Annotated in this window: 74 protein-coding genes (1 of these 74 running past the window's edge); 35 read left to right on the plus strand and 39 right to left on the minus strand. The window is 61.0% G+C overall.

The genetic code is table 11. The features are described 5' to 3' along the window. From U5768_RS03120 to tssC, 5 genes are all read right to left on the minus strand, one after another. On the minus strand, positions 1–100 hold the 5' end (the start) of the coding sequence (locus U5768_RS03120) for a hypothetical protein (protein ID WP_322028903.1). The gene continues 236 nt to the left of window position 1, outside the view; only the first 100 of its 336 coding nucleotides appear in the window; its start codon is at positions 98–100; its stop codon lies beyond the left edge, outside the window. Between the two features lie 220 nt (positions 101–320). Continuing rightward, on the minus strand, positions 321–1,070 hold the full coding sequence (locus U5768_RS03125) for a hypothetical protein (protein WP_322028904.1): 750 nt from the start codon (positions 1,068–1,070) through the stop codon (positions 321–323). A 1-nt stretch (position 1,071) separates the two neighbouring features. Continuing rightward, a complete protein-coding gene (locus tag U5768_RS03130) occupies positions 1,072–3,261 on the minus strand; it encodes an effector protein Tle3 domain-containing protein (RefSeq protein ID WP_322028905.1) in 2,190 nt (729 codons plus the stop codon). Further along, positions 3,254–5,749, minus strand: coding sequence for a type VI secretion system tip protein VgrG (locus U5768_RS03135; RefSeq protein ID WP_322028906.1), 2,496 nt, complete (start codon positions 5,747–5,749; stop codon positions 3,254–3,256). Before U5768_RS03135 ends, U5768_RS03130 begins: the two co-directional genes overlap by 8 nt. Before the next feature lie 121 nt (positions 5,750–5,870). Then, positions 5,871–7,421 carry a type VI secretion system contractile sheath large subunit gene (gene tssC / locus U5768_RS03140; protein WP_322028907.1) on the minus strand — a complete coding sequence of 517 codons (1,551 nt, stop codon included), beginning with the start codon at positions 7,419–7,421 and terminating at the stop codon, positions 5,871–5,873. A 756-nt stretch (positions 7,422–8,177) separates the two neighbouring features. On the opposite strand from tssC, the gene tssK reads away from it, so the two are divergent. Both tssK and U5768_RS03150 read left to right on the plus strand, forming a co-directional pair. After that, positions 8,178–9,539, plus strand: coding sequence for a type VI secretion system baseplate subunit TssK (tssK, locus tag U5768_RS03145; RefSeq protein ID WP_322028908.1), 1,362 nt, complete (start codon positions 8,178–8,180; stop codon positions 9,537–9,539). Further along, on the plus strand, positions 9,536–10,201 hold the full coding sequence (locus U5768_RS03150; protein WP_322028909.1) for a DotU family type IV/VI secretion system protein: 666 nt from the start codon (positions 9,536–9,538) through the stop codon (positions 10,199–10,201). Before tssK ends, U5768_RS03150 begins: the two co-directional genes overlap by 4 nt. Positions 10,202–10,330: 129 nt before the next feature. On the opposite strand, the gene U5768_RS03155 is transcribed toward U5768_RS03150, so the two are convergent. Then, positions 10,331–11,215, minus strand: coding sequence for a LysR family transcriptional regulator (locus U5768_RS03155; protein WP_322028910.1), 885 nt, complete (start codon positions 11,213–11,215; stop codon positions 10,331–10,333). Positions 11,216–11,344: 129 nt separating this feature from the next. Between U5768_RS03155 and U5768_RS03160 the strand changes: the two genes are divergently transcribed. The 6 genes from U5768_RS03160 to U5768_RS03185 are packed head-to-tail and all read left to right on the plus strand — an operon-like array spanning position 11,345 to position 17,728. Then, complete coding sequence (locus tag U5768_RS03160; RefSeq protein ID WP_322028911.1) at positions 11,345–12,871, plus strand: ABC transporter substrate-binding protein; 1,527 nt, start codon at positions 11,345–11,347, stop codon at positions 12,869–12,871. Positions 12,872–12,914: 43 nt separating this feature from the next. Then, positions 12,915–13,856 (plus strand): ABC transporter permease, encoded by a 942-nt coding sequence (locus U5768_RS03165; RefSeq protein ID WP_322028912.1) that lies wholly within the window; start codon positions 12,915–12,917, stop codon positions 13,854–13,856. Continuing rightward, positions 13,853–14,692: an ABC transporter permease gene (locus U5768_RS03170; protein WP_322028913.1), complete on the plus strand. Its 840-nt coding sequence runs from the start codon at positions 13,853–13,855 to the stop codon at positions 14,690–14,692. The genes U5768_RS03165 and U5768_RS03170 overlap by 4 nt, the downstream gene beginning before the upstream one ends. Positions 14,693–14,706: 14 nt before the next feature. Beyond that, the gene (locus U5768_RS03175; RefSeq protein ID WP_322028914.1) at positions 14,707–15,687 is read left to right on the plus strand and encodes an ABC transporter ATP-binding protein; all 981 of its coding nucleotides are present in this window, start codon (positions 14,707–14,709) and stop codon (positions 15,685–15,687) included. After that, entirely contained in the window at positions 15,684–16,760 is a 1,077-nt protein-coding gene (locus U5768_RS03180; protein WP_322028915.1) for an oligopeptide/dipeptide ABC transporter ATP-binding protein, read from the plus strand. Before U5768_RS03175 ends, U5768_RS03180 begins: the two co-directional genes overlap by 4 nt. An 8-nt stretch (positions 16,761–16,768) precedes the next feature. Beyond that, a complete protein-coding gene (locus U5768_RS03185; protein WP_322028916.1) occupies positions 16,769–17,728 on the plus strand; it encodes a serine hydrolase in 960 nt (319 codons plus the stop codon). A gap of 9 nt (positions 17,729–17,737) precedes the next feature. Here the strand turns inward: U5768_RS03185 and U5768_RS03190 are convergent, their stop codons facing one another. Continuing rightward, positions 17,738–19,162, minus strand: a complete 1,425-nt coding sequence (locus tag U5768_RS03190; RefSeq protein ID WP_322028917.1) for a PLP-dependent aminotransferase family protein — start codon at positions 19,160–19,162, stop codon at positions 17,738–17,740. Positions 19,163–19,363: 201 nt separating this feature from the next. On the opposite strand from U5768_RS03190, the gene U5768_RS03195 reads away from it, so the two are divergent. The 10 genes from U5768_RS03195 (at position 19,364) to U5768_RS03240 (ending at position 29,815) form a co-directional block, all read left to right on the plus strand. Next, positions 19,364–20,770: an APC family permease gene (locus U5768_RS03195; RefSeq protein WP_322028918.1), complete on the plus strand. Its 1,407-nt coding sequence runs from the start codon at positions 19,364–19,366 to the stop codon at positions 20,768–20,770. A 2-nt stretch (positions 20,771–20,772) separates the two neighbouring features. Next, positions 20,773–21,822, plus strand: a complete 1,050-nt coding sequence (locus U5768_RS03200; RefSeq protein ID WP_322028919.1) for a flavin reductase family protein — start codon at positions 20,773–20,775, stop codon at positions 21,820–21,822. Further along, entirely contained in the window at positions 21,819–22,508 is a 690-nt protein-coding gene (locus U5768_RS03205) for a M24 family metallopeptidase (RefSeq protein ID WP_322028920.1), read from the plus strand. Before U5768_RS03200 ends, U5768_RS03205 begins: the two co-directional genes overlap by 4 nt. 217 nt (positions 22,509–22,725) lie before the next feature. Then, complete coding sequence (locus tag U5768_RS03210) at positions 22,726–23,349, plus strand: sigma-70 family RNA polymerase sigma factor (protein ID WP_322028921.1); 624 nt, start codon at positions 22,726–22,728, stop codon at positions 23,347–23,349. Beyond that, the gene (locus U5768_RS03215) at positions 23,346–24,089 is read left to right on the plus strand and encodes an anti-sigma factor domain-containing protein (protein WP_322028922.1); all 744 of its coding nucleotides are present in this window, start codon (positions 23,346–23,348) and stop codon (positions 24,087–24,089) included. The genes U5768_RS03210 and U5768_RS03215 overlap by 4 nt, the downstream gene beginning before the upstream one ends. A 138-nt stretch (positions 24,090–24,227) precedes the next feature. Continuing rightward, a complete protein-coding gene (locus U5768_RS03220) occupies positions 24,228–25,091 on the plus strand; it encodes a DUF1295 domain-containing protein (RefSeq protein WP_322028923.1) in 864 nt (287 codons plus the stop codon). Continuing rightward, positions 25,088–26,221 carry an SAM-dependent methyltransferase gene (locus U5768_RS03225; RefSeq protein ID WP_322028924.1) on the plus strand — a complete coding sequence of 378 codons (1,134 nt, stop codon included), beginning with the start codon at positions 25,088–25,090 and terminating at the stop codon, positions 26,219–26,221. Before U5768_RS03220 ends, U5768_RS03225 begins: the two co-directional genes overlap by 4 nt. A gap of 146 nt (positions 26,222–26,367) precedes the next feature. Continuing rightward, positions 26,368–27,675, plus strand: a complete 1,308-nt coding sequence (locus tag U5768_RS03230) for an NAD(P)/FAD-dependent oxidoreductase (protein WP_322028925.1) — start codon at positions 26,368–26,370, stop codon at positions 27,673–27,675. Continuing rightward, a complete protein-coding gene (locus tag U5768_RS03235; RefSeq protein ID WP_322028926.1) occupies positions 27,672–28,481 on the plus strand; it encodes a DUF1365 domain-containing protein in 810 nt (269 codons plus the stop codon). The genes U5768_RS03230 and U5768_RS03235 overlap by 4 nt, the downstream gene beginning before the upstream one ends. Beyond that, positions 28,478–29,815 (plus strand): cyclopropane-fatty-acyl-phospholipid synthase family protein, encoded by a 1,338-nt coding sequence (locus U5768_RS03240; RefSeq protein ID WP_322028927.1) that lies wholly within the window; start codon positions 28,478–28,480, stop codon positions 29,813–29,815. The genes U5768_RS03235 and U5768_RS03240 overlap by 4 nt, the downstream gene beginning before the upstream one ends. Here the strand turns inward: U5768_RS03240 and U5768_RS03245 are convergent. Both U5768_RS03245 and U5768_RS03250 read right to left on the minus strand, forming a co-directional pair. Further along, on the minus strand, positions 29,797–30,498 hold the full coding sequence (locus U5768_RS03245; RefSeq protein WP_322028928.1) for a YoaK family protein: 702 nt from the start codon (positions 30,496–30,498) through the stop codon (positions 29,797–29,799). The genes U5768_RS03240 and U5768_RS03245 overlap by 19 nt on opposite strands. A gap of 312 nt (positions 30,499–30,810) precedes the next feature. After that, positions 30,811–31,509 (minus strand): FadR/GntR family transcriptional regulator, encoded by a 699-nt coding sequence (locus U5768_RS03250; protein ID WP_322028929.1) that lies wholly within the window; start codon positions 31,507–31,509, stop codon positions 30,811–30,813. A gap of 445 nt (positions 31,510–31,954) precedes the next feature. Here U5768_RS03250 and U5768_RS03255 point away from each other — a divergent pair, with 445 nt between their 5' ends. From U5768_RS03255 to U5768_RS03275, 5 genes are all read left to right on the plus strand, one after another. Beyond that, a complete protein-coding gene (locus U5768_RS03255) occupies positions 31,955–33,535 on the plus strand; it encodes a sugar ABC transporter ATP-binding protein (RefSeq protein ID WP_415913843.1) in 1,581 nt (526 codons plus the stop codon). Further along, positions 33,532–34,548: an ABC transporter permease gene (locus U5768_RS03260; RefSeq protein ID WP_322028931.1), complete on the plus strand. Its 1,017-nt coding sequence runs from the start codon at positions 33,532–33,534 to the stop codon at positions 34,546–34,548. The genes U5768_RS03255 and U5768_RS03260 overlap by 4 nt, the downstream gene beginning before the upstream one ends. Positions 34,549–34,629: 81 nt before the next feature. Beyond that, positions 34,630–35,574, plus strand: a complete 945-nt coding sequence (locus U5768_RS03265; protein WP_322028932.1) for an ABC transporter substrate-binding protein — start codon at positions 34,630–34,632, stop codon at positions 35,572–35,574. Between the two features lie 125 nt (positions 35,575–35,699). Beyond that, entirely contained in the window at positions 35,700–36,710 is a 1,011-nt protein-coding gene (locus tag U5768_RS03270) for a zinc-binding alcohol dehydrogenase family protein (protein WP_322028933.1), read from the plus strand. A 44-nt stretch (positions 36,711–36,754) separates the two neighbouring features. After that, positions 36,755–37,918, plus strand: coding sequence for a mannitol dehydrogenase family protein (locus U5768_RS03275; RefSeq protein ID WP_322029003.1), 1,164 nt, complete (start codon positions 36,755–36,757; stop codon positions 37,916–37,918). A 92-nt stretch (positions 37,919–38,010) separates the two neighbouring features. On the opposite strand, the gene U5768_RS03280 is transcribed toward U5768_RS03275, so the two are convergent. From U5768_RS03280 to U5768_RS03365, 18 genes are all read right to left on the minus strand, one after another. Beyond that, positions 38,011–38,463 (minus strand): MarR family winged helix-turn-helix transcriptional regulator, encoded by a 453-nt coding sequence (locus U5768_RS03280; protein WP_322028934.1) that lies wholly within the window; start codon positions 38,461–38,463, stop codon positions 38,011–38,013. Between the two features lie 20 nt (positions 38,464–38,483). Further along, a complete protein-coding gene (locus tag U5768_RS03285; RefSeq protein ID WP_322028935.1) occupies positions 38,484–40,379 on the minus strand; it encodes an FAD-binding monooxygenase in 1,896 nt (631 codons plus the stop codon). A gap of 134 nt (positions 40,380–40,513) precedes the next feature. After that, positions 40,514–40,990 (minus strand): MarR family transcriptional regulator, encoded by a 477-nt coding sequence (locus U5768_RS03290; RefSeq protein ID WP_322028936.1) that lies wholly within the window; start codon positions 40,988–40,990, stop codon positions 40,514–40,516. Between the two features lie 52 nt (positions 40,991–41,042). Then, positions 41,043–41,252, minus strand: coding sequence for a hypothetical protein (locus U5768_RS03295; RefSeq protein ID WP_322028937.1), 210 nt, complete (start codon positions 41,250–41,252; stop codon positions 41,043–41,045). An 18-nt stretch (positions 41,253–41,270) separates the two neighbouring features. Then, the gene (locus U5768_RS03300) at positions 41,271–42,626 is read right to left on the minus strand and encodes an MFS transporter (protein WP_322028938.1); all 1,356 of its coding nucleotides are present in this window, start codon (positions 42,624–42,626) and stop codon (positions 41,271–41,273) included. 240 nt (positions 42,627–42,866) lie between these two features. Beyond that, positions 42,867–43,055, minus strand: coding sequence for a hypothetical protein (locus U5768_RS03305; RefSeq protein WP_322028939.1), 189 nt, complete (start codon positions 43,053–43,055; stop codon positions 42,867–42,869). An 11-nt stretch (positions 43,056–43,066) separates the two neighbouring features. Next, positions 43,067–43,585 (minus strand): hypothetical protein, encoded by a 519-nt coding sequence (locus tag U5768_RS03310; protein ID WP_322028940.1) that lies wholly within the window; start codon positions 43,583–43,585, stop codon positions 43,067–43,069. A gap of 102 nt (positions 43,586–43,687) precedes the next feature. After that, on the minus strand, positions 43,688–44,860 hold the full coding sequence (locus U5768_RS03315) for a mandelate racemase/muconate lactonizing enzyme family protein (protein ID WP_322028941.1): 1,173 nt from the start codon (positions 44,858–44,860) through the stop codon (positions 43,688–43,690). Positions 44,861–44,916: 56 nt separating this feature from the next. After that, on the minus strand, positions 44,917–46,254 hold the full coding sequence (locus tag U5768_RS03320; RefSeq protein WP_322028942.1) for an MFS transporter: 1,338 nt from the start codon (positions 46,252–46,254) through the stop codon (positions 44,917–44,919). Between the two features lie 31 nt (positions 46,255–46,285). Continuing rightward, positions 46,286–47,848, minus strand: a complete 1,563-nt coding sequence (locus U5768_RS03325; RefSeq protein WP_322028943.1) for an FAD-dependent oxidoreductase — start codon at positions 47,846–47,848, stop codon at positions 46,286–46,288. Between the two features lie 50 nt (positions 47,849–47,898). Continuing rightward, the gene (locus U5768_RS03330; RefSeq protein ID WP_322028944.1) at positions 47,899–48,963 is read right to left on the minus strand and encodes an aromatic ring-hydroxylating dioxygenase subunit alpha; all 1,065 of its coding nucleotides are present in this window, start codon (positions 48,961–48,963) and stop codon (positions 47,899–47,901) included. Between the two features lie 220 nt (positions 48,964–49,183). Further along, entirely contained in the window at positions 49,184–50,029 is an 846-nt protein-coding gene (locus U5768_RS03335) for an amidohydrolase family protein (protein WP_322028945.1), read from the minus strand. 44 nt (positions 50,030–50,073) lie between these two features. Beyond that, positions 50,074–51,177: a zinc-binding dehydrogenase gene (locus tag U5768_RS03340; protein ID WP_322028946.1), complete on the minus strand. Its 1,104-nt coding sequence runs from the start codon at positions 51,175–51,177 to the stop codon at positions 50,074–50,076. A 26-nt stretch (positions 51,178–51,203) separates the two neighbouring features. Beyond that, positions 51,204–51,998 (minus strand): amidohydrolase family protein, encoded by a 795-nt coding sequence (locus tag U5768_RS03345; protein ID WP_322028947.1) that lies wholly within the window; start codon positions 51,996–51,998, stop codon positions 51,204–51,206. Between the two features lie 7 nt (positions 51,999–52,005). Continuing rightward, complete coding sequence (locus U5768_RS03350; protein ID WP_322028948.1) at positions 52,006–53,259, minus strand: Rieske 2Fe-2S domain-containing protein; 1,254 nt, start codon at positions 53,257–53,259, stop codon at positions 52,006–52,008. A 68-nt stretch (positions 53,260–53,327) separates the two neighbouring features. Continuing rightward, entirely contained in the window at positions 53,328–53,633 is a 306-nt protein-coding gene (locus tag U5768_RS03355; protein ID WP_322028949.1) for a hypothetical protein, read from the minus strand. A 9-nt stretch (positions 53,634–53,642) separates the two neighbouring features. Next, positions 53,643–54,827: an acyl-CoA dehydrogenase family protein gene (locus tag U5768_RS03360; RefSeq protein WP_322028950.1), complete on the minus strand. Its 1,185-nt coding sequence runs from the start codon at positions 54,825–54,827 to the stop codon at positions 53,643–53,645. 71 nt (positions 54,828–54,898) lie between these two features. Next, a complete protein-coding gene (locus U5768_RS03365) occupies positions 54,899–56,041 on the minus strand; it encodes a glycosyl hydrolase (protein ID WP_322028951.1) in 1,143 nt (380 codons plus the stop codon). Positions 56,042–56,278: 237 nt separating this feature from the next. Between U5768_RS03365 and U5768_RS03370 the strand changes: the two genes are divergently transcribed. From U5768_RS03370 to U5768_RS03400, 7 genes are all read left to right on the plus strand, one after another. Further along, complete coding sequence (locus U5768_RS03370; RefSeq protein WP_322028952.1) at positions 56,279–57,235, plus strand: PDR/VanB family oxidoreductase; 957 nt, start codon at positions 56,279–56,281, stop codon at positions 57,233–57,235. A gap of 48 nt (positions 57,236–57,283) precedes the next feature. After that, positions 57,284–58,297, plus strand: a complete 1,014-nt coding sequence (locus U5768_RS03375) for an amidohydrolase family protein (RefSeq protein WP_322028953.1) — start codon at positions 57,284–57,286, stop codon at positions 58,295–58,297. Positions 58,298–58,323: 26 nt separating this feature from the next. After that, positions 58,324–59,325, plus strand: a complete 1,002-nt coding sequence (locus tag U5768_RS03380; protein WP_322028954.1) for a protocatechuate 3,4-dioxygenase — start codon at positions 58,324–58,326, stop codon at positions 59,323–59,325. 13 nt (positions 59,326–59,338) lie between these two features. Then, positions 59,339–60,001: an RraA family protein gene (locus U5768_RS03385; RefSeq protein ID WP_322028955.1), complete on the plus strand. Its 663-nt coding sequence runs from the start codon at positions 59,339–59,341 to the stop codon at positions 59,999–60,001. A 2-nt stretch (positions 60,002–60,003) separates the two neighbouring features. After that, on the plus strand, positions 60,004–60,681 hold the full coding sequence (locus tag U5768_RS03390; RefSeq protein WP_322028956.1) for an RraA family protein: 678 nt from the start codon (positions 60,004–60,006) through the stop codon (positions 60,679–60,681). Continuing rightward, on the plus strand, positions 60,678–61,349 hold the full coding sequence (locus tag U5768_RS03395) for a 4-carboxy-4-hydroxy-2-oxoadipate aldolase/oxaloacetate decarboxylase (RefSeq protein WP_322028957.1): 672 nt from the start codon (positions 60,678–60,680) through the stop codon (positions 61,347–61,349). The genes U5768_RS03390 and U5768_RS03395 overlap by 4 nt, the downstream gene beginning before the upstream one ends. Positions 61,350–61,446: 97 nt before the next feature. Then, on the plus strand, positions 61,447–61,992 hold the full coding sequence (locus U5768_RS03400) for a flavin reductase family protein (RefSeq protein WP_322028958.1): 546 nt from the start codon (positions 61,447–61,449) through the stop codon (positions 61,990–61,992). Positions 61,993–62,106: 114 nt separating this feature from the next. Here U5768_RS03400 and U5768_RS03405 read toward each other — a convergent pair whose 3' ends face one another. Continuing rightward, a complete protein-coding gene (locus U5768_RS03405; RefSeq protein ID WP_322028959.1) occupies positions 62,107–62,805 on the minus strand; it encodes a GntR family transcriptional regulator in 699 nt (232 codons plus the stop codon). A 166-nt stretch (positions 62,806–62,971) separates the two neighbouring features. Next, the gene (locus U5768_RS03410; protein ID WP_322028960.1) at positions 62,972–63,484 is read right to left on the minus strand and encodes a tripartite tricarboxylate transporter substrate-binding protein; all 513 of its coding nucleotides are present in this window, start codon (positions 63,482–63,484) and stop codon (positions 62,972–62,974) included. A gap of 432 nt (positions 63,485–63,916) precedes the next feature. Here U5768_RS03410 and U5768_RS03415 point away from each other — a divergent pair, with 432 nt between their 5' ends. Further along, positions 63,917–65,482, plus strand: coding sequence for a methyl-accepting chemotaxis protein (locus tag U5768_RS03415; RefSeq protein WP_322028961.1), 1,566 nt, complete (start codon positions 63,917–63,919; stop codon positions 65,480–65,482). 49 nt (positions 65,483–65,531) lie between these two features. Here the strand turns inward: U5768_RS03415 and U5768_RS03420 are convergent, their stop codons facing one another. Beyond that, complete coding sequence (locus U5768_RS03420) at positions 65,532–66,197, minus strand: GntR family transcriptional regulator (protein WP_322028962.1); 666 nt, start codon at positions 66,195–66,197, stop codon at positions 65,532–65,534. A 339-nt stretch (positions 66,198–66,536) separates the two neighbouring features. Then, a complete protein-coding gene (locus U5768_RS03425; protein WP_322028963.1) occupies positions 66,537–67,211 on the minus strand; it encodes a GntR family transcriptional regulator in 675 nt (224 codons plus the stop codon). A 573-nt stretch (positions 67,212–67,784) separates the two neighbouring features. Between U5768_RS03425 and U5768_RS03430 the strand changes: the two genes are divergently transcribed. After that, positions 67,785–68,972 (plus strand): porin, encoded by a 1,188-nt coding sequence (locus tag U5768_RS03430; RefSeq protein WP_322028964.1) that lies wholly within the window; start codon positions 67,785–67,787, stop codon positions 68,970–68,972. A gap of 39 nt (positions 68,973–69,011) precedes the next feature. Here U5768_RS03430 and U5768_RS03435 read toward each other — a convergent pair whose 3' ends face one another. From U5768_RS03435 to U5768_RS03460, 6 genes are all read right to left on the minus strand, one after another. Further along, positions 69,012–69,737: a GntR family transcriptional regulator gene (locus tag U5768_RS03435; RefSeq protein WP_322028965.1), complete on the minus strand. Its 726-nt coding sequence runs from the start codon at positions 69,735–69,737 to the stop codon at positions 69,012–69,014. 138 nt (positions 69,738–69,875) lie between these two features. Then, positions 69,876–70,934 (minus strand): porin, encoded by a 1,059-nt coding sequence (locus U5768_RS03440; protein ID WP_322028966.1) that lies wholly within the window; start codon positions 70,932–70,934, stop codon positions 69,876–69,878. Between the two features lie 726 nt (positions 70,935–71,660). Then, the gene (locus tag U5768_RS03445) at positions 71,661–72,968 is read right to left on the minus strand and encodes an MFS transporter (protein ID WP_322028967.1); all 1,308 of its coding nucleotides are present in this window, start codon (positions 72,966–72,968) and stop codon (positions 71,661–71,663) included. Positions 72,969–73,035: 67 nt separating this feature from the next. Next, positions 73,036–74,250, minus strand: a complete 1,215-nt coding sequence (gene tcuB / locus U5768_RS03450) for a tricarballylate utilization 4Fe-4S protein TcuB (RefSeq protein WP_322028968.1) — start codon at positions 74,248–74,250, stop codon at positions 73,036–73,038. Further along, a complete protein-coding gene (gene tcuA, locus U5768_RS03455; protein WP_322028969.1) occupies positions 74,237–75,646 on the minus strand; it encodes an FAD-dependent tricarballylate dehydrogenase TcuA in 1,410 nt (469 codons plus the stop codon). Before tcuA ends, tcuB begins: the two co-directional genes overlap by 14 nt. 52 nt (positions 75,647–75,698) lie before the next feature. After that, a complete protein-coding gene (locus U5768_RS03460; RefSeq protein WP_322028970.1) occupies positions 75,699–76,664 on the minus strand; it encodes a LysR family transcriptional regulator in 966 nt (321 codons plus the stop codon). 338 nt (positions 76,665–77,002) lie between these two features. Between U5768_RS03460 and U5768_RS03465 the strand changes: the two genes are divergently transcribed. Beyond that, a complete protein-coding gene (locus U5768_RS03465; RefSeq protein ID WP_322028971.1) occupies positions 77,003–78,919 on the plus strand; it encodes an AAA family ATPase in 1,917 nt (638 codons plus the stop codon). 31 nt (positions 78,920–78,950) lie between these two features. Here the strand turns inward: U5768_RS03465 and U5768_RS03470 are convergent, their stop codons facing one another. Both U5768_RS03470 and gcvA read right to left on the minus strand, forming a co-directional pair. Then, on the minus strand, positions 78,951–83,792 hold the full coding sequence (locus U5768_RS03470) for an NAD-glutamate dehydrogenase (protein WP_322028972.1): 4,842 nt from the start codon (positions 83,790–83,792) through the stop codon (positions 78,951–78,953). A gap of 181 nt (positions 83,793–83,973) precedes the next feature. Next, complete coding sequence (gene gcvA, locus U5768_RS03475; RefSeq protein WP_415913835.1) at positions 83,974–84,897, minus strand: transcriptional regulator GcvA; 924 nt, start codon at positions 84,895–84,897, stop codon at positions 83,974–83,976. A 180-nt stretch (positions 84,898–85,077) separates the two neighbouring features. Between gcvA and U5768_RS03480 the strand changes: the two genes are divergently transcribed. Together U5768_RS03480 and U5768_RS03485 are read left to right on the plus strand one after the other, a co-directional pair. Further along, positions 85,078–85,782: an SDR family oxidoreductase gene (locus U5768_RS03480; RefSeq protein WP_322028974.1), complete on the plus strand. Its 705-nt coding sequence runs from the start codon at positions 85,078–85,080 to the stop codon at positions 85,780–85,782. A gap of 10 nt (positions 85,783–85,792) precedes the next feature. Beyond that, positions 85,793–86,371 carry a pyridoxamine 5'-phosphate oxidase family protein gene (locus U5768_RS03485; protein WP_322028975.1) on the plus strand — a complete coding sequence of 193 codons (579 nt, stop codon included), beginning with the start codon at positions 85,793–85,795 and terminating at the stop codon, positions 86,369–86,371. The last annotated feature ends 58 nt before the right edge of the window (positions 86,372–86,429 follow it).

Raw genomic sequence — 86,429 nt, forward strand, 5'->3', positions numbered from 1 at the left:
CAACAACAAGCGGATATAAGAACCCACCCAGAATCCATGCAAGACCGCCAAACGGCCCGGCTTGATTAGCTTGAACCAGCGAAACAACACCAGCGATCACGAGCCCAACTGCTCCGCCTATTACCAATCCTGGAAAAAACTTCATACTCGGACCGCGCCCTTGGCGCAAGAGTTTCTATGGAACATAGCTAGGTGCTCGGTGTTTCGAAATTTATTGCGACGTCAAATTACCCTGAATATAGGTGCCAGCCCCAAAAAAACAGGAGAGCCAACCGAGTACGCCTCGGAATCAGGCCACGGACACCCGCCGAACTGATTTTCTATGGCTCAAGCCCGACATCCGGATCACACGTCATGCGCGACCACCCACTGTAGTTATTCACCTTTGGCACAGTATTTTTCATATCTTGGAATCCTGGATCATCGTAAAGAGTCAGATTCTTGTCGCTCTCCGTCAGCGGATAGTCGATAAACCACTGGCCCCAATGTTGACCAATCGGCAGCGAGCTTTGAAGCACGCGTCCATTCTTTGTTTCAATGTAACCTCGGTCGTCGACGACGACGAATTGGCGTACGTCGCTCGCTGTTGGGTCCGAGTCACCATATCGGTTGTGGAGTCCAACCCATACTCTTGCATCAGGTCGAAACGTTCGACCACCGTCCCGGGAAACCATAATTGCACTCATGTCTGCGAATGGGATTGCGATATATCGCTCGGACGGGTGAATATAGGGGAACAGCACAATCCGATAGAACTGCGGTGACGCGATGGTCCGAATATTTTGCTTCGAGTCCACGTAGGTGAGCGCACCTTCGCACTTCCAGCCGGTCAGTTCCAGCCATCGATGGTCGTCGAATCGGTACACCACTTGCGTAGGGGGCGTCTTTAACTGTTGCGCGGCGAGCGTGGGAAGTAGAGGAATCGCGCAAATGATCGAAGCCCCGAACAAACCACGTAGCCACAATGGCTTAACCCGATGCTTCGCGCGCCAGAGCAAAGCAGCAACGACGGCGACTACACCCCACAGCGGAACTAGCCACCACACCGACAAGGGAAGCGTTGTATTCATATCAAGTCTTCAGGTCAGGTTCCGGTAGAGACCAGGGCCTCATGGGATCCACAGGCGATCTTGACGCAGCGAGCACGGCAACTGGTGCGAGCGCGGAGAGAGGCGCCATTGTCAGCAATGCCTTAGCCGTCTTAAAACCTCCTGAAGGGGCGACGTGGCTTTCAACGCCAGATGGTAGCGAAGGCTTATTCATCTGCGGCTTTATTGCGTCCGGCAGGATTCCATCCGTGAAATACTTCCTCGCACCGAGGTCCTCGTTACTTTTGCTTCGCCAATCGGCACGATGAATCAATTTCCACCACATAGTTTCATTGTCAAATGCAACCGATAGACCAATCGCCAAATCGTAGGCCATGCACTTCTGAACTGTTTCGGCACTCAACGTAATAGCGGAATGCTGACTCCATTCGGCAGGCATTTGAGCAAGACGATTCAAAGCCTCATCGTTCGATTCAGATCGCAGTACTATAAGCTGACTCGACGATGAAACATTTGCCGACCGGGATAGACGCCAGGCCGTACGAACGAGGTTAGCATAAGGATATCTTGCTGCCAGCAACTGAGTCTTCGCCGCATTCAGATCGTAAAGTTGACCACCATACATCCCGATTGCTGACGCGCCTGGCCCAGGCGCTTCTGTTTCCGCCCCGGTTGCAACATCAACTAGTCGCAGCACATCTTTCCTCGCGCCATCCGCTAATGCAGTTCCTGCCAAATGCTCGCCAAGCTTGTCGCCAGTATCCTTACCATCTCTGAGCGTGTGAAAAGTATACGTTTCAGGTAGCTTGGGCCCGTTAATCTTTCGCTTTTCACCCGCGTGATCGATGATACCCGCGAGAGGAGTTTTGCCAATCGGGCTCATTAGCATACCCGGCAAACCGGTAGTGGCCTCCAAGGCTAATCGAGCTTTGCTTTTCCCGCCTAGAACAAACTCTTCATCGCCAGTGCCGACAACATGGCCATCTGAGAATACGCGCTGGTAGAAACTTGGACCGAGCGTGTCGAACGTTTCTTGGTCTACACCCTGCCACCCAATCCCTTGAATATTAGGTAACGACACGACAGTGTCCTGCGGGCAAAAGTAGTTGTAGACGCAGCCCGTACTACTACGAGAATTCTCAGGCTTGGACCACGCATCTGCTGAAGCAATGCCCTTTTTTACGATATCTGCGGGACCCAGCGGTTTCGGTGGTGGCTGCGTGTGCATTAGCCTGGTGAAATTAGCCAGCGTGTTCTTTCGTGCTTCGGTGCTCTGATGCAATCCAGGCATCCCCAACTCGGCTTCGGTGGGATAGAGCCCGTATGGTGAATTGCACATGATCAGACAATCCACAGGGCGCACGCCCGCGTCCATCACCATGAAATTTGCCAACATCGATATTTCAGTGCCCTGGCTATGAGCAATAATATTAATCGTATCGGATGCGGTGCTCTTGTCAGTTCGAATCAGAAGAATAAGATCCGCCAAGCGTCGCGCTGCGTGAACGTAATAAATCCGGTGTGGATTATCATGCAGTCGAGCCGCAGGATCGCGTTGCTTTAGTGCGCCGGCTCCGTAGATGGCACCGCTTGGACCCGGACCCCACATATCAACCAGATTCGTCGTCGCATTGGGGAATGGCCCACCGTCTTTAGCCTTAGCCGCATTTAGCCAGTTGCCGAGATTGTCACCATACTGATCGGTCGACGGATTTGGGCCGAGAAAATACGCGTTATACGGAAGGTTCGGATCATGGTAGCCGGCCTTTAGGTCGCTGGCATAGCGCTGTTGCTCCTTCCTGTAGTTATCAACGTCCACGGGGCGGTAACCCCAATGAAACGGAATAACGGGCGAACGTCCTTCCCTGCAGATAGTCATGCCCTGCTCGCGGGCAACTGTGGGATGCTGTGTTGAAGCATCGAGCTCAGGTAATGATGACTCGGATAGTGGCTTCCACGGAGCCCACTCGTGCGCGTAGAGATCGTCTCGTCCAAGACGGGCGTTCAACCCTTTACAGATGAATTCGTCCACGACCGGGAAGAACTGACCGTCATCGTTAACGCCGTGAATCGCGATAACCGTACACGGCATTGGCGGCTTAACCGGTACCTTACAGGTGAGCATTGCACCGCTGCCAGCCGGCATAGGCATTGCCTGCTGACCTTGCTTCGAGTTCCGCAACGTGCTATTTGCTGTATTAGTGTCACTCATGGCTGGCTCCAAGTGGCTCAATTCGAAGATTCTCGATGTCATTGCGATCGAAAAGCTGGCTCATGCCCTTGTCATCGGTGACACCTTCAGTTGTCGTACCATCAGGGAAATGGAGACGAAAGCGCTGTCCAGAAATCGGCGTATTGGGATTGCCTTCGGGATGGAGGAAGAACTTTCGTGCAAAGCTGCCTTGCTGAAAGCTCGGCATCGCGCTTGAAACACTCGCTGCGCCTGCTTTTGAAATGGAGGGGGTCTTGACTGTCAAGTTGCTGGTGCCGCCGACTTCCGGCACACTGCCGGCTACCTTGTAGTAAGCGCCCCCACCGCTAGACATCAGCACCTGATCTTGACCGGCGAGAATGACTCGTTTTCCCTTGATGATCACGTCACCGCTTGCAGTCATCTCGATGGGCCCACCTTGCGCTTGGATCTGGATCTTGCCCTTGATAGCAAACAGCAAAATGCCAATTTTCTGCGCAACGACCGAAACGACTTCACCCGCACCGATGATGAACTTCTTCGCAATGCTAAATTCGGCATTTCCGCCGGCGGTTGAAGTGAGATGACGGCCGCTCGAGAATTGAATGTCTTCCGGTGTTGCGCCAACAATCCCATGCGGGGCGGACAGCATGATGATTGACTGTTTCAACTCCTTGTAGGCATTTTCGAGTCGTGCCTGCTGAGACTTGACGTCTACGAGCTCGGCCTGCGCCGCTTCGGCAATCGCGCGGAGTGTGGTTGCGTCATCAAGAGCCGCTTGTAGCTGCTTCATGGCTTCGCGGTTATCAAGCTGATGTCCGTTCGCACGCGTTTGCTCATCACCGGAGATCAGTACGCCCTTACCACCACGAATGGCTGCATGATCGTCAGTCCGAAACTCAGCACCGCTGCCGCGCTTTTCGCGACCGGAGTCAACCATATTCCCAAGATTCAGTTGGGCCTTGCCGCCGCCTTCGGTCGCAAGCTTGACGTGCTCCTCCCCCTCAAAATCCTCCATCTGAAGGGTATTATTCGACTGCGTATGAATGACGTTGCGAGTCATCCAGCGATCGTCGCTCGTGATGACGTCGGGGTTCAAGCTGTCGTGCATGATGTGCGCGACATACGGGAAATCAGGATTGCCGTTTTCGAAGGCGACCTCGACGCCCGCCCCGTCAAGATTCGGGAAATGCAGGCCGGTATTTTTAGCGCCGGCAAAGGGCTTCGCGACCCGCATCCAACAGCTCGTCAACCCCGGCGTGCGCTCATCGCGGTCGAAGTCGAACGCGACCATCACATGGCCGTCCTTGTTGACGTAGGCGTACTTGTAGCGGTCCGGCGACGTGATGCGTCCGCTGACGGTTCCGTGGATTTTGGGCCACGTGCCCTCCAGCAAGGCCATACGGTAAATCAGGTGTGACGGAATCGCGGTATAGGTGTTGCGATATGGCTTCTTTCGCGATCCGCTGTGTTCAACGCGCGTGACCAACTGCCCATACTCGGCGTCCGGCAACGCTCGATTGGTGAACCTGAAAACACGACCAGGCGCGACACACAACACGTTGCCCGTGCCCGTATAGACAATCTTTTCGCACAGCAGCGCTTCGTGCCGCAGTTGGGCTTCCCACTCAGCCTGATCATCGCTCAGATGTCCCGCAGCCCAGACATCGGGCGTGCCCCAGGTCGTCTTGTCATCGGGTGCAGCGTTGGCTTCCCCATCAATAGGTTGAGGTGCCTGGCGATGGTTGTAATGCCGTACGGTCACGGCCTGTGCAATCGTCTTCGTCCGGGTTTCGAATTCTTCAACCGACTCTGCGCCTGTGCTTTCGAGACCCGAGGCCGGCCTGAAAGGTGCGACGAAGGCCTCGCTGCGCTCGTAGTGCGTGAAGTCATCACCGAAGTGCGTCACTTCCCCGTATTCGCCCTGACGGATCACGAACCAGATGCCAGACCGGCGCGCGAGACGGGTGATGAACCCGAGGTCCGTCTCGTTCCATTGCATCACAAAGTCACGCTTCGGGTACTCGCGGCGAAGCGTAAATTCGAAGTCGCTTGTACCCGCGCCGAGACCGTGCTCGCGAAGTATCGTTTCGGCAATTTCAGGGTCCGTTTGCCCCAGGAAAATGCGGCAGCGTTTGACGTTCCTCAGCAGCGCAATACGCGATTCGAGGATGACCTCGTAGGTTGTCTCGTCCCTGCTGCTGGAAAGCTGGTTGAAGCCTGTGATGACACCTTGAATCTGCTTGCCGGGACCCGCGGGTAGCGCCACCCCCGCCAGGGTCCGCGGCCGGATCGGAAAGACAGCGGTCTTCGTCAGGATATCTTCCACAGGCAGATCCGCAGTCCTGTGGGTTAGCTTGATCCGGAAGCGGGTAGGCACGCCCGCCTCCTCGACGCCGTCAAAATCCACGACGTCGAAACCCGGCGCGCTCTTGCTGCCGGGAATATCAACATGATAGGCCTGCAGGCCGTCCCTTCTCAGGGCTCCAATCGCTTCGTTGACACCCACCTTCAACCCTCCCGGGGAAACCCGCCGCCCAGCGCACCGGACGATATTTCCGCCGGTGCGCCGTAGCTGGCAATTGACTAGGCGACGCCGGCGCGCGGGAACGTCCGCCGGCAACCGATCTTTAGTTCTTGGCCTTGGGCATCTGCGACACCAGCGACAAGCCGATGTCCATACCCTCGATCTGGAAGTGCGGGATGATGAAGAGCTTGACGCGGAAGAAGCCCGGGTTGTCCTCTATATCCTCGACTGTGACCTTGGCATCGCGCAACGGGTGCGAAGCCTGCAACTCGTCGCCAGGGTCTTTCATCTCGGTCACGAGACCCTTGATCCAGTTGTTGAGTTCAAGCTCGAGCACGCGCCGGTCCTTGGTCGTGCCGATGTTCTCGCGCTGGATGAGCTTCAGGTAGTGTGCGATGCGCGAAACCAGGAAGATGTACGGCAGACGCGCGTTGATGCGGCTGTTGGCCATGGCCTCCCTGGTCTCGTACAGCGCGGGCTTCTGGGCCGAATTGGCAGAGAAGAAGCACGCGAAGTCGTGGTTCTTGTAGAACGACAGCGGGATGAAGCCGAGATTGGCGAACTCGAACTCGCGCGTCTCCGGAATCAGGACTTCGGTCGGGATCTTGGGCTGCACGCCAGTGCCAAGATCGTACAGGTGGACCGGCAGGTCTTCGACCTTGCCACCCGCCTGCGGGCCACGCACCTGGACACACCAGCCGTTATTCATGAAGCTTCGGGCCATGTTTGCGGAGAAGACAAACGCAGCGTTGACCCACAGATACTTTTCGTGGTCCAGGCCCTTGACGTCTTCCTGGTAGTTGAAGCTGAGAACCGGCGTCGTGTCGGGGCCATACGGCAGACGGCCGAGCACGCGGGGCATCGTCAGGCCGATGTAGCGCGCGTCATCGGTATCGCGGAAGCTCTTCCACTTGATGTACTCGGCGCGATCGAAGTAGTTGCCGATGTCCTGGATGGCGGCCACTTCTTCCATGGTCTGCTTGCCAAAGAACTTCGGACCAACCGAACCGATGAACGGCATGTGCGCGGCTGCCACCACCTTCGAGATGTTGCGAAGGAGCGCAATATCCTGCGGCGAGTTCGTGAACTCGTAGTCGGCGATCATCGCACTGATCGGCTGGCCGCCTGGCGTGTCGTACTCGTCGATATAGGTGTGACGGTAGAGACCACTCTGGATGATTTCGGCGCAGTCCTCGAAATCGCGCAGCAGGTCTTCCTTCGACAGATCGAGCATTTCGACGCGCACATTGCGGCGGAAATCGATGCGATCGATGTTGAACTTCACGCCGCGCCAGCGCGACTCGAGCGCCTGAAACTCAGGATGATGCATCACCGCGTCGAGCTGCCGGCTGATCTGCTCGTCAAGCTGGCCGATATGGAAATCGAGGAGTGACTTGTCCAGTCGCTCAACGGGCTTGTCGCCCATGCCCACCAGTTCAAGGAACGCGCTCATGGCACGCGCAATACGCTCGCTTGCCGACGACTCCGAAAGCAGGTCGCTGTTCTGGAATGCTTCGAGCGGCCGCGCCTCGCGGACCGGTTCAAGGTTGATCCTTTCGCACAACGCCTGATAGACGCTGCTCTGCTCTGCTTCGGGAACATGCAGCACGACGCTTCCGCGCGCGCCGGCCTGCTGGGATTCGTTCTGTGGCATGTGATGTCCTGTCGGCCGCTTTACGGCCAGAGAGATTCTGGATGCGGTGAAGGCCTGTTTAGCCTTTCTCTCAGGCATGACCTTCCGGACGCATTGCAGCGGTCGCGATCTGCGACAGTTCATCGCGCAGACTTGCCGACAATGACGAATCCTTCAGATTCCCATAAGTGGTCGCTCAAACCCACCGTGGCTGGTGCCCGTCCGGCAGGCGCAGCAGGTGCCTGACCATCCCCGGCTATCAGGTACTGCGTGCCATTAGGATTCCTACATGCTCCAGATAATTCATCTCAGGCAGGCAAGATTGTTCACTCGCTATATCCGGGTTGCATTAGAACCCTTATTTCTCAGTTCGTCAAAGGGGATTTGTCGTAATTGGGTTTGAAGGCACTCGGACTTAATCTCAGATATCTTTATTTATTATCAAATACGGAGTTCTCTGATTGACTTTTCTTCCGACGCTGTGCAAAAAGCGCGATTACATGAAAGCAGCGGTATCAGTTCGACGACAAGGCCATACCTTGTTGACTCATATCATAATTTTCATAGAAAACCCAATACGCATCAGTGGATGTGTGATTGCAATGCCTGCGCATTCGATTATTTTGAGATATGTCGTCAGCCGAAACGCGCTTGATAAGGATCTTCTTCATTCTCGATATGTATGCGTGTAACATTAATCGCTGGACGACATGCAAGCGCGTGTGTTTAAAATCCGCCACCTGATGTTCTGTAAAACTTCATTGCATTGGTAAGAATATGCGGACATTCAAACCGCTCTGGCAAGAGGGCCTTGTACTCTCGCCGCATCACTTCCAGCAGTTGGGGCGCTGGTGGGAATTTACCCAGCAACAGTTCGCCCCGCTCGCCGTCGCCGAACCGTGGGGTGTACTGAACGTTGGCGTGGACGAGGAGCTATTGGTCAACGGGCGCGCAAAGCTCACCGCCCTCAAGATGCGCTTCTCCGATGGCACGCCCATCGACACGTCGATTGCTGACGTGCTACCGCCGGCCCGCGATCTCGGACGCGACGTTGGGCCAGACGTTCAGAGCGTGATTGTGTACGTCGGCCTCCCATTGCTCGACGCGGTCGGCAACAACTGCCGCGTTGAAGGGGAAACGGCCTCGCGCCCGCGCCGCTATTACCGCGAATACGCGCAGGTGCCTGACCTGCACGGCACGACGGACGCAGAACTTGCTGTCGAGCGCCACGCGCTCCAGTTGCTCTTCGATTTCGAATCTCACGCGGACTATCTGGTCTGTCCGATCTTCCGGCTTGTTCGCGGTCAGCGTGGCGTATTCGAGGTCGATCATAACTGGGTGCCGCCCTGCCTCGCGCTCTCCGGTCATCCGCGCCACGAGGAACGGGTTTCCCGCATCGCCGACATCCTCGAGGCCAAAAGCATTGCACTGGCCGCGCGCCGCAGCGAGCGCATCGATAACGTTGCCGAGTTTGGCGTGGCGGACGTCTCGCTTTACTGGCTCCTCAATTGCCTGAATACGCAATGGCCTGAGTTGCGCTTTCTCGCGAGCCACCCGTACCAGCCGCCCGAGCGGCTCTATCAGAATCTCGCGCGGCTCACTGGCGCGCTGATGACCTTCTCGACGAGGGTCAATCTTGCCGAGATTCCAGCGTACGAGCATGACCGCCAGGACGAGGTCTTCTCGAAACTCGAGGACCTGATTCGAGATCTGCTTAACGCCGTCATTCCGTCGCGCGTCGTGCCAATCGGGCTGCTGAAGAAAGGCCCGACGTACTGGAGCGGACAGTTCCACGACGATCGTCTGCTCGAAGGCGCCGACTGGTACCTGTCGGTCAATGCGGCAATGCCGGCTTTCGATCTGGTCGATCGGATTCCGCGACTGTGCAAGATTGGCGCACCGGACGATGTGGCCCATATCGTCAACTCCGCGCTCCCCGGCGTGCCGCTTCGCCCGGTACAACGCGTTCCCGCTGCTATTCCCGTACGGCTTGAGAATCAGTACTTTGCGCTCGACTCGAAGGATCCGGTGTTTGCAAGGATGCTCGCTGCGCGTACGTGCCAGATCTATCTGCCGGGAGCGATTCCTGAAGCATCGCTGGAGCTCTACGCTGTACTGACGTCGGCGGGCGACAAATGACAACGAGCAGCCCGCTTCCGCTTTCCGCCCTGCTTCGTAATACTGCGCTCGAAACCTCGCAACTGGCGCAGGGCGCCGCGACGAACGACGTCGAGGACCTGCGGGCACAGTGTCGCAAGCTGACCGACGACTTTGCCGCGGCCGTGGATGCGCGCAAGGTACCTGTTGACGTCGCACGTGACGCACTCTACATGCAATGTGGCCTGCTCGACGAAATGGTGCTCGCCCATCTGCCGCTGGAAAGCCGTCAACTGTGGGAAGCGACACCGTTGCAGGTGGAGCGCTACGGCGAACACGATGCGGGAGAACAGGTGTACAGCCGCCTCGCCGTGCGCATGCGTGAAACGCCGCCCAACGTGGAACTGCTCGAGTGCTATGCCACGGTTCTCGGCCTGGGCTTCCAGGGCCGGTATGCGCGTGAAGGCGCCTCCCAGCGTGCCGCTATCATCCGCTCTCTCAATGAGCGCCTCGCGAAACTGACTCCTTCGGAGGATTCCGGGCTCATCGTCGATGCGGCGCGAACGAGCCGCTTCGACTGGTTCTACCGGCTCTCGCCGTGGGCAATCGCCGGACTCGTATGTGCAGCCGGCGCCATCGTCTTCGTGCTGATCGGGAAAGGCCTCGATCTGCAGGTCTCGCATCTGCTGGCGGCAAAAACCTGACGTTCACGGGTTCCCAGGTTTCACGGCTGCTCTTGCATGGCGGCTGCGGCGCGCCATGCCGGGGCGCTGCCATTTTTGGATCTCCATGCCTCTGCGCAACCGCAGCGCACGCTGAGAGCGGCAGCGCACTCATTTCGCATGGGAATGGGGGCGGCCCACTGCTTCCTTCAAGAGTGCCGTAAAGCCGTCATAGAAGCCGCGTATCACGTTGCGCTCGTGCGTGAGCACCGCAAGCGGCACCGTCATCGCCGGTCGCACCCGGCGGATGTGCAGGCCTTCGCGCTGCATGCTGCGCGCCGTGAGTTCGTCGACGATCGTCGCGCCACAGCCCTCCGCCGCCATTGCGCACGCCACGTAGTAGGTTTGCACTTCGATCTGCGGCTTCGGCTTCACGCCGAGCTGCGCGAAGCGCCCCGCGATGATGCGGCCGATGCTGTCGTTGGCCACGATACCGATCAGTTCCTCGCCATACAGCGACTCCAGCGCGAGATCTCCGCCCGCCTGCGGCCCCAGATACACCAGCTCGCATTCGCCGAGCGGCTGTGAACGCAGATCCGGAAAGGTCTCCTCGCCATAAATTACCGCAAGATCGAGCTGACGGCTGCGCAGTCCTGAAACCAGCGCGTCGAGGTGATTGGTCTCGATCTCGCAGGTCACGGAAGGATAGCGTTCGCGAAACGCGCGTATCACACGCGGCAGGATCGAAAGTCCCATGCTGGGCAGGCAGCCCACATGCAGCCGCCCTTCGGGATAGCGCCGCAGATTCACGGCGAGCGCCTTGAGCTGGTCGAGGCCCTGGTGCAGCCGGTCCACTTCGACGTAAAGAATATCGGCCTCGACGGTGGGATAGAGGCGCCCCTTCACGCGCTCGAACAACCTGAAGCCCAGCGTGCGTTCGGCGTGCTGCAACACCTTGCTCGCGGCCGGCTGCGTGACGCCCAGCAGCTTCGCGGCCTGGCTGATCGAGCCGGTCTGCCGGATCGCGTGGAACACCTCGATATGGCGCAGGCGCATGGCGCATTCCCCTCTCGTTGATCCCGCAACATATAACACAAGGTTATGCATTGGGGTGATCTTGTGATTTGACGCCAAAATTTGTCCCTTCGACACTCAGGCCATACGTACCCACTCATGGAGAGGCCTGTGCCCGTCACGAACCGTACTTCTCTCGTCTTGAAGTCGAGCCTTGCCGGATTCGCGCTCGTGTCGTCGCTGTACGCGCACGACGGCAGCGCCGCGACGCTGCGCCTCGGCGTGCGCGCCGACGCGCTTACGCTCGACCCCATTGCTTCGAGCGACAACCCATCCATCTGGACCGAGCTGCTGATCTACGACCAGCTCGTGCGCCCGAGCCGCGACGGCAAGCGGCTCGAACCCGGCGTGGCCGAGTCGTGGACCGTCTCGCCCGACGGCAAGGAATTCCGCTTCAAACTGCGCAGCGACGCGCGCTTTTCCGACGGCCAGCCCGTGACGGCCGCCGACGTGGTGTATTCGCTCAAGCGCGCGGCCGGGGAAAAATCGTCGTGGGCCGGCTTCTTCAAGCCGATCACGAGCTACAGCGCCGTGGACGACCACACGGTGGTGATGAAGCTCGACAAGCCCTTCACTCCGATGCTCAACAACCTCGCCATGTTCAGCGCCTCGATCCTGCCGCAGAAGCTCGTGGAGCAGCAAGGTCAGGCGTTTTTCGATCATCCCGTTGGTTCGGGGCCGTTCGTGCTCAAGAGCTGGGCGCGCGGCCAGCGCCAGGTGTTCGAGAAGAACCCGTACTACTGGGAAAAGGGCAAGCCCTCCGTGGATGGCGCGAGCGTCGAGATCGTGCCCGAGGACAACGCGCGCGTGCTGAAGCTGAAGGCGGGAGAGCTTGATGCCATCGTCGGCATTCCGTATAACCAGGTCGACGGTCTCAAGCGGGACGCGAATATCGCCGTCCAGAGCGCGCCCGTGTTCCGCATCGACCTCGTGCAACTGAATACGACGAAGCCGCCGTTCGGCGACCCGCGCGTACGCGAGGCGCTCAACCTCGCGGTGGACAAGAGCGGCATCATCAAGGGCATTCTGCGCGGTAATGGGCGCGCGGCCACATCGTCGCTGCCGGTGATGGCGTACAACAACGCGGAGTTGCAGCCCTGGCCACACGATGTCGCGAAGGCAAAGGCGCTGCTAGCGCAGGCCAATCTCGCCAACGGCTTCAAGACCTCGATGCTCGTGCCCGGCGGCGACACCGTGGCGCGCCAGGTGGCGAGCGCCTTGCAGGCCGAGCTGGCACAGATTGGCGTACAGGTCGACTTGCAGACCATCGAGGCGAGCACGCAGTTCAGCACGACCAAGGCCGGCAACTATGAAATGTCGCTCAGCTATGCGACGAGCGACACCATCGACCCCGATCAGCTCACGGGCTTCACTGCGGTCAATCCTGAGCGCGCGAACGCGTTTCATACGCAATGGAAGGACGAGCGCGTGAACGAACTCTATGCGCAGGAGCGCGTGACGCCCGACGGCGAGGCGCGCGGCAAGATGTTCAAGGAGATCGAGCAGCGCGTGCACGACGGCGCGCCGTTCGTCTTCCTCTACACGCCCACCGAGCCCTACGCATACCGCCGCAACGTGACGGGATTCGAGGTGCTGCCGACCTCGAACTATTCGCTCAAGAATGTTGTGATGCACTGATGCGCCGCATGCGGCCACGGTCGTTACTCCAGCGGGAAACCTCATGAAACTCGTCGCATTCTGCGTGTCGCGTGTGATACAGCTAGTGCCGGTGCTGCTTGGCATCACGGTGATCGCGTTCCTGCTGTTGCGCGCGCTGCCCGGCGACCCCGCCACGCTGATGCTGGGCAGCCGCGGCACCGCGGCCGACATTGCCTCCCTCACCGCGCAACTGGGCCTCGACCGGCCGCTGTGGCAGCAGTATCTGCAGTTTCTCGCGGATCTCCTGCGCGGCAGCTTCGGCCAGTCGATTGCCTATCGCAGCGCCGTCGCACCTCTCATCCTCGCGCGGCTCGGGCCTACGCTCGCACTCGTGAGCGTGAGCACGCTGATGGCGCTCGCGCTCACCGTGCCGCTCGCGATGCTCACAGCGCTCAAGCGCGGCAGTGCGTTCGATCATGGCGTGAAGCTCGTGTTCGTGGTCGCGCTCTCCATGCCGCCTTTCTGGCTCGGCATTCTGCTCGTGCTGCTGTTCTCGATCCAGTGGCCGCTGTTTCCCGTATCGGGCTATGGCGAAGGCTGGCTGAGCCACCTCTGGCACCTCGTGCTGCCCGCCATCGTGATCGCGCTCGGCACCGCGGCGCTCACCATCAAGTCGCTGCGCAGTTCGGTGATTGCCGTGCTCGGCGCGGATTTCGTCGACACGGCGCGCGCCAAAGGCCTGCGCAACGCCACCGTGCTCTGGAAACACGTGTTCCGCAATTCGCTCATGTCGACGATCTCGGTGCTCGCCGTGCACACGAGCTGGGTGATCGGCGGCACCGTCGTGATCGAAACCGTGTTCGGCATTCCGGGCCTGGGCTCGCTGCTCGTTTCCTCGATCGGTACGCGCGACTATCCGATGGTGCAGGGCCTGACCGTCGTGTTCGCGGTGCTGGTGGTCATCATCAATCTGCTGGCGGACGTCGCGTACTCGCTGATCGATCCGCGCGTGAGCCTGTCATGATGCTCGCCGCTACCTTCCGGTTGGCACGGCGCGCCACGCGCGGCCACAGCTTGCAAGTGGGTCTAGCCATGCTGGCCGTGCTCGTGCTCGCGGCGCTGTTCGGTCCCTCGCTCGTGGCGCATGACCCGCTCGCCGTCGATCTCGGCCAGTCGCTGCAGGCGCCCGGCGCGGGCAGTCTGCTCGGTACCGACGAGCTTGGTCGCGACGTCCTCGCGCGCGTGCTGGTGGCGCTGCGCACAGATCTCGTGGTCGTGGCGATTTGCGTGGCGCTGCCCTTCGTGATCGGCACGGCGATCGGCCTCGTATCGGGCTACTTCGGCGGCTGGGTCGATCGCGTGATCATGCGGCTCGTCGATATTCTCTGGGCGTTTCCGTTCTATGTACTCGTCATCAGCATCGTGGGCGCGCTCGGGCCTGGCACGGGGAACATGTACCTGGCGTTCTCGCTCGTGGTGTGGATCTCGTTCGCGCGCATCGTGCGCGGCGAGGTGCTGCTCGTGCGCCGCCTCGAATACACGCAGGCCGTGCGCGTGCTCGGCTACAGTCACGCGCGCATCATGCTGCGCCACGTGCTGCCCAACGTGATTACGCCCGCCATCGTGTTCATGATGTCCGATGTAGTCCTGACGATTCTCGCCGTCACGTCACTCGGTTTTCTCGGACTCGGCATCCAGCCGCCCACGCCCGAGCTTGGCATCATGATTTCGGAAGGCCGCACCTTCATTCAGGACGGCTGGTGGATTTCCGTGTTCCCCGGGCTTGCGATCGTCTATATCGGCATGACGTTCACGCTGATCGGCGACGGGCTCGACGACCTGCTGAGGCCCAAGCGATGACGCCCCAGACCACGATGACCGAACCACCGCTGCTGGAGGTGCGCGACCTGCGCGTGAGCTTCGGCGACGCGCAGCGCACGGTCGCCGCCGTGGACGGCGTGAGCTTCAGCGTGCGGCCCGGCGAGATATTCGGCCTGGTGGGCGAATCGGGCAGCGGCAAGAGTGTGACGTGCCGCTCGCTCGTGCAGCTCTTCGGCGGCGCGCGGCCGCGGCGCACGGAAGGGTCGCTGCGCTTTGGCGGGCGCGAACTGGTGGGCGCCCCGGAGCGCACGCTCGACGACGTGCGCGGCCGCGAGATCGCGATGATCTTCCAGGATCCGATGACGGCGCTCAACCCCACCATGCGCGTGGGCGCGCAGATCGAGGAAGGCCTGCGCCGCCACTGGAAGCTCACCGCGCGCCAGGCGCGCGCACAGGCCATCGACCTGCTGAAATCTGTGGGCGTGACCGCGCCCGAGCGGCGCATTCACGACTACCCGCACGCGCTGAGCGGCGGCATGCGACAGCGCGTGGTGATCGCCATCGCGCTGGCCTGCCGCCCCAAACTCCTGATCGCCGACGAGCCCACTACGGCGCTCGACGTGACGATTCAGGACCAGATTCTCAAACTCGTGGTGCAGTTGCGCGACGAAACCGGCATGGCCGTCCTCCTCGTCACGCACGATCTGGGCGTGGTCGCGCAAACCTGTGATCAGGTCGCCGTGATGTACGCGGGCCGTATCGTCGAGCGCGCCGAGACCGTCGAACTCTTTGCGCGCCCTTCGCATCCGTACACTCGCGCGCTGCTCAATGCGCTGCCCGCGCACGCGCGCCGCGCCGGGCGCCTCGAGCCCATTGCGGGTGCGCCACCCGATCTCGGCGCGCCGCCACCGGGCTGCCGGTTCCACCCGCGCTGCACGCACGCGGTGCCCGCCTGCGCGGCTGCGCAACCGCCTTTCGTGAGCGTGGCGCAGGGACATACGAGCGCCTGCATCCGCATCGAGGAAATCGCATGACCACGAGTTTTCCGTCTTCGAACGCGGCCGCGCTCGCGCCGTTGCTCGAGTGCCGCGACATCAGCGTGACGTTTCGCCAGCCGCGCGCGGCGCGCGACCTCCTGAGCGCGCGCAAGCCGCTGAAACTGCATGCGCTGCGCAACGTCTCGCTCTCCGTGAAGGCCGGCGAAATTCTCGGCGTGGTAGGCGAATCGGGCTGCGGCAAGAGCACGCTGGGCCGCACGATCGCGGGGCTGCAAACGCCCGATTCCGGCGAGCTGCGCTGGGAAGGGCGCGCGCTCGCCGCAGGCGGCGACCGCAAGGCTCGCGCGCGCAATATCCAGATGGTGTTTCAAGACCCGTACGCGTCGCTCAATCCGCGCATGACGCTCGGCCAGATGCTCGACGAAGTGCTGCTCGTGCACGGCCTCGCCGCGAGCGCCGCCGAACGCCGTGAACGCGTGGACGAACTGCTGCTCATGGTCGGCCTCGCGCCGCAACTGAAAGATCGCATGCCGCACGCGATCAGCGGCGGCCAACGCCAGCGCGTGAGCATTGCGCGTGCGCTCGCGGTCGAGCCGCGCCTGTTGATCGCCGACGAACCCGTTTCCGCGCTCGACGCCTCCGTGCAGGCGCAGATCATCAATCTGCTCGAAGACCTGCGCGCAAAGCTCGGAATCGCGATCCTGTTCGTGGCGCACGACCTGAATGTCGTGCGCCATATCAGCGACCGCGTGACGGTGATGTATCTGGGCGAAGTGCTCGAATCCGCGCGCGCCGACGCGCTCTTCGAAGCGCCACGCCATCCATACACGCTTGGGCTGCTCGAAGCGATTCCGCTGCCCGACCCGACACGTCGCAAGCGCACGCCCGGCGTGACGGGCGAATTGCCCGATCCGCTCCATCCGCCCACGGGGTGCAGCTTCTCTTCGCGCTGCCCGCAGGCTGTCGACGCCTGCAAGGCCGCGCGCCCCGCGCTCGAAGCGAGCGCAGAACACAGCGAGCACGGAGGACTTCACGAAGTCCGCTGCATCCGGCCGCTTTCCTCCACCGGCGCAGCACTCGCGCCGGTCCATCTGCATCGTCCTTCCTGAACTGCCCTATGCTCTTCGAACGCACCCCTACTCTCGACGCGCTCGGTGAAGCCCTCGTGCGCGACGCCGTGCAGCGCTTTTCCGGCGCCGGACTCGCGGCGGACCGCTTCGCGCTCACGCTGCTCGTGCATCCTCAAGACAACGCCGGCAGCATAGCGCCGCTCGCGTGGCGCGGCTACGCCTGGCGCGGCGACGTGCCGTTCTACCCTTGCAGCGTCGTGAAGATATTCATCATGGCCGCCGTCGAGGCAGCGCTTGCCGAAGGCGCGCTGCGCGATTCGCCGGAGATCGAGCGAGCCATGCGCGACATGATCCGCTGGTCGAGCAACACCGCTACCAATTATCTGATCGACCACTACACGCGCACCACGGGCGACATCGAGCTGGCGCCCGACGCCATGGCGCAGTGGGCCGCCAGCCGCGACGGCATCAACGTTTGGCTCAAGTCGTTAGGACTGCCAGAGTTTTCGGGCATCAACATCGCGCAAAAGCTTATGGACGACGACCGCTATGGCCGCGAAGCCGAGTTCGTGAAATGGCGGGGTGAGAACCACCATAACCGCCTCACGTCCAACGCGGCCGCCTCGATGCTCGCGCGCATCCTTGACGGCGCGATGGTCAATCCCGCAGCCGCCGCGCGCATGGCCGAACGACTGCTGCGCCCGCGCGACGCGGCGTTCGCCGCCACGCCGGGCGCGCAGGTGCGCGGCTATCTTGCCGAGCGGTTGCCCGCCAACGTTGCGGTACGGTCGAAAGCAGGTTGGACCGGCTGGACGCGCGACCCGCTCGCGAGCTACCGCCGCCACGACGCGCTTCACGTTGCGACGCCCGAGGGCCTGCGCTATACACTCGCGGTATTCACCGAGGGCGAAGCCGTTTCCGCCAACGAAACCGTGCTACCCGGCATCGGGCAGATGGCTTTCCAGGCGCTCAGCCAGGCGTGGCGCGCTCACGGCGACGCATCATAACGGAACGCGTTATTGCGACAGAGCCGCCAGAAACGCCCGTTGCAGGCGATTTACGCCATCCGTCAACTCTTCGGCATTCAAACTGCCGAAACCTAGCCTCAGAGCGGGCAGAGAACGATGTTTCGAGGAAAAATGGCCGGCGGGCAAAAACCGAACGCCCTCGCGAGCCGCAGCGTCCTGAAGCGCGGCCATGTCGATGTCCTGCTTGCAGACCGTCCAGAGCGCGAGACCGCCAATGGGAAGCTCGAACGAGAGCTGTTCGTCGAGATGCGTCGCGAGCAGCCGTGCGAGAAAATCGCGCCGCTCGGCGTAAATCTTCATCACCTTTTTCGTATGACTGTGGATGACACCGCTGGACAGCAGATCCGCGACCGCCGCCTCGGTTGCAGGATCTCCCTGCCGGTCGATGATGGTGACTTCCCCCGCCGCGCGATCGATGAACTGTTGCGGCGCGATCAGGTAGCCAATGCGTAGCGACGGCGTAAGCAGCTTCGACATCGATCCGACATAGACGACCTTGCCTCTGCGGTCGAAGCTCGCGAGCGGCAGCATCGGCCGATGGGTGAAGTGATATTCGTGGCTGTAGTCGTCTTCGATGATCGCGAAATCGAACTGCTCGGCGAGCGCCAGCATCCGCATGCGCCGTGCCGCGGGCAGCAGAACCGTGGTGGGAAACTGATGATGCGGCGTCACGTAGACAGCGCGCACGCGCTTGCGGTAGCAGAGCTTTTCCAGTTCATCGACCTTTAGCCCCTCTTCGTCCAGCCCGACCGTGATGATTTCGGCGCCCGCTGCGCGAAACGCTTCGCGTGCCGGCGGATAGGTCAGTTCCTCGACCACGACGCAATCCCCTGGACGAATCAGCACGCGCGCAGCGACATAGATGCCCATCTGACTGCCGCGCACGATACAGATATTGTCTTCGTTCGCCGTGATCCCCCGCTCGCTGCTCAGCATGCCGAGGATCTCGCGCCGCAAGCGTAGCGTGCCGCGAGGATCGCCGTAGCCGAGCCGGTTGCGCTGCGATGCCGCGAGCAGCGCCTTGCGCCAGGCGGCGGCCAGTTCGGCCACCGGCACGAGCCGGGTGTCCGGCGCGCCGTCGTCGAACGTGAGGTAGCCGTCTTCCCCGTAAAGGCATTGAACGTCCGGGCCGCTGCCCCCCAGCCTGACACCCAGATCGCGCGCGATGCCGGAGTCCGCCGGCTTCATGGCTTCGATGCCTTTTTCCGGCAGCGCCGAGGAAACGAACGTGCCCCGTGTCTTTTCCGAGGTCAGCCAGCCTTGCGCGGAGAGTTCTTCATACGCGAGCACCACCGTTTTGCGGTTCACATCCAGTGCCTTTGCCAGTTCCCGGGAGCCTGGCAACGGCGCACCGGGCGTGAGGCGCCCACGCCGTATCTCCTGAATGATGGCCTGCACGATCTGGCGCGCCACCGGGCCACCCTCGCGCTGGATCACGATCTTCAGATCCCACGTTCTCAGCATCGTGCGCTCCTACTGGACCCATGGAAATAAAAAAACTGGAGGTTTTATCTGGCCCAGTCGCGACCATACCATCCCCTCATCGAAATGCCTATTTGCCTATTGCGACGTTTTCTACCCACAACACAGGCTGTGCATCGAAAGGGGCTGGATATGAGTCACACGCAACTACGCTCGAACTGCCTAAGCTTTGTCGAGCTTCTGGCTCAAGGCATTGCCTTGATTTCTCCCACGATGACGGCGGCGCTGATCATCCCCGTCATGTATGGAAACACCGGCGAGTGGAGCTGGCTTTCCTACGTGCTCGGCACCGTCATGCTGCTGTTCGTCGCGCTGAACCTGAACCAGTTCGCCAAGCGCTCGACCTCGTCGGGCTCCATGTACAGCTATATCTGCCGCGGCCTCGGACTCACGTCAGGCGGCATCGGCGGATGGTCGCTGATCTGGGCCTATCTCGGCATCTCGATGGCCGGCATCACCGGTTTTTCGATCTTCGCGGGCAAGCTTCTCGACATGGTCGGTCTCAGCGTCCCCTCGGTCGTGCTGTTCGCGATCTGCGGCGGTCTGGCGTTCTACCTCGCATACAAAAACGTGCAGCTCTCGGCGATGCTGATGCTGGTGCTCGAAGGCGTTTCGATGCTGCTCATTCTGGTGCTATCGGTCATCGTGCTGGCCGAACACCATTTTGTCGTCGACACCGCCCAGTTCGCGGTCTCGAAGCTTCCCTGGTCCAACGTCGGGTTGGGCGTCGTCGTCGCGATCTTCAGTCTGGTCGGCTTCGAGTGCGCCACGGCGTTCGGCGACGAAGCGCAGAATCCGCTGCGCAACATTCCGCGCGCGGTGATCTGGAGCCTCATTATCTCGGGGGGGTTCTTTGTCTTCGTGACCTACGCAATGATCATCGGCACGCGCGGCTATCACCAGTCGCTGGACCAGATCGATGCCCCGTTGAACGTGATGGCCCAGATGGCTCACGTCGGACTGCTGCAAATTCCGCTATCGGTCGGGGCGATGGTGAGCTTCTTCGCCTTGTGCCTGTCGTGTATCAACGCGGGTTCGCGAGTCATCTTCGCGATGGGCCGCCACGGCATTTTCCACGGCGCGATTGCCGGAACTCACCACAAGAATGCGACACCGCACGTTGCCGTCGCGATCATGGCAGCCATCGCGTTCGCTGTTCCGACCGCGCTCGTCCTCTGCCATCAAGCGGCGCTCGATATCTTCAACTGGGCGGGGACCATGGCCGCATTCGGGTTCCTCGTGCCTTACGTGCTCATCACGCTCAGCGCGCCGTTCTATCTCCTGCGCCTCGGTGAGCTGCGCGGCCGCGACTGGTTCCTGTGCGCATGCTCGCTGCTGCTTCTGCTCATCCCCGCCGTCGGCTCGGTCTACCCTCTTCCGCCTGCGCCGATCAAGTACTTCCCGTATGCCTATCTCGCCTACCTGGCTGCTGGAGCGCTTTGGGTCGGGTCGTTCCACAAGCGCAAGCCGCACGCGTCGCTTTCGATCCGTGAGGATCTGGAGCGCATGCATGCGCAGTTTCAACTCGGCGAGCAATGAACATGCGCGCAACCCTGCATTCCATCCGCTGGCTCTCGGACGACGTTCGGGAACTGGTCCTCAAGCCGGATGATGACTTTTACTTCCGGCCCGGGCAATACGTGGGAATTGGCCGATCCAGCGGCGCCCATCGCTGCTACTCCCTGGCGTGCGCTCCCGCGGCCGACAACTCGCTTGCGCTTCACGTTCGCCACTGGCCCGGTGGCGAGTTCTCGGACCGTGTCCTCAGCCGCGCGCGTATCGGAGACGAGTTCGATATCACGGGTCCGCTCGGGACTTTCGCGTTCCCGAGCGGCGACGGCCCTGTCGTGATGCTGGCGACGGGAACCGGCGTGGCCCCCTTCCTCGCCATGCTCGCAGCGTTCCTGCCCGCGAACCGACATCGTCGCATCACGCTCTATTGGGGTGCACGCGAACAGAAAGACTTCTACGCCACGGACGTGCTCGACGCCTGGGAGGCGACGCATGCAGGCTTCCAGTTCGTGCCGGTTCTGTCCGGCAGCCAGGCGGGCTATGTGCAGCACGCGGCAGCCCGCGCCCTGAGTGAGCCCGCGCATACGCATGTGCTCGCCTGCGGCAACCCGCGGATGATTCAGGATGCCTACGGAATTTTTGTTTCGGAAGCCGCTAATCCAGTCGCCACGTTCACCTCGGATGCGTTCGAAGCGGCATGCGACGCCGCGCACATAGCGGCCGAACCATGCGCGCCGGACTCCGCTCAGCCGGATTCCGTCCGGCTGAGCCTGGACGGCCGGTTCGTTGCCGCGAGGGTCGGTGAGTCGATCCTGAGCGCACTCAAGACCGCGGGGCTGCCCGTCATGTCGGTATGCGGCGGCAAGGCGTCGTGCGGAACCTGTCTGGTGGAACTCGAAGCCGGGTGGATACAGCGCGCCGCGCCGTGCTCCCGAACCGAGCGCGATCTTCTCGCGTGCCTCCCGGAAGCCGGTCCGTCAAGCCGGCTCGGCTGCCAGATACGCATCACCCCAGAACTCGACGGACTGGCCATGCGCCTGCCGTCGATCCATCACACAAAAAAGGAGTCGTTCGTATGAACGCAGTGCTTGAACAAGTGCAACTGGAACAGGTCGGTGCCGAATTCTCCGAAGCGCCGATGCTCATGGTGCGCGACAAGACGCGCAAGATAATCCACGAGATCGCGGCGCGCTGTCAGCCCGGCATGGTCGAGGAAGATGCGGTGGCAATCGCGAAGGAGATTCTCGCCGCTAACAAGATGCTTCGCGGCTGGCACGATGTTTATGTCCGCTTCGGCTCGAACACGACCAGAACATTCGGCGCCGATTCCGAGCCGGGCGTCGTGCTCAAGGAAAACGACATCATGTTCGTCGACATCGGCCCCGTATTCGAGAAATGGGAAGGAGATGGCGGGGACACTTTCGTCTTCGGCAACGACGCGGACATGACGCGTTGCGCCGAAGATGCGCGCAAACTTTTTCATATCGTCCGCCGAAAGTGGCTCAGCGACGCAAGCACCGGGAAGGTGCTCTACGAGTTCGCTGTCTCGCAAGCGCAGGCGATGGGATGGGAGTTGAATCTCGACCTCTCCGGCCACCGGCTCTCGGACTTTCCCCACGCAGCCATCTACGAAGGCCCGATGGCGGACGTGGACTTCTGTCCGTCGCCGCTGCTTTGGGTGCTGGAGATTCACATCCGTCATCCGAAGTTGAACTACGGCGCATTCTTTGAGGACATGCTGCTCCAGGACGCCTTCTTCGAGTAAGGAAAGTGGCCGGACTGCTCGCCGGGCGAGCGGTCCGCAGAGCTATCGTTGAAAGGGATGGGCACCCCGGCCCGAAGCGGCACCGCCGTTTCCTGTGACATCCGCCGATCATACCGCCGCCTGCCGTCCGCACCGGCACCGAGCGACCCGCTTGTAGCTGGCGATGCTATATTGGTTTGCATTCCTGCCTGTGGCCTTCATACGCCCCGTTCCCAAAATGAGCGATCCGACCGGCGCAGCCAACGACAACGATGCCGCTTCGCCGCTACGCGGCAGTTCGCGCAATGACGCGCAGGATGCCGCGCGGCGTGCGCGCCTGAGCGAGTTGCTCGAAGCGACTGCGCGTGGTGAGCAAACGGCCTTCGCCGAACTTTACCGTCTCGCGTCCGGCCATCTTTTCGCCGTGATCGTGCGCATGGTCCACGACCGCGGCGAAGCGGAGGACCTGCTTCAGGAAGTGTTTACGGCCGCCTGGCGGCGCGCCGATCTTTTCGACGCCGCGCGTGGCGGCGCGATGACCTGGCTCGTCACGCTCGCGCGCAACCGCGCCATCGACCGCCTGCGCCAGCAACGCGAGACGCAATTCGACGACACGGTCGCAGACGCGCTGCCCGACGAAGCCCCCACGCCCGCCGCGCGCGCCGAAGCCAGCGAGGACCGGCTGCGGCTCGAGCGCTGCATGCAGCAACTGGAGCCCACGCAGCGCGGCGTGATCCGCGACGCCTTTTTCAGCGGCGCGACCTACAGCGAACTGGCCGCGCGCATGAGCGTGCCGCTCGGCACGCTGAAAAGCTGGATCCGGCGCAGTCTCATGCAACTCAAAACGTGTCTAGGACAATGAGCACGCCCGCCGATCACGATCCCGATCTGCTCGGCGCCGAATATGCGCTCGGCGTCCTCGATGCGGACGAGCGCCGCGCGCTCGAACGTGCCGCCGAAGCCGATCCCGTTCTGTTCGCCTCGATCGAGCGCTGGCAGCGCCGCCTCGCGCCGCTCTCCGAGGACCTTGGCCCGCTGGCCGTGCCCGCGCGGGTATGGACGCGCATCGAGCGCGACCTCGGTTTTCAACCCGCGCGCGAGGCTCAGCGTCCGGCGGCGGTCGGGTGGTGGAACAGCTTGCGCGTATGGCGCGTGGTGGGCGTCGGCGCGAGCGCGGCAGCCATTGCACTCGCGATCGTCAACGTCGTGTCGCTGCGCGGGCCGCATGGCCCGGCGCCCGTAGCCGTCGCGCCCGCTGGCGCCTACATGGTGGCGACCCTCTCACGCCCCGACGGCGTTGCGCACTGGACCGCGACCGTCGATCTCCGGCGCGATGAAATGGTCATCGTGCCTGCTGTGAAGGCGACCGTCAGCGCCGATCGCGCAACCGAGCTATGGTTGATCCCGCCGGGCGAAAAGCCGATCGCGCTCGGCGTCTTCCCGGTCGACGCGCCCGCGCGCATGAGCCTGCCCCCCGGCATCGTCGCGCAATTGAGCGCGCGCGCGGTGCTGGCCGTTTCCATCGAACCGCCCGGCGGCTCGCCGACCGGCCAGCCAACCGGTCCGGTCGTCGCGACAGGGCCGATGCACGAGACGACCTGACACGCCGCGCCCCTGGCCCCGCGCATTCTCGTCCAACGCGCCAGCCAGTCCGTCGCCGTCAGATTTCCCGTACCGCGACTGCATCCGTTTCGGCTCCTCGCTCGTATCTCCTGGCATCAGTGTCCTCACGGAGCCCGCATGCCGGTCACTGCTGCTGCCGCATTCGCCTTTGCTGCGCTCGTCGCCGTCTTTTTCGTGGTCTGGCTCGTTCAGTTGCGCACGCGCAACGCGGGCATGATCGACCCTGTCTGGGCCTTCTCGCTCGGCGCCGTCGCCCTGTTCGCAGCGATGGCCGGCCGCGGCGCGCCGCTGAACCGCGCGGCAGTCGCGCTCGCCGGCGGCGCGTGGGGGCTGCGCCTCGGTGTGCATTTATGGCGGCGTAACCATGGCGCGCCCGAGGACCCGCGCTACGCCGCGCTGCGTAATCGGTGGGGCGACGCCGCATCGCGCCGGATCCTCGGCCTTTTCGTGCTGCAGGCGGGCGTTTCGCTCGTGCTGTCGCTTGCTTTCTTCGTGCCAGCCTGGCAGACGCAAGCGCCATCCATTGTGGCCATCGTCGCCGCGTTGGGCGTCGGCTTCGCGGCGCTCGCGGGCGAAGCCGCTGCCGACCGCCAGTTGCGGAGCCATCTCGCCGATCCCGCCAATCGCGGCCGTGTCTGCACGCGCGGCTGGTGGCGCTACTCCCGCCATCCGAACTATTTCTTCGAGTCCCTGCACTGGTGCGCCTATACCGTCTGGTCGATCGGGCAGCCGTGGGGGAGCTTGACGCTCGTGCCGCCGTGCGCGATGGCGTGGCTGCTGCTCAAGCTTTCCGGCGTGCCGCTGCTCGAAGCGCGGCTCATCCATACGCGTGCCGGCTACCGCGACTACATGGCGACGACCAGCGCCTTCATCCCCTGGCCCCCGCGGCGCGCGGCCGGTTCGAGCGCGCCCGTCACCGGCCTCCATCGAAATCACGGCCAGGACGCCCACGACCGGGACGAACCCCGCGAACGACCATGAACGTCACTGCCCCGCCTCCGCCCCCTGGCGGCGCCCCATCGCACGGCGCGCCGCTTGCCAGCGCCCATGACACGAACGCCGCGATCCGCTGGTGCGAGCGTGGCTGGCTGCCCGACTGGCTGATTCGCATGGGCATGCGCCAATTGATACGACGCCGCCTGGCCGACGAACACGCGCACGACGGCGAACGCCGCGCCGAAGCGCTCGAAACGCTGATCGCCGAATTACGGGCGAGTCCGATCGCCATCGAAACCCAGGCCGCCAACGCGCAGCACTACGAGATTCCGGGTGCGTTCTTCGCGGCGCATCTGGGGCCGCGCCTGAAGTACTCGTGCGGCTACTACCCGCGCGGCGACGAAACGCTCGCGCAAGCCGAGGAGGCCATGCTCTCGCTTTATGCCGCGCGCGCACAGATCGCCGACGGGCAACGCATCCTCGATCTCGGGTGCGGCTGGGGCGCACTCGCGCTCTGGCTCGCGCAACGCTATCCGCACGCCCAGATCGTCGGCCTGTCGAACTCGCACGGTCAACGCGCGTTCATCGAGCACCGCGCCAGCGAGTTGGGGCTCGCGAACCTGCGCATCGTGTTCGGCAATGTCGCGACGTTCGACTTCGCGCAAGGCCAGGCCGACTTCGACCGGGTGCTCTCCATCGAGATGTTCGAGCACATGAAGCACTACGGGTTGCTGCTCGCGAAGATCGCACGCTGGCTCGCCGACGACGGACAGTTGTTCGTCCACCTGTTCGCGCACCGCCTGATCGCCTATCACTTCGACGTGCGCGACGCCGGCGACTGGATGTCCCGCCACTTCTTTACGGGCGGCACGATGCCGTCCGCGAATCTGCTGCTGCGTTTCCAGGACGATTTGTGCGTGACGCGTCAATGGTGGATCGACGGCACCCACTACGCGCGCACCGCCGACCAGTGGCTCGCCGCACTCGATGCCGCGCGCGGGCACGCGCTTGCGCTTCTCGCTACAAGCGGCAACGCGCGCCTCGCGTTCCAGCGCTGGCGCATGTTCTACATGGCCGTGGCCGAGTTGTTCGGCTACAGCGGCGGACAGGAGTGGGGCGTCGCGCACTACCTGTTGCGCAAGCGCCCAGTGCCCCCCACGGAGCGGCAGGCATGAGGACTGCCCGCCGCAACCGGGACAGCCGCCTCAAGGCGCGTTGCCGCGCTGCATGCATCCGCGGCGGCACGCCGTCCGTATCTGCGCAAGAAAGGCCGCGACGCGCCTTAAGAACGACGACAGACAAACCAGGGAAAACGAACGACATGGAGCCTGAAACCGCCGCCTTGCCGCCCGGCCAGCGCGTGGCCGTCGTCGGCGCGGGCATTGCCGGGCTGGCGAGCGCCTATCTGCTCGCGCGCCGCCATCGCGTGACGCTCTTCGAGGCGCAGGCCGCGCCGGGCGGCCATGCGCACACCGTCGATGTTGCGCTCGACGGCAGGTGCCATCCCGTCGATACCGGCTTTCTCGTCTTCAACGACCGCACCTATCCAAATCTGGTCGCGCTGTTCGCTGAGCTGGGCGTGCGTGCGCATCGGAGCGATATGTCATTTTCCGTGTCCGTGGACGGCGGCGCGCTCGAGTGGGCGGGCACGAATCTGAATACCGTGTTCGCACAGCGCCGCAACGTCTTTTCGCCGACTTTCATCGGCATGCTGCGCGACCTCGTGCGCTTTAACGCGTGCGCTGAGCGCAACCTCGAGACGGCGCGGCGCGAACGTCTCTCGGTCGGCGAGCTGCTGACAGCGGGCGGTTACGGCTGGTCGTTCCAGCAGCACTACCTGCTGCCGATGGCCGCCGCGATCTGGTCAAGCGCCGCGCGCGACGTATTGCGCTTCCCCGCCGCGACCTTCTTGCGCTTCTGCCTCAATCACGCGCTGCTGCGGTTGAGCGACCGGCCGCCATGGAAGACCGTTGCAGGCGGTTCGCGCGACTATGTGAGGCGCATTGTCGATACGCTAGCCGAGGTTCGACTGAACACGCCGGTGCGCGCCGTAGTGCGTCGCGACGATGGCGTCGTCGTCGCGACCGACGCGGCGGGCGCGGAGCGCTTCGACGCCGTCGTGCTTGCGGTCCACGCGCCCACATCCCTCGCGCTGCTCGCCGATGCCGACGACACCGAACGCGAAGTGCTTGGCGCTGTGCGCTACCAGCGCAATGCGGCGCTACTGCACACGGACGCGGCGCTGCTGCCGCGCCGCCGCCGCGTGTGGTCGGCGTGGAACTATCTGAGCCGCGCGCCTCTGGGACGCGCGGACGGCCCGCAGCCCGTCTGTGTGAGCTATCTCATCAACCAGTTGCAGCCTCTGCCGTTTCGCACCCCGGTCGTGGTGACGCTCAACCCGATCGCCGAGCCGGCCCCACATACTGTGCTCGGCCGCTACGAGTACGAGCATCCACTGCTCGACCTCGCGGCCGTCGATGCGCAACAGCGCCTGCCCGCGCTACAGGGACGCCGCGCGACCTGGTTCGCGGGCGCGTGGACCGGCTATGGCTTTCACGAAGACGGACTGAAATCGGCGCTCAGTGTCGCGCGCGACTTCGGCGTGCTGCCGTCGTGGGCGAAGCCATGAAGCCCGACACCCCTTGCGCGCCGTTTGCTCGCGACGGCCATGCGGGCTATCTGCTCACGGGCCGCGTCGTGCACGAGCGCCTGCGGCCGCGGCGCCACGCGTTCGCGTATCCGATCTTCCAGGTCTGCTGTGATCTCGACCGTCTCGACGCGCTGGAACGCAGGTGGTTCGGCGTGCGCCGGCCGCGGCTGTTCGCGCTCGATACGCGCGATTACGGGCCACGCGATGGCAGCGCGCTCGCGCCGTGGATGCGCGCGCGCCTCGCCGAAGCCGGCATTCCCGCAGACGGCCCGATCTGGCTGCAAACCCTTCCGCGCATTTTCGGACACGCGTTCAACCCCGTGAGCTTCTGGTATTGCTACGACCGCGCGGGGCGCCTGCGCGCGCTCTATGCGGATGTGCACAACACCTTCGGCGCCCATCACGGCTATTTGCTCAGCGCACCGGATCACGCGCCGATCGGCGAGGCGATGGAACTGCGCTGCCGCAAGACCTTCCACGTGTCGCCGTTTTGCCGCGTCGAAGGTCACTACCTGTTCCGCGTGCGCCAGCACGGTGCGCACCTGACCACCGCCATCGACTATGCCGACGACCTCGGCGTTCTGCTGCGCACGGCAATCTCGATGCGCGCCGAACCGCTCGACGCGCGCCACGCGTTGTGCGCGCTCGCGCGCCACCCGCTCATCACGCCCGGCGTCGTGTTGCGGATTCACTGGCAGGCGCTGCGCCTGTGGCTCAAGCGCGTGCCTTTCTACGGCAAGAATCCTGCACCGGCTCGCCATTCCGATCACGAGGCCCGTTCATGAGGCTGCTTCGCTTGCCGACAGCCGTGCATCTGCCGATGCCGCTTGCCCCGCGCCTCTTTCTTGCGCTGCTGCGCAAGATCGGCCACGGCCATCTCGCGCTCACGACACCGGACGGCATGCAGCATCTCTTCGGCAATCCACAAGAGGCGCCTGCCGCGACGCTGCACATCCGGGACTGGCGCGCCTGCCGCGCGATCCTGCGCGCCGGCGACATCGGTTTCGCCGACGCGCTGCGCGCGAACTGGCTCGACTCGCCCGATCTCACCGCGCTCATGCGCCTCGCGATCCGCAACGAGTCCGCCGTCGCCACGACGATGCATGGCGTCCCGCTCGCGCGACTCTGGTATGCGCTGCGACATCGCCTGCGACGCAACACGCGTGCGGGCAGTCGCCGCAATATCTACGCACACTACGATCTCGGCAACGCGTTCTACGGGGCCTGGCTCGACGAGACGATGACCTATTCGAGCGCCTGGTTCGAAGGCGACTGGAACCGGCCGCTTGCCGAGGCGCAGCATGCGAAGTACCAGCGCATCATCGATACGCTCGAACTCGCGCCCGGCATGCGCGTCCTGGAAATCGGCTGCGGCTGGGGCGGATTCGCTTTGCATGCAGCGCGGCGCGGCATTTGCGTTCACGGCGTGACGATATCGCGGGAACAATATGCATGGGCGTCGGACTGTGTTCGCGCTGCGGGTCTTGAGGATCGCATCGAGATTGCGTTGTGCGACTACCGCCAGCTCGACGGCCAATACGACGCGATAGTCTCGATCGAGATGTTCGAGGCCGTGGGCGAGGCGTACTGGCCGCTCTATTTCGATACGCTACGGCGTTTGCTGAGACCCGGCGCGCGTGCACTGGTGCAGTCGATCACCATCGCGGACGCATTGTTCGAGCGTTATCGTTCGTCGAGCGACTTCATCCGCGAGATGATTTTCCCCGGTGGCATGCTGCCGTGTCCCCAACGACTCATCCACGCCGCGGGGCAAGCGCACCTCGAGGCATCAGCCGTGTTCGCGTTCGGACGTGATTACGCTCACACGCTCCGGCATTGGCGGGCGTCGTTCGAGAGCCATCTGGACTACGTGCGCGCGCTCGGTTTCGACGACGCCTTCATACGCATCTGGCGGCTGTATCTTGCGTATTGTGAAGCGGCGTTTGTCGAAGGGCGAATCGACGTCATGCATTTCATTTTGCGGGAGCTTGCCGCTCCATCGGGAAAAACGACTGCTAGCGGGACCGCGATGGTCAACGTCGATGCCGCCCGCATCAGCCCTGGGCTGGCGGACGACTTTTCGACGTCGGGATTTTCGCTTCATTGCCCCGCAATTTGAGAGCCGCGCTCGTCGTCGCGTCGGCGAACCAGCACGCCGATACGGACAAGCGCAGCAACAAGCAGCAGGACGGCGAGCCAGAGTGCACGGTCATGAAGCATCCGGGTTGTGAAAGCGCCGATCAAAGCACCCGCGAAAAAGCAGAAACTCGCCATGCCGAGCAACGAGGCGTCGTGCAGGGCGGTCCTGTCGTACCTGGGAATGAGCCCTTCGAGAAGCTTCTTGGCGGCTCGCCGCAGGTTGCCTGTGGTCATGACGGACGTATAGGCCAGCTTCTCGATATGCGTGAACGACAAGGTCTGCAAGGTGGCGACGAACGAAATGCCAGGAATGAGCCACACGTCCGAGTCCCCGAGCACACCACTCGCCGCCATGGCCAGAAAGACGATCTCCAGTAGCAGACAGACGAGCGCCGGACGACGGATCGATGGTGCGAATGCGTCCAGACGCAAAAGGTGGACGACAAATACCGCGAACACAAAGGCGATCAACGGCGGGATATGACGCCCCGCCTGAACCCACTGTCCTGTTGCAGTCTGAATGCCGAGCAGCGCGACGTTCCCCGTCATCGTATTGGCGAACACGCCACCGTGCCCGACATAGGTGAAGGCGTCCAGAAAACCTCCCGATAAAGTCAGCATTGCAGCCACTTCGCGACTTCGGCTTGCGGCATCAAAGTCCATCTCATCGATTCCAGATTTAACTTGATATTCCGAATATACCCGTTGCGGGGACACACGCAACCCTCTGTCCGGAGTCGAAAAGAATGAAGAATGATGCTCACATGAACGGATTTTCCGGAGGCCAGGATCTATGCCCGGATAGCGTTGAACAAGCAGCGGCAATTGATAATGATGGCACATCAATCAAATCAAAAATCGCACTTATCGTTTCATTGCTTCCGCGTACTCATGCGCACGCCGCGGGCATTCCAGTCGGCGCCCAGCATCCGAGGAAACAAAGGCCCTGCTCGTGGAACGTCGAAGCGTCTGGTCTCAGCCGCCCTCGATCCATCGCGTAGCCGACGCCTTGAGATGGCTGCGGATCGCCGACTGCGCCGCTAACGGATCGCGGTCTTCCAGCGCACGATAGATCGCCTCATGCTCTGCAAGCGCCGCCACCCAGGTCTGGCGCGTCTCCGCATGCCCACTCAGGCGCGTGGCGATCGGGCTGTGCCGTTCGTCGAAAAGTTCGGCCACCAACCGGACCAGCACCGAGTTGCCGCTCATCTCAGCGATACACACATGGAATGCGCGATCGTGGGCAAGCGGCGAACGCCCCTCGCTGATGTTCTCGCGCATCGCGTCCAGCGTCCCACGCAAGCGCGCCAGCGCTTCAGTCGTAGTCAGCGCCGCAGCCAGCACCACGACCGCCCCCTCCAGCACCGAGCGGGCCTGCATCAGCTCGGACGGACTTTCGCCCAGGCCCGCGGGCACGCTGGCCGGGCGGTTCGGCACCCGGCAAACGTAGACACCCGACCCCTGGCGAATTTCGACTGCTCCAGATATTTCGAGAGCGATCAAGGCCTCCCGCACTGACGGCCGTGACACGCCCAGTTGCTGCGCGAGGTCACGCTCAGGCGGCAACCGCGAGCCCGGCGCAAAGCCGCCTGACTGAATCAGTGCGCGAATCTGGTCGGCGATCTGCTGGTACAGGCGCCTGCTCTCAATCTGCTTGAGTGGGCTGCTTGGCAAATGTCTTCTCCAGCGGCGTCGCCTGGCAGAGGCAACGCGCGAATTGGTCTGGCCACCTTAAATTTCCAACAGCTATCCGATTATAAACCAGTCAGGATTAGCCAGACTACCGCATCCCCCAGCGAGGTAGGCGAACGGAACAGAACCGACTGGATGGGAATGCCGTTCAACGCTACACGCACAGCAAATTGATAAAGTGGCTTGACCAATTAGATCGGTCTGCCTATGCTCAATTACGCGCTTCCCGTTCGCGTTCGCGGCAGTTATGGCATCGATCCGCGAGGAATCCTGTATCGCGCCCGCCCCCTCGACGGAGTGACGAATGGAGACAGACTTGCTCGAATTTCCAGGCCAGAGCGGTCCGCGCGACAGCTTTTGCGCACAATTGGAGTCGACTCGAGCGGTTGCGCGGCGGGGATCGCCGGCCGTGAAGCCGGCCAACGCGGTGAGCAAGCCGGTTGCGGGCATACCGCACGGTGCAACGCCCGCATGCGGCGAGACCGAACTGCTCCGTATGAGTCATGTCACCAAACGGTTTCCCGGCGTACTCGCCCTCGACGACGTCAGCTTCGATCTGAGACGTGGCGAGGTCCACTCCATATGCGGGGAGAACGGCGCGGGCAAGTCGACGTTGATGAAAATCATCAGCGGCCAGTATCTTCCCGACGAAGGAACTCTCGTCTACAAAGGCTTCGAACGCCACTTCGCCTCATCGCTCGAAGCCCAGGCCGCCGGAATCGCCATCATCCACCAGGAACTCAACCTGGTGCCCCATCTTTCCGTGGCGGAGAACATCTTTCTTGCACGCGAACCACGCCGTGCATTCTTTATCGATCGCAGGCGTCTACGCGCCGATGCACAACGTTGCCTGAACCGGCTTGGCATCGACATCGATCCAGGGGCGCTCGTACGCACGCTGTCCGTCGCGCAGCGGCAAATGGTGGAAATCGCCCGAGCGCTGTCGCTGGACGCCGAAGTATTGATCATGGACGAACCGACCTCATCGCTCACGGATGCGGAAACCGGCCAGCTCTTCAGGAGCATCCATGAACTCAAGCAGGGCGGCGTCGGCATTATTTATATCTCGCACCGGCTTGATGAATTGACCGGGATCACCGATCGCGTCACGGTGATGCGCGACGGACGATACATCTCGACCGACATGTTTCGCGACACCACGATCAACCAGATAGTCGCCCGGATGGTCGGCCGCTCGCTTGAGCACACCTTTCCCCCGCGCACCTCGGTGCCGTCAAGCGAGGTTCTGCTACAGGTGGAACAACTGACACGGGTGAACGTGTTCGGGCCCGTCAGTTTCGCGTTGCGGCGCGGCGAAATCCTTGGCTTCGCGGGCCTGATCGGCGCCGGACGCACCGAAGTCGCCCGCGCGATATTCGGCGCCGACCCACTGGACGACGGCACCGTGCGCTTCGGCAACGAGACCCTCACGATCCGCTCGCCGGTCGACGCAATCCGGCATGGTATTGCCTATCTGTCGGAGGACCGCAAGGCCACGGGTCTGGCGGTCAACATGCCGGTTGCGAGCAACATTACGCTCGCACACATGCAAGCCGTATCGAATCGCTTCGGCCTTATCCGCTTCGCTGAAGAAGACGCGGTCGCGCGGGACTATGTCGAGAAGCTGGCCATCCGCACGCCAGGCGTGAGGCAGATCGCCCGCAACCTCTCGGGCGGCAACCAGCAGAAGGTCGTCATCAGCAAGTGGTTGTTCCGCAATTCGCGGGTGCTGTTCTTCGATGAGCCCACGCGCGGCATCGACGTCGGCGCCAAATATGCGATCTATGAACTGCTCGACAGACTTGCCGCGCAGGGCGTCGGCGTCGTCATGATCAGTTCGGAACTGCCCGAGATACTGGGCATGACCGACCGCGTCGCCGTCTTCCACGAGGGACAACTCGCGACCATTCTGGATACCCGTCAAACCACCCAGGAAGAAATCATGCATTACGCCTCGGGTCGACCCGTCAGGGACGATTCGCCGGACCGAACGGAAGACTCGCCATGAGCACGATCACCCGCCCCGCCCCCTCTGTCGTCAACGAACGGCGTAAGGATCTGATCCAGAAGTTCGCCGCGTTCGGCAGCCTGATCGTCATGATCGTGGTCTTCTCCTGCACGAGCGCGGCGTTCCATACGCTCGACAACGCCATGACCGTTGCGCTGCAAGTGACTTCGATCGCCTATCTGGGTGTTGCCGCAACCTGCGTGATCATCACGGGCGGGATCGACCTTTCGGTCGGCTCGGTGCTTGCGTTGTCCGGCGTGGTCGCGGCGCTCGCCGTAAAGGCGGGCGCGCCGGTCACCGTCGGCATGCTGCTGGGCATCGTCGTCGGCGCATTGTGCGGCGCGGTCAACGGGTTGTGTGTGACGCGCATGCGTCTACCGCCATTTATCGCCACGCTCGGCATGATGCTGGTAGCGCGCGGCATCGCACTTCAGAGCACCGGTGCGCGACCGGTATCGGGCCTCGGCGAAGCATTCGGTGTGCTCGGCAACGGCGCGCTGCTGCGGATGGAGACGATTGGCGCCGACGGCTTTCCCGACGTGGTATTTCCCGGAATCCCCTATCCGGTCTTGCTGATGATCGTCATTGCCGTTGCGGTGTCGTTGATGTTGAGCCGCACCACGCTTGGCCGGCACATCTATGCCGTCGGGTCAAACCCGGAAGCCGCGAGGCTGTCCGGCGTCAACGTCGCGCGCGTGACGATGTTTGCCTATGTGTTGTCCGGCGCACTCGCCGGCGTCACGGGCTGCGTGCTGATGTCGCGCCTGATGACCGCGCAGCCGAATGAAGGCGTGATGTACGAACTCGACGCGATCGCAAGTGCCGTGATCGGAGGCACGTCGCTGATGGGCGGAGTCGGCACGATCTCGGGCACGGCTATCGGCGCATTCGTGATCGGCATCCTGCGCAATGGGCTGAACATGAATGGAGTATCCAGTTTCATTCAGCAGATCATCATCGGCCTGGTCATTCTGGGCACTGTCTGGATCGACCAGATCCGCAACCGCCGGTGAGACGCATCGACGTTCTGCGCCGCATGCACGCCACACCGGAAAGTCGACGTACGACAACAAAATCTCCTTAGGAGTAGAGACATGCGCACCTTCCAGTTGAGCCTGCTGGCCGCTACCCTGGCGCTGACCACCATCCTTGCCCATGCCGCCGGTGGCGAAATCGCCGTCATCGTCAAAACCTCGAATTCCAACTATTGGCAGAACGTCCAGAAAGGCGCGAATGCGGCCATGAGCGATGCCAGGGGCTATACGATGACATTCCAGGGTCCGGCGACCGAAACGGCGATTGCCGATGAAGTCAACATGGTCGAAAACGCGGTGAATCGCAAGGTAGCCGGCATCGTGCTCGCACCATCCGATCCCGATGCGCTGGTTCCCGCGGTCAGGAAGGCATGGGAGGCGCACATCCCGGTCGTCGTCATCGACTCGGCACTGGCCGACTCGGGCAAGCAGTATTACCAGTCGTTTCTCTCGACCGACAACAAGAAGGCCGGCGAGTTATGTGCGAAGGCCTTGATCGATCGAGTGGGCCCGACAGGCAAGATCGCCATCATGTCGTATGTTGCCGGCGCCGGTTCGGAGATCGGGCGCGTGGGCGGCTTTCGCGATTACCTGAAGGCGCACTCACAACTTCAGGTGATCGGGCCGTTCTACTCGAACTCGCAGATGGCGACCGCGCTGAACCAGACCACGGACACGCTTAGCGCCAATCCGGACCTCAAGGGCATCTTCGGCGCGAACGAACCGACAGCAGTCGGCATGGGCCGTGCGCTCGAGCAGTCGGGCAAGGCGGGAAAGATAGTCGCGATCGGCTTCGACGGCAATCAGGACCTGCAAGGCTTTATCAAGAACGGCACGCTGGCGGCTACCGCCGTGCAGGGGTCATACCAGATGGGTGACCTTGGCGTGAAAACGGTAATCAGCCTGATCGAGAAAAAGCCCGTGCCAAAGAATCTGGACACCGGTGTCGTGATCGTGACGAAGGACAACATCGACCAGCCCGTTGCGAAGAACGTGCTGTACTGATGAAGAGGACGGGCCCACGGATCTGACGGGGCGATGCGCATGGCCCGCGTGCCCCTCCTCACTCGTTCAATGGTAGTGCGGCATCATATTGCGCCGTCCGGTAACGGCGGCCGGCAAGGATTGTCATGCTTACAGTGATATGCGAGACACCCGGCAAACTAAGCGCCCTGAAGCGATCGAAACCGGTGCCCCGGGAAAGTGAGGTGCTGGTGCGTGTGAAACGCGTGGGCGTGTGCGGGACCGACCTGCATATCTTTGCCGGCAATCAGCCGTATCTGGCTTATCCGCGCGTAATGGGCCACGAGCTGTCGGGGCTCGTCGAACAGGCGCCCGTGGACAGTGGGCTGGCCGCAGGCGATCCAGTTTACGTGATGCCTTACATGTCGTGCGGGCAATGTCTCGCATGCCGTCGCGGCAAGACCAACTGTTGCATGAACATTCAGGTACTCGGGGTGCATCGCGACGGCGCATTCACCGAATACCTGAGCGTGCCCGCCCAGTTCGTGCACAAGGTCGATGGCCTTACACTCGACCAGGCAGCGATGATTGAATTCCTTGCAATCGGGGCGCACGCGGCGCGGCGCGGCGAAGTGAAAAAAGGCGAGCGCGTACTCGTCGTGGGAGCGGGACCGATCGGCATGGCAACGCTCATGTTTTCGAAGCTTCGCGGCGCAACGGTGACCGCGCTCGACGTGCGTGCTGACCGGCTCGCGTTCTGCGCGAAGCAACTCGGCGTCGCCCAAACGGTACAAATCGGCGAGGACGACAAGGCACGGCTCTCCGCGCTCACGGACGGTGACTTCTTCGACGTGGTGTTCGACGCAACCGGCAATCACAGGGCGATGGAGCGCGGCTTCGATTTCGTCGCCCACGGCGGCCGGTATGTGCTCGTGTCAATCGTAGCCGGCAACATTTCGTTCTCGGACCCCGAGTTCCACAAACGTGAGGCTACGCTGCTCGGCAGCCGCAACGCGACCTCCGAAGATTTCGATACGGTCGTCGAAGCGATGCGCTCGGGACGCATCCCGGACAAGGCGCTCAATACGCATCGTCTCGCGCTCGCCGACGTGCCGTCCAGATTTGCTGCACTCCTGGACCCGGCCGCCGGCGTCGTCAAAGCCATAGTGGAATGCTGAGCATGGCCGGATTCAGTGCAGGTTTCGACAAGCGGCCCGAGCCTTTGACACAGCCGATCCTGCAGTTCGGCACAAGCCGTTTCCTCCAGGCGCACGTCGATCTGTTCATATCGCAGGCGCTCGAGTCGGGCAATGCGCTCGGCGGTATCGCCGTTGTGCAGACAACCGACAGCGCGGACAGCGCCGCGCGGATCACTGCGCTTGCCAGCGGGCGCGGCTATCCCGTCCGGATACGCGGACGCCTGCGAGGCGAGACGGTCGACGAAACGCTCACCGGATCCGCAATCCGCCAGGCGGTGCAGGCACGAACCGACTGGGCGAGAATCCGCGAAGCCGTCTGCGGTCCGGTACAGATCATTGTTTCGAACACCGGAGATCGTGGCTATGAGCTTGACGAACGCGATGAAGCCGGGCGTGTGACCGCTCCCGCGTATGTCCCGCACAGCTTTCCAGCCAAGCTGCTGGCCCTGCTGTATGCGCGATGGCAGACCCAGCCAGGCGCTCCGCTGTCCCTCTTTCCGTGCGAACTGATAGAGCGCAATGGCGACACGCTACGGGCAATCCTGGTGAGACTCGCGTCGCAATGGCAATTGTCCGGTGATTTCGTTCGATACCTGAGCGAGCATTGCGTGTGGGCCAATTCACTGGTCGACCGGATCGTGTCCGAAGCGATTGTCCCCGTCGGAGCGGTCGCCGAGCCTTACTCGCTCTGGGCAATCGAAGCGCAGCCGCAATTGCGCATGCCATGCGTGCATCCATCGATCGTGCTCACAGACGATCTGAAGCATTTTGAGCAGCTCAAGCTGTTCGTACTGAACCTCGGGCACACCTATCTCGCCGAATGCTGGTTGCGCGACGCCCGGGCCCCGGACGAGACGGTCTGCCACGCGATGATGGACGATGCCCTGCGTGCCGAACTCGAAGCAGTCTGGATGGACGAAGTGATACCGGTATTTGAGGCGCTTGGAAAACGCGACGAAGCGCTCGCATACCGGGATGAGGTACGTGAGCGCTTCCTCAACCCTTTTCTTCATCACCGCATTGCCGATATCGCGCAGAATCACGCTCAGAAAAAGCAGCGCCGAATCGTGCCGTTGCTGCGACTCGCCGCCTCTCTCACGCAACGCGCCGGTGTCTGCATCGATCAGGTGCGCCTCAAGTCAGCGGTTCAATGCCTTGCGCCGTCTGCGACTGATGACCAGGCTTGAGGGGACGAGGGGCGATGGACGCCAAGGGGCAGCGCCTCAAGCTCCAGTTGTACCGGTGCAGCGGCAAGGATAAAAACGCCTTGCGTCCCGAATTACTCCAGCGGCGGCAACAACGCCAAAAGCAGGCGCCGCAACTCCAGACGCTCGCTCACATTCAGCCTTGCAGTCAGAATGTGCTCAACCTCCTCGACACGCGGACGCAAGATCGCGAGTTGCTTCTTTCCGGCCGCGGTCAGGAAGAGCACATAACTGCGCTTGTCGAGGGGATCGTCAGACCGCCGAACAAGACCGTTGCGAACCATACGCGCGACGAGGTCGGCGATGGTCGAGCGGTCCACATCGAGATCGTCCCCGAGCTGCCGCTGATTAATCCCCGGCTTTTCCAGCAGGATTTCGAGCGCCGCGTACTGCACGCTCGTGATCTCCGCTGAGACTTCGCTCAGCCATACCGCGACGTGACGCTGCTGAGCGCGGCGCACGAGGCTGCCGGTAAATTTTGCGAGGGCCTCGGGGTTCCCTGCGGCCTTGTCGGATTTCGTCGCCAATTTGCAGTGCCGTGAAGGTTTCAGCGAATGCGGAATATCGGCCGGAAAAAGGCGCGCAGTTCCGCGTAGGCGTCCAGTGGCAGAATATGTGCGACGTATTGGTCTGGTCGAACCACCACGAGCGCACCGCGTTCGCGGTCAATGCCGCGCGCGTCGAAGATATCAGCCGACGCGTCGCTCGTAAATGCTTTCTCATAGTCAACGAGACCGTAACGTCCCTTTCGCGGCAGCAGGAGATCGGGCAGCGATTCCACACGCACTTCGCGATGCGGCTGCTGCAACACCGCGCGCAGATCGAGCACGCTGTCGATATCCGCGCCCTTCGGCGTGGCAAGTCGGAGCACCGAATCGGGCGACGAGAGGAGATGCTCGCACAGCGCGTTTAGCGCTTGCCCGCGTGCGTCTGCGAACGCGTAGAGCCGCCAACGCCCGTCCGCACGCGCGGCGTGGCCGAGATGGACGGGCTTGGCGTCCGCGAGGCGAATCACGGGGGCGGAATGAAACCGCGTGCCGATCACGAAGCCGCTGGCGAGCCGCTGATACGTTGCATCGCCCGTGAGCGCGCCGGGCCGGTAACGCGTGGCGACACCCGCCGTATATCGGCCCGCGCGCACGAAATACGCCTGCAATTCGGCGGGATCGACGCCGCCCGCCTCCGGACGGTTCGGGTCCTTTGGCGGCGCGGCCATCATCGCCGACCACTCCTTGTCGAAGTCGATCAACTCTTGCGCTATGGGTTGGCGCTCGTCGGAATACGTACGCAGCAGATCCGCATCGCTGCGCCCTTCCAGCACTGCCCCAAGCTTCCAGCCAAGATTGAAGCCGTCCTGCATCGACACATTCATGCCCTGCCCGGCCTTCGCGCTATGCGTGTGACAGGCGTCGCCGGCGATGAACACGCGAGGTTCGCGTGAGGTCGCGTCGGCCGCGAGAGCGTCGTCGAAGCGATCCGTCAAACGCTGTCCCACTTCATACACCGAGAACCATGCGATCTCCTTCACATCGAGCGTATAAGGCTGCAGAATCCGCTGTGCAGTTTCGATGATGCGATCGACCGAGGTCTGCTTGATGGTATCGCGATTCTCTGGCGTGACCTCGCCGAGATCGACGTAGAAACGCACGAGATAACCGCCCTCGCGTGGAATGATGAGCAGATTGCCCTTGCTCGCCGATTGAATTGCCGCTTTAAGCCGGATGTCCGGAAAGTCGGTGACGGCAAGCGCGTCCATTACGCCCCATGCATGATTCGCAGCGTCGCCTCGCAGCGTTTGCCCGATGGACGTACGCACGCGGCTACGCGCGCCGTCGCATCCCACCACATAGCGAGCGCGCACGACCACCGTTTCGCCCTCTCGCGCTTCATCCGTGCGGCGCAGAGTGACGCGCACGGGATATTCACCCTCGTCTTCGCGCACGAGATCGACAAGTTCGAGCCCATAGTCAGGTTCGAGGCGATGCGAGGAGCCGCGCATCACATCGAGCAGATAATCCTGAATGCGCGCCTGATTGACGATGACGTGCGGAAACTCGGACAAACCTGTTTCGGTATCCTGAACACGACCGGTACGCTTGATCGTGCCCCGGTCAAGTGCGTCGGGGCGCCAGAACACCGTTTCGTTGACCCAGTAGGCCTCGCGCAGCAGGCGATCGCTGAGCCCGAACGCTTCGAACATTTCGACGGTCCGACAGGCTACGCCATCTGCCTGCCCCATCTGCAACGGCCCGTTGCGGCGTTCGACCACGCGCGTTTTGATGGTCGGGAATTGCGAAAGCTGTGCCGCGAGCACGAGCCCCGCCGGACCGCTCCCGACGATCAGCACGTCGACAGTGTCGGACGTCGGGCCGTGAGGGGCGTCTTCCGCCGCTGGCTCGATCATCGGATTGCCAGCGCGGAAACCGTTGAGATGGAATTGCATGATGTCTTCCTCCATTCGGTGCATATCGTCGTGACGGCAAATATACTCCGTGTACCAACTATTTTGAAGCACTTCGGGGTAGCGTTGATGTTTACCCTGATTTCCCGTGCTCAGCCGGGGGCCTCCGCTTGTTATCAATCGGCCGCGTGCGCGCCATTCGCAACAATGCGACGAAGCATGTCATCAAGACATCTCAGCTCGTCCTCACTGAACCCGTTCAGAGCACAATCCATCGCGAGCGCAAAAACGGCCTGCGCACGTGCAGCCAACGCCTGCCCTTCGGGCGTCAACATCAATCGCGCGGTCCTTCGGTCGCGGCCACTGCGGTCGCGGATAACCAATCGGCGCTTCTCGAGGCGATCTATTAACCGCGTTGCAGCGCTTGCATCGAAGTGACATTCTCGCGCCAGCTCCGAAGCCAGGCGCAGCCTGCCGCGGCTCAACATCAGCAGGACAACGCCTTGCGTGGCAGTTATTCCCATCGCTCCCAGAGCATGGCGGTTGACCAGGTTACTAACGTTTAACTGGACCCGTACAGAAAGATAGCTGATACATTCACATAAATGAAAAGCCTCGTCCCCGGACTGATCTGAGACCTGAAAATTCATCATTTTTTAGGTGGATACCGAAGAGTAGTGGCCTGTGAATGCAGTTCAATTAAATTCAATCAAATGGGTTGCCGGCGCTCCGCCCCATGAATGGACTATTTCTGTTGGCATCAGGTCCGAGGTGCTCTTCGACAACGTCTAACCGAAAATCAGACGCAGTCGCGTATGAAACATGAGAAGTAACCGTTGCATCGTTCGCGCCAAAATACTCGCCCAAGTCTCGACCATAGTCGTTGCCGATAGATGGCTTAATTCCATTAGTCATCGTACTTTCCTCGTACACTCATCGCAGCTCGGAACCTTCATCCGCCGGAAGACGGATGAAGGCGACCACAGACAGCAAACTCAAGGCCCCAACGAGAAAGAATGCGATCTGGAAATCCCTCGTCGTCAGGTTCTCCGCGCTATGCCCGTGAATCTGCGCAGTGACCGACAAGCAAAGCGCACACAGGGCCACACCGAAACTCATTGTGGTTTGCTGCATCATCGTCGACAGCGCTGTTGCCTTGCTCAGAATGGCCTTCGGTATGCCGCAAAATCCAACCGTATTCATTGCGACCATTCCTGAAGAATTAGCGATTCCCGCCACGAATAGCACAACGTACATCAGGTAAATCGACATTCCGCGCGAAAACAGGCCAAAGACCGCGAAAGCAGCACCGGACAATACCGTCGCAGCAATCATAAGAAGCTTGAATCCGAATTTGCTGATAGCGCGCCGCATGATTGGTCGAATCGCGAAGGCACCTATGGAGAGCCATGCAGTCGCCAATCCAGACTGAACAGGCGTGAATCCAACGCCGACCTGCAATAGCAGTGGAACGAAGACAGGGGCAGCACCAACTACTATCCTTAACGGCACACCACCTAGATTGGCAATACTGAACGCCTTGTACCTAAAGATACCAAGCGGGATGATGACGCCGGTACGATTTCTGCCATAAATCCAGTAGCAAATCGACGCGACGATACCCATGCCCATGATGAGAACTGTAGCGTTCCAAGGAACCAGGTTGCGCCCGATAGTTTCCAATCCGCAGACCATCCCGGAAAGCCCAATTGCCACCAGAACGAAACCCGCGATGTCAAATCGTTCCTTTTTCTCAGATTTCGAATCTGGCACGAACTTGAGTGCCAACAAGATCCCCAAAACGCCGAAAGGGATATTGAGCAAGAATATCCAGCGCCACGATGCCAGCGTGACGATAAAACCGCCGAGAAGCGGTCCCAGCACACGACCAATGGTCCCCGGCACTGTAAACCACAGCATAGCCATTACAAGCTGCCCAGGCGGGATGCTGCGCAAGAGGATCAACCGTCCAACCGGCACCATCATCGCGCCACCGAGGCCTTGCAATATCCGGAACAGAACGATTTGAGTGATGGATGTTGCCGCTCCGCACAGTGCCGATGCGAGCGAGAATATCGCGATTGCCGAGCAGAAAACGCGGCGGGTTCCAAAGCGATCCGTGAGCCATCCGCTCGCAGGTAGAAACAGCGCCAGACTCAGTAGATACGCGGTAATGGCGAAGTTCAGGCGCAGTATCTCGACGTTCAGCGACACCGCAATCGACTGAAGCGCCGTTCCCAGTATCGATGTGTCGACTGCCTGTAAAAACATCGGCACGGCCACGATCATCGGTATCAGGCGCGTGTTCCGGGAGCAAGATTCCAATTTGACATCTTTCCCTGGCCTAATGGTTACATTTTCGTCAATCACCGAATTACCTGGCTCGTTGCTATATGACGCCGGCAGATAGCGAGGAATTCAGCAATCGTAGCTACGAAAGAATTGCTGCGATGTTGTGCATGCCAGGCACGCGTTAAAGGAGCCGGGAGCGTTTTCTCCAGACTCCTTTCGCTATAGCCAAATAGTGTGCTACGCCTCGCCTCTGATCTTGTCGCGGATAAGAACGAAGATGAAGAGCAGCCATGAAATGCCGAGGCCGAAGTAGTCGAAGTTGCGCAGCGGACGGAAATCCGCCCACCCCCAACCCGTCGAACCGTCGATGGCCAGCAGCGTCAGTGCGATACAGATACCGACCGCGATCCATGTGTTCCTTTTCATGCTGATGCTCCTTAAGCGGTTTCTTTATCTTCGACGGACACGCCGACAAGGCTCGGCCTGGTGTTAAGCAGACCACCTTTACCCTTTAACTGGAAACCATTCCAGCCGTCCCACGGCCACATCGGATTCAAGCTCGGACGGAAGCACGCCGCCATGTAGCCGCTATACGCGAGCAGCAGCAAACCGTTCATCAGCAGCTCCTGAGGACCCGAGAACAACTGACGCGGCGTGGCCGAGATGAACGTATTCAGCCAAAAAATCGTGACCGTGGTCGGCATTTCGAGAATGAGCGTCAGAAACACAAAACGGTTTGTCAGAAGCAGCAAACCGTAAATGGCCTCCATGTATTTGACCCAGTGATACATACCGATCGCGTCGGCGCCAGCCAGATATTGACCAGCAAGACCCGGAACCATTGGCACATAACCGTCGATAACGAATCGAATGCCGGAGAAGAAGAGGTGCGCGCCGAAATAAAGGCGAAGCCACGTAATGACGTACTTCCATGGGGAAGAGTTAGCGCTTTGCATGGGGAAATTTCCAAAAGAATTTAATACAATAGTACAACTAAATATGTCTTCACCAGACATATCCCGAGGATGGTGGCCGAGGCCACCGCACTCAACCAGCGATTACGCCTCGACAACCCGATGCTGTTGGCCCGGCGTATGAATCCTGGTCAGTAATTCGCGGTTCAATTCGAAACCGAATCCAGCACCTTCGCCCGGATAGGCAAAGCCGCGGCTAAAGCGCTGGCCACCAATCGCCAGATCCTGATCGACCGGGATATCGTCACTGTTCCATGCCGCGTGAATTGCGAGCGGCCCCATACTCTCACTCATGTACTGGCATGCCCAGTCGTTCGCGACCATGAGATGCGTACCCGGCCCGGATTCGACGCCCGAGCCGATCAAAGTGCTGAAAAACACGGGAATGTCATACATGCGGCATACGGTCAGGAATCGCTGTGCCTTGAGCAACCCACCCACCTTCTGAATCTTGAGAACAACGCCATCGGCAGAGCGACGTTCTGCGATTTCCCGAAGATCGCCCAACTCCTGGGCGCCCTCGTCCGCGTATATCGGCGTATTAATACGCTCACGCAGTTTGGCCAGGCTGTCGCGGTATTGATGCGCCAGTGGCTGTTCCATGAACGCGAGGTTGTATTGGTCGAGGCGTTTCATGGTCGTCAACGCCTGCTCGTAATTCCATGAACCGTTCGCGTCGAGAGTGATCCTGGCATCCGGTCCGAGCGCCGCACGCACTTCGCGGACTGTAGCCACGTCGTTGTCGAATGTATGGCGGCCGACTTTTAGCTTGAACGCCGAGAATCCATTGTCGCGAACCTGAATTGCCAGTTCCGCGACCTTTTCGGGCTCGCCTGCCGACAGGACCCAACCAAGCGGGACCTTCTCCCGAGTGCGGCCGCCCAACAGACTGTAGACCGGCACGCCCAATGACTTACCCTTGAGGTCATGCAGCGCGCAGTCGACGAGTGCCTTCGCCTGATTGTTGTCGCGGGCGAGTTGATCCATCATGCCCACGATCTTCTCGATATTATCCGGAGCTTCGCCCAGCAGGATTCGCGGTGCGAAAACATCGGAAATCATCGCCATCATGGATGCCTGACTTTCCCCGCGATACCACGACGATGTATCGCCCGATTCCGCATAGCCGACGAGACCGTTGTCAGCCGTAATCGCCAGGAGAAGCGTATTCAGGCAAGTGATCGTGACATTGGGAAGCTTGATCGGCTTCTTCAGCGGCATCGAAATCGGAATGCACTCAACGCGGGTAATCTTCACTTGATTTAAACCTGTTAAGAATTCGAAGGATGGCTGGCCAATAATGATGACCCCGGTTATTGCACAACCGGCCGACGCAATGCACCGCAGACGCGGATTAGCAGAATCACGGCCAGTGCGACTGAAACCACGTAGCAGATAACGAACGAGATGCCAAGGGCATTCGGACCTTCGAAGAATTTAGCGACGATGGCTACCACGGTGGGGCCAAGCGCCAATCCCACGAGATTCGTGATCAAGTAATACAGGGCGGTGATCTTGCCCATCATGTTACCCGGCGTGAAGTTGGCATTCGTTGCGCCGCCTGCCACCGCGAACATCGCAAACATGAACATCTGGATGAAGTAGAGGACCATACCCGCACTCAGGGTGTGGACGAGCGGAAAACATCCCGTTGCGATTGCCGCAATTGTGGTTGTCACCGCCGCGACTCGAACGGGCGCATCGATCATCCCGCGCTTACGAAGCCGATCCGCGATACTGCCGCAAATCAGGAGACCGAGCGGCGAAGCGAGCAATGCAACGCCGCCGATTGCCTTGCCGATTTCCGGCCGCGCAATATGCAGAGTGCGCGCGATGATTTCCGGAAGCCATGCTATCTGTGAACCAATAGCAATGCCGTATAGACAAATCGCGGTCCACAGTTGCACGTACACGCCGCGATTCTTCCATACGAAGCACATAGTCTGCTTGTACGTCACCTCGGAAATATCGGACTGAAAGCGACGAGCCGGTTCGCGCAGCAGCCAAAGCAGTATTGCGAACGGAATCCCGATCATGCCTGGAACCAGCAGCACAAAGTGCCACGGCTTCATGCCACCGACAAAAGGCAGGTTAGCGAATGCGCCTGCCGATGCCTCCTTCAACAGCACGGCACCGAGCGCCAGGGACAAACCGGTGCCCAACATCGGGCCGATATTGTAGACACCGAAAGCAATACTGCGACGGTGCGGCGGAAACGCGTCACGAATCATCGACTGCGATCCGGGGGCCAGCGCCGATTCCCCGACACCCAGACCCACGCGGGAAACGAATAGCTGGAGATAGGTCGTGCTCAGACCACAGAGTATCTGAACGACCGACCATGCCATGATCGCACCGCCGAGAAGCGTCTTACGCGGGTACTTGTCGACCAGTATGCCCATCGGAATACTGAGAGCGCTATACAGCAGCATGAAAGAAAGCCCGAGCAACAAGCTGACCTGAAGATCCGAGATTCCGAGGTCTTCCTTGATCGGTCCGACGACGAGAGCCAGCGCGCCCCGATCGATAAAAGAGATGACATACGTGGCTGTCAAAACGATAAGCATCCACCATGCACCTTTGGAAGTCTTTAGATCTTCCACGCCGTCGGCAGGTGCCGACTTCGTTTGCAATTCTGCAGTCTCGCTCACAGTGTCTCCTTGAATTTTTCCGCGTAGCGGTTTAGCGGCTTTCCAGCGCTTCAGTGTCGGCGAGCGCGGTCTTTGCCGCGGTCACGCCAGACACGATGAATTCAGCGATGTCGCCCATCGAGTTGTAATACGGACCCCATAACGACCCGCACTCCCCGATCGCATAAAGACCGGCAATCGGCTTGTTCTGGTGATCGAGAACACGCTGACCTGCGTCGTGCTTCGGACCGCCATGCGTGTTCAAATAGGTCGGCAGCATCGGCCCGATCGCGTAGTACGGGCCTTCCTCGTTGAGCGGCACGAGAAATGTCTCGCGACCGCAATCCGGATCGACGTTGTTGCGGCACTGCTCGTTGTAACGCTCGACCGTCTCGCGAAGCGCAGCCGGATCGAGGTGGCCGGCCTTGCACACGCCCTGGATTTCCGGCCACCGACACTTCAACGCCAATTCTTCGAGCGTATCGGCCTTCACGATCAGGCCTTCTTCCAGTTCCTTTAGGTTGTCTTGCGACCATGGCGGCACGCGTGAATTCAGCGTCGTCATTGCCGCACCACCGGCGCGGACCTTCTCGTCGAAGATGTGGAATGCCGGCACGTTCGTAAATTCCGGGACGCCCGTCGTCGTTGCCAGCCATGTATCGCGGTTTGCCAATCCATGTTGAACAACCGAGGTATCTACCGTTTCGTTATGAAAGCGCTTCGCCTGCCGGTTCACCCACAACAAACTGCCGCCGTCCTTGAAGGCGCCGTTCTTGTAGCCGAAGCCGGCGATCTTGTTCAGATCGTACGTTACATAGACGTAACCTTCCTTCGTCTTGATGCCCATGTTGAGCGGGCCGGCGACGGCGTTCATATGCCAAAGTTGCGCGCCTGCTTCCTGCGCCATACGAATGCCGTCGCCGGTCAGATTCGGGCTGCCAAGGAAGTAGATCGGGCAAGCAGTCAGGAACTGCTTGCACATGGCATCGTCGGCCTCAAAACCGCCGCTGGCCAACACCACTGCCTTGCGAGCGCGAACAGCAATCGTCTTGCCATCACGTTCGGCTTCAACACCGAGAATCCGCTTCGTCACAGGGTGTTGAACCAGCGAGGTAACGCGTGTATTGCACTGGACGCGCGCCCCAGCCTTCTCCGCTTGTGCGGAGATCGCATTCCAGAGGCCCGCACCGCCCGGTGCGGCCACGACGCTCATACCCTTGATGCTTTCCCCGCCCGGCGCGCCGGGAAATTCGGGGAAAAATCCCGGCGCCGAGAACGGCTGCGGGTTGTCCTTGAGCGGCAATTCCAGTTTGTGCTGCCACGCCGGTATGTCTTTCAGACTCGATACGAAATGGCGAAGAACGCTTTCATCTGTTTGGCCTGCGCACAGCCAGTTCAGATATTTGAACGACGCTTCTTCATCCACGGAGGTCATGATCAGACCACCCGCGACACAGACCGAGTTGCCGCCGCCCTGCGCGCCCTTCTCGAGAACCAGCACGTCGGCCCCCTGTTGAGCGGCTTCGAATGCGAATACCGCGCCTGCGCCGCCGTAGCCGACAACAACCATATCGGCTTGCCCATCCCATTGCGGCTCGGTCCAGTTCAATTCCATCTTCGTCTTTCCGTGTGTCTGAGAAAACATACCAGCGTCGTGCAATCGACCTAGGCGGCGGACGCGGCGGCGTCGCGTTCAGCCGCCTCCGCCGCGCGAAGACCGTTATAGATTTCGTTGTAACGCAGCACTGGCTGATCCATCACGAGCATGATCATCTTGCGATCGGGCACTTTAGAAATCGTTGCCTGCTGCGTCTCGATGATTGCCTTGTCTTCGGCAAACGCTGCTTCGGCGATCGAGAAAGCGTGATCCGCCAGATTCGCGTGCTCATGATCCGGACCGAAGTTGTAGAAGAACATCGATTCCGTATCGTTGATCGGCGTGATCATCTGGCACGTGCAGCGGCGGAAAATAGGCTGTTCCGCCGGCTTGCCGTCAACCAGACGATCTTGAACGCCCGGCGCGTAGGAATGGATCTTGAGGATGAAGACGCCCGGCACCAGGAAAGTGCTCACCACGTTATCGTCGGAGGGTACATCACCGAAGTAGGGATTCGACTGACGACCCAGGTGCCAGCGGTCAGCAACGACGCCACGCTCGATCGTGTCGATGCCGCGTTTTGCTTCGCCCTCCTTCTGAATCTTGAGCGAAACCTTGTTGTTCGCTCCAAACGTCGCTTCGTGAACATAGGGCGCGTGCGAAAGATCGAGCAGGTTATCCGCGACGATTTCCGCATTGCCCTTCCACACCTTCTTCGAGCATTTCATCGCGAAGGTCGCACTGTCCGGACCTTCTATCGGAGGAATCAGCGCGGGATCGGCCTTCGCGGCGTCGCCCATCCACACCCATGCGGCGCCGTGCTTCTCTTCGATCGGGTAGCTGCGAACGCAGACCTTCGACGAGATGCGATCGGTACCCGGAATTTCCGTGCAGCGTCCATCAGCGGCGAATTTCAGGCCGTGGTACATGCAGCGCAGTTCGTCGCCTTCCTTACGGCCGACCGACAGCGGAACGAGGCGATGCGGGCACAGGTCTTCGAGCGCCACGAGCGTGCCGTCTTCCTTGCGATAGAGCGCGAGCGCCTCGTTCATCACCGTGAACGGGACGATATCGGTAGCCGGGAACTCGCTCGACCATCCGATCATGTACCAGCAATTGCGGAGGAATTTCATCTTCACTCTCCTGAGAAAGGAATCGGGAACCGAAAGATCGACAATGCAGTGGGGCGCCACCGCCTTCCCGGACTCGACCGACTCAGCATCCTAAATAGTATTTAATTAAGTATTCTTGAGAATCATATCCCGTTGCTCCACGCGACATGACTCGGGATTACCCTCGAAATACAGGAAAACGGCGTTTATAAGTGGAGCGCTCTGTACGCTCGCCACCTGACTAGCTGAAGTAGACGCGTTCAGCCGTGCTATGCAGGACCTTCTGCTGATCTTCAGCCGACAGCGTGGCCACGGAGTCTCTCGCCATCCGAACCATGTCCTTGTACTCGCCCTTCGACTGAGCGATGTCCGATCCCCACATCACGCGATCGGCGCCAAACGAGCGCACCACACGCTCGACAACCGGCGCGGATGGCAAGTCGAGCGCATTCAGCTTGCCGAGGTTGATCATGGAGTACAGCAGGAAGACGTTCGGGCGATCCACGAACTTGAGCAGTGCCTCGTCCACGCCATAATCGGGTTCCGCCCCTTCAACGACGATATTCGAGAAGTGATCGAGAATGACCGGTGTATTCGGGAACGCATTGACGACGTCCTGAAGCGCTTCGAGTGCAGCCAGCCGGTTCCAGCGGTAGAAGTGCAGGCGCACCGAGCCGCCGAGGTCCGTTACCGCGGCCCACGCCCGACGCGCTTGCGTTGAAGCGAACCAACTGCAGTCCGCACCTTTCTTCGGCTCGGTCAGACGAATGCCGACCGACCCGCGCTCGCCGACCCAGTATTTCACCGTTTCCTCGACGTTCGGCGCCAGTGCGTCGATCATGCACAGCGAACGCAGACGATTCGGATATCTCTGTGCGGAATCCACGACGTAGTCGTTGTGAAAGCCATAGAGGTGCGCACGTTGGACCGCGAGCGCCTTATCGATGCCAAATTCATCGAGCAGCTCGACGAGGCGCTCGGCCGTTACGGGCTTGTCGAATGCGTTGTCTTCGAGAACGCCGCTCAGCGGCGAGGGCGGATACTTCTCGCGGTCGGTCGAAATCAGGTGTGCGTGGCTGTCAATCATTACGTTGCCTCTATAAAATTCAGTTTAGCCAGCGGTATGCGGCGTTATTTCCAGGGATCCACGCACACGTGGATCGCGCCTTGAATTCCCCGGCCCGCGGTGGCCAGAATCGCGTCGTGAACCTGCGCCAGGCCGAATGTGTGCGAGCAAACTTCGTCGATCGGATAGCGGCCCGAGCCGATATAGCGCAGCGCCAGTTCGACCGCCGCGTAGCTGCGGCCACGCGGTGCGCGAACAGTCAGATAGCGCTTCTTGATCTCGCCGATGGGAACGTGCTGCTCAAGGCCGTTCAGGCTCAAACAGGCGCCCTTTGCGGCCAGTGCGATCGACTGTTTGACGATCTCGCCCTTGGGGTCGCCGGTCGTATCGACTACGACGTCCACGCCGCGCCCCTTCGTGATACGCATCACTTCGGCTTCGAGGTCCTGCGCTTCGACGTTGATTGCGTAGTCGGCGCCCAGGCGCAGCGACAGATCGAGGCGGCGTTGATCGCGTGTCATGCCGGCGAGAATCACCGTGTACGAGCCCGCAGCCTTGGCAGCCAGTACGCAGCCCAGACCCTGCTGACCCGGTCCCCACACGAGGACAACCTTGCCCGGGCCGGCGCCGCCGTCGACACAAGCCCACTGCACGCCGTTGCCGAACGGCACGGCCAACGTTGCGTGCGTGGCGGGCATGTCTTGCGCAATCTTGTGCATCACCGTGTTCAGCGGCAGATGCATATACTGCGCATAGCCTCCCCACAGGTGCGGCGGCTTGTTCGCGGTGGACATACCGAATCGATCGGTATTCAGGCGGTCTTTCACGTTGAAGAAGTCAACTTCCATGCACAGACGGAAATCGCCCTTCATGCACCATTCGCAATTCCAGCACGGCAGATATTCGTGGAGGGCAACGCGGTCGCCAGGCTTGACGCCCCAGCGCTTCGCCGCGACTTCGCCGACTTCTTCGATAGTGCCGACGTTTTCGTGGCCCATGATGACCGGAACGTGACCGGCCTTGCGGTACAACTCAGGGTCGCTGCCGCCGACGCCGCTGGCTTCGATGCGCAGAATTCCGGTTTCAGGCTTGACGGCCGGAAAATCGAATTCACGGATTTCCGTGGTTTCGATATCTGTCTTGACCGCGGCCAGTACCTTTTTTGTCATGTGTTGTCTCCTGCTCGTTCTCGATCTCAGTGTTTCGAAAATACGCGACGGGCATTGGCACCGAAGATTGCGCTGAGATCTTCATCAGGTAATTTTCCGAGTGCCATACGGGTGAGTTTCAATGCATTCCCGTAGCCCTCGCGAGAACTCACGACGGGAAAATCGGAACCCCACATCAGGCGCTTCGCGCCGAATGCAGTGATCGCCTCGTGGACAAGCGGTGGCGTCGTGACCCCGAAGGGACGGCCCGACTGCCATGCTTTCGGATCGCGAGGCATCAATTCGCCGAGGCCCGGCAGTTTCAGCATGACGTGCGGATAAGACGCGAGCTTGAACACCTGGCGACGAATCACAAGGTGCTCGTCCGTCGTGACAGGCGCGCTGCTGCCGCCCAAGTGTTCAAGGACGATCGTCGTCCCTGTCAGCTTCGCGACTAGCTCGACAAAACCCGGCGCGTTGAACGCTTCGGCTGAACCCACACAGCTAACAGGCAGTTCGGTATCCTGAGCAGCACGCCACGCCGGCGGAAGACGACCGTCCGCAAGGCACGAGGAAGGGCGAAGCCGAATGCCGGATACGCCGTCGCGCGCCAGCGTCTCGACCGTCATTGCAACGTCCGGTGCATCGACATCCACCCAGGCCACGCATGACAGACGGTCGGGATATCGTTTGACGCAGTCTTGCTGATATCGGTTATCCGTCTGTCCGATCATCTGGGTGAGAATGGCCCTGTCTACGCCATGCTCGTTCATTTGAGCGAGCAGCGTCTCGACAGGCTCATACCAATGAGGCGAAACGTGCGCGTGACTATCAACGATCATGGTGATCTCAAGCCTTCAGAGCGACGTCCGGATTGAGCGGCACCTCTTCCTTCCACGTGCGATCATTCGGGAAAATCACCGTCGATGCGTGGATCTGGTCCCACGGAATCGTGTTCGTCAGTACGCTCGGCAATTCGCCGGTTTCCGCGTAATTACGCGCCGCCCGGATCATCTGACGACGCCATGCAACGACCGCGACGTCCGACGTGCCGAGGTGTTCCTTCGTGCGATCGAGAATACGGCCCTGCGTTTCGCTGACTGCGTGGTCTTGCGTCAGGATGCCCTTGATGCCCGACATCGACGACGTCTTCATGGCTTCACGGTCCTGGTTGTACCAGTTGTCGATGTTGAGTTCCTTGCGGAAATTTTCATCGACCCAGTGACCGCCTTCCTGGATACGGTATTCGATGTCGACGGGCTGCGTCTCGTCGAAGAACCATTGGATGTGCCACGTCGATACGTCATCGCGCGGGACGAATGCATTGGCCATACGACGGTTCTTGCGCACGCCGAAGCCGTCGGGAGGGATCAGCGTGAAGAACGGCAGGATCACTTCCGTGACACGGGCGTGCAGCTTGCCTTCGTCGCGGAAATTACGCACGCCCGCATAGCGCAGCCCGTACAGCGTGTATTCGACTTCGATCTTCGGACGCAGATCGCGTTCGTGTTCGTATTTGGCCGGCGCCGCCCACGGTTGTTCGCGGTGCAGCACGCCCGCGTGCGCGGAGTCGATCGTGCCTTCAACGGCTTGAGCGTAGTTGCAATCCTCGAGCACCTTGAACGCCGCGACCTTCTCCGCGGGGTACGAGAGGAAGTCGAAACTGGGGAATTGCGGAATTTTCGCGGGGTCGCCCATGTACGTCCAGATCACGCCGGCGGCCTCGCGAACGGGATACGCGACGGCCTTGATACGCGAGCACAGCTTCGAATCTTCCGGCTCCGTCGGCGTATCCATGCAGCGGCCATCGACAGCGAACTTCCAGCCGTGGTACAGGCAACGCAGACCGCCTTCCGAGTTGTCGCCCAGCGCGAGCGATGCACGACGGTGGGGGCATTGTTCTTCGAGCAGACCGATCTTGCCATCGCTGTCGCGGAATGCCACGAGGTCTTCGCCCAGCAGGCGCAAACGCAAGGGCTTGCCGCCCGGCTCGCTGATTTCCGATGCCAGCATCGCCGGAATCCAGAATTGACGGATCATCTCGCCGTTCGGCGTGCCTTTGCCAACCTGGGTCAGTACGTCGTTATCTTCGCGGGAAAGCATGGGGTTTGCTCCTAAATTTCTTTGTCTATGAATATGCGCGGGAGAAGGTCTGCTCTTCCCGCTCAGCTCTATACGAGTTCGACGGCCTGTAGCAGTCGATCACGCGCGTCTGCCGTGTTGCTGTCGTTGCCGATGAAATCGTGCGCGTCGACAATCAGCTTGCGCAGAGCAACGAGGTTCTGCAGTTCCGGCGCATTCGAGCCCTTGCGTTCAGCGGTCAGGATGTCGCTATCGAGCAGGCGCCAGACTTCATCGAGTTCGGATTCACGGTAAATCATGTGTTCGAACGTACTCGACTTCTCCACGCGCCCGATCAGCTCCCGCAGCGTTTGCGGCGAATAATCCTCGATCGAATGAATGTCATTCACGTCCATCGTCAATCCTCATTTTTTTGGGCCGAAGCCGGACTGCGAAGGCGGCAGGCCGAGCGCCTCGCGTCCATAGGCGGTCAGCGCCGAATCCCACGTGAAAGCGAAATGCTGCGCCGCCGAATTCACGTCGCGCCAAATTCGTTGGAGGTCCGAAGCGTTGTAAATACTGGTGCCGCCCGCCGCTTCGAACACACTGTTGGCCGCGCGGCGCGCGGTTTGAGCCGAGTACGCCCAATTACGCGGAATGCGCGACCATTCGAGCGCCGTCAGCGATTGCGCGCTTTCTGCCGTATCGATGCGGCGCGTGTCTTCGAGAATCAATGCGTAGGCCGCGTCGAGATCCGCCGTCGCATGGGCGAGACGCTCGATGGTCGCCGACTGTTCCGCCATCTGTTCGGCTGGCATCGCCTTAAGACGCGGCGCCAGGCCTTCGCCGAACGACCGGAGCGCCGCGCGCGCGATGCCCAGCGGCGCGCCGATGAGCGAGAACGGCGTGACGTTCTGGAACGGCATTCGGTAGATGGGCGCGCGCATTGCGTCAGCGCCTTCGACGTTGCCCGTCATCATGTCTTTGACCGACACCGAACGATGCTTCGGAATAAACGCTTTCTCGACCTTGATCGTGCGGCTGCCCGTGCCGCGCAGGCCGGCCGTGTGCCAGTCATCGACGATCTGGATATCCGAGCGCGGAATCACGAAGAAGCGCGGCTCCGGCGGCCCGTCGGGACGCTGCACGGCGTTTCCGATGATGACCCATTGCACGTGGTCGATACCCGAGCAGAAGCGGCCGTCGCCGTTCACGAGCGTGTAGCCGCCGTCGACCTCGGTCACCGTGCCGCCCAGGCGGAACACGGTCGCCGTGAGTGCGTGGCCTTCGCCAAGCACATCTTGCTGTGCCTGTAACGGAAACAGATTCAACATCCAGCTATGACCGGCCAACACGCCGAACACCCAACCCGTCGAACCACAGGCCGACGCAATTTCGGCCGTCACTTCGACGAGCGTCGTAAATCCCAGTTCGGAACCGCCAAACGATTTCGGCGTAATGATGTTGAAGAGACCCGAATCACGCAGTGCAACGATCGTTTCAGCAGGCACGACGCGATCGCTTTCGGTCTGTTTGACGCGCGAACGAATCACATCATGCAAACCACGGGCGATATCAAGGGCTTCCTCGCGGCTGTTAATACGGCTCAAGGCATTCTCCTGGTAGGACTTGCTGCCGTGGAACTGGGCCCGGCGCGCAGAAAATCATGTTGATGAATCGGTCAGTGTTCGTTGCGACCGTAACGACCTTCGACGTTCAAACGCTCTTTTGCGTCGAGGAACCAGCGATAGTGACCGCCCTTTGAGATCGGCGGGACATCGTCTGAAACGACGTACCAGCTTTCGCCGTCGTTTTCAGTTGCATAGATTTCGCCCGTTGCCGTACCGGCGATGAGCATGATCTTGTCGTCCCAGTGGTAGAGCCCCATGCCCTCGATGTTGCCGATCACTTCCTCGGGCAGACCGTTACGCATATGTGCCCAGGTAGCGCCGCCGTCGACGCTCCTGAGAACCGTTGCGTTCGCCGACTTGCGAGCGCCCCAGTCACGCGGCGCGTTGCCCGGGCCGCCGAGATACAGAACGTTTTCGTTGCGCGGGTCGATGAACATGGCGTCGGGATAGCCGATGAGGTCCTGGCGCGTCATCAGGTGAACCCACGTTTGACCCGCGTCTGCGCTGTAGTGCAGGCCTTCGCCACCGCACATAAACATCTGCTTCGGATTCGACGGACGAATCACCACGCGATGATTGTCGTGATAGAACTTGTCGTTTTCCGATTCATACGAACGCGGCTCTGTCCACGTCTTGCCGTCGTCGGTGGTCTTGAGCAGTGCGCCCTGCTCGATACAGACATAGAGCGTTTCCGGTTCATCCGGATGAAACGCAATGTTCTTGACGTGCGCAACGTGCGGGGGCGGCGGAAACGTCCACTTGTCCTGGTCCGGCACCGTCATCATTTCGGGGATTTCGACCCACGAAGCACCCAGGTCGTCGCTACGATAGAGCGCGGACGGCTCGGTGCCCAGGAACAGGACCGTCTTTCCGTCGCGCTCTTGCTGCGCCATTGTGTAGATATGCGTGCTGTTCAGGCCATTGCCGGCCGGTTCCCACGTCAAGCCCAGATCCTTCGAGACCACGAGACCACCCTGGCCGTGTGCGCCCGCGAATAGCAGGCCCGCATTCGGAACGTAGAGCAACGAACTCACGTGACGATCTTCCAGTGTCCTGCGCGTCAGTTTCCACGGGGCTCGCGCATCTGCGCGCTCGAACACGAGCATTCCGCGAATCGTAGCAACCAGCAGCGTCGTTGCCGCGCCATCACCCTGCGTAACGGTTCCACCGTTGGTAGTCAGAACTGCGATCATTTTGTCTCCGTAAGGGAATACCCTGTGCGATGCCGCCTGTTTTGCTCAGAAGAGCCTTTGACTTTTTTTTGCTTAGCCCAAATAATATGCAAAAAAGAATTACGCGTCAAACGGGTTAAGAGAAACTTTCCATGATGAGTGATTGCATTGCAGCAAAGCGGTACCCGAGGAAGCGCGATGTGTAACGCTTGCGCGCCGTTTGCGGGGTTCCGTGCGTTCTACGATTTTGGAGGTGACATGACTGAAATAAATGATGTGATGACTCTGCGTCTAACCGCGAGTCAATATCTGGCACGCAACACGCTCGCGCTGACGTTTGAAGACCCCGAAGGCGAGCGACTGCCTGCCGCCGACGCGGGTTCGCACGTCGGACTGATACTGCCGAACGGATTGACGCGTCAGTACTCTCTCCTGGAGTCCAGCAATGGCCTGACGCAGCGTTCGTACGTCATCGGCGTCAAACTCGACGCGCAGTCGCGCGGCGGCTCCCGCTACATCCACGAAACGATGCGTGTCGGCGACCTCGTGCAGGTCGAGACCCCGCGCAACAACTTCCCGCTCGACGAGGATGCTGAGCACACTGTGCTGGTTGCCGGCGGTATAGGGATCACCCCTATCCTGTGTATGGCGCGCCGCCTGAAGGAAATCGGGAAGTCGCCGCGTATCTACTATTCGTGCCGGGACCGGGTCGACGTTGCCTACGCCGAGGAATTGAAGACGTTCGAAGGTTCGGTCGTTCACGTCGATGCTGAATCCGGCACGTTCCTCAACATCGCGGACGTCGTGAAGCAGGAGCCGGCGTCGGCCCACTTCTACTGCTGCGGCCCCGGGCCGATGCTCGAAGCATTCGAAACCGCCTGCAACTCGTTGCCTCCGCAACAAGTCCACGTCGAGTACTTCACCGCCAAACACGAAGCCGCACTTGATGGCAACTTCGTCGTCGAACTGCGCAAGAGCGGCAAGACGCTGACCGTCCCGCAAGGCAAAACCATTCTTAACGTCGTGCGTGAAGCCGGCGTGCCAATTTCGTATTCGTGTGAAGAAGGCGTATGCGGCGCATGTGAAGTCCGAGTGCTCGAAGGCGAGCCGGACCACCGCGACGCCATTCTCTCGGAGCCCGAGAAGGCTTCGAACAAGACAATGATTATTTGCTGTTCCGGCTGCAAGGGCGATCGTCTCGTCCTCGATCTTTAAGAAGCATGGGCGTGCCTGTCGGCACACATTGAATCAGGAGACAAATAAGTGATTATTGATTGCCACGGTCACGTCAGCGCACCCGCAGAATTGTGGGTCTACAAGGCACACATTCTTTCGCATCGCGGCGAACACGGCCGCAAGATGCCGGAAGTGACTGACGAAGAGATCCTGCACTACGCCAACAAGAAGGAGATGGCGCCCGTCGGCCACCTCGACATGCTCGACCGCGTCGGCACGAACGTCCAGTTGATGTCGCCGCGTCCGTTCCAGATGATGCATAGCCAGAAGCCGGGCAAACTCGTGCACTGGTTCACGGAAGAAACCAACAACATCATCTCGCGCACGGTCAAGCTGTTGCCGAAGCGGTTCATCGGCATCGGCGGTCTGCCGCAAGTGGCGGGCGACCCGATCGAAGTCGTGCTGCCGGAACTTGAGCGCTGCATCAAGGAACTCGGCTTCAAGGGCGTGCTGCTGAATCCGGACCCGTTCGAGAACAGCGGTGTCGAGGCGCCCGGCCTGGGTGAGCGCTACTGGTATCCGCTGTACGAAAAGCTGTGCGAACTCGACGTACCGGCTCACATCCACGCTACCGGCTCGCATTCGGCTCGCTCGCCGTACACCGTGCACTTCATCAACGAAGAAACGATCGCGGTGTTTAACCTCGTCAATTCGAACGTCTTCAACGACTTCCCGAATCTGAAGATCATGGTGTCGCACGGCGGCGGCTCGATTCCTTACCAGATCGGCCGTTTTCAGTCGGGCGCTGCGCGCGCCGGTCGCAACTTCCTGGACGGCATGCGTAACCTGTACTACGACACCGTGCTCTACTCGGAAGAATCCCTGCGCCTGCTGATAAAGACGGTTGGCTCTGACCGCTGCATGTTCGGCGCCGAGTGCCCGGGCGTGGGTTCGGCGATCAACCCCGACACCGACCGCACTTTCGACGACATCAAACCGTACATCGAGGGCTTCGACTGGCTCTCGCAGGCAGAGAAGGACGCGATTTTCTTCGGCAACGCTCGCGACTTCTTCAAGCTCAATCTTGCGGATTACGAATAATCCCGGCGCCCACAGGACTCTAAATCATGGCCAAAATCGTACTGGGAATGGGAACCTCGCACGGCCCCATGCTCATCACGCCACCTGAGACCTGGGGCGCTCGCGTACCCGATGATCGACTGAACATGCATGACTTCGAAGGCCGGGAATGGGCCTTCGATGAACTCGTCGAATATCGGCGCAGCGAAAACCTCGCGGACCAGATCACGCCCGGGAAGTGGAAGGAGCGGCACGCCCAATGCCGGGCGGCTATCGAGGAAATGGCGCGCGTACTGGCTGAAGCCAAACCTGACGTCGTTGTCATTGTCGGCAACGATCAGATGGAAATCTTCACCACGGATTGCATCCCTGCATTCGGGGTCATGCACGGCCCGACGATCGTGAACAACATGATCAGCCACGACAAGCTGATGCAAATGCCGCCAGGCGTGCGTCATTCGATGCCAGGTTACAAGCCGGAAGCGGCCACGCACGAAGGCGTGCCCGAGCTTGCAAAGCACATCATCAAGAACGCTATCGCGGACAACTTCGACGTGGCCGCGCTCAGCCGCTTGTCGGAAACAGAAACACCGCATGCATACGGCTTCGTGTTCCGCCAGTTGATGAAAGATCAGGTCGTTCCGACCGTACCGGTGTTCGTGAATACGTTCTATCCGCCGAATCAACCGACCGTCGCGCGTTGCCACGCCTTCGGTGCATCGATCGCGCGCGCAATCGAATCGTGGGATTCGGATGCACGTGTGGCTGTCATTGCCTCTGGGGGGCTAACTCACTTTGTCATCGACGAACGTATCGACAATCTGGTACTCGACGCGATGAAGAAGCACGATCTCACGCCGGTATTCGCATTGGGCGAAGAGATCTTCCAGGCGGGCACTTCGGAAATCAAGAACTGGATTCCCGTCGCCGGCATGATGGACGAACTTGGCTTCGATATGACGGTGGTCGATTACGTGCCCTGCTATCGCAGCGAAGCCGGCACCGGCAACGCGATGGGCTTTGTGTACTGGAAGCCCCAAGCCGAATAAGGAAATTTCAAATATGGCAACCAAAGACGAATATGTCCACCGCCTTCGTCGGCTGGACTGCTGCGCCGTCTCGGACGCACTCGACAAGCTCGGCTTGTCTGGCGTCGTGACCGGCGTCGCCCAGGCCTCAGGCACGAAGCGCATAGCCGGTCGCGTCATCACGATGAAGCTCGGCGTTGGCGATCCGCCTCCGGGGCCGCCGCGTCATCTGGGCACCACCGCCATCGAACTCGGCGACTCCGACGATGTGATCGTTGTCGAGCAGCGTACCGGTGTCGAGGCCGGGTCGTGGGGCGGCATCCTCTCGCTCGGCGCCAGGGTTCGCGGTATCGCCGGCGTGATCGCCGACGGGCCGGTGCGCGACATCGACGAATCGCGCGAGATGGGACTGCCGGTGTTCGCGAACAGGTTCACCGCCCTCACCGCTCGCGGTCGTATCGTCGAAAAAGGCGTGAACGTCCCCGTCGAAGTGTTCGGAACCGTAGTAGACGCCGGCGACTATGTGATCGCCGATAGCAGCGCGGTGATCTTCATCAGCGAGGCAAACATCGCCAGGGTGGTGGAGACCGCCGAAGCGATCGTGGCACGGGAGGCCTTGATGGCGAAAGCCGTAATGGCGGGCACACCGATCCATGAAGTCATGGGCGGAAACTACGAATTTATGTTGAAGGATTAACCATGTCGGAATTCGAACAAGACAGGAACGTTGCGCGCGCAGCGAAACTCGAAACGGCCACCCTGAGCGACGCGCTGGACCGCCTGGGTGTGAACGGTCAGTGCTATAAGATCAAACCGCGTGATTCGTCGTTTCGCATGGCCGGTCGGGCCTTCACGATTCTCTATGGGCCGGCCGCCTCGCCCGCGGGCACCGTGGGTGACTTTATCGACGACGTTCCGCCAGGCTCGGTCATCGTCCTCGACAATGGCGGTCGCGAAGACGCGACAGTCTGGGGCGACATCCTTACCGAAATTGCTCATCGCCGTGGTATCGCGGGCACCGTGATCGACGGCATCAACCGCGACGTCCATCTCTGCCTGTCGCTCGGCTACCCGGTTTTCTCCCGGGACAACTGGATGCGAACGGGCAAGGACCGCGTTCAGGTCGAAGCCACCAACGTTGCGGTGAACATCGGCAACGTGCGTGTTGCGCCGGGCGATCTGCTGCGCGGCGACGCCGACGGCGTGATCTCGATTCCGAAGGAACACGAAGAGCGCGTGCTCGCCGCGGCGGAAGAGATTGATGCCGCCGAGAAGGCAATCCGCGAGGCGGTTGCAACAGGCATGCGCCTGGACGAGGCTCGCAAGCAGTTCAAGTACCACCAGCTTCAAACGCGCCGGAGCGGAGAAAAAGCATGACAGGGCCGATTTTCAATCGTCACGAGACCACGCGCCTCGACATCCTGCGACCGGATATCGCGCTGCTTGACGCCGCCGCAAAACTGCCGGCAGCGACGCTTCACGAGGCAGCCGGAAAAATCGGCGTCCTGCCTTGTGAAATCAAGCCGGTCGCACCTGGATTCAAGATTTGCGGCCCCGCTGTGACCGTCCACGCACCCGGCGGCGACAACCTCTGGCTGCATCGTGCAATTTACTCAGCACAACCAGGCGATGTTCTGGTCGTATCCGTGAATCAAGCTTATGAACACGGGTATTGGGGCGAAATCATGTCGACGGCCGCGAAAGTCCGCGGGCTAGCCGGTCTGGTCATCGACGGCTGCGTTCGCGATCAGCGACTGTTGTCTGAGATCGGGTTTCCCGTGTTCGCTCGCGGACTGTGTATTCGTGGTACTGGAAAGGATTTCGGCGCGAGAGGTTGGATCAACGCCCCGACTCGATTCGGCGACGTGACGGTCAATGCCGGCGACCTGATCGTGGGTGACGAAGACGGTGTCGTCTGCATCCCGCGCGAGCGAATCGCCGAGGTGATCACCGCATCGGAAGCACGCGAAGCAGCAGAAGCCCTTCAGATGAAGCGACTCGAAGCCGGCGAGAGCACGCTCAGTATCTTCGGGTGGGACCAGTAAACCCGTCGCGACTTGCGGGTCTATTGCATGAGGTGGTGTCCGCAAAGATCGCCACCCCATCAATTTGCCCGTCTATTTCTACGATCAGGAAGGTAAAGTGAGCATAGAAGAATCTGAATTCAAACGCGCCATGCGCTGCTTGACAGGGCACGTGTGTTTGATCACGACGGGTTCTGACGCGGACGGCCCGCTTGCCGGCATGACGGCAACCGCTGTGACGTCTGTTAGCGCCTCCCCCCCTATTGTGCTGGTCTGTATCAATCGTGCGAACGCGTCTCTGGCGCACGTGCAGACCACTGGCAACTTCGTCGTCAACGTCCTGGCGCGGAGCGAGCAGGAACTAGCGCAGCGCTTCTCGCGACCGATTTCGCCGCAGGAAAAGTTTCAGTCAGGGACGTGGATTCGTATCAAGACGGGTGCTCCGGCTTTGGCCAGCGCCATGGTCAATCTCGATTGCAGCGTCGAACGTATCATCGAGATCGGCACGCACGCGGTGATTTTCGGGCATATCGAAGGCACGGCCATTAGTGGCGACATTACGGCGCCCCTGCTGTATTCCCAAGGAACCTACGGCGAATTTCAGACGAGTAAGGCCATCGATTTCCATGATTTGCTGTGGATATCGAACTGGGGGGCGGACTAGGCTGGCAATTTCGGAGCATCGCAACGGCGGGTTTTACGGCAAGGTTCGGAGCGCTCTATGGAGGTTGGTTTAACGCGATTTGCGCGCGGAAAAGCGCTCCGGTATCTTTAACATTTATTCCCGCAACGCCAGCACTCTCATTAGCCCGTCAAGGACCACCAGTCTTCCTCTTTCATAAGTTGCGAGCAACAACTCCCGGTCTTTGCTCTCCAGTGCTTTCACGAGTTCGGCTTCTACACTAGCGCTTCGATGCTGCGGATGCGCTGAAATATCGGCGGCCAACGCCCGGTAACGATCGGTCAGTCGCATCAGCCGCAGGGCTTCCCGCTTAAACACTTTATTAGACGAGAGATCGAAAATCTTGTCGTGAAGTTCACGGTGCAATTCAATCCATCCCTCACGATTACCGGCTTGAATTAGTTCCTCAAGCCGGCCAAGCAAAACCCTGAATTCCCCGATTTGCACGGATGTCGGCCAATTGACCGTCATGAGCAGCTCTGCTTCGAGGAGTTGGCGCATCCGATACAATTGGCGCGCGTCATCGCTCGATAGCTGAGCGACGAAGAATCCACGATTTGGATCGTGTTCGATGATGCCTTCCGCCGCCAGCAGTTTCAACGCCTCGCGTATCGGCACGCGGCTAATGCCAAAACGCTCAGCGAGGTCCGACTGTCGCAGTTGAAAGCCCGGTGCCAGCGTTCCCCTATTGATCAGTTTTCGCGTCTCCGACGCGACCTGGGCTGGAAAGTCAACGCCCTCCAGTTCCGCAAGTGTAACGGCAGGCGTTCGACTTCGTGTCGATATAGTATTCATTTTAGTATTATATATCGAAAAAGCCGTCCGGCAATCTTCGCGAGCAGATTGTCTGGATAGTTCGGATAGCTAGCTAGTTGTCCGCAGAAGGCGGAATTCTGCAGTGGATATCGTCAAAAAAAAACCCGCATCGCGGGTTTTTTCTTTGTTGTTACTTCGACTGAAGTCAGTACACGAAGCCTGGCATCACTTCGCTAGCCGTGGGAACGTTCTTGATCTCGGGTATGCGCGCCGAACCGAAAACCACTAGCGGACGCATCTGACCATTCTTGATATACGGTGCTGCGGCCTCGTACGGAACCGGGATCACTTGCACCTTCCCGCTCATCAAGCCTTCGATTTCCGCTGCGGTGTCTTTGTAGGACAACTTCACCATGCGAACGCCATTACGCTTTTGCAATACGTTCATCGCGGACAAATCACGCGCGCCGTCCGCCGTCGTACCGAAGGTGTAGCAGTCCGGATTGTCTTTCAGGCGGCCAATCAGGTCCGGGTAATCCTTGATGTCAGTTCCGGACACGCCTTTGCCTATCTCAGCGACCAGGACGACACCCGCGGGCGCAGCCGCGTGGCTCGCAGGCACCGGCTTAACAGGATCACCGGCGTGGGCGACGCCCGAAATCAATGCTCCCGCTGCGAGAACTGCCGTGAGGAAGAGCTTCCTTTTGAGTTTCAACATCAATTGTCTCCACGATTCGAAATGACGCCTGCAAGCGTACCTACTCGCTTAGGAACAATGTAATACTATTTTGTAGTATATGTCAATCCGAGTTGCCGTCGCGTGATATGATGCGCAGGTCTCGATGACAAAAAGAGCGCGCACGACGAGACTCCACAATTGAACCGAACCCCAATTGTGGATCGCCACGAGCCGATTTGAGACCGATGTTCCGCTTGCCTCTTTTCGAAGTCGCGAATTATTTATTCGTAGTCCTACAGACATAAGTCGGCTTGCCGCACAACGTCGAATGGGTGGAGACCCCCAAACCATGCGTACAACCTGAACGCTGACAAAAAGCCACACGCGCACACAGCCGCACCGAACCTCCACTCGCCACTGGTGGAGTCGCGCCGACACCCGGACCACTGCCAATTCGTATAGTAAGAACACATGATCCTACTTCTACGTGGTTTCAAAATTCGCAGCCGATTGCTTTTCAGCTTTTCGATTGTCATCGTGCTGATGTGCGCTGCCGCTGGCTTTGCGCTCTACCAGGCGCACCAGATTCAGTTGCACCTTCTGGACATTAAAGATACCTGGATGGCGTCGGTCGAAACGGTGAGCGATCTGCGAAGAGATCTGGATGCGGCTCAACGCGCGACAGTGGGTGTCGTACTGGCGGACAACAAGCAGTCCAAAGATACCAGCATCGAGATTCGCACAATGGCAACTGAGCGACTCAAAAAGGATATTGAAACATACGAGCGCCACGTACTTCCCGGCGAAGATCGCCAGTATTTTGAACGCGACAAGAATACGATCGCCGCGTTTCTGCTTGTAAACGACGAACTCTACGATCTCGCGATATCCGCTGTCCCGGACATGGCCGCCGAGCGGACTCTTAACAGCAACAAGAGTTTCGCAGCGTTCAAATTAGCGGGCGAAGCACTTACCGCTCACACCACGTATGTTCACGAGCAGGCGGACGAAGCCGGTGCTGTCGCCGTTCGTGAATATCACGTCGCTTTGGCGTTGACGTTCTCGGTGATGTTGCTCGCGGTGCTCGCAACGATATATGTCTCTACTGCCGTCGCGACGTCGATCACTCATCCGCTGAATGCGGCCGTAAAGATCGCAGAGGCTGTTGCGGCGGGGGACTTGACCTCGCAGGTCAACGCATACACACACACCGAGCTTGGCCTGCTGATGCGCGCGCTTCGCAATATGAATGCGAATCTGATCGATATCGTCCGGCAGGTCCGCGCAGGAAGTGAAGCTGTGCTCACGGGAGCCGCCGAAATCGCGGCCGGCAATGAGAACCTAAGTCAGCGTACCGAGGAACAGGCAGCATCGCTCGAACAGACCGTAGCCAGCATGGCTCAATTGACGACGATGGTACAAACCAACGCAACGAATGCCAGGCAGGGCCTCAAGCTCGCGCAAAACACGTCCGCTCTGGCAAACAGCGGCGGTCACGTCATGGAACAGGTCGTCCAGACAATGGCCGGTATTACCGATCAGTCCAGGGAAGTCGCCGACATCATTACGACGATCGAGGCCATCGCCTTTCAGACGAATATTCTGGCCCTGAACGCAGCGGTAGAAGCCGCCCGGGCGGGCAACGAGGGACGTGGCTTTGCCGTCGTTGCGCAAGAAGTCCGGACCTTGGCTCAGCGCTCTGCTCTAGCCGCCAAAGAGATCAAGGATCTGGTGAATCGCTCGGTAGAGCGCGTTGACGAAGGGTCCCATCTCGTGACCGATGCGGGCTCGAAAATCAATGATGTCGTGCGCGAATTCGCCCACGTTTCCACCCTGATGGACGAGATCAACAGCGCTTCCAACGACGGTCACCATGGCATCATCGAGATCAACAAAGCTATCGCGGAGATCGATCAGGTGACACAGCACAACGCAGCCCTCGTCGAAGAGGCGGCGGCCGCTGCGCGTGGCGTTCACTCCGAAGCGGAACGGCTGCAGACGTTGGTCGAAAACTTCAAGATCCCGCGCTCAATGTGAATCTGGACGTCCGGCGCCGGCCTGTGAGCCGGCCGCCGGAATACGCCGCTTAAAGCCCGCGCCCGGCAAGCACGGCCAGTATCGACTGATTGATTTTTTCGCGCTCAAGCTCATAGACCTGCATGACTTTTTCACGCTCGCGCGTGCGAATTGCAGTCATGAGCCGGCGTTCGAGGTGCGCCTTCGGTTGTTCGCCCGGCCGATGCGCCTCGGTCGCTAGAGCGCGGTACCGGTCGGTGAGTCGAATCAGGCGCAGCGCCTCGCGACGCATCACCTTGTCGGGTGAGAGATCGAAGAGCACTCCGTAGAATGCATAGTATTCATCGAGCCATTCGGCACGCTGATGGTTTCCCAGGTACTCGTCGAGATTGGCAAGCATGCTATTAAGCTCAGCCGTTCGAGCGCGATCGGGCCATTCTATCGATTGAAATAAATCCCGTTCTACCAGATAGCGATAGCGATAGAGTTGCGCCGCCTCATCCGACGAAAGCGGCCCGACGAAGAACCCCCGGTTCGGATCGTGCACGATCACGCCCCACGCTGCGAGCAGATTCAATGCTTCGCGCACAGGCACACGGCTGACACCGAAGCGGTCCGCCAGTTCCGATTGACGCATTTGCTGCCCTGGCGACAGGACACCTCTGTTGATCAGCTTACGCACCTCATCAGCAATCTGCGCCGGAAGGTCGATATCACTGAGTTCGATTTTGCTCACGTTCGTAGTTGTATTGTTTGCAGTGTCCGACGCAGCTCGCCGGTTCGGTCAGTTCGAGTTCCGACCATATTGTATGCGATCCGCAGGCGCCCCTATTCTGCCGGGAGCGCCAAAGCCACGAAGGTGTCCAGCGTGGCGCTTACGCCCGGTGCATCACGGCATGCGGATGCCCTTTTTGTGCCGTTTTTGCGAGGAAAGTATGCGCAACGAGCAACAGCGGTACATGTCGCGGATATTCCCGACCGTGACACCGCAGTCCGCCGGAATCGAAGCCGGTAAAGCACGCTGATCGTTAGCCGATGCCGGGGACTTCTGGCGCGTCGCCGCGGCGGGTCGACTTCAGACGCCGCGTGCCGCCAGAACGGCCATCAGGTTCGCGAGCACCATTGTTCGCCCCTGGTCATACGTGGCGAGCAGCAGCGCCCGGTTTTTGGTTTCCAGCGCCTTCACAAGCAGCGAGTCGATTTTTGCATTTCGATGCTCACGCTGCGCCGCGACGTCCGCTGCCAGGCCGCGATAGCGGTCGGTCAAGCGCAGCAGACGCAGCAGCTCACGCTTGAGCACCTTGTCGGGCGAAAGACCGAAGATTGTTTCGTGAAACGCCCGATGGCACTTGACCCAACTTTCGCGATCGCCCTCGCGATGCAATTCGTCGAGGTTCGTGAGCATGGCTTTAAGCGCCTTGACCTGGGCAGGTGTGGGCCACTCAACTGTTGAGAGCAGTTCCGTTTCAAGGAGCGTTCTCATACGGTAAAGCTGCCGCGCCTCTTCACTCGACAGCGGAGCCACGAAGAAACCACGGTTGGGGTCATGCTCGATGATCCCCTCAGCCGCCAGCAGCTTGAGCGCTTCCCGAATGGGCACGCGACTGATGCGAAAACGCCCGGCAAGGTCGGATTGCCGCAACTGAAGCCCGGGCGCAAGCGTACCGCGATTAATCAGCTCGCACGTTTGCGCCGCTATCTGAGCGGGAAAATCGATAGCGTCCAGCTCGAGAGGTGTTGCAGTTCCCATCCGCCCTCCACGCGCGCGATTTTATATAGTTTAGCATTATATCCAGCCGCATCGGTCACGCAGAGCATCCATCCCCTGTGCTCGCCTGGTCAACTCGACGCGCTCGCGTCGGACATCGCCAACGCCGACTTCACCGGGAATTCCCATTGCCCTGTTTCGCGCCGCCAAGGTATCGATGGCGCGCTCCTCGTACGTTGCTTCGCGGCGCACAGGTCAAATGGGGATCCCGGCTCACGCACGATCCGATCCCCGCTCAACCACGTTTGGCTCGTCACCGGACCTCGGGATTTCCCTTCCCAGAACTCTTTTGACTTTCTTAATTATTCTGAATAGTATTCAAAAAAGAATTGCAGATTATCAGGCAGCCCTCGCTTACCCGCGAAAAATTCGGCACAGACGATTCCGGTTGCCGACCTCATCTGGATCTCGAACCGGGATCCTGACGCAGCACGCTCAGCCGCTCAAAAGCGGTGCGCAACCGGCAAGGAGGTGTGAGACGTCCACCACGCTCCGTGGCTGGTCAATTACACGCAGTTGCACGACTTGAATCAAAAGACAAAGTGAGGAGACACAATGTTTCGCCGAAGCACGTGGAGCAAACATCCGTTTTCGCGCGTCCTGCTCGTGGCCGGCGCGATCGCCGGAACCGGCCCGGCCGCACATGGGCAAACGACTTTCACCATCGGTGGCTTTCTGGACGAGAGCGTTGCCGGCTACCGCGATTCGAACGGGTCGCGCCTTGTTCAGATGCAGGACTCCGCGATCTTTCCCACGAAGATCTTTTTTCGCGGCGCCGAAGACCTCGGGGGCGGTCTCAGCGCCAACTTCAGTCTCGACTCGATGATCGGGTTGAGCAATGGCGCGCTCTCTCCGCAATCGCATGGCGCCATCTTCGAAAACTCCGCATGGGTCGGATTGCGGCAAGCCGGGGCGGGTAGCATCCGGATGGGTCAGCAGAACGACTTCAGCTTCGACTACTTCCTGATTGGCGGCATCGATCCCGCAACGGGTATCGCGGGCGGCATGCTGAACTTTCGCACGGGGAGTTTTGGCGCGGATCTGCTTGGCGTGCACGGACCGGCGCAAATCGGGGCGGCGATCGCCGGCGGCCCTTATGCTCCGATCATCACCAACGGCGTGCCCACCGGACTGGGGGCGATCAACTGGGACCGCGTGGGCGGCGAACGCATGTCCAACGCCGTCAAGGTCGTGTCCGACGAATATGCGGGCTTCTCGGTCGGAGCGATGTATAGCTTCGGCGGCGTTGCCGGCGATTTTTCGAACGGCTCGGGCAAGAGCGCCGTATTGAGCTACCGCGCGGGGGAAACGCGCGCCGCTGTCGTCTACACCGACCAGAACTACAGTCCGGTGAACAACGGTCACGACGGCATCGCCAACCTGCTGGCCGGCGTGCGTACCCGAATCGCGGACTTCAAGCTCACCGCCATGTACAGTCAGGCGCGCAACACCTATACCGGCGCGAGAATCTACGCGCTGGCGACCGGCGTGGGTTATGACTTCACGTTCGACTGGAATCTGGGCGCGGCTTACACGTACTCCAACGGCAACGCCCAGTTGAAGAATGTGACGGTCAACCAGGCCGCGCTCCAGCTCACGCATGCTCTTTCGAAGCTGACGTCGATCTATCTGACCGGCGTGTTCCAGCGCACGAACGGCGCGTATCCGGCCGAAATCGGCAACACCGTGGCGGCCGGCAATATTCAGTCGGTGATTGCGATGGGGATGCTCGTTCGATTCTGACGAGGGGCGCGAACTCGCGCCATGCAGGACCGGCGCGGCTTAAACGCCGCGCGCCTGCAGAACCGACATCAGCCCCCCGAGCACGATCGCCCGGCCCTTATCGTACGTATCCAGCAACAGTTTCCGGTTCTGCGTTACCAAAGCCTTGATCAGTTGCTCTTCTATACGCGCGTCGAGGTGCGTTCGCTGGACCGTGAGGTCCGTCGCCAGCGAGCGGTAACGGTCGGTCAGCCGCATGAGCCTGAGAACCTCGCGCTTGAGGATCTTGTTTTCCGACAGGTCGAAAATGGCGTCATGAAACGCCCGGTGACGCTCTATCCACGCGTCGCGCGCGCCGGTTGCGAGCAGCGTATGCAACTCCGCCACCATCGCCTCGAGCAGCTTCAGATGAGCGGGCGTTGGCCAGACGACCGTCGCGAGCAATTCCGCCTCTAGCAGATGGCGCATCCTGTAGAGTTGTTTCGCTTCGTCGCTGGAAAGCTGGGCCACGAAAAAGCCGCGATTCGCGTCATGTTCGATGATGCCTTCCGCCGCGAGCAGCTTGAGCGCCTCCCGCACCGGCACACGGCTGATACCGAATCGCTCGGCGAGATCGGCCTGGCGCAACTGGAGACCGGGGGCGAGCGTGCCCCGGTTGATCAGTCTGCGGGTTTCCGCTGCGATCTGTGATGGGAGATCGATCCCGTTGAACTCTACGATTTCCACGATGCCCGGATTCCGGAATTTTATACAATCGAGAATTATATCCGGATTCCTGGCGGCCATAACCTGGTTTGGCGCCCAGGGCGCGGGGCGCAGTTCGTTGTCCTGTGCATCGCCAAAGCACCCGGTAGGGAGTCAGGCTTATAGATATCGACATCCTGACTCCCCGAAAATGCTTACTGCAAGATTTGCAGCTCCGTACTAGAAACGTGTTTGCATGCCGATGCCCAGCGCGGTCACGTGTTCGTCGTAGGACGTGGGGGCTGGCAAGCCCCCGGGCGGAAAGATGCTCTGCTTCCCGACACCGCCGTTCCAGAGTTTCTTGTAGAAGCCGTACAACGAAGTGGATTTTGACAGGAAGTAGGTGTAGGTCACCGCGAACGATCGCACGCTCCAGTTTCCGCCAGGAACCTCATTCTCGTCGCTAAGCCCGCCGTAACCGAAGCCCAGCGTGCCAACGGGCCCCGTATTCACGGTGAACCCTCCTTGCCATGCCTTGTCGGTGTATCCGGGATTATTTCGTCGCAACTGATAGGTCCCGTACAAGGTCAACCAGTCGAACCGATATTTCACGCCAAACGCATGCTCAAGCGTATTGGAATCCGCACCAGGCGCCACCGTGATGCTTCGAGCCAGCCCGTAGCTCGCCGTCAGGCCGCCGTTTGTATACCAAACACTTCCGATCTCGTATTTGGTGTTTTTGTCCGCGCCCTGATTTGACCCGAACGAGTAACCCAGCGTCGCGCTAAGTCCGTGCCAGGTGGGCGAGCTGTACTGCAGCGCGTTATCCTGACGCGCCGGGTCTTGCAGCGGATTGAAGATCCACGGCCGGGGCTCCTCTCCAGTCATCGAGCCCAATACCGATCCTGTCGACATCAGGACGGGATCAAAACTGGTCGCCCATACGTAGCCCACGGTTTGCAGCCGCCCCGAGATCAGCGAGCCCCACGGACTCTCAACCCCAAGATAGGCTTGCCGCCCGAACTCGCGACCGCCCTGCCCCAGCGTGCCGTTGTTGATATTGAAGCCGTTTTCCAGCACGGCGATAGCGGAGAGCCCACCGCCGAGATCCTCCTTCGCGCGGATACCCCACCTCGAGCCACCCAACCCGCCGGAGTTCATGCTACTGACACTCGTAGCGGAGTTCTTGAAGTACCCGTAAAAAATGTCGGCAACGCCGTAGAGCGTGACGCTCGACTGCGCGTGGGCCATGCACGGGAGCAACGCCCCCCAAATGCACGCTGCAACTTTCTTTTGCACTGCTGTCTCCTGTCTCTAGTTTTTCAAACACGAAAATGTCAAGCAACCCGCGGCACGCCTTGGTACCGGGACAACCCAAATTCCTGTCGCAACTATCGTATTCGTTTTTGTATTTAAAATAGTAGTCTGCGGACTGGGTGGAAGTCAACGCGGGGTTTCCGCTAGTTCGGAACTTGCGGTCTCGAAGCCCGGCAACCTGTTTTGGAGCGAATATGGCGAAAGGAGAAGGACCCGCGCCGGTTCCGGCGCGCGCGCCATGACACTTTTTTGGCGGCGATGCGCAATCACTGTCTGGGCGTGCGATTGTGTCGACGCGCAGTGCGAAATGGCATCGGCAACACCTGCGGGCGGGAATGCGCCGCAGAGGACAGTCGAGGGGGACACGAAGCTGACCAAACTGGCAGAGTTAGTCAGTTAAACTGATTAATGACGCGATGCTCGTGAGCCTGCGCGGCAAGTGGTACGGGATGGCGAGGTGCCGAGGGTCGATGAATACAGCGCCAAATTCGACATGCTGCGGCTGAAGCAGCGCGACCCCGCTTCAGCCAAATGCTTCTTCACGCGCTTCCTGCGTTCGATTCATGTTTCACGCAGGATCGATACTGCCCCGCTGCGTTGCTCTCCGGCAGCAAGGCAGATGTTTTAGTTCCGGCCGAAATGAAGCGCACGTTTGTAATGTTCAATAACCGGCCGGAAAACAGCTACATCGGATGCGCTGTCGTCGCATCAAAGCGATACGCCCGCCGACTCCACGCGCCCCGAACGCCGCCGATACAACCCGAGCGTCGCGGCGAGCCCGCACAACGCGGCAAAGCTGAGCCAGTAGCCCGGCGCGGCTTTGTCGTGCGTGATTTCGATCAGATAGGTCGATACCGCCGGCGTAAAGCCGCCAAACAGCGCTGTTGCGAGGCTGAATGCCAGCGAGAAGCCCGCAACGCGCACCTGGGCCGGCATGACTTCGGTGAGCGCAGCGACCATCGCGCCGTTGTACATGCCGAAGAAAAACGAGAACCACAGCAGCACGATCAGCATGCGAGCGAAACTCGGCGCAGCGGCAAGCCATGAAAGCGCCGGATACGCGGTGACGATCGCCAGCGCGGAAATGGCGAGCAGGATCGGCTTGCGGCCTACGCGATCCGAAAGCGCACCGCCAATCGGAAGCCATGCGAAGTTCGACAGGCCCACGAAGAGCGTCACAATGAGCGTATCGGCCGTGGAGAGCCGGAGTACGGCTTTACCGAAAGTCGGCGTATAGACGGTGATGAGATAGAACGTCGTGGTCGTCATCGCCGTGAGCAGCATGCCGGCGATAACGGTGCGCCAGTTGGCCAGCAGCATCGCGAAGATTTCGCGCGCCTGCGGATGATGGCGGCGCGCTTCGAACGCAGCGGTCTCCTGCAGCGAGCGGCGCAGAATGAAGAGAAACGGCACGATGGCGCAACCGATAAAAAACGGAATGCGCCAACCCCATGCGGCGATCTGCTGCGCGGAAAGCCACTGATTCAACGCATAGCCAAGCGCCGCAGCCATTACGATCGCGACCTGCTGGCTCGCCGATTGCCAGCTCGTGTAGAAGCCCTTGTTTCCCGGTGTCGCCATTTCCGAGAGATACACGGAAACACCACCCAGTTCCGCGCCCGCCGAAAAGCCCTGCAATAGCCGGCCGATCAGGACAAGCGCGGGCGCGAGCAACCCAATCGTCGCGTAGCCCGGCACGCAGGCGATCAGGATCGTGCCGCTCGCCATGATGGAAAGCGTGACGATCAAACCCATGCGCCGCCCCACTTTGTCGATATAGGCGCCAAGCAGGATCGCGCCGAGCGGACGCATGAGGAAGCCCGCGCCGAATACGGCGAAGGTCAGCATCAACGAAGCATATTCACTCGTCGATGGAAAGAAGATCCTCGAAATCGACGTGGCGTAGAAGCCAAACAGAAAGAAGTCGAACTGTTCGAGGAAATTGCCGCTCGTGACGCGCAGCACGGTTGCCGCCCGCGACGCGCGCGAGGTGGCGCTCGGCTCTGTGGGGTTCATGGACTGTCTCCTGTGATTGTTGGTGTCACGCGGGGGAGCATGACGCTCCCCCGTTTTTTTGCCGCCGCTAGTCAGAACCGAGACTGAGCGTGTTGCGCTGCCGCTTTTCTATCGACGATTTGAGCAACGCCGCCGAGCGGAAAATGCCATGGGCGAATTTCCCGTAAGGCAACGTCGCGAACAGCGCCATGACGATTCCCAGGTGAATCGCGAGCAGCGCCGGCATGGCGGAGGTCGCCCGCAAGCCCATGAGCGCGAGGCCCGATGCGCTCGTAAGCAGCAGGAGCGCGATGAACCCGCGGTCCATCGAGCGCTGGCGCGTATCGCCCTGCTGCGGATGCCGCTTTAGATTGAGCCACAGCAGCCCCGCCGGTCCAATGATAAGCCCGATGCCGCCCAGCGTGCCCAGCAGGACCGGCACGCTCAGGAAGGGATACGGCGCCTCCAGCCCGAGCAGGTAGTGATACGCCGTCGCGACCACCGTAGCGGCAAAGCACAGCATGAAGCCATAAAACGTCAGATGATGGAAACGCCGTCTCGCAAGCGTGAAAGCGTCGTTCGATTCGTTGCAGCCGTCGCCGTGGCCGCCGTCGAGATACTTGAGCGTCAGCGCGTTTCCCGCGGCTTCGACCACCGCGGGTGCGCTTGCGCTCGCCGTTCCCGCCGACACGTTGCGCCAGAAACGCGTGACGCCCACGCCTAGCGCCAGCACAGCGAACAGAAAGACCGCACCGAACATCGCCGCGAGCAGGTTATGCGGGAAGATCGCATAGAAGTTCGCCGCAGCGACAGGAGCCGAAAGTCCGCCGTGCATAGCCGTGCCGAGCAGCAGAAAGAGCGCGAGCCCCGCTGCGAGTGCGACCGAAACCGTGAGGCCGTTGCGTTTGTAGAGCGCGCCGAGGGCGGCCGGGAACGCGTATTCCGTATAGGTTTCGAGGCGTACTTTGGCCATCGCCTGCGGCACGTTCACGGCGAACTCGTGCGGCGGTGCGTACTGGCAGGCGTGATAGCACGCGCCGCAGTTGTGACACAGGTTCGCGAGGTAGTTCACGTCCGCCTTGCCAAATTCGAGGCGGCGCGTCATGGCCGGGAACACGGCGCAGAAACCTTCGCAATAGCGGCAGGCGTTGCAGATCTGCATCTGCCGCGCCACTTCGCTTTCGCTGGCGCTCATCGGCACAATGGGAATCACCCGTGCGCCGCCTTGCGTCCCGCGAACCGTTTTTACATCCGCTGGCACTGTGCTCGTGCGCTCGCCCGCGAGGGCGTCAGTGCGCTGCATGGTGAGTCTCCGTCGTCTGAAGTGCGGCGCGCGCTGCCTGTGTGCCGGCAATGCGCCCGAATGCGGTGCCGATCGACATGCCGACACCCGCCGTGTAACCCTTGCCGAGCACGTTGCCCGCCATCATCTCGCCCGCGACGAACAGGTTCTCGCTGGCTTCGCCGCCAAAATGGACCTGCGCGCGGTCGTTGGTCTTGAGTCCGAGGTACGTGAACGTGATGCCGGGCCGCAGCGCGTAACCGTAGTAAGGCGGCGTATCAATGGAGCGCGCCCAGTGCGTCTTGGGCGGCGTAATGCCGTCGGTGTGGCAGTCGTCGAGCGCGGTGTGATCGAAGGTGCCGACGCGGCACGCCTCGTTGTAGCGCGTGAGCGTTTCCATAAAGCGCGCTTCGGGCAGGTTCAGCTTGCGCGCGAGTTCGGGCAGCGTATTGGCTCTTTCGCCCGGAAACACGGGCGGCATGAAGCGGCCAATGGCTTTCGAGTCGATGATCGAATAGCCGATCTGACCCGGCTGTTGCGCAACGAGCCGCCCCCAGATCGCGTAGCGCTTGGGCCAGAAGTCCTCGCCTTCGTCGTAGAAGCGCTCGGCGTCGCGATTTACGACCACGCCGAGCGAAACGCAGTCGATGCGCGTACAGATGCCGCCGTCATAGAGCGGCGCGCGCGCATCGATGGCGACGCAATGCGACTGCGACGGGTCGCCGATCATATCCGCGCCCGCGTCGATCATGTGCTTGATTAACACGCCCATGTTGAAGCGCGTGCCGCGAATGCGGAAGTTATCGGCCGGCCACTCGCCGCGCTCGTTCTGCCCCCACGCTTCGCGCAGCCACTCACGGTTCGATTCGAAGCCGCCCGCCGCCAGTACGCAGGCGCGCGCCTCGAAGCGCTGATTGCCGCTCTTCGCCGCGACGAAGCGGCCGCCATTCAGTTCCAGTGAGTCCACTGGCGTTTCGTACCGGATCTCCACGCCGAGCGCTTGCGCGCTGCGGTAATACGCGTTGACGAGCGCCTTGCCGCCGCCCATGAAGAACGCGTTGGTGCGCGCCACATGCAGGGCGCCTGAGAGCGGAGGCTGGAAACGCACGCCGTGCTTCTGCATCCACGGCCGGCACGACGACGAGGCGCGTATCGTCAGGCGCGCGAGATGCTCGTTGGTGATGCCGCCCGTGACTTTCAGCAGGTCTTGCCAGAATTCCTCTTCGGGATACGCATCAACCAGCACGTCCTGCGGCTCGTCATGCATGCACCGCAAGTTGCGCGTGTGCTGTGAGTTGCCGCCGCGCCACTCGCGCGGCGCCGATTCGAGCAGCAGGACCGACGCGCCGGCTTCGCGCGCCATCAACGCTGCACATAGCGCAGCATTGCCTCCTCCGATCACAAGTACATCGACCATCCTCTGTGCCTCCTTTCGGACACACTCTAATGGCCGCGCGCTCCGCCCGCCATCAGGGGGCCGTTAAGGGGTCTTCAGTTTTCGTGAAGACTGCCTCCGGGCGCAGGCGCGCGCCGGGCCAACGTCCTTCGCGAACCAGCCGGCGGGCTACATCGGCGAGCACGACTCGCGCCGCCAAGCCCGCGGGCGACAACTCGTCGTCGGAGACGCTTGCGATCATGTTGGGACGCGTCGCGTAACTCTCGGCCACGCGCACACTCGCCAAAGCGGCATTCTCCGGGCGCGCGAGCGCGGCTCCCGGTTGAATGGTCGCACCAAAGCCAGCCCGCACGGAATCCATCAGGAGTGCCAGGCCGTCCACTTCCGCGATGACGTTGGGTTCGTATCTGGCGCGCTTGAATGCGGCGCTCAGCAGAGAGCGAAGCCCGTGCGTGCCGCTGGGAAGAATCAGCGGCAGTTTGCCAAGTTGCCCGAGACGCACCGAGGCGCCGCTGGGCATACCGCCGACATGGCTCGCGCCGATGACGAACAGCCGTTCCTCGAGCAGCGGCGCCACGCTCCAGCGTTGTGCGGGTACTTCGCGAAACAGCACGGCGAGGTCGATTTGACGCGCACTCAGCATGGAAGCCAGATAGCCGGACAGACTTTCCACCATGCGCAGACGAACCTCGGGATAGCGCTCGCGCATGGCCTGCATGAAGGCGACGCCGAGCACGCTCGCCGTGCTCGGCGCCATGCCGACGCTCACGTGCCCGGACAGACGGGCATCGCGTGCAGCGAGCGCGGCATCGTCGATATGGCGCAGCGCGAGTTGCGCCTGCCGCCAGAATGCGAGGCCGGCATCGGTCGGGACGACACCACTGGAAGTGCGCTGCAACAGTCGTGTGGATAGTTCGCCTTCCAGACGGCTGATCTGCTGACTCAGCGCGGAAGTGACGACGCCGAGTTCCAGCGCGGCTTTGCCCATGCTTCCATGTTCGACGACGCTGAGAAAATAGCGCAGTTGTCTGAGTTCCATTTCATCATCGGCAAGAGCGGGAATTGGGGGCTATTGTCGCAGAACGCAATCGCGGGTAACGCGCTTGTGTTTTCGCGCCCCGGCTTCAGATCCGATCACGCCCTCAAAAAAATCACGCCACCAACCCTAAATCCCTGGATTAAAAGGTATTTATCCGTCAATCCTTTTTTTCTCGCGCCGCACAATACAGGCATAATTCGATAGGAGCAGCGCAATAAAAAGGGTCGTTTTCGTATTCCTGAATATCTATGGACTACGCAAGGCGCGACGCTCGGGCGCCTCCAGTCCCACGATATATTTCTAGCGTCGTCACGGCGGCGCGAGGCAGGAATAGATTCATGAAAGCGGCAAGGAATTCGCGGTGGTCACGCTTTGGCCGATACGTTGCGTTGGGTATTTGCGTGGTCGCAGTCGCGGCAACGGCTGGTCTCTTCTACTGGCGGCACGATGCGAATCTCGCGCGCTCCCAGCCAGCGGCGCTGGGCGGCGTGGCCCGCGAAATGCGGCATGACGCGTCGCCGTGGACGAAGCGCGAGAAAGATGCGTCGGAATTGCTGCGCGATATTCACGACCGCGATGTCGCCGCGATCGGCGTGAGCCGCGAAGCGATTCTCGTCTCGACCGTCGGCGGCGAAAAGTATTATGTGGCCGACCATAACGGCGCATTTTCGAACGCCCTCTTGCTCGGCGATCTGAAGCCGGGCGCCACGCCGCCATGGCAACTCGTGTGGTTGCCGCACGCCGACGTGAGCGTTGGCCCCGCGCACTGGACTGAAGTATTCGACCGCCTGCGCGACGCCCTCAGTCTGCTGTTTCCCGTATTGATGCTAGGCGGCCTGTTCTGGTTCATGCGCCGCGAAATGGGCGGCGGCGCGCAATTGCTCGGCGAATCGCCTACGTTGCGCTTCGAGGACGTGATTGGCGCGGGCGAAGCGAAAGCCGCGCTCGCCGACGTGCGCGCGTGGCTCACCGAGCCGGCGCAATTCACGGGCATGGGCGTGCGCGCACCATGCGGCGTGTTGATGACGGGCGGCCCAGGCGTCGGCAAAACGCGCCTCGCTCAGGCGCTGGCAGGCGAATGCGGCGCGAACTTCATCGCCATCACGGGCAGCTATTTCAGCGCGAAGTATTACGGCGTTGGCATTCAGAAGGTCAAGCGCCTGTTCGAACTTGCGCGCAAGAATGCGCCCACGGTCATCTTCATCGACGAGGCGGACGGTCTCGGCAAGCGCACCGATACGGGCGGCGGTCCGGTCGAGGCGGAGAGCAACCGCATCATCAATCAGTTGCTCGCGGAGATGGATGGCTTCGAATCGAACGAAGGCGTGATCATTGTGGCCGCAACCAATCACCCCGACAATCTCGACGAAGCGCTGCGCCGTCCCGGCCGTTTCGACCGCACGGTGCAGGTGCGTCTGCCCGATCTCGAGGATCGTGCCGAGATATTGCGCTTCTACGCCACCAATCTGAAAACGAAAGCCGACGACATCGATTTCAATCAGCTCGCGCGGTTGACCACGGGCCTTTCGCCGGCCACGCTCTCGATGATCGTGAATCAGGCGGGTCTCGTCGCGCGCAAGGCCGGCAAGCAGGAAATCGCCGCGGTGGATTTTCTCGAAGCGATCAAGATTGCGCGCATTGGCGATGTGAACGGCGCCGAGCGCGCGCTTTCGGACGACGAACGCACGCGCATTGCGATCCACGAAGCGGGACATGGCCTCGTCGCCGCCCTCCTCGGCACCGGCGTGCTCGAAGAAGTGACGATTCTGCCGCGCGGGGGCGCACTGGGCGTGGCGCTGATCACGAAAATGCAGGACAAGTACCTGTATCGCGAGACGGAAATGCGCAACGAGATTCAGGTCCTGCTGGGTGGCCGCAATGCGGAATTGCTCATGTTCCGCGAAGCATCGAGCGGCGCGGCGCAGGATCTGCAGGAGGCCTCGCGCATCAGTCTCGACATGGTGTCGAAGCACGGCTTCAACGCGGACGGCAATCTGTTCAGTCTCGCGGCTCTGCCGCAGCAGGTCGCGGGCTTGCAGTTGAAGACCGCGATCGAGCACGCGAACGGGCTGCTGCACGAACTCAATGACGCGTGCTTCGCATTGCTGCGCGCGAACGAGCCGGTGCTGCGCGCGATCGCCGACCAGTTGCTCGAATCGGAGACGGTGGCCGGCGAAACGGTCTATCGTCTGATTCGCGAGCACGCGGCGGCCGTGGCGAGCACGCAGGCGGTGACCGAAGCGGCCGCCGCCTGACCAGCCGCTCGCATCACCGCCGCGCCGGCCCTCAACTCCTTTCGAGCGCCGCCATCGCTCGCACGATTACGAGCAGCACAGAAAGACTCACGCCGCTCGAAGCGCGCAGTTCCGTAAGCAACTGTGCATAACGCTCGAGCGCGGCTTCGTGTTGCGCGCACCATGCGTCCACGAGTGTTTGCGCGTTCTCGGAATCAGCGCCCTGCGCAAGCACGCTCGTCGTGAGTGCGCGCTTGAGGTGCGCCACCTCGGCGAGCGCCGCGGCGCGCGCCATGGTGTCCCAATGCGTGGGCGTGGGCAAGGTCGCCGCACGCTCGCTAATCCAACTGTAATTGAGCCGCGTGCCCAAGGCAAAGTACACCGCCGCAACGCGCTCAAGGGGCTGGTCGCACGCCGCCGCCACGTCGGCAATGTCCAGTAGTGCTACCGAAATATCTCCGCTCGCCACGCGCAGCGCTAGCGCATTTTCAACGCCCGCGTTCACGAGTTCGCCCTGGCGCGCCGAGAGCGCTTCGAGATCCGCTTCGGGCAGCAGCGTCGGCAATTGCGGTGCGAGGCGCTGCGCGGCGTCGCGACAGCGCGCCAGCAGCGTGCTCACGCCGTCGTCATTGACCGCTCCCGCCTGCAGATGCCGCAGGAACCATAGCGCCGCGCGTTCGAGCAACCGCGCGATGTCGACGAACATACGCGCCTGCACGTCGTCGGGCACGCGGTTGTCGAGCGAATCGATGGCGCGCCAGATATCGTCGAGACCGAATACATCGCGCGCCATGATGCACGCGCGCACGATTTCGCCGGGTTGCGCGTCGGTTTCCTCCATCAGACGATGCACGAATGCGCAACCCACTCGGTTCATCAGCGCGTTCGTCAGATGCGTCGCCAGGATTTCGCGCCGCAGCGGATGCCGATGCATTGGTTCGCTAAAGCGCTGTTGCAGCGGCTTCGGAAAGTAGTCGATCAGCAGGTTCGCGACGAGCGGGTCTTCAGGCACGGACGAGTCCAGCAACGCGTCGTAGAGCCACATCTTGCTGTAAGCGAGCAGCACGGCACGCTCCGGCGACGTGAGCCCGAGTTTCGCGGCCTGGCGTTCGGCAATTTCGTCGTCGGTCGGCAGGAATTCGATATGCCGGTTGAGACGTCCCGCACGTTCGAGCCAGCGCATGAGGCGCGATTCGGCATCGAGCAGTTCCACCGCATAGCGGCCTGCGATCGAAAGCGCCTGCGTCTGATAGTAGTTGTCGCTCAGCACCAGCAGGCCGACTTCGTCGGTCATCTCCGCGAGCAACGTGTTGCGCTGCTTCGTCGTCATTTCGCCGTCGGCTACCACGAGTCCGAGCAGAATCTTGATGTTCACTTCGTGGTCCGAACAATCCACGCCTGCTGAATTGTCGATCGCATCCGTATTGATGTGGCCGCCGTGCTGGGCGAATTCGATGCGCCCGAGTTGCGTGACGCCCAGATTGCCGCCCTCGCCCACGACCTTGCAGCGCAACTCGGAGCCGTTCACGCGTACGGCGTCGTTGGCGCGGTCGCCGACTTGTGCGTTGGTCTCGCGCGCGGCTTTCACATAGGTGCCGATGCCGCCGTTATAGAGCAGATCGACGTTCGCGAGCAGGATCCCCCGAATCAACTCGGTTGGCGAGAGCGCGGCCGCGTCGATGCCGAGCGCGGCGCGCACCGCGGCCGAAAGCGGAATCGTCTTCATGGTGCGCGCGAACACGCCGCCGCCCGCCGATATCGTCGCGGGATCGTAGTCGGCCCAACTGGAACGTTCGAGCGCGAAAAGCCGCGTACGCTCGGCGAGGCTCGCGGCCGGATCGGGATTGGGATCGAGGAAAATATGGCGATGATCGAAGGCGGCGACGAGTTTGATATGCGGCGAGAGCAGCATGCCGTTGCCGAACACGTCGCCCGACATGTCGCCAATGCCGACCACGGTGAAATCCGTGGCCTGCGTATCCACGCCCATTTCGCGGAAATGCCGCTTGACCGACTCCCACGCGCCGCGCGCCGTGATCGCCATCTTTTTGTGATCGTAGCCTACGGAGCCGCCCGAGGCGAAAGCATCGTCGAGCCAGAAACCGTATTCGGCGGATATCGCGTTCGCGTAGTCGGAAAATGTCGCCGTGCCCTTGTCGGCGGCCACGACGAGATAGGGGTCGTCGGGGTCGTGGCGCACGACATCGGGCGGCGGCACGATCGCGTTGTTCACCAGGTTGTCGGTGAGATCGAGCAGGCCGCGCAGGAAGGTCTGATAGCAGGCCACGCCTTCGCGCATCCACGCCTCGCGGTCGCTTGCGGGCGGCGGGTTCTTCACGACGAAACCGCCCTTCGATCCCACGGGCACGATCACAACGTTCTTCACCATCTGCGCCTTCATGAGACCGAGCACTTCGGTGCGGAAGTCTTCGCGACGATCGGACCAGCGCAGGCCGCCGCGCGCCACGCGTCCGCCGCGCAAATGCACGCCTTCGACGCGCGGCGAATAAACCCAGATCTCGAACATGGGCTTGGGCTCGGGCAGGCCCGGCACTTTCGACGGGTCGAATTTGAACGAGAGCGAGGGCCGCTCCGCGCCATTGTCTTCGCGGCGGAAATAGTTCGTGCGCACCGTTGCGTTGATCACGCCGAGGAACTGGCGCAGAATGCGGTCTTCGTCGAGATTGGGCACCTGGTCGAGCGCGCTTTCAATGGCCTTGAGCATGAGGGCCGTGCGTTCTTCCCGCGCCTGCGAATCGCGCGGATCGAATCGGAGTACGAACAATTCGACGAACTGGCGTGCGATTGCAGGATTGCCGGTGAGCGCTCGCTCGATATAGGCGTCGCTGAAGGTCGAACCTACCTGACGCAAATACTTCGCATAGGCGCGCAGGATCGTGACTTCGCGCGCGCTCAAATAGGCCCTGAGTACGAGCCGGTTGAAATCGTCGTTTTCGATGCGCGCATTCCAGACGCTTTCAAACGCATCTTCGAACAGGCTCTTCACGCGTTCGATATCGAATTCGGCATCGTCCGCGAGTTCAAGGCCGAAATCATGAACCCACGCGGGCTCGCAGGACGGCGCCTCGATCACATAGGGCCGCTCTTCGTCCACCCGCACGCCGAGATGTTCGAGCATCGGCAGGCTGCGCGAAAGCGCAATGGCTTCGCCCGCACAGTAGACCTTGAAGCGGAACGTACGCGGTCCCGCCTCGATGGGGCGGTAGAGATTCATGGCGATACGCTGCGTTCCCTGCACGCGCTCGATCAGCTCGATGTCGCGTACTGCCGTGCGCGCGGGGTAGTCGTCGCGATAGCCTGGCGGAAACGAATCGGCGTAACGATGCAGCAGACGTGTGCCCTGCTCTTCGCCGAACGCGTCGAGCAGCGCGTCGGCCAGATCGTCCTGCCAGCGGCGCGTGACCTGCACAAGCCGCGCTTCCAGTTCACGCGTGTCGACCTCCGGCATCGTGCCGGGCTCGGCATGCACGACAAAGTGAATCCGCGCGATGGCCGACTCCGAAAGCAACGGCGTGAACTCCACGGAAACGCCGTTGAAAGCCTCCACGAGCAGATTGGCAATGCGCCGCCGCAGATCGGTATTGTATTTGTCGCGCGAGACGTACACGAGGCACGAAACGAAGCGATTGAAGCGGTCGCGCCGCACGAACAGGCGCGTACGCTGATGTTCCTGCAAACGCAGCACGCCGAGCGCGATGTCGAAAAGCTCATCTTCGCTCGCCTGCAATAACTCGTCGCGTGGGTAAGTTTCGAGCACCGTCACCAGCGATTTGCCGAGATGGCCTTTTGGCAGAAAGCCCGCACGTCGCACGATATTCGCGCATTTGCGCCGCACGATCGGGATTTCGGCAGTGGACACCATATAGGCGGTCGAGGTGTAAAGGCCCACGAAGCGGCGCTCGCCGCACACCTTGCCGTCCGCCCCGACGAGTTTTACGCCCACATAGTCGAGATAGCCGGGCCGGTGCACCGTGGCGCGCGAATTTGCTTTCGTCAGAAAAATAGGCCATGCGCCGCTGATAATGTCCTCGGCCGCCGGCGGTAACGGCGTGATGTCGGCAGTGCCTGCCGCGCGCAGCGATTCGCGCAGAATCCCGAGCCCCGAGCCTTCCACGCCGCGCAATGCGTAGCCGCCCTCGTGCGAAACCAGCGCGTAATCGCGTTGGCCGAGGAAGGTGAAATGGTCGGCTACCATCCATTCGAGAAACGCGCGCGCTTCGATCTCCTCTGCGCTCGTTTCGCGCGCCTTCATCGACTTGATCGTGGTGCGCGCGGCCTCGAGGAGTTTTGGCCAGTCCTCGACCGACGCACGCACATCGCCGAGCACCTTGGCAATATCGTTACGCAATTCGTCGAGCTTTGCTGCGTCGCCGCAGCGGTCCACTTCGAAATGGATGAACGAGGCAAGTTGCGATTGCCCGTCGCCGGCGCTGGCCCCGCCCTCGCCCACGCGCTCGATTGCCCCGTCCTTGCCGCGCCAGATCCGGAATACGGGGTGCAGCGCGGAATGCAGTGCGAGTCCCAGTCGATTGACGGCCATGGAAACGGAATCGACGAGAAACGGCATGTCGTCGTTCACGATTTCAATGACGGTGTGGTCCGAATGCCAGCCGTGCTGTTCGAGGATCGGGTTGTAGACCTGCATGCGCTCGCTGCCCGGCACGAAGCGCTGCGCGGTTCGCCAGTGCGCCATGGCGGCGCCGTACAGGTCGGCGATGCTGCGGCTACGCAGATCTTCAGCGTCGGCAAAATCGTAGTAGTGCTGCAGGAAAGGCTCGACGATCCTGAACGTAGGCTCGGGCAAACGCGCCCGCGCAAACTCCATGACGTCGGAGAGCAGATGGGCGACGAATTCCTCGTTCCTCGCTAGCATGACGAACTCCTTGGCGGATAGTCATCGACTGCATCGGCGGTTCGGTCATTATGCACCGGCAAGGTGATCGAACGATGAATGCGTGCGCACGAGCCGCCTGATGGCGAGACGTCGCGCGCTTGCGCGCTGCATTGCAATGCGGAGATTGGCGCAGAAATTGCTGACTGCGAAAGCGCTTGCTTCAGCGCGCGAGCGGAGCCGTTTTCGAGGTGGAATTGAATTGAGCGAGTAGCCAGGTGCGAAGCTTCTGGCTCGTCTCCCATCTGACGCTGGTCTGCGGGAGGACAACGTAATAACCCAGTGAAAGCGGTAACGAAAAATCGAACAGGCGTTGCAGCCTTCCGGCTGCAATATCGCGCTCGACGAGATGTTCGCTCGTGAGCGCAATGCCCTGCCCTGCAATGGCCGCGTCGATGGCGAGCGACGACTGACTGAAGTGCGGCCCTTTCAGCGTGCCATGATCGTTTGTGCTTTCCACTGCGTTAAAAAACTCCGGCCAGAGGTCATGAGAATCGTGGAGCAAGACGTAATTTTCGAGGTCCGAAATCGTGCGCACCGGGCAATCAGGTTTGATCAGTTGCGGATTGGCTACCGCGAACACCTGTAGCGGAAATAGCAGGTCGCTGACGAGCCCTTTCGCGAACGGGGGCTTACCGAGCCGGACCGCGATATCCACGCCGTCGGACCGGAAATTGCACAGCGCGGCATCGGCAATAATCCGGACGTCGATATCCGGATGTTTCTCGCCGAACTCTGCAAGCCGGGGTATCAGCCATTTCGAAGCGAATGAGGGCGTCGTGCTGATCGTGAGGGATGTCGAACGCCGGTTGAGCGCCTCGGTCGCGTCGGCGACGATCGTGAGCGCCCGTTGAACCGCAGCGAAGTACGTATGCCCCTCGATCGTGAGAGCAAGACCCCGAGGTCCCCTCGCGAAAAGGGGCAAATTCAGCGCTTCCTCCAGCAACCGCACCTGTTGCGCAACGGCGCCTTGCGTCACGCCGAGTTCCTCGGCGGCGAGGCGAAAATTGAGGTGCCGGGCAGATGCATCGAACGCGCGCAGCGCATTCAGCGGCGGGAGGTGGCGGGGCTTCAATGAGTGCGTCAACGGGTATATTGGATTGTGAAAGCCAGCAACAGCGGAATCAATCGCGAGCCTGTAGAATTTTTATCGTCAGACAATAATAAACATCATTCGACAATCAGATCATAACGCCATACAGTTTGCCAGACAGAATCCCATGCAGTGCGGCCCTGACGTGCTGAATCTATTCAAGGAGAGAGCAACATGGCAGTAGAAAAAGTAGCACTCGTTACTGCGGCTGGAAAAGGTATGGGCGCGGCGATCGCGCGTGAACTGGCGGCTAGTGGCTACCGTCTGGCCCTGATGTCACCCTCCGGCAGCGCGGCCGAACTGGCGGGAGAGCTGGGTGGCTTCGGCTTCACGGGCTCAGTAACCGAACCAGACTGTATTGACCGATTCGTTCGCGAAACGCTTGAAAAGTACGGCCGCATTGATGCGGTAGTGAACAACACGGGGCATCCCCCGAAAGGCGATCTGTTGTCTATCGCCGATGAACAATGGCACCTCGGGCTCGATCTCATCGTGCTCAACGTCGCTCGCGTGCTGCGCTGCGTGACGCCCGCATTTCTCGAGCAAGGCGGCGGTGCGGTGGTGAATATTTCGAGCTTTGCCGCCGATGCGCCTGAACAGGCCATGCCCGTTTCTTCTGCGTTGCGCGCCGCGTTGAGTTCATTCACGCGCCTTTATGCCGATCGCTACGCCAGGGACAATATTCGAATCAATTCCGTTCTACCGGGATTTATCGACAGTTGGCCCGAAACACCGGAAATCGTCGCTCGCATTCCGGTGGGCCGCTTCGGCAAGACACAGGAGATCGCGCAAACGGTCGCGTTCCTCTTGTCGGATGCCGCGGGATACATCACGGGACAAAACATCCGTGTCGATGGCGGTATCGTGCGTGGTCTGTAACGCGGCGAATATGGATCAGATTGTCGACATGGTCTGGGCGCACCTGCACGCGGGCGCAAATGCCGGCAAGGAGCGCTCACCCTTCACGATGCTGCAAGCCGCGACGATCGCGCTAGACGGTGCCCCTGCCGTGCGCACGGTCGTATTGCGACGCGCCTCTCGCGAACAGCGCTCGGTCATGTTCCATACCGACGTGCGGTCTACGAAAGTGGCCGAATTGAGGCGCGATCCGCGCATATCGCTTCTCGGCTGCGATCTCGATGCGGGGATTCAAATACGCCTGCATGGCGTTGCGAGCATCGTCGAAGCGACATCGGTGAGGAGACACGTCTGGAACTCGAGCCAGCCTCGGACGTTGATCGTCTATCGCACGCCGTTTGCACCAGCGACGCCGGTCACGTCTCCCGCCCAAGCCCATGCAGCGACGCACGCCGAAAATATGGGCCCGTCAGCGGGATTCGAAAACTTCTGCCTGATTGAAGTGACAGTATCGAGAATCGATTATCTCGATCTGAATCCTGCTGGGCACATGCGAGCCAGTCTCGTGTTCGAAGACGGGGAATGGCGTGGGACCTGGATAGCGCCATAGATTGGCGATCTGCTATTTATTTTCCACGTGCCCAAACGCCAGAACCCCGGCGCTCATC

The sequence above is a fragment of the Paraburkholderia sp. J76 genome (assembly GCF_905220295.1).
Lineage (GTDB): Bacteria > Pseudomonadota > Gammaproteobacteria > Burkholderiales > Burkholderiaceae > Paraburkholderia.

Excerpts from the sequence above, each read along its gene's own strand:
- U5768_RS03345 (WP_322028947.1), bottom strand. The coding sequence starts at position 51,998 with ATGATCGTTGATAGTCACGCGCACGTTTCGCCTCATTGGTATGAGCCT.
- U5768_RS03195 (WP_322028918.1), top strand. The coding sequence starts at position 19,364 with ATGAGTCACACGCAACTACGCTCGAACTGCCTAAGCTTTGTCGAGCTT.
- U5768_RS03425 (WP_322028963.1), bottom strand. The coding sequence starts at position 67,211 with ATGGGAACTGCAACACCTCTCGAGCTGGACGCTATCGATTTTCCCGCT.
- U5768_RS03390 (WP_322028956.1), top strand. The coding sequence starts at position 60,004 with ATGTCGGAATTCGAACAAGACAGGAACGTTGCGCGCGCAGCGAAACTC.
- U5768_RS03305 (WP_322028939.1), bottom strand. The coding sequence starts at position 43,055 with ATGAAAAGGAACACATGGATCGCGGTCGGTATCTGTATCGCACTGACG.
- U5768_RS03165 (WP_322028912.1), top strand. The coding sequence starts at position 12,915 with ATGAAACTCGTCGCATTCTGCGTGTCGCGTGTGATACAGCTAGTGCCG.
- U5768_RS03310 (WP_322028940.1), bottom strand. The coding sequence starts at position 43,585 with ATGCAAAGCGCTAACTCTTCCCCATGGAAGTACGTCATTACGTGGCTT.
- U5768_RS03480 (WP_322028974.1), top strand. The coding sequence starts at position 85,078 with ATGGCAGTAGAAAAAGTAGCACTCGTTACTGCGGCTGGAAAAGGTATG.
- U5768_RS03150 (WP_322028909.1), top strand. The coding sequence starts at position 9,536 with ATGACAACGAGCAGCCCGCTTCCGCTTTCCGCCCTGCTTCGTAATACT.
- U5768_RS03240 (WP_322028927.1), top strand. The coding sequence starts at position 28,478 with ATGAGGCTGCTTCGCTTGCCGACAGCCGTGCATCTGCCGATGCCGCTT.
- U5768_RS03470 (WP_322028972.1), bottom strand. The coding sequence starts at position 83,792 with ATGCTAGCGAGGAACGAGGAATTCGTCGCCCATCTGCTCTCCGACGTC.
- U5768_RS03285 (WP_322028935.1), bottom strand. The coding sequence starts at position 40,379 with ATGCAATTCCATCTCAACGGTTTCCGCGCTGGCAATCCGATGATCGAG.
- U5768_RS03335 (WP_322028945.1), bottom strand. The coding sequence starts at position 50,029 with ATGATTGACAGCCACGCACACCTGATTTCGACCGACCGCGAGAAGTAT.
- U5768_RS03125 (WP_322028904.1), bottom strand. The coding sequence starts at position 1,070 with ATGAATACAACGCTTCCCTTGTCGGTGTGGTGGCTAGTTCCGCTGTGG.
- tcuA (WP_322028969.1), bottom strand. The coding sequence starts at position 75,646 with ATGGTCGATGTACTTGTGATCGGAGGAGGCAATGCTGCGCTATGTGCA.
- U5768_RS03215 (WP_322028922.1), top strand. The coding sequence starts at position 23,346 with ATGAGCACGCCCGCCGATCACGATCCCGATCTGCTCGGCGCCGAATAT.
- U5768_RS03445 (WP_322028967.1), bottom strand. The coding sequence starts at position 72,968 with ATGAACCCCACAGAGCCGAGCGCCACCTCGCGCGCGTCGCGGGCGGCA.
- U5768_RS03290 (WP_322028936.1), bottom strand. The coding sequence starts at position 40,990 with ATGATGAATTTTCAGGTCTCAGATCAGTCCGGGGACGAGGCTTTTCAT.
- U5768_RS03405 (WP_322028959.1), bottom strand. The coding sequence starts at position 62,805 with ATGAATACTATATCGACACGAAGTCGAACGCCTGCCGTTACACTTGCG.
- U5768_RS03210 (WP_322028921.1), top strand. The coding sequence starts at position 22,726 with ATGAGCGATCCGACCGGCGCAGCCAACGACAACGATGCCGCTTCGCCG.
- tcuB (WP_322028968.1), bottom strand. The coding sequence starts at position 74,250 with ATGCAGCGCACTGACGCCCTCGCGGGCGAGCGCACGAGCACAGTGCCA.
- U5768_RS03380 (WP_322028954.1), top strand. The coding sequence starts at position 58,324 with ATGGCCAAAATCGTACTGGGAATGGGAACCTCGCACGGCCCCATGCTC.
- U5768_RS03270 (WP_322028933.1), top strand. The coding sequence starts at position 35,700 with ATGCTTACAGTGATATGCGAGACACCCGGCAAACTAAGCGCCCTGAAG.
- U5768_RS03325 (WP_322028943.1), bottom strand. The coding sequence starts at position 47,848 with ATGGAATTGAACTGGACCGAGCCGCAATGGGATGGGCAAGCCGATATG.
- U5768_RS03185 (WP_322028916.1), top strand. The coding sequence starts at position 16,769 with ATGCTCTTCGAACGCACCCCTACTCTCGACGCGCTCGGTGAAGCCCTC.
- U5768_RS03175 (WP_322028914.1), top strand. The coding sequence starts at position 14,707 with ATGACCGAACCACCGCTGCTGGAGGTGCGCGACCTGCGCGTGAGCTTC.
- U5768_RS03485 (WP_322028975.1), top strand. The coding sequence starts at position 85,793 with ATGGATCAGATTGTCGACATGGTCTGGGCGCACCTGCACGCGGGCGCA.
- U5768_RS03295 (WP_322028937.1), bottom strand. The coding sequence starts at position 41,252 with ATGACTAATGGAATTAAGCCATCTATCGGCAACGACTATGGTCGAGAC.
- U5768_RS03200 (WP_322028919.1), top strand. The coding sequence starts at position 20,773 with ATGCGCGCAACCCTGCATTCCATCCGCTGGCTCTCGGACGACGTTCGG.
- U5768_RS03130 (WP_322028905.1), bottom strand. The coding sequence starts at position 3,261 with ATGAGTGACACTAATACAGCAAATAGCACGTTGCGGAACTCGAAGCAA.
- U5768_RS03205 (WP_322028920.1), top strand. The coding sequence starts at position 21,819 with ATGAACGCAGTGCTTGAACAAGTGCAACTGGAACAGGTCGGTGCCGAA.
- U5768_RS03170 (WP_322028913.1), top strand. The coding sequence starts at position 13,853 with ATGATGCTCGCCGCTACCTTCCGGTTGGCACGGCGCGCCACGCGCGGC.
- U5768_RS03395 (WP_322028957.1), top strand. The coding sequence starts at position 60,678 with ATGACAGGGCCGATTTTCAATCGTCACGAGACCACGCGCCTCGACATC.
- U5768_RS03355 (WP_322028949.1), bottom strand. The coding sequence starts at position 53,633 with ATGGACGTGAATGACATTCATTCGATCGAGGATTATTCGCCGCAAACG.
- U5768_RS03235 (WP_322028926.1), top strand. The coding sequence starts at position 27,672 with ATGAAGCCCGACACCCCTTGCGCGCCGTTTGCTCGCGACGGCCATGCG.
- U5768_RS03220 (WP_322028923.1), top strand. The coding sequence starts at position 24,228 with ATGCCGGTCACTGCTGCTGCCGCATTCGCCTTTGCTGCGCTCGTCGCC.
- U5768_RS03460 (WP_322028970.1), bottom strand. The coding sequence starts at position 76,664 with ATGGAACTCAGACAACTGCGCTATTTTCTCAGCGTCGTCGAACATGGA.
- U5768_RS03340 (WP_322028946.1), bottom strand. The coding sequence starts at position 51,177 with ATGACAAAAAAGGTACTGGCCGCGGTCAAGACAGATATCGAAACCACG.
- U5768_RS03300 (WP_322028938.1), bottom strand. The coding sequence starts at position 42,626 with ATGATCGTGGCCGTGCCGATGTTTTTACAGGCAGTCGACACATCGATA.
- tssK (WP_322028908.1), top strand. The coding sequence starts at position 8,178 with ATGCGGACATTCAAACCGCTCTGGCAAGAGGGCCTTGTACTCTCGCCG.
- U5768_RS03365 (WP_322028951.1), bottom strand. The coding sequence starts at position 56,041 with ATGATCGCAGTTCTGACTACCAACGGTGGAACCGTTACGCAGGGTGAT.
- U5768_RS03415 (WP_322028961.1), top strand. The coding sequence starts at position 63,917 with ATGATCCTACTTCTACGTGGTTTCAAAATTCGCAGCCGATTGCTTTTC.
- tssC (WP_322028907.1), bottom strand. The coding sequence starts at position 7,421 with ATGCCACAGAACGAATCCCAGCAGGCCGGCGCGCGCGGAAGCGTCGTG.
- U5768_RS03410 (WP_322028960.1), bottom strand. The coding sequence starts at position 63,484 with ATGTTGAAACTCAAAAGGAAGCTCTTCCTCACGGCAGTTCTCGCAGCG.
- U5768_RS03265 (WP_322028932.1), top strand. The coding sequence starts at position 34,630 with ATGCGCACCTTCCAGTTGAGCCTGCTGGCCGCTACCCTGGCGCTGACC.
- U5768_RS03385 (WP_322028955.1), top strand. The coding sequence starts at position 59,339 with ATGGCAACCAAAGACGAATATGTCCACCGCCTTCGTCGGCTGGACTGC.
- U5768_RS03370 (WP_322028952.1), top strand. The coding sequence starts at position 56,279 with ATGACTGAAATAAATGATGTGATGACTCTGCGTCTAACCGCGAGTCAA.
- U5768_RS03230 (WP_322028925.1), top strand. The coding sequence starts at position 26,368 with ATGGAGCCTGAAACCGCCGCCTTGCCGCCCGGCCAGCGCGTGGCCGTC.
- U5768_RS03180 (WP_322028915.1), top strand. The coding sequence starts at position 15,684 with ATGACCACGAGTTTTCCGTCTTCGAACGCGGCCGCGCTCGCGCCGTTG.
- U5768_RS03225 (WP_322028924.1), top strand. The coding sequence starts at position 25,088 with ATGAACGTCACTGCCCCGCCTCCGCCCCCTGGCGGCGCCCCATCGCAC.
- U5768_RS03435 (WP_322028965.1), bottom strand. The coding sequence starts at position 69,737 with ATGGCCGCCAGGAATCCGGATATAATTCTCGATTGTATAAAATTCCGG.
- U5768_RS03260 (WP_322028931.1), top strand. The coding sequence starts at position 33,532 with ATGAGCACGATCACCCGCCCCGCCCCCTCTGTCGTCAACGAACGGCGT.
- U5768_RS03465 (WP_322028971.1), top strand. The coding sequence starts at position 77,003 with ATGAAAGCGGCAAGGAATTCGCGGTGGTCACGCTTTGGCCGATACGTT.
- U5768_RS03350 (WP_322028948.1), bottom strand. The coding sequence starts at position 53,259 with ATGCTTTCCCGCGAAGATAACGACGTACTGACCCAGGTTGGCAAAGGC.
- U5768_RS03245 (WP_322028928.1), bottom strand. The coding sequence starts at position 30,498 with ATGGACTTTGATGCCGCAAGCCGAAGTCGCGAAGTGGCTGCAATGCTG.
- U5768_RS03155 (WP_322028910.1), bottom strand. The coding sequence starts at position 11,215 with ATGCGCCTGCGCCATATCGAGGTGTTCCACGCGATCCGGCAGACCGGC.
- U5768_RS03430 (WP_322028964.1), top strand. The coding sequence starts at position 67,785 with ATGTTTCGCCGAAGCACGTGGAGCAAACATCCGTTTTCGCGCGTCCTG.
- U5768_RS03330 (WP_322028944.1), bottom strand. The coding sequence starts at position 48,963 with ATGAAATTCCTCCGCAATTGCTGGTACATGATCGGATGGTCGAGCGAG.